The 96742-nt window shown below is 70.3% G+C and carries 71 protein-coding genes and 11 pseudogenes (1 of these 82 cut by a window edge); 30 read left to right on the plus strand and 52 right to left on the minus strand.

All coding sequences use genetic code 11. From position 1 onward, the window contains the following. The 5 genes in view from ACZ5NH_RS31530 to ACZ5NH_RS31550 are tightly spaced (at most 26 nt apart) and all read right to left on the minus strand, a layout consistent with a single transcriptional unit that may run on beyond the window. Positions 1-1067, minus strand: partial view of an endo-beta-N-acetylglucosaminidase gene (locus ACZ5NH_RS31530; protein ID WP_468780044.1) — the 5' portion only. Its footprint begins 961 nt before the window's first position; only the first 1067 of its 2028 coding nucleotides appear in the window; its start codon is at positions 1065-1067; the stop codon falls past the left edge of the window. Next, positions 1064-2320, minus strand: coding sequence for a glycoside hydrolase 5 family protein (locus ACZ5NH_RS31535; protein ID WP_468780046.1), 1257 nt, complete (start codon positions 2318-2320; stop codon positions 1064-1066). The genes ACZ5NH_RS31530 and ACZ5NH_RS31535 overlap by 4 nt, the downstream gene beginning before the upstream one ends. Positions 2321-2346: 26 nt before the next feature. Continuing rightward, positions 2347-3252 (minus strand): carbohydrate ABC transporter permease, encoded by a 906-nt coding sequence (locus ACZ5NH_RS31540; RefSeq protein WP_468780048.1) that lies wholly within the window; start codon positions 3250-3252, stop codon positions 2347-2349. After that, entirely contained in the window at positions 3249-4136 is an 888-nt protein-coding gene (locus tag ACZ5NH_RS31545; protein WP_468780050.1) for a carbohydrate ABC transporter permease, read from the minus strand. The genes ACZ5NH_RS31540 and ACZ5NH_RS31545 overlap by 4 nt, the downstream gene beginning before the upstream one ends. A 5-nt stretch (positions 4137-4141) precedes the next feature. Then, a complete protein-coding gene (locus tag ACZ5NH_RS31550; RefSeq protein ID WP_468780052.1) occupies positions 4142-5428 on the minus strand; it encodes an ABC transporter substrate-binding protein in 1287 nt (428 codons plus the stop codon). A 221-nt stretch (positions 5429-5649) separates the two neighbouring features. Here ACZ5NH_RS31550 and ACZ5NH_RS31555 point away from each other — a divergent pair, with 221 nt between their 5' ends. The 3 genes from ACZ5NH_RS31555 to ACZ5NH_RS31565 are packed head-to-tail and all read left to right on the plus strand — an operon-like array spanning position 5650 to position 8732. After that, positions 5650-6708, plus strand: coding sequence for a LacI family DNA-binding transcriptional regulator (locus ACZ5NH_RS31555; RefSeq protein WP_468780054.1), 1059 nt, complete (start codon positions 5650-5652; stop codon positions 6706-6708). After that, positions 6705-7358, plus strand: a complete 654-nt coding sequence (locus ACZ5NH_RS31560; protein WP_468780056.1) for a hypothetical protein — start codon at positions 6705-6707, stop codon at positions 7356-7358. The genes ACZ5NH_RS31555 and ACZ5NH_RS31560 overlap by 4 nt, the downstream gene beginning before the upstream one ends. 24 nt (positions 7359-7382) lie before the next feature. Next, positions 7383-8732 carry an amidase gene (locus ACZ5NH_RS31565; protein ID WP_468780058.1) on the plus strand — a complete coding sequence of 450 codons (1350 nt, stop codon included), beginning with the start codon at positions 7383-7385 and terminating at the stop codon, positions 8730-8732. On the opposite strand, the gene ACZ5NH_RS31570 is transcribed toward ACZ5NH_RS31565, so the two are convergent. Together ACZ5NH_RS31570 and ACZ5NH_RS31575 are read right to left on the minus strand one after the other, a co-directional pair. Beyond that, positions 8712-9224, minus strand: a complete 513-nt coding sequence (locus ACZ5NH_RS31570; protein WP_468780060.1) for a GNAT family N-acetyltransferase — start codon at positions 9222-9224, stop codon at positions 8712-8714. The genes ACZ5NH_RS31565 and ACZ5NH_RS31570 overlap by 21 nt on opposite strands. Positions 9225-9286: 62 nt before the next feature. After that, positions 9287-9460: a hypothetical protein gene (locus ACZ5NH_RS31575; protein WP_468780062.1), complete on the minus strand. Its 174-nt coding sequence runs from the start codon at positions 9458-9460 to the stop codon at positions 9287-9289. Between the two features lie 409 nt (positions 9461-9869). Between ACZ5NH_RS31575 and ACZ5NH_RS31580 the strand changes: the two genes are divergently transcribed. Next, positions 9870-10265, plus strand: coding sequence for a hypothetical protein (locus ACZ5NH_RS31580; protein ID WP_388633233.1), 396 nt, complete (start codon positions 9870-9872; stop codon positions 10263-10265). A gap of 228 nt (positions 10266-10493) precedes the next feature. On the opposite strand, the gene ACZ5NH_RS31585 is transcribed toward ACZ5NH_RS31580, so the two are convergent. From ACZ5NH_RS31585 to ACZ5NH_RS31610, 6 genes are all read right to left on the minus strand, one after another. Further along, positions 10494-11996, minus strand: a complete 1503-nt coding sequence (locus ACZ5NH_RS31585) for an SDR family NAD(P)-dependent oxidoreductase (protein WP_468780064.1) — start codon at positions 11994-11996, stop codon at positions 10494-10496. A gap of 562 nt (positions 11997-12558) precedes the next feature. Further along, complete coding sequence (locus ACZ5NH_RS31590; protein ID WP_388633228.1) at positions 12559-13890, minus strand: wax ester/triacylglycerol synthase family O-acyltransferase; 1332 nt, start codon at positions 13888-13890, stop codon at positions 12559-12561. A 155-nt stretch (positions 13891-14045) separates the two neighbouring features. Beyond that, positions 14046-16367: a GH92 family glycosyl hydrolase gene (locus ACZ5NH_RS31595; RefSeq protein ID WP_468780066.1), complete on the minus strand. Its 2322-nt coding sequence runs from the start codon at positions 16365-16367 to the stop codon at positions 14046-14048. Between the two features lie 314 nt (positions 16368-16681). Beyond that, positions 16682-17902, minus strand: coding sequence for a glucose-1-phosphate adenylyltransferase (gene glgC / locus ACZ5NH_RS31600; protein WP_451552198.1), 1221 nt, complete (start codon positions 17900-17902; stop codon positions 16682-16684). A gap of 50 nt (positions 17903-17952) precedes the next feature. Beyond that, complete coding sequence (gene glgA / locus ACZ5NH_RS31605) at positions 17953-19098, minus strand: glycogen synthase (protein WP_468780148.1); 1146 nt, start codon at positions 19096-19098, stop codon at positions 17953-17955. A 46-nt stretch (positions 19099-19144) separates the two neighbouring features. Further along, a complete protein-coding gene (locus ACZ5NH_RS31610; protein ID WP_468780068.1) occupies positions 19145-19894 on the minus strand; it encodes a (2Fe-2S)-binding protein in 750 nt (249 codons plus the stop codon). 228 nt (positions 19895-20122) lie between these two features. Here ACZ5NH_RS31610 and ACZ5NH_RS31615 point away from each other — a divergent pair, with 228 nt between their 5' ends. Then, positions 20123-21283 (plus strand): DMT family transporter, encoded by a 1161-nt coding sequence (locus tag ACZ5NH_RS31615; protein ID WP_468780069.1) that lies wholly within the window; start codon positions 20123-20125, stop codon positions 21281-21283. Here the strand turns inward: ACZ5NH_RS31615 and ACZ5NH_RS31620 are convergent. Beyond that, positions 21273-22421 carry a transglycosylase family protein gene (locus ACZ5NH_RS31620; RefSeq protein ID WP_468780071.1) on the minus strand — a complete coding sequence of 383 codons (1149 nt, stop codon included), beginning with the start codon at positions 22419-22421 and terminating at the stop codon, positions 21273-21275. The two genes, ACZ5NH_RS31615 and ACZ5NH_RS31620, sit on opposite strands and share 11 nt — an antisense overlap. 272 nt (positions 22422-22693) lie before the next feature. Here ACZ5NH_RS31620 and gndA point away from each other — a divergent pair, with 272 nt between their 5' ends. After that, the gene (gene gndA, locus ACZ5NH_RS31625) at positions 22694-24133 is read left to right on the plus strand and encodes an NADP-dependent phosphogluconate dehydrogenase (RefSeq protein ID WP_468780073.1); all 1440 of its coding nucleotides are present in this window, start codon (positions 22694-22696) and stop codon (positions 24131-24133) included. Between the two features lie 523 nt (positions 24134-24656). Here the strand turns inward: gndA and panD are convergent. Continuing rightward, positions 24657-25076 (minus strand): aspartate 1-decarboxylase, encoded by a 420-nt coding sequence (gene panD / locus ACZ5NH_RS31630; protein WP_468780075.1) that lies wholly within the window; start codon positions 25074-25076, stop codon positions 24657-24659. Positions 25077-25478: 402 nt separating this feature from the next. On the opposite strand from panD, the pseudogene ACZ5NH_RS31635 reads away from it, so the two are divergent. Next, a pseudogene (locus ACZ5NH_RS31635) lies at positions 25479-25676 on the plus strand (SpoIIE family protein phosphatase); the annotation flags it as partial. 924 nt (positions 25677-26600) lie between these two features. Here ACZ5NH_RS31635 and ACZ5NH_RS31640 read toward each other — a convergent pair. From ACZ5NH_RS31640 to dnaK, 10 genes are all read right to left on the minus strand, one after another. Next, on the minus strand, positions 26601-26993 hold the full coding sequence (locus ACZ5NH_RS31640; RefSeq protein ID WP_067043084.1) for a DUF2267 domain-containing protein: 393 nt from the start codon (positions 26991-26993) through the stop codon (positions 26601-26603). Between the two features lie 587 nt (positions 26994-27580). After that, positions 27581-28081, minus strand: coding sequence for an Hsp20/alpha crystallin family protein (locus ACZ5NH_RS31645; RefSeq protein ID WP_388633101.1), 501 nt, complete (start codon positions 28079-28081; stop codon positions 27581-27583). 48 nt (positions 28082-28129) lie between these two features. Next, a complete protein-coding gene (locus ACZ5NH_RS31650; RefSeq protein ID WP_451552204.1) occupies positions 28130-29944 on the minus strand; it encodes an FAD-dependent oxidoreductase in 1815 nt (604 codons plus the stop codon). Further along, positions 29944-30207, minus strand: coding sequence for a UBP-type zinc finger domain-containing protein (locus tag ACZ5NH_RS31655; protein WP_361807592.1), 264 nt, complete (start codon positions 30205-30207; stop codon positions 29944-29946). The genes ACZ5NH_RS31650 and ACZ5NH_RS31655 overlap by 1 nt, the downstream gene beginning before the upstream one ends. Before the next feature lie 5 nt (positions 30208-30212). After that, entirely contained in the window at positions 30213-30659 is a 447-nt protein-coding gene (gene trxA, locus ACZ5NH_RS31660; RefSeq protein WP_468780077.1) for a thioredoxin, read from the minus strand. Next, positions 30656-33295, minus strand: a complete 2640-nt coding sequence (gene clpB, locus ACZ5NH_RS31665) for an ATP-dependent chaperone ClpB (RefSeq protein WP_468780079.1) — start codon at positions 33293-33295, stop codon at positions 30656-30658. Before clpB ends, trxA begins: the two co-directional genes overlap by 4 nt. Then, entirely contained in the window at positions 33286-33693 is a 408-nt protein-coding gene (locus ACZ5NH_RS31670; RefSeq protein ID WP_388633091.1) for a chaperone modulator CbpM, read from the minus strand. Before ACZ5NH_RS31670 ends, clpB begins: the two co-directional genes overlap by 10 nt. Beyond that, complete coding sequence (locus ACZ5NH_RS31675; RefSeq protein WP_468780081.1) at positions 33690-34643, minus strand: DnaJ C-terminal domain-containing protein; 954 nt, start codon at positions 34641-34643, stop codon at positions 33690-33692. The genes ACZ5NH_RS31670 and ACZ5NH_RS31675 overlap by 4 nt, the downstream gene beginning before the upstream one ends. 6 nt (positions 34644-34649) lie before the next feature. Continuing rightward, positions 34650-35258, minus strand: a complete 609-nt coding sequence (locus tag ACZ5NH_RS31680; protein WP_468780083.1) for a nucleotide exchange factor GrpE — start codon at positions 35256-35258, stop codon at positions 34650-34652. 8 nt (positions 35259-35266) lie between these two features. Then, positions 35267-37168, minus strand: a complete 1902-nt coding sequence (gene dnaK, locus ACZ5NH_RS31685) for a molecular chaperone DnaK (protein WP_468780085.1) — start codon at positions 37166-37168, stop codon at positions 35267-35269. A gap of 276 nt (positions 37169-37444) precedes the next feature. Between dnaK and ACZ5NH_RS31690 the strand changes: the two genes are divergently transcribed. Next, complete coding sequence (locus ACZ5NH_RS31690; RefSeq protein ID WP_468780087.1) at positions 37445-39223, plus strand: PucR family transcriptional regulator; 1779 nt, start codon at positions 37445-37447, stop codon at positions 39221-39223. A 335-nt stretch (positions 39224-39558) separates the two neighbouring features. Here ACZ5NH_RS31690 and ACZ5NH_RS31695 read toward each other — a convergent pair whose 3' ends face one another. Further along, a complete protein-coding gene (locus ACZ5NH_RS31695; protein ID WP_468780089.1) occupies positions 39559-40449 on the minus strand; it encodes a LysR family transcriptional regulator in 891 nt (296 codons plus the stop codon). A 134-nt stretch (positions 40450-40583) separates the two neighbouring features. Between ACZ5NH_RS31695 and ACZ5NH_RS31700 the strand changes: the two genes are divergently transcribed. After that, a complete protein-coding gene (locus tag ACZ5NH_RS31700) occupies positions 40584-41903 on the plus strand; it encodes an MFS transporter (protein ID WP_468780150.1) in 1320 nt (439 codons plus the stop codon). Between the two features lie 101 nt (positions 41904-42004). Then, positions 42005-42849: pseudogene (locus ACZ5NH_RS31705) on the plus strand (aldo/keto reductase). Positions 42850-42852: 3 nt separating this feature from the next. Here the strand turns inward: ACZ5NH_RS31705 and ACZ5NH_RS31710 are convergent. Beyond that, a pseudogene (locus tag ACZ5NH_RS31710) lies at positions 42853-43062 on the minus strand (transposase); the annotation flags it as partial. Between the two features lie 549 nt (positions 43063-43611). Here ACZ5NH_RS31710 and ACZ5NH_RS31715 point away from each other — a divergent pair. Continuing rightward, positions 43612-44061: a DUF1931 family protein gene (locus ACZ5NH_RS31715; RefSeq protein ID WP_468780091.1), complete on the plus strand. Its 450-nt coding sequence runs from the start codon at positions 43612-43614 to the stop codon at positions 44059-44061. 505 nt (positions 44062-44566) lie between these two features. On the opposite strand, the pseudogene ACZ5NH_RS31720 reads toward ACZ5NH_RS31715, so the two are convergent. Continuing rightward, a pseudogene (locus tag ACZ5NH_RS31720) lies at positions 44567-45168 on the minus strand (ABC transporter); the annotation flags it as partial. 575 nt (positions 45169-45743) lie between these two features. Between ACZ5NH_RS31720 and ACZ5NH_RS31725 the strand changes: the two are divergent. The 4 genes and pseudogenes from ACZ5NH_RS31725 to ACZ5NH_RS31740 form a co-directional block, all read left to right on the plus strand. After that, complete coding sequence (locus tag ACZ5NH_RS31725; RefSeq protein ID WP_468780093.1) at positions 45744-46877, plus strand: hypothetical protein; 1134 nt, start codon at positions 45744-45746, stop codon at positions 46875-46877. A gap of 292 nt (positions 46878-47169) precedes the next feature. After that, positions 47170-48345: a glutathione-independent formaldehyde dehydrogenase gene (locus ACZ5NH_RS31730; protein WP_388633066.1), complete on the plus strand. Its 1176-nt coding sequence runs from the start codon at positions 47170-47172 to the stop codon at positions 48343-48345. Between the two features lie 426 nt (positions 48346-48771). Next, positions 48772-50946 (plus strand): FUSC family protein, encoded by a 2175-nt coding sequence (locus ACZ5NH_RS31735; protein ID WP_468780095.1) that lies wholly within the window; start codon positions 48772-48774, stop codon positions 50944-50946. Positions 50947-51010: 64 nt separating this feature from the next. Next, positions 51011-51173, plus strand: a pseudogene (locus ACZ5NH_RS31740) (SDR family NAD(P)-dependent oxidoreductase); the annotation flags it as partial. Between the two features lie 349 nt (positions 51174-51522). Here ACZ5NH_RS31740 and putP read toward each other — a convergent pair. The 3 genes from putP to ACZ5NH_RS31755 form a co-directional block, all read right to left on the minus strand. Further along, on the minus strand, positions 51523-55107 hold the full coding sequence (gene putP / locus ACZ5NH_RS31745) for a sodium/proline symporter PutP (RefSeq protein ID WP_468780097.1): 3585 nt from the start codon (positions 55105-55107) through the stop codon (positions 51523-51525). 174 nt (positions 55108-55281) lie between these two features. Next, positions 55282-55440 carry a hypothetical protein gene (locus ACZ5NH_RS31750; RefSeq protein ID WP_468780098.1) on the minus strand — a complete coding sequence of 53 codons (159 nt, stop codon included), beginning with the start codon at positions 55438-55440 and terminating at the stop codon, positions 55282-55284. 186 nt (positions 55441-55626) lie between these two features. Next, positions 55627-56364 carry a flavodoxin family protein gene (locus ACZ5NH_RS31755; protein ID WP_451552219.1) on the minus strand — a complete coding sequence of 246 codons (738 nt, stop codon included), beginning with the start codon at positions 56362-56364 and terminating at the stop codon, positions 55627-55629. Between the two features lie 176 nt (positions 56365-56540). Here ACZ5NH_RS31755 and ACZ5NH_RS31760 point away from each other — a divergent pair, with 176 nt between their 5' ends. Together ACZ5NH_RS31760 and ACZ5NH_RS31765 are read left to right on the plus strand one after the other, a co-directional pair. After that, positions 56541-58232, plus strand: a complete 1692-nt coding sequence (locus tag ACZ5NH_RS31760; protein ID WP_468780100.1) for an acetolactate synthase large subunit — start codon at positions 56541-56543, stop codon at positions 58230-58232. A gap of 115 nt (positions 58233-58347) precedes the next feature. Further along, positions 58348-58458 (plus strand): annotated as a pseudogene (locus tag ACZ5NH_RS31765) (IS5/IS1182 family transposase); the annotation flags it as partial. A 371-nt stretch (positions 58459-58829) separates the two neighbouring features. Here the strand turns inward: ACZ5NH_RS31765 and ACZ5NH_RS31770 are convergent. The 3 genes and pseudogenes from ACZ5NH_RS31770 to ACZ5NH_RS31780 form a co-directional block, all read right to left on the minus strand. After that, positions 58830-59093, minus strand: a pseudogene (locus tag ACZ5NH_RS31770) (FAD-dependent oxidoreductase); the annotation flags it as partial. 360 nt (positions 59094-59453) lie between these two features. Next, the gene (locus ACZ5NH_RS31775) at positions 59454-60494 is read right to left on the minus strand and encodes a fatty acid desaturase family protein (protein ID WP_468780152.1); all 1041 of its coding nucleotides are present in this window, start codon (positions 60492-60494) and stop codon (positions 59454-59456) included. Positions 60495-60679: 185 nt separating this feature from the next. Beyond that, the gene (locus ACZ5NH_RS31780) at positions 60680-60883 is read right to left on the minus strand and encodes a cold-shock protein (protein ID WP_365322477.1); all 204 of its coding nucleotides are present in this window, start codon (positions 60881-60883) and stop codon (positions 60680-60682) included. Positions 60884-61463: 580 nt separating this feature from the next. On the opposite strand from ACZ5NH_RS31780, the gene ACZ5NH_RS31785 reads away from it, so the two are divergent. Both ACZ5NH_RS31785 and ACZ5NH_RS31790 read left to right on the plus strand, forming a co-directional pair. Beyond that, positions 61464-61736 (plus strand): hypothetical protein, encoded by a 273-nt coding sequence (locus ACZ5NH_RS31785; RefSeq protein ID WP_468780102.1) that lies wholly within the window; start codon positions 61464-61466, stop codon positions 61734-61736. A 66-nt stretch (positions 61737-61802) separates the two neighbouring features. Continuing rightward, on the plus strand, positions 61803-63017 hold the full coding sequence (locus ACZ5NH_RS31790; RefSeq protein WP_468780104.1) for a N(5)-(carboxyethyl)ornithine synthase: 1215 nt from the start codon (positions 61803-61805) through the stop codon (positions 63015-63017). A 734-nt stretch (positions 63018-63751) separates the two neighbouring features. Here ACZ5NH_RS31790 and ACZ5NH_RS31795 read toward each other — a convergent pair. Further along, the gene (locus tag ACZ5NH_RS31795) at positions 63752-64201 is read right to left on the minus strand and encodes a hypothetical protein (protein WP_468780106.1); all 450 of its coding nucleotides are present in this window, start codon (positions 64199-64201) and stop codon (positions 63752-63754) included. A gap of 203 nt (positions 64202-64404) precedes the next feature. Between ACZ5NH_RS31795 and ACZ5NH_RS31800 the strand changes: the two genes are divergently transcribed. Next, positions 64405-66090, plus strand: coding sequence for a ribonuclease J (locus tag ACZ5NH_RS31800; protein WP_468780108.1), 1686 nt, complete (start codon positions 64405-64407; stop codon positions 66088-66090). 323 nt (positions 66091-66413) lie between these two features. On the opposite strand, the gene ACZ5NH_RS31805 is transcribed toward ACZ5NH_RS31800, so the two are convergent. After that, complete coding sequence (locus tag ACZ5NH_RS31805) at positions 66414-66758, minus strand: MerR family transcriptional regulator (RefSeq protein WP_468780110.1); 345 nt, start codon at positions 66756-66758, stop codon at positions 66414-66416. Between the two features lie 1166 nt (positions 66759-67924). Between ACZ5NH_RS31805 and ACZ5NH_RS31810 the strand changes: the two genes are divergently transcribed. Further along, the gene (locus ACZ5NH_RS31810; protein WP_468780112.1) at positions 67925-68215 is read left to right on the plus strand and encodes an STAS domain-containing protein; all 291 of its coding nucleotides are present in this window, start codon (positions 67925-67927) and stop codon (positions 68213-68215) included. Between the two features lie 103 nt (positions 68216-68318). Here ACZ5NH_RS31810 and ACZ5NH_RS31815 read toward each other — a convergent pair whose 3' ends face one another. Then, positions 68319-68807 carry a GNAT family N-acetyltransferase gene (locus ACZ5NH_RS31815; protein ID WP_388633038.1) on the minus strand — a complete coding sequence of 163 codons (489 nt, stop codon included), beginning with the start codon at positions 68805-68807 and terminating at the stop codon, positions 68319-68321. Positions 68808-68946: 139 nt separating this feature from the next. Here ACZ5NH_RS31815 and ACZ5NH_RS31820 point away from each other — a divergent pair, with 139 nt between their 5' ends. Continuing rightward, on the plus strand, positions 68947-69627 hold the full coding sequence (locus ACZ5NH_RS31820; RefSeq protein WP_468780114.1) for a PP2C family protein-serine/threonine phosphatase: 681 nt from the start codon (positions 68947-68949) through the stop codon (positions 69625-69627). A 16-nt stretch (positions 69628-69643) separates the two neighbouring features. Here ACZ5NH_RS31820 and ACZ5NH_RS31825 read toward each other — a convergent pair whose 3' ends face one another. Then, positions 69644-70324 carry a hypothetical protein gene (locus ACZ5NH_RS31825; RefSeq protein ID WP_468780116.1) on the minus strand — a complete coding sequence of 227 codons (681 nt, stop codon included), beginning with the start codon at positions 70322-70324 and terminating at the stop codon, positions 69644-69646. Between the two features lie 335 nt (positions 70325-70659). On the opposite strand from ACZ5NH_RS31825, the gene ACZ5NH_RS31830 reads away from it, so the two are divergent. The 3 genes and pseudogenes from ACZ5NH_RS31830 to ACZ5NH_RS31840 all read left to right on the plus strand — a co-directional run. Next, complete coding sequence (locus tag ACZ5NH_RS31830; RefSeq protein WP_468780118.1) at positions 70660-70920, plus strand: hypothetical protein; 261 nt, start codon at positions 70660-70662, stop codon at positions 70918-70920. 73 nt (positions 70921-70993) lie between these two features. After that, positions 70994-71308, plus strand: a complete 315-nt coding sequence (locus tag ACZ5NH_RS31835) for a hypothetical protein (RefSeq protein ID WP_384426557.1) — start codon at positions 70994-70996, stop codon at positions 71306-71308. 232 nt (positions 71309-71540) lie between these two features. After that, a pseudogene (locus ACZ5NH_RS31840) lies at positions 71541-71714 on the plus strand (metallophosphoesterase); the annotation flags it as partial. A 10-nt stretch (positions 71715-71724) separates the two neighbouring features. Here ACZ5NH_RS31840 and ACZ5NH_RS31845 read toward each other — a convergent pair. Continuing rightward, positions 71725-72828 carry an AI-2E family transporter gene (locus ACZ5NH_RS31845; protein WP_468780120.1) on the minus strand — a complete coding sequence of 368 codons (1104 nt, stop codon included), beginning with the start codon at positions 72826-72828 and terminating at the stop codon, positions 71725-71727. 478 nt (positions 72829-73306) lie between these two features. On the opposite strand from ACZ5NH_RS31845, the gene ACZ5NH_RS31850 reads away from it, so the two are divergent. Next, positions 73307-74398, plus strand: a complete 1092-nt coding sequence (locus ACZ5NH_RS31850; protein WP_468780122.1) for a diacylglycerol/lipid kinase family protein — start codon at positions 73307-73309, stop codon at positions 74396-74398. A gap of 215 nt (positions 74399-74613) precedes the next feature. After that, entirely contained in the window at positions 74614-77340 is a 2727-nt protein-coding gene (gene mgtA, locus ACZ5NH_RS31855; protein WP_468780124.1) for a magnesium-translocating P-type ATPase, read from the plus strand. Positions 77341-77753: 413 nt separating this feature from the next. Here mgtA and ACZ5NH_RS31860 read toward each other — a convergent pair whose 3' ends face one another. From ACZ5NH_RS31860 to ACZ5NH_RS31880, 5 genes are all read right to left on the minus strand, one after another. Further along, on the minus strand, positions 77754-78431 hold the full coding sequence (locus ACZ5NH_RS31860; protein WP_388633019.1) for an HdeD family acid-resistance protein: 678 nt from the start codon (positions 78429-78431) through the stop codon (positions 77754-77756). 203 nt (positions 78432-78634) lie between these two features. Beyond that, the gene (locus tag ACZ5NH_RS31865; RefSeq protein WP_468780126.1) at positions 78635-79048 is read right to left on the minus strand and encodes an alcohol dehydrogenase catalytic domain-containing protein; all 414 of its coding nucleotides are present in this window, start codon (positions 79046-79048) and stop codon (positions 78635-78637) included. A 24-nt stretch (positions 79049-79072) separates the two neighbouring features. After that, complete coding sequence (locus ACZ5NH_RS31870; RefSeq protein ID WP_468780128.1) at positions 79073-80329, minus strand: cytochrome P450; 1257 nt, start codon at positions 80327-80329, stop codon at positions 79073-79075. Between the two features lie 61 nt (positions 80330-80390). Further along, positions 80391-81794, minus strand: a complete 1404-nt coding sequence (locus tag ACZ5NH_RS31875) for an NAD(P)/FAD-dependent oxidoreductase (protein WP_468780130.1) — start codon at positions 81792-81794, stop codon at positions 80391-80393. Next, entirely contained in the window at positions 81791-82009 is a 219-nt protein-coding gene (locus ACZ5NH_RS31880; protein WP_468780132.1) for a ferredoxin, read from the minus strand. Before ACZ5NH_RS31880 ends, ACZ5NH_RS31875 begins: the two co-directional genes overlap by 4 nt. A gap of 1171 nt (positions 82010-83180) precedes the next feature. Between ACZ5NH_RS31880 and ACZ5NH_RS31885 the strand changes: the two genes are divergently transcribed. After that, entirely contained in the window at positions 83181-85625 is a 2445-nt protein-coding gene (locus ACZ5NH_RS31885) for a flippase-like domain-containing protein (protein ID WP_468780134.1), read from the plus strand. Positions 85626-85827: 202 nt separating this feature from the next. Here the strand turns inward: ACZ5NH_RS31885 and ACZ5NH_RS31890 are convergent. Next, positions 85828-85965: pseudogene (locus ACZ5NH_RS31890) on the minus strand (SAV_915 family protein); the annotation flags it as partial. Between the two features lie 430 nt (positions 85966-86395). Between ACZ5NH_RS31890 and ACZ5NH_RS31895 the strand changes: the two are divergent. Next, positions 86396-86848 carry a universal stress protein gene (locus ACZ5NH_RS31895; protein ID WP_468780136.1) on the plus strand — a complete coding sequence of 151 codons (453 nt, stop codon included), beginning with the start codon at positions 86396-86398 and terminating at the stop codon, positions 86846-86848. Between the two features lie 5 nt (positions 86849-86853). Here the strand turns inward: ACZ5NH_RS31895 and ACZ5NH_RS31900 are convergent, their stop codons facing one another. The 7 genes and pseudogenes from ACZ5NH_RS31900 to ACZ5NH_RS31930 all read right to left on the minus strand — a co-directional run. Beyond that, positions 86854-89397, minus strand: coding sequence for a DUF4118 domain-containing protein (locus tag ACZ5NH_RS31900; RefSeq protein WP_468780138.1), 2544 nt, complete (start codon positions 89395-89397; stop codon positions 86854-86856). A 1-nt stretch (position 89398) separates the two neighbouring features. Then, entirely contained in the window at positions 89399-90082 is a 684-nt protein-coding gene (locus ACZ5NH_RS31905; RefSeq protein ID WP_468780140.1) for a response regulator, read from the minus strand. Positions 90083-90215: 133 nt separating this feature from the next. After that, positions 90216-90884, minus strand: a complete 669-nt coding sequence (locus tag ACZ5NH_RS31910) for a potassium-transporting ATPase subunit C (protein WP_468780141.1) — start codon at positions 90882-90884, stop codon at positions 90216-90218. 5 nt (positions 90885-90889) lie between these two features. Further along, entirely contained in the window at positions 90890-93019 is a 2130-nt protein-coding gene (gene kdpB / locus ACZ5NH_RS31915; protein WP_468780142.1) for a potassium-transporting ATPase subunit KdpB, read from the minus strand. Then, a complete protein-coding gene (gene kdpA, locus ACZ5NH_RS31920) occupies positions 93016-94680 on the minus strand; it encodes a potassium-transporting ATPase subunit KdpA (RefSeq protein WP_468780144.1) in 1665 nt (554 codons plus the stop codon). Before kdpA ends, kdpB begins: the two co-directional genes overlap by 4 nt. An 8-nt stretch (positions 94681-94688) precedes the next feature. Then, positions 94689-94778: a K(+)-transporting ATPase subunit F gene (gene kdpF, locus ACZ5NH_RS31925; protein WP_037770757.1), complete on the minus strand. Its 90-nt coding sequence runs from the start codon at positions 94776-94778 to the stop codon at positions 94689-94691. A gap of 247 nt (positions 94779-95025) precedes the next feature. Continuing rightward, a pseudogene (locus ACZ5NH_RS31930) lies at positions 95026-96151 on the minus strand (amino acid permease); the annotation flags it as partial. Positions 96152-96338: 187 nt separating this feature from the next. Between ACZ5NH_RS31930 and ACZ5NH_RS31935 the strand changes: the two are divergent. Further along, positions 96339-96742: pseudogene (locus tag ACZ5NH_RS31935) on the plus strand (amino acid transporter); the annotation flags it as partial.

A 96742-nucleotide genomic window follows, 5' to 3' on the forward strand; every position in this document is an offset into this window, starting at 1 on the left:
GGGGCGCGCTGGTCGGCGGGCAGGTGGTCGCGGGTCCACTCCGGCCGGTAGAAGCCGATCGAGGTGATGTGCGGCCTGCCGGTCGGCACGATCGCGTCCCAGTCCACCGACGTGTCGGACCCGTTCGACTCGACGTCGATCCCGGCCCACAACTCGTAGCGGCTTCGCCCCAGTTGTTCCGCCCTCGTGCCCGAGGAGGCGAGCGTGGCCGCGTTCCACCGGAAGTCCACGAACATGTCGTCGGCGGCCTGGAAGAAGGCCTGGTTCTGGCTGTTCAGCGCGCCCTGCCAGCTGACCGTGCCGTTCACGGTCATCGCGTCGTACCAGGTCACCCGCTGTCCGCGTGCGGCCGCGAGCCCCTTCAGCTCCTTGACGAATCCGAGCATGGCCCGGCCGAGCGCGGTGTTTCCGCCGCCCGTCTCGGCGTTCACGAACCAGCCGTCGAAGCCGTGGGCCGCCGCGACCGCCACGAGCTGCGCGGCGAGCGGATAGTGCCCCGTGGCGTCCTTCTGTACGAGGTCCCGGGTCCACTGGAGCTGTCCGCCGTACGCCACCGGCGGCAGGAAGATGGTCCCGAGCACCGGGACGCCGTGCCGGTGGGCCGCGTCCACGATCGGCGCGTTGGGCGCGAGGATCAGGCCCTCGCCGGCCGAGCCGCCCCAGAAGACCAGCTCGTCCAGGTAGGCCCAGTGGGTGAGGGCGTAGTAGTCGGCGGTGGCCGAGCCCTGGGAGGCGTTGCTCGACGTCGGCCCGAAGGAGACCAGGGCCTGGATGCGGGCCTGGCCGGAGCGGGCGGTGGTGTTCGCCGGGGTCGGGGTGAAGCGCGCGGCGAGCGGCACGGACGCGGCGTTGAAGGCGAGGTCGGGGTCGTCGGCCGGGCGCCAGCTCTTCAGGCTGCGCCAGGTGATGCCGGGGCCGGGGCTGCCGGAGGGGAGCGAGTCCGGGTACCAGTACGAGGCGTACGGCGCGGTCGCCCCGGCTTTGGGACGGCCGGCCGGGAAGGCGGGCAGCGGGAGCAGACCGGCGGCGGCGCCGGCGATCAGGACGGTGCGTCTGCTGGGGTTCACGAGCGGGTGCCTCCGTGTGGGGTGGGGAGTACCTGATCGGGAGTGACGACCTCGGTGATGCCGCGCGCGGCGAGGTGGTCCTTGTCGTCCGCGCGGGTGTCGAGGACGGTGGTGGGTCGGGCGCCGTCGGTGACGAGCCGGAAGAAGGCGTCGAAGACGGGCCCGCCGGGGGCACAGCGGGAGCGGCGGCCCGGATCGGCGGGTACGACGAGGGCCGTGGTGCGCGGTGCGGGGGTCGCGTGCGATCGGCGCGCCGCCTCGGCCAGAAGGCGGGCGATGCCCTTGGGCTTGCGGTCGTCGGTGAACAGGCCGAGGCCGTATTCGAGTTGGGGGAAGTCGGCGAGGTCGCGTGAGACGTCGTAGGAGCACCACCAGGTGATGCCCCACAGGTCCGGGCAGTCCAGGGCGTTCTTGACGGTCGCCTCGGCGAACGCGGCGGCGTGTTCGGCGGGCACGAGCGGGGCGGGCGCGCCGACCTCCTGGAGCCAGACGGGCCGGTGCGGCTCCTCGGCCCAGGCCTTGCTCAGCTCCACCAGATACGCGGCGTGGTGCTCGGCCGGCACGGAGGTACGGCCGTGGCGCTGGGCGGTGCCGTTGAACACCCAGGAGTGCACGGCGGTGAGGTCGCCGAGCCGGGCGGAGTGGCCGGGGGTGAAGGGCTGGTCGTCCTGGTACCAGGCGGCGTCGTAGGAGGCGTGCAGATGGAGCCGGTCGGGGGCACCCTCGGCGCAGGCGGCCAGCATCCGTACGAGCCATCGCTCGGCCTCGTCCACCGTGACGCGGTCGGGATCGGGATGCGGGCCGGCGGCGAACTGGTTGACCTCGTTGCCGACGGTCATGCCGAGGAAGTTCGGCCGGTCGGCGAGGGCGGCGGCCAGGGTGCGCAGATAGGCCGCCTGGCCCTCGACCACGTCCGGGTCGGTGAAGATGTTGCGCCGGTGCCAGGTGCGCGTCCACGCGGGCAGGAAGTCGAAGCTGCTCAGGTGCCCTTGCAGGCCGTCGACGTTGACGTCCAGGCCGCGTTCGGCGGCGGCGTCGGCGAGGGCCATGAGCTGCTCGACGGCGCGGGGGCGGATCAGGGTGCGGTTGGGCTGGAAGTAGGGCCACAGCGGGAAGACGCGGACGTGGTCGAGGCCGAGCGCGGCGATCGCGTCGAGGTCGGCGCGCACGGAGTCGAGGTCGAAGTCGAGCCAGTGGTGGAACCACCCTTCGCTCGGGGTGTAGTTGACGCCGAAGCGCACGGCAGGGGGCATGGAGTGTCCTTGTGACATACGGGTGTTCAGCCCTTGACGGCGCCCTCGCCCACCCCGCGGAAGAAGTACCGCTGCAGGCAGGCGAACAGCGCGATGAGCGGGGCCACGGCGATCACGGTGCCGGCGGCGACGAGGCGTTCGTCGTTGGCGAAGGTGCCGTGCAGATAGTTCAGGCCGATGGTGAGGGTGAACTTGGACGGGTCGCTGAGCACGATCAGGGGCCACAGGAAGTCGTCCCAGGCGCCCATGAAGGCGAAGATCGCCACGACGGCCACCGTCCCCTTCACCGAGGGCAGCGCGACGCGCAGGAACCGCTGCCAGACATCGGCGCCGTCGACGTAGGCCGCCTCCTCGATCTCGTAGGGCAGGTTGCGGAAGGCGCCCCGCATCAGCAGCACGTTCATCGCACCGATCGCGCCGGGCAGCACGACCCCGATCAGCGTGTTGTTCAGGCCGAGTTCGCGCATGGTGGTGAACTGGGCGATGACGATGCCCTCGACGGGCACGAGCATCGCCAGCACGAACACCAGCGTGGTCACCTTCCGGCCGCGGAAGCGCAGCCGGGACAGGGCGTACCCGGCGAGCGCCGAGCCGACGCAGTTGGTGACGACGTTGGCGGTGGCGACCTTCAGGGAGTTCAGTGCGTAGTCCCAGACGGGGATGGTGTCGGCGACCCGCGTGTAGTTGTGCAGGGTCGCATGGGCGGGCAGGAAGCTCGGCGGTGAGCTGTAGATGTCCTCGGTGGGACCCTTGAGGGAGGTGGACAGCTGCCAGAGGAACGGGCCGACGGTCAGGGCGAGGACGGCGAGCAGCAGCAGATAGCGCCAGACGAGCTCGCCGACGCGGATGCGGCGGCCGTGTTCGTCGGTGACGCGCGGCTCCTTGCGCACGGTGACCGGCGGCTCGGGCCGCACCTTCTCCAGGACGCTCATGACTCCTCCCGGCGGTCGGCGCGCAGCACCAGCAGCATGAGCGCGACGGTGACGACGAACACGACGACCGACAGCGCGGAGGCGTAGCCGACGCGGCCGGTCAGGCCGGTGCCGGTGCGCTGGACCAGCATGACGAGGGTGGTGTCCTCGCCGGCCGGGCCGCCGCTCGGGCCCGCCATCAGATACACCTCGGAGAACACCTTGAAGGCGGCGACCGAGGAGAGCGCGGCGACCAGCACCATGGTGGAGCGGACGGCGGGGACGGTGACCGAGAGGAAGCGGCGCACCGGGCCCGCGCCGTCCACGGCGGCGGCCTCGTGCAGCTCGCGTGGCACGTTCGCGAGCGCCGCCAGATAGATGATCATGTAGTAGCCGAGGCCCTTCCACACCGTGACGGCCATCGCGCTCAGCAGGAGCAGCCACTGGTCGCTGAGGAACCCGATCCGGCCGATCCCGACGGCCTCCAGCAGCGAGTTGACCAGGCCGCGTTCGTCCAGCAGCCACACCCAGATCAGCCCGACCACCACGATCGAGGCGACGACCGGGGTGTAGAAGGCGGAGCGGAAGAAGGTGATGCCGGGGATGTTCTTCTGCACCAGCAGCGCGAGCAGCAGCGGCAGGACGACCAGGGCGGGTACGACCCCGAGGATGTACAGGGTGCTGTTGCGCAGGCCGGTCCAGAACATGTCGTCGTGGAGCAGCTCGCGGAAGTTGGCGAGGCCCACGAAGTGGCCCGGCAGCAGGGTTCGGCGGTCGGTGAAGGAGTTCACCAGGGTGGAGACGAACGGGTAGAGCACGAAGGCGCCGGTGACGAGCAGCCCCGGTGCGGCGAACAACCAGGGGCTGGAGGGCAGTTGGCGCCTGATGCGGGCCGGGGTCGCCATGGTCCTCAGCCCTGCTGGAGCAGCCGGTCGGCGGCGTTGACAGCGTTGTCAAGAGCCTGCTTGGGGCTCTCCTTGCCCTGGAGTGCCTTGGCCACCTCGTTGCGCAGCGCGGTCTTCATCTGGTCGCTGAACAGCACGGGCGTGTAATTGACCGCGTTCTTCAGGGACTTGGCGGCGGCGATGCGCACCCGGGTCTCGTCGGTGCCGTCCTCCTTGTTGAAGTAGGGGTCGTTGAGGGAGCCGGCGGTGCTGGGGAAGATGGCGACCTTCTTGGCGAAGGACATCTGGTTCTGGGCGTCGGTGACGAAGTGGGCGAAGGCGACGGCGGCCGGGGTGTGCCTGGTGCGGGAGTTGACCATCACGCCCATCACGTACATGTTGACGTGCCCGGTGCTGGTGATCTGGTCGGTGATGCCGATGTTCCGGTAGAGGCTGGGCGCGTTCTTCTTGAAGTTGTCCAGGTCGAGGGCGCTGCCGGGGTTCATGGCGACGGCGCCGGTGAGGAACTTCTTGCCGGAGGACTCCGGGGTCGCGGTCAGGGCCTGCGGGTCCAGGGCCTTGGCGTCATACAACTCCTTGTACTTGGTAAGGAGTTCGACTCCCTTGGCGTCGTTGAAGGCGAACGCGGTGCCCTGCTTGTTCATCAGGGTGACGCCATAGCGGCCGAAGTCCTCGATGGTGGGCACGTTGGCGAGGGTGGCGACCTTGCCGCCGCTCCTCTTCGCCATCTGAAGGGCGTCGGCGAAGAGTTCGCCGTACGTCTTCGGCGGCTGGTCGGGGTCGAGCCCGGCCTTGATGAACAGGGACTTGTTGTAGAAGAGGGGGCCGGTGTTCAGATACCAGGGGAAGGCGTATGTGCCGCTCATGCCCGGCACCTGGTGGCTGGCCCAGGCACCGTCCAGGTACTCGGACTTGTACTTTCCCGCCGCCTTGTCGAGGTCGAGCGCGAGGCCCGCCCTGGCGAGCGGGGCGACGAGGTCCGGGGAGACGTTGACGACGTCGGGCAGGGTGCCGCCGCCGGCGTCGGCGCTGAGTTTGTCGGGGTAGCCCTCGGCGGGCTGGTCGATCCACTTCACATGCGTACCGGGGTACTTCTTCTCGAAGTCGGCCATGAGGCCCTCGAAGTACGACTTGAAGTTCGCGCGCAGATTCCAGGTCTGGAAGGTGATGTCGCCCTCGATCTTGCCGGAGGCGTCGGTCGAGCCGCCGTCGTCGCCGCCCGAGCCGCAGGCGCTCAGCGGCAGGACGAGGGCGACGGCAGCGGCGGCGAGGGCTCTGCGGGGCATGGGCACGGTGACACGGCTCCCTTGCTGTGGCGGGGGTCGGGTGGCGCCAGAGACCTTGCCCGCGCCGTTCGGAGAAAGTCAATGCATTCCGCCCAACTAAAGAATTTGGCCGTTCATTAGTGCAGGTCAAAGACATTTGACCGAGACGTTGCGGCCAATTGCTAATGCGCTTTAGGGTCTTGACACTCAAGCGCATTAGCGAGCACTGTCAAGGAAGGGGGAGAAGCATGGCGACCAAGCGGGCCCCCGCACGCCGGCCCACGATGAAGGACATCGCGCGGCGGGCCGGAGTCTCCGAGAGCGCCGTCTCCTTCGCGCTCAACGGCCGCCCGGGCGTCTCCGAGGCCACCCGGGCACGCGTCCGCCGGGTCGCCGAGCAGCTCGGCTGGCGTCCCAGCACGGCCGCCCGCGCCCTGTCCGGCGAGGGCGTGGCCACGGTCGGTTTCGTCCTGGCCCGCCCCGCGCACACCCTGGGCGTCGACTCCTTCTTCCTCCAGCTCGTCTCCGGCATCCAGGAGGTGCTGGCCGAGCGGCACTTGGGCCTGCTCTTCCAGGTCGCGGAGGATGTCACCGAGGAGTGCGCGGTGTACCGGCGCTGGTGGGCCGAGCACCGGGTCGACGGCGTCCTGGTGGCCGACCCGCGCGCCGACGACCCGCGCCCCGGCCTGCTGGACGAACTCGGGCTGCCCGCCGTCGTGATCGGCGGCGCACCCGACGTACGGCACCCCGGCCTGTCCACCGTCTGGGCGGACGACGCGGGCGCGATGGCCTCGGTGGTGGACGAGCTGACGGCGCTCGGCCATCGCCGGATCGTACACATCGCCGGACTGCCCGAGCTGGCCCACACCCAGCGCCGTATCGCCACGCTCCGCGCGGAGGCGGAACGGCGCGGGCTCACCGAGGTCCGCTCGCTCACCACCGACTACTCCGACGCCCAGGGCGCCGCCGTCACCCGCCGCGTCCTCGGCGACTCGCCCGTCCCGACGGCGATCGTCTACGACAACGACGTGATGGCCGTGGCCGGCCTGGCCACCACCGCCGAACTGGGCTTCCGCGTTCCGCAGGACGTGTCGGTGGTCTCCTGGGAGGACTCGGCCCTGTGCCGCATGGTCACCCCCCGGCTGTCCGCGCTCTCCCGGGACAGCGCGGAGTTCGGCCGCACGGCCGCACGCGAGCTGCTGGCCCTGCTGGACGGGAACCCGGCCCGCTCGGTGGGGGTGCCGGTGCCCCGGCTGACGGGGAGGGGCAGTACGGGGGCGGCGGCCGACGAGGGGGATTCGCGATGAAGTGGCTGCGCAGGAACCAGGACGGGCACACCGGTGTCGCCAAGTCCCCCGAGCCGCCGACGCCGTTCACCAAGCCCGCGCTCCCTTCGCTCGCCCCCGTCCTGCACCGCGCGGCAGGCCACGGCACCCAGGTGGTACGCCTGCCCGCGCAGCCCGGGCCGGTCGTCCTCACGCTCACCCATCAGGCGCCCGGCCACTTCGTGGTGGACGCGCTGGACGACTGTCTGCACTCCGTCAGCCAACTCGTGTACAACGACGGCCCGTTCGCCGGCCGTTTCCTCCTCGGCGGCCCCGACACCCGGGCTCGCGCGCTGCGGGTCCAGGCGGACGGCCCCTGGACCGCCGAGTCGACACCGCTCGCCGCGGCCCCCGTGCTCACGGTCGAGGAACACCGTCCCGGCTCCGACGTGCTCCACTACACCGGCAGCCCCGCCACGGCCCTCCTGCGGTACGAGGGAGACGCCGGCAGCGACGACGGCGGCCACTTCCTCGTGAACACGTCCTCCCCCGACGGCACCCGCTTCCTGGACGAACTGGCCAACCAGGTGGGCGGTCGATCAGCATCCGTCCGCTGTGCGTGCCGCCCTCTCGACGTACCGCGCCCGACCAGGCACAGTTCTCCCTGCGCCGTGATGCGTACCAGCGAGTAGCCGACCACCGAGCGAGGAGTGCCCGTGGGTGACTGGGCCGGGCGGAGTGCCGCCGAGATTGCCGCCGCCGTGCGCGAGAAGCGGGTGACACCCCGGGAGGTGGCGGCCGAGCACCTCGCGCGGATCGAACGGCTCGACACCCGGATCGGGGCGTTCCGGAAGGTGCGGGCCGAGGCCGCGCTCGCCGAGGCCGACGAGGTGGCCTCCCGCACCGATCTGGCCGAACTACCGCTCGCGGGCGTGCCCGTGGCCGTGAAGGACAACCTGGCGGTGCGCGGCGAGTCCCACCGGGACGGCTCCGCCGCCACCTCCGACACCCCGGCCGCCGAGGATCATGTGACGGTGGCCCGGCTGCGGGCGGCCGGCGCGGTGGTAGTGGGCCTGACGAACGTGCCGGAGCTGTGTGTCTTCGGCACCACGGAGGGCGTGTTCGGCACCGCCCGCAATCCATGGGACACCTCCCGCACGGCGGGCGGTTCCTCCGGCGGCAGCGCGGCGGCGGTCGCGGCGGGCCTGGTCCCGATCGCGCTCGGCAACGACGGGATGGGCTCGCTGCGCATCCCGGCCGCGAACTGCGGCCTGGTCACGCTGAAGCCGGGGCACGGGGTGGTGCCGGCGGGGATCGGCGACGGCGACTGGTTCGGCATGTCGGAGAACGGTCCGCTGGCCACGACGGTCGAGGATCTGCGGCTGATGCTGGGCGTGCTGGCGGGCATCGGGGTTCCCCGCGCGGAGGAGCCCGAGCGCCGGCGGATCGCCGCGGCCGTACGCAGCCCCCTCTCCGGGGTGAGCGTGAGCAGACCGTATACGACCGCGGTCCGGGAGGCGGCCGGAGTGCTCGCGCGGGCCGGACACCGCGTGCGGCGGGCCGAGCCGCCGTATCCCCTCTCGCTGGGCGTGACCGCGCTGCGGCACTGGACGGCCGGGACCGCGGTGGACGCCGAGGGCCTGGACCGGGCGCTGCTGGCCCGGCGGACCCGGGTGCACGCGGCGGTCGGACGGCGCTTCGTCCGCTCGGTGCGCACCGGGGACGAACGCGAGCGCCTGCGGGCCCGGCTGACCCCCTTCTTCACCGAGTACGACGTCCTGCTCACCCCGGCCCTGGCCCGGCGCTCCCCCGAGGCGGGCCCTTGGCACGAACGCGGCTGGCTGCGCAATGTGCTGGTCAACACCGCGTACTCCCCGTTCACGCCGCCCTGGAATCTGACCGGCTGGCCCGCGATGTCGGTCCCGTTCGGCAGCCTTCCCTCGGGCGCCCCCTGCGCCGTACAGCTCGTGGGCCGCCCTGGTTCGGAGTCCGCGCTGCTGGAGCTGGCGGAGGAACTGGAGACGCTGCGTCCGTGGCGGCGGACGTCACCGGTGGCCGGCTCCTGAGCCCGCCTGGTCGAGCGACCGGTACATGATGTGCAGCCCGACCCTGCCGTGCCGGGGATGGTCGAAGGCTTCCGGGACCGTGCCGAGGACGGTGAAGCCGAGGGACGTCCACAGGGCGACGGCGGGATTGGTCTCGACCACGGCGTTGAAGACCATCGCCCGGTAGCCGTGCGCCCTGGCCTCGGCCAGGACGTGTTCGGCGAGGGCGCGGCCGATGCCCTCGCCGGTGCGATGCGGGTCGACCATGAAACCGGCGTTGGCGACGCGGGCCGCGGGCCCGCCGTAGTTGGGGGTGAGGTAGGCCGAGCCGACCACGGTCCCGGTCGCGTCCTCGGCGACGTAGACGCGCTTGGCGGGGCTCATCCAAAGCGCGCGGGCGTCGTCCTCGGAGGTCTTTGGATCCCAGGCGTAGGTTTCGGCGGCGGCGACGATCCGGTGCCAGAAAGGCCAGATCCGCGGCCAGTCGTCGGCCACGGCTTCTCTGATCAGCATGGGCGTGAGTCTGCCAGGTCACGCCCATGCGTACGGCGATCGCGAAGAGTACGACCCGGGGCTCAGTCCACGCTGGGCAGGATATGCGGTTCGGCCAGGTCCTCCTCGTAGCCCGCCAGGCGGATCGGGGCGGACCGGGCCCACACGTCGAGACTGCCGAGTTCTCCGGGCTGCCGGCCCGTGCGCTCCGTGCGTTCCTTGGGGCGCTGATCGCGATTCGTCTTCTCCGGTGTCACCGCGCACTCCTTATGTGTCGGTCACCCTCGGGGTCCTGCCGGACAGCCTGCGCTCCGGCTCTCGGCGCCCGCTCGGGTCTGGATGGAAGGCCAGCTCGGACGCGGTGGCGCCGGTACGGACGTCTGGGTCTGGGTGGGACCCGGTCCTGCTGTCCGTCCCCACCAGAGTACCCAAATGAGCGGGCTCGCGCTCGATCGGGAGTGCAAACAAGGTGTAACTATCAGAAGTCATTTGACCCCTCAATGTCTCTCAATATGCGGCTATTTGCCGTGGAGCGCATCCTCCGGCTGCCTGAGCGAATCACCCCCTCGGCCGCCATGTGGCGCAGTTCAAGTGCCGTTGGCCGAGGCGCAAGCTCGTCATGATCTGCTGATGAACGGCACGGCTGTCTCGCGGAAGGACTGACGCATGGAGCTGCGCAGCGTCGAGGAGCTGATGGATCTGCTGTACGCCGGCCGGCACCAGCACGCGCTGAGAACCGCCGCGCTGCTGCGCCGCCGCCGCCCCGCCGACAAGGAGCTCCAGGTGGCGGGGCTGGTGCACGGCATCGGGCCGGTGCTGTGCCCGGGCGACGACACGGGCGGGGCGCTCAGCGCGGCCGAGGCGGTGCGCTCCCTGCTCGGGGAGCGGGTGTTCCGGCTGGTGCGCGGGGACGCGGGGCCGGTCGACGACGATGTGCTGCGGCTGCGCCAGGCCGACGAGGAGAGCCGTACGGCGGGGTTCGACGCGGGCGTCCTGGAGGACTGGCGGACCGTGCTCGAGCTGGTGGCGGCGCGGCATTCCCGGCTCGGCGCGGTCGACTGACGCCGGAGGCGCAGGATCTCAGCCGACTGACGCGCCGTCACACAAGCAGCTACGCCGAGTGCCCGAGATCCGGACGGCCACGCGTCGGCCCCGAAGGGCCCGCAGTCCCGCTGGGGTCTGCTGATGGATCACAACCATGAAGAACGCGTCACCTGCGCACCGGGCACTCCGGCACGACCGTCAGCGTAGGGCGCGGGCGGTCGCGCCGGCCACCGGATTGCGTGCCGGTCACCACTTGCCGGGCGCGTAGTCCTTCATGAAGACGCCGTACAGGTCCTCGCCCGCCTCGCCGCGCACGATCGGGTCGTAGACCCGGGCGGCGCCGTCGACCAGGTCGAGGGGCGCGTGGAAGCCGGCCTCGGCGAGGCGCAGCTTGTCGTAGTGCGGGCGCTCGTCGGTGATCCAGCCGGTGTCGACGGAGGTCATGAGGATGCCGTCGGTGTCGAACATCTCCTGGGCGCTGGTCCGCGTGACCATGTTCATGGCGGCCTTCGCGGCGTTGGTGTTGGGATGCCCGGCGCCCTTGTAGCCGCGGCCGAAGACGCCTTCCATGGCGGAGACGTTGACGACGTACGCGCGTCCGCTGGCCGCCTTCTTCGCGGCGTCGGCCATGGCCGGGCGCAGCTTGCTGATGAGGATGAACGGCGCCGTGTAGTTGCACAGCTGGGTCTCCAGCAGCTCCACCGGGGAGATCTGCTCGATGGTCTGCACCCAGGTGTTGGTGTCGACGACGTCCGGGACCAGGCCGCCGGCGTCGATGGCGGTGCCCTCCAGGTGCCGGGCGACACTGGCGTTGCCCGCGACGAGGGCGAGGTCGGCGACCTTCTGGGCGTCCAGGCCGCTGGTGCCGACGGGGAGCGCGGCGATGCCGTCGACGGCGCCGGAGTTGAAGGCGCCGATGACGTGGTGGGCGGGGAGTTCGCCGGCGGGCAGCGGGGCGCTCTCGCCGTCGACCAGGGCCGCGTACGCGGAGGGCAGGCGGCGTACGGTCTGTGTCGCGTTGTTGATCAGGATGTCGAGCGGACCCGCCTCGGCCAGCTGCTCGGCCAGGGCGACGGCCTGCGCGGGGTCGCGCAGATCGATGCCGACGACCTCAAGCCGATGGATCCAGTCCGCCGAGTCCTCCATCGCCTTGAAGCGGCGGATGGCGTCCTTGGGGAAGCGCGTGGTGATGGTGGTGTGCGCGCCGTCGCGCAGCAGCCGCAGCGCGATGTACATGCCGATCTTGGCGCGACCGCCGGTGAGCAGGGCGCGCTTGCCGGTGAGGTCGGCGCGGGCGTCCCGCTTCGTCCGGTTCGTGCGAGCGCAGTCCGGACACAGCTGGTGGTAGAAGTAGTCGACCTCGACGTAACGGGTCTTGCAGGTGTAGCAGGAACGCGGGCGCTGGAGTATGCCCGCGATCTTGCCCTCCCCGACCTTGGAGGTGGGCAGGATGCCCTCGGTCTCGTCGTCGATGCGCTCGGCGGAGCCGGTGGCGGTGGCCTCGGTGACGGCGCGGTCGTGCGCGGTCTTGGCGGCGCGGCGCTCCTGGCGGCGGCGCTGCTTGACCGTACGGTAGAGGTGCGAGGTGGCCCGGCGGACCTTGATCGCGTCCGGGTGGTCGACCTCCAGCTGGTCGAGTTCCTCCAGCACGCTGAGGCAGACGGCCAGCCGCTCCGGGTCGATACCGGGGCCGTAGACCACTTCCTCCGCGGCCATGCAGGCCATGGAGCCGTCCTCTGTCACCGTCATCGCGCTGCCGCTTCCCTGATCACCCGCGCAGCGCTCCGACTCGCGCCCGCTTTCGAACGGGGAATTTTACGGAGCGCACGGGCCTCCCGCCAAACCCGCCCGCACCAGCACCGAAGCCACGACGCGCCGACACCGGCACCGGCACCCCGAACCCGGCCGCCCCCTCAACGACAAAACCATCACGGGCGCTGCGGGCTGGGAACCCCCGACCAGACCGAACGCCGAACCACCCGCCCACCGACGGCGAACCCGCCCCACGTGGGGCCACCCGCACCCGACGACCAAAACCGCACGGCCGGCACAGGTGGGACCCCCAGGACCAGGCCGAAGGGCGGACCGCACCGCCTCACAGCCCCACCCACCGACGGCGAACCCGCCGCACCGAGGGCCACCGGCACCGGCGGCGCAAGCCGCACGGCCGGCACGAGTGGCAACCCCCGGACCGGGGGCGGACGACCCCGCGCCACGGCCCCGCACACGCCGATGACGAACCCGCCCCACAGGGGGCCACCCGCACCGGGCGGCGAAGACGCACGGCGGTGCGGGTGGGAGTCCTGGGGCGTCAGGCGTCGCAGGCCGCCAGCAGTGTGGACACCTCGGTCGACACCGCGTGAGCGAACCGGTCCAGGTCCGGCACGGCCTGCGCGTCGGCGACCAGCCCGTAGTGCACACGGCCGCGATACGTCGAGATGGCCACCGCCAGCGACTGACCCGGTGCGAGCGGGGCCAGCGGATACACCTCGCTCAGCTCGTGACCGCCGAGCCGCAGCCCCAGACCCGGCAGCGGCACGCTGGTCACCAGGATGTCGAACCACAGCCGGGCCGCCTGCCCGACGAGCGGCCCACCGAGCCGGTGGCCGAGGGCCGGGACATGATCGGCTAGCAGCGCCACGGCACCAGCGCCCCGGTTCGGCCCCGCGTCCTTGTTGCGGACCATCGCGGTGCGCACGGTGTCCAGCCGGCCGAGCGGATCCGGCTCGTACACGGGGAGCCGTATCAGATAGCCGGAGAGCCGGTTGCCTTGTGGGTGCGCGGTGCGCGGACGGCGCCGGGAGACGGGGATGAGGGCACGGGGCGCCACCCCCTTGCTGCCGTCGCCGCGCTCGTCCAGCCAGCTGCGCAGGGCCCCGGCGACGACGGCGATGAGCACGTCGTTGACGGTGCCGCCGGCGGTCTTGCGCACGCGGTGCACGTCGTCGATGTCGAAGACCACCCCGGCGGTACGGCGGGTGCCGCTCGGGGCGGAGGTGAGCGCGGAGACGGGCCGCATGCCGAGGGTGGACCGGGCGAGGGAGGCGCCGATGTCCAGCGCCCGGCCCACGTCGGACAACGCGCCCTTGACCAGCCCCGGGACGAGCCCCGGCAGCTTGCGCACGTCCGGCAGCAGCCCGCGCGGCGGCTCGATGGCCCGGGGCGCCCGCTCGGGCAGGTCCACCGGGTCGAGGACGCCGGCGGCGAGCTTCAGCGCCCGCAGCCCGTCGGCGAGGGCATGGTGGAACTTGAACAGCACGGCGAAGGACATCCCGTCCTCGCCGGGCAGCACATGCGCCTCCCACGGCGGCCGGCCGCGCTCCAGCGGCCGCTCCATGAGCCGGCCGGCGACCTCGTGGAAGTCGGAGGTCGGAGCGTGCAGCCGGACATGGTTCAACGGGTCGAACTCCGGGTCGGGTTCCCGGGCGGCGCCGCCGAACGCCAGCGGCTGCCACACGTCGCGGATGCGCAGGCGCAGCCCCGGTACGGCGGCGGCCCGGGCGGCGAGCAGGTCGGCGGCATGGGCGCCCGCGGTGGGCGAGTGCGCACCGAAGACGCCGAGCGCGCCGAGATGCATCGGATGCCGGTCGGACTCGATGTTCCAGAACGCCAGGTCGAGTGGAGCGAGCAGGTCGGAAGTCAAGGGCTTGCCTCACGCGTCGACGACGGGTGGATCTGCAGTCACTCGCAGTCAATCTCTGTCAACCGATTACGGTCAAGTACGATCAGGCTACGCTCAGTTAACAGAAGATTAAGTCCCGCCCCTCCAACAGGGGCGGGACCTAGGGATACGCGAGATCACTTCAGGACCGGTTGCGCCGCCCCGCGTGACGTACCCCACTCAGACGGGCGCGGGCCGACCGTGAACGCGAGCGTGCGCAGGGAGCGCAGCGCGCCCGTCGTCAGATAGGTCTTCCCGTGCGGTCTCCCGTCGGTGCGGACGGTCTGGATGTAGCGGTCGGTGGCCGAGGTGCCCGGCGCGGCGATCGTGAGCCTGCCGCCCGGCCAGTACCGGCGGTCCAGGGTGAGGTCGATCCGGTCGAAGACCGGCGTGGACAGGCCCCAGGTGCCGTAGCCCGGCTGGATCGGGAACAGCCCGATGGACGACAGCACGTTCCAGGCGGACATCGTGCCCAGGTCGTCGTTGCCGGTGATGCCGCCGGGACCGTCGGTGAAGAGGGTCAGGGCGGCGTGCACCACGTCGGTGGTCTTCCACGGCTGACCGGTGGCCAGGTAGGTGTACGGCGCGATGAGGTCGGGCTCGTTCATCGGGTTGTACTTGTCGGCGTTGTAGTACGCGTACGCGTCGCCGTGCACCCACACCTCGCGGGCCGTGCTCGCGGGGTCGGCCAACAGCCGGTCGTAGGCGAAGAAGGAGTCCAGCCGGTCGTTGGCCGCGCGCTCGCCGCCGATGAGCCGCACCATGCCGGGCACGTCCTGCGGCACGAGCCACTGGTACTGCCAGGCGGTCCCCTCGTGGAAGCCGGTGCCGCGGGCCGGGTCGGCCGAGCCGGTGAAGGCACCGGAGGCGTCGCGGGCGCGGAAGAAGCCGGTCGCGGGGTCGAAGATGTTCCGGTAGTTCCGCGCCCGTGCCGCGTAGCGGGCGGCGTCGTCCTCGTGGCCGAGGCCCCGCGCCATCTGGGCCAGCATGGCGTCGGCGAGCGCGTACTCCAGGGTGACTGAGGCGCCGTGGTGGTAGTCGGAGTCGCCCATCTTGGTGTACGGCCGGTCCTTGACGTACGGGGCGAAGCCGCGCGCGAGGTACTCCGCGTTGGCCTCACGGCCGATGCCCGGGTACTCGGCCGGGGGGACGCCGTCGGCGTTCTTCCTCAGCGCGCGGTAGACCCGCTCCTCGAAGCCCTTGAGCAGGCCGGTCTGATAGGCAGTCGTCAGGAACGGGGTGACGGGGTCACCGCTCATGACGTTCGTCTCGACCGGGCCGTACCCCCACTTGGGCAGCCAGCCGCCGTCCTCGTCGACCGCGACGAGCGAGCGGGCCATGTCCCGTGCCTCGCGCGGCGCGAGGAGCGCGAGCAGCTGGGCCTGGGTGCGGTAGGTGTCCCACAGCGACCAGTTCTGGTAGTACGTGAAGCCCTGGGCGCGGTGGACACGGCGGTCCCAGCCGAAGTAGCGGCCGTCGGTGTCGCTGCCGACGTTCGGCGCGAGGAAGGACCGGTACAGCGAGGAGTAGAAGGTCCGGCGCAGCGTGCCGGTACCGCCCTGGACGCGCACGGCGGCGAGCCGCCTCTCCCACGTCTCGCGGGCCCGTTCGCGCACGGCGTCGAAGGACCGGCCGCCCTCGGCGGCCAGGTTGCCGGCCGCGCCGCGCGCGTCGACGTACGACAGGGCGGTGGTCGCCTCGACCGTACGGTTCCTGGTGGTGTCGAAGCGGACGTAGGCACCGCCGGGTCCGCTGCGGGATCCCGGGGTGAGGGTCTCGCCGTCCCAGGTGCCGTACGCGGTGAAGGGCCGGCTGAACCGGGTGATCGTGTAGACCGTGTAGGGGCCGGTGTCCCGGCAGAAGCCGTGCCCGGTGATCTCGGTGCGCACGGTGTGGTCGTCGAGGATCTGGACGCTGCTGGAGACCGCCCTGTGCAGCGACTGGGCCGCGTTCAGCAGGACGTTGGCCTTCCCGGTGGCGGGGAAGGTGTAGCGCTGCACACCGGTGCGCTCGGTCGCGGTCAGCTCGGCCCGGATGCCGGAGGAGAGGCCCACCCGGTAGTAGCCGGGGCTCGCCGTCTCGTCCTGGTGCGAGAAGCCGGCCGCGTACCGGGTGTAGTCCGTCTGCGTGACGTCGCCGATGGTGGGCAGCACGGGCAGGTCGCCGCCGATGCGGCAGCCGACGCCCGAGAGATGGACCAGGGAGAAACCGCGGATATGGCTCTGCGTGTAGTCGTAGCCCGTGCTGTGCCCGGTGTCCGGGGAGAGCTGCACCATGCCGAAGGGCACGGCCGCGCCGGGGAAGGTGTTGCCCTCGTCCTGGCTCCCGATGAACGGGTTGACCAGATCGGCGAGGTGGCCGTCGGTCCGCTCGGCGGCCCGCGCGGCGGGGGTGGCGATCAGCGCCGACGCTGCCATCACTCCGGCCAGGCACAGCCGTGTGCGCCGGGTCCCTCTCATGTCGCATGACCTCCGCAGGTTCGACATCGATGTCTGAATCCTGAAGGTCGAACGACTCAGATCCGGGCAAGGTACGGTTATCGGGCGAACGCGTCGCGCCAGGCAGGGCCCGGACGGTGACGGAACGTCAGAGCGCCGGGCCGAAACCCTCGTGACCGCGGTGAGCCGGACGAGTGCGACGAGTCCGCAGCCTCGCGCGTGTGCCCGCGGCTGGCGAGCGTGCCGAAGGGGCGCGGGGAACCGCGCGGCCAGCCAACGGACCCCCGAACGAGAGACGCCCCGGCACCGGACTTCCTGCGGCGGGCTGGCGAGGTTCAGGGCACCCGCTGCCCCTTGCCCAGGGCGATCACCCCGCCCTTGGACACGGTGTACAGCTCCGCGTCCCGCTCCGGGTTGACGCCGATCGTCGCGCCCGGCGGGACCTCTACGTTCTTGTCCAGGACGGCGCCGCGCACCACCGCACCCCGGCCGATGCGCACGTTGTCGTGCAGCACCGAGCCCTGCACCACCGCGCCCGGGTCGACCCGTACGCCCGGGGAGAGCACCGACCGGGTGACCTGACCGCGGATCAGGCAGCCCGCGCTGATGATGGACTCGCTCGCGATGCCGCCCGCGTTGAAGCGGGCCGGGGAGAGCTGGCCCGAGTGGGTGTAAATGGGCCACTGGCGGTTGTAGAGGTTGAACGCGGGCCGCTCGGCGATGAGGTCCATGTGCGCCTCGTAGTAGGCGTCCAGGGTGCCCACGTCCCGCCAGTAGCCCTGGTCGCGGGTGGTCTCGCCGGGCACGTGGTTCTCGGCGAAGTCGTACAGCTGGGCCTCGCCGCGCCCGGTGAGCTGGGGCAGGATCGAGCCGCCCATGTCGTGCACCGACTGCTCGTCCTCGGCGTCCCGCTGCAGCGCCTCGATCAGGGCCTTGGTGGTGAAGATGTAGTTGCCCATCGAGGCGAAGACGGTCTCCGGGTCGTCCCGCAGGCCCGGCGGATCGGCGGGCTTCTCCAGGAAGCGCTCGATGACCTGGCCGTCCCGCCCCGGCGTGATCACCCCGAAGGAGGAGGACTCCGCGCGCGGCACCCGGATGCCGGCCACCGTCACGCCGGCCCCGCCCTCGATGTGCTGGGCGAGCATCTGTCGGGGATCCATGCGGTAGACGTGGTCCGCGCCGAACACGGCCACGTACTCCGGCTGTTCGTCGTGGATCAGGTTCAGCGACTGCAGGATCGCGTCGGCGCTGCCCAGGTACCAGCGCGGACCGAGCCGCTGCTGCGCCGGGACCGGTGTGACGTAGTTGCCGAGCAGGCTGGACATCCGCCAGGTGGTGGTGATGTGCCGGTCCAGCGAGTGCGACTTGTACTGGGTCAGCACACAGATCCGCAGCACGTCGGCGTTGACGAGGTTGGACAGGACGAAGTCGACGAGACGGTAGGTGCCGCCGAAGGTGACGGCTGGTTTGGCGCGGTCGGCGGTCAGCGGCATCAGACGCTTTCCCTCACCGCCCGCCAGTACGATCCCGAGTACGGAAGGCCCTCCACGACGCATGGCCGCTCCCCTCACCCTGGTTGAACCATGGCTGCCCCGAGCAGACCGGACTAAGCCTGCTTGAGGATCTCCTCGTACAGCGCGGCCGTGCGCCGGGCCACCGCGTCCCAGCCGAACTCGCCGACCGCGCGCGCCCGTCCGGCCTCCCCCATCCGCCAGGCCGCCTCCGGGTCGCCGAGGACGGTGTCCAGCGCCCGGGTGAGGCCCGCCTCGAACTCGTCGTCCACATCGACCAGGAGGCCCGTACGGCCGTCGTCCACGACCTCCGGGATCCCGCCGACCCGGGAGGCCACGACCGCAGTGCCGCAGGCCATCGCCTCCAGGTTGACGATGCCGAGGGGTTCGTACACCGAGGGGCACGCGAACACGGCCGCGCGCGTAAGGAGTTGGATCACTTCCGGACGCGGCAGCATCTGCGGGATCCAGAACACGCCCGCGCGGACCCGGCTCAGCTCCTCGAACAGCTCCCGGAACTCCCGGTCGATCTCCGGGGTGTCGGGGGCGCCCGCGCACAGCACGACCTGGACGCCCGGGTCGATGTCCCGTACGGCGCGCAGCAGATGGGGCACGCCCTTCTGGCGGGTGATCCGGCCGACGAACAGGACGTAGGGGCGGGCGGGGTCGATGCCGTGGCGGGTGAGGGCGTCGGTGCCGTGGTCGGGCCGGTAGAGGTGGGTGTCGATGCCGTTGTGCACGATGTGCACGGTGGCCGGGTCGAGCGCCGGGTAGCAGGCGAGGATGTCCTCGCGCATGGCGCCGGACACGGCGATCACCGCGTCGGCGGCCTCGACCGCGGTGCGTTCGGCCCAGCTCGACAGGGCGTATCCGCCGCCCAGTTGCTCGGCCTTCCAGGGCCGCAGCGGTTCCAGCGAGTGTGCGGTGACCACGTGCGGGACGCCGTACAGGAGCTTGGCGAAGTGGCCGGCCAGGTTCGCGTACCAGGTGTGGGAGTGGACGAGTTCGCGGCCTTCGAGGGCGGCGGCGATGGACAGGTCCACGGAGAAGGTGCGCAGCGCGTCGTTGGCCCCGTCCAGCGCCGACCAGGGGCGGTGGCGTACGACACCGACGCCGCGTCCCTCGCCCCAGCAGTGCACCTCCAGGTCCACCAGGGAGGTCAACTCCCTGGCCAGGAACTCCACATGGACGCCCGCACCGCCGTACACGTCCGGGGGATACTCCCGGGTCAGCAGTCCCACTCGCACCGGACAACCCCCTGGCATCGGCGGCAGGTTCCTTTCATGGTCACCCAGAAGCGGCCCCTGGGGAAGAGTGCGGCGGCCGGGTGAAGCAGCAGTCGCCGCACACCCCGCCGCCGGGCACCCGGTAGTACAGGCAGCAGCTGCGGCGGCGGAAGGCGGTGCCGGTGCGGATGCCGGTGGCACGGAGCAGGGGGTGGGCGAAGAGTTCGTCCGTCAGGGCGCGGGTCCGGTCGGCCAGATCGGTACGGCCGTGCGCGCGGGCCCAGCGGTCCAGTTCGCGGGACGCTCCGGCGAGCGCGGAGCCCGCGTTGCCCCACAGCAGTCCGGGTGCGCTGCCGTAGCCGGCGCTCAGGGCGTCCGCCAGGGGTTGCAGGTGTCCGTGGAGGACGGCTGCGGCGAGACCGGCGGCGTCGCCGGGCCGCGGGCGCAGCTCGGTCAGGTACAGGTCGTCGGGGGCGGAGGCGAGCGGGTCCCAGCGCAGCAGCCGCGGGTCGAGGTCAGGCAGCCGGCCGTACCGGACGGCACAGCCGAGGGCAGCCGACCACAGCCGGGCGGCCAGCCCCTGCTGGGCGATGGAGGCGGCCACGCGTGGCTCGCGGGCGCGCAGCCGGTCCCCGACCACGGCCACCCGCACCGCCAACGCGTCCGGCGCCACCCGTGCGTAGGTCTCGGCGAGGGTCGGCAGTTGCCGGGGATCCGGTCCGCCGGTGGCTGCGGCCGGACCCGGGACCGTACGCAGGACGAAGAAGCCGCCGAGCGGGCGGAGGGCGGCGAGAGCGGGGTCGAGGTCCACGACGAGTACTGCTACCAGGTGAGTTCCCCGGTCCTCGCACGGGGTCTCCGCCTCGCGTCACCCGTCGCGAGGATGATCGCGCGGTCCGTGTACTCCATCGGCAGTAGGAGGCATTGCGTGCTCAGGGACGACGACGGGAAGGGCACGGCCGGGCAGAGTGTTGGCCATGGAAGCCGACCGTACGTCGTGCCGGGCCCAGAGCCCCCGCCGCCCGCAGAGGAGACGCAGATGAGCGCCCTCGCGCTGTCCGTGCTCCTGTCGTTCGCGTCCGCCCTCGCCTACGCGGCCGGCGCGATCGTGCAGGAGCAGGTGGCGGTCTCCTCCCCCGGCAGCGCGTACCTTCCGCTGCGGCGGCCCGGCTGGTGGGGATCGCTGGCCCTCAACGGCCTCGGCGGCGTGCTCCATGTGGTGGCGCTGGCCTACGGACCGCTCAGCCTGGTCCAGCCGCTCGGCGCGCTGACCATCGTCTTCGCCCTGCCCCTGGCGGCGCTCTTCGTCGGCCGCCGGGCCGGTGCGACCGCCTGGCGCGGCGCGGTCATGGCCACCGTCGGCCTCGCCGGTCTGCTCGCCCTGGTCGGTTCCTCCGACGGCCACTCCCTCGACACGGCCCAGCGGGTGGCGGTCGCGCTGGTCAGCGGCGGCGCGGTCGTGGCGCTGATGTGCGCCGGCCGGGCCGCGCACCGGCACCCGGCGGTGCGCAGCGTGCTGCTCGCCACCGCCTCCGGCACAGCGTTCGGCATGTCGTCGGTGTTCACCAAGACCGTGGCCGTCGACTGGACGCACGGCATCGACCTGGACGATCTGCCGTCCCTCGCGGTGATCGCCCTGTTCGCCGTCGCCGGTGTCCTGGTGTCCCAGGCGTCCTACCGGGGCGGCGGTCTGGCCGCGCCACTGGCCACGCTCACCGTGGTCAACCCGGTGCTGGCGGCCGCCGTCGGCATCCTGATGTTCGGCGAGACGTTCCGCCACGGCGGCGCGGGCACCGCACTGGCCGTGACCTGCGGGGTGGTGGCTGCGGGCGGCCTGATCATGCTGACGACCGAGCGGATCGAGCGCGCCGGGACGCCGGCCCTGCCGGACGGCGGCCCGGAACCGGTCGCCGCCGCGGAGGCGTTCCCCACCGTGCCCCAGCAGCGAGGGGCCGCGGAGGCCGAGCCGGGGCGGGAAGGGCTTACCGAGGCCGACGGCACGCCCGACGCGCCGGTGCTGCGGGACCTGCTCGTGCCCGGCCCGGACGGCAGCCATGTTCCGGGCGCCCGCGGGCAGGGCACCGACGGCGGCGGACCGCCGGACGTCCGCTCGCTCCCCGCGTCGTACCTCGCGCTGCCCGCGGGCGTCGGGGTACCGCTGCCGGTCCTGGACGGGCGGGGTGCGTGCGTCAGATCCTGACGCCGCCGGCCCGCAGATAGGTGAGCGGGTCGATGTCCGTACCGAAGTCCGGTCCGGTCCGCACCTCGAAGTGCAGATGCGGGCCGGTGACGTTCCCGGTGGCTCCGGAACGGCCGATGCGCTGGCCCGTGGTCACGTTCTGCCCGATCCGCACCGAGATGGCCGACAGGTGGCCGTACTGGGTGTAGCGGCCGTCGGCGTGCCGGATCACCACCTGGTAGCCGTAGGAGCCGCCCCACCCCGCAGCCACCACCTGCCCGGCCTCGGCGGCCCGCACGGAGGTGCCGGTCGGCACCAGGAAGTCGACCCCGGTGTGGTAGCCCTTCGACCAGTGCGAGCCGGCCACTCGGTAGCCGGTGCCGATGGGCGCGTCGACGGGGGCGACGAGGGTCCGGCCGGTGCTCTTGGCGCTCTTGGTCCGGTGCGGTGCGGTCCGGTGCGGTGCCGTGCGGTGCTCCGAAGGATCCTTCTTCTGCGGGGACTTGGTGTCGGTGGCGGCCCCGCCGCGCAGGCTGAGCCGTTGGCCCGGCAGGATCAGGTCGGGATCGGCGCCGATCGTCCCCCGGTTGCCGGCGTAGAGCGCGTGCCAGCCGCCGCGGACGTGGTGCTCGTCGGCGATGCCGGACAGGGTGTCGCCGTGCACCACCGTGTACATCTCGGCCCGGCCTGCGCGCGACTGGGGGGTGGTGTGCGCCTGTACGTCCTTCAGCGCGGCGGTCTTCGCGGGACGCCTGGTGGTGCTGTCGGTGTGCACTGCGGGCTCGGCGTCCCCGCGGGTCAGTCCGGCCTGCGCCGAGCAGACCGGCCAGGCGCCCGGGCCCTGCCCGTCGAGGACCCTCTCGGCGACGGCGATCTGCTGGTCCCTGGTCGCGAGGTCGGCGCGCGGGGCGTACCGGACGCCGCCGTAGGCCTCCCAGGTGGACTGGGTGAACTGCAGCCCGCCGTAGTAGCCGTTGCCCGTGTTGATGCTCCAGTTCCCACTGGACTCGCAGGCGGCGACCTTGTTCCAGGTGGAGGCGTCGGCCGCGCCGGCGGCGACCAGCGGGATCGCGAGGCCGGCGCCGCCCGCCGTGACGGTGAGTGAGGCGCGGTTGATCCTGTTCGGCTGGTACCGGCGATGCCGGCCGCGTACGGCCATGTCCGAATTCCCCTCGGCATGCGGCAGGAGGGGGCAAAAGTAAGCGCCGCGAACAGGCCATGACAAGACGGAAAACCGGCCTCCCGCACCGCCGAAGTGGCCGGGAACGGCCCCCGCTTGGTCCGGATCGCCGGAGACTGAGGCCGAGGGCGGCGTGCGTGCGTACAAAGGCATGGCGGGTCGGATGTGCACTCGCCGTGGCGGCACGTAAGGATGGGCCAGGGCCCGTACTGACGGAGCCGTAGTCACGAGGCAGCTAGGGAGCAGGCGGTATGAGCACTTCAGCGCAGATCGGTGTCACGGGCCTCGCGGTCATGGGCCGCAATCTCGCCCGCAACTTCGCCCGCAACGGCTACACGGTCGCGGTGCACAACCGTACGGCGTCGCGGATGAAGGCGCTGGTGGAGGAGTTCGGGCAGGAGGGCGACTTCATCGGGACCGAGACCGCCGAGGAGTTCGTGGCGGCGCTGGAGCGCCCGCGCCGTCTGATCATCATGGTGAAGGCGGGCGAGCCGACGGACGCGGTGATCCAGGAGTTCGCGCCGCTCCTCGAACCCGGCGACATGATCATCGACGGCGGCAACGCGCACTTCGCGGACACCCGGCGCCGGGAGCGGGAGCTGCGCGAGCGCGGCATCCACTTCGTCGGCACGGGCATCTCCGGCGGCGAGGAGGGGGCGCTGCACGGTCCGAGCATCATGCCGGGCGGTTCGGTGGAGTCGTACGCGTCACTGGGCCCGATGCTGGAGAAGATCTCCGCGAAGGCGAAGGACGGCGCGCCCTGCGTGACCCACTGCGGGCCCGACGGCGCCGGGCACTTCGTGAAGATGGTCCACAACGGCATCGAGTACGCCGACATGCAGCTGATCGGCGAGGCGTACCAGCTGCTGCGCGATGTCGCCGGGTACTCCCCCGCCGAGATCGCGGAGATCTTCCGCACGTGGAACACCGGCCGTCTCGACTCGTACCTGATCGAGATCACGGCGGAGGTGCTGTCGCACGTGGACGCGGCGACGGGCAAGCCGTTCGTGGACGTGGTGGTGGACCAGGCCGAGCAGAAGGGCACCGGCCGCTGGACCGTCCAGATCGCGCTGGACCTGGGCGTTCCCGTGTCCGGCATCGCCGAGGCCGTCTTCGCGCGCTCGCTGTCCGGACACCCGAAGCTCCGCGAGGCCTCGCAGGGGCTGGCGGGTCCGCAGGCGGCGCCGCTGAGCAAGGCGGAGGCGGCCGCCTTCGCGGACCGGGTGGAGCAGGCGCTGTACGCGTCCAAGATCGTGTCGTACACGCAGGGCTTCCACGAGATCGCCGCGGGCAGCGAGGAGTACGGCTGGGACATCGACCTCGGCGCGGTGGCCTCGATCTGGCGGGGCGGCTGCATCATCCGGGCCGCGTTCCTGGACCGGATCCGCGCCGCGTACGACGCCCGCGCCGACCTGCCGAGCCTGCTGTCGGACGAGACCTTCGCACGCGAGATCGCCGACGCGCAGGACGACTGGCGTGAGGTGCTGATCGCCGCGACTCGGCAGGGGGTGCCGACGCCGGGGTTCGCGGCGGCGCTGGCGTACTACGACGCGCTGCGTGCGCGGCGCCTGCCGGCCGCTCTGACGCAGGGGCAGCGGGACTTCTTCGGGGCGCACACGTATCGGAGGGTGGACCGGGAGGGTTCGTTCCACACGTTGTGGGGTGGGGACCGGTCGGAGGTGTCCGCCTGAGGTCTGCTCGGGTGGGGGAACGCGCGGCCGGCGGCATGTGCGGGCGCCTCGTGGCGGGTCGCGCAGTTCCCCGCGCCCCGGAGGAACCGGCGCCTCACGCCGGGTGCTTCAGGTCAGTGGTGGACCGGGTTCGGGGTTCGGTACCGGCTCCGGGCCCGGCGGGATGGGGGACGGTGAGGGCTCCGGGGGACCTGGGGCCGGGGGTCCCGGGGGTGGCGTCGGGTCGGGGCCCGGCAGCGGTGGTGTGGGCTGTGGGCCCGGTGGGGGTGGTGTGGGCTCGGGGCCCGGTGGGGGTGTCGGCTGGGGGCCCGGCTCGGGTGGCGGGACGGGGCTCGGGTAGGGGTCCGGCGTGGTGGGACCCGGACCCGGTGCCGGCCACGGGGGGACCGGCTCGAGAAGTGGGTTCGTCATGGCGTCCTCCGGGCAGTCGCTGAACGTCGCCTCTGGACTACTCCCCCGCCTACCCGACCCCCGCGCGGCCACTCACCCGACAGGCCGAGCCGCCGCCCGCTCAGGACCCGGGTCAGGCCCGCACGGCCTGCGGGCTGCGCTGCTGGTCCGAGCCGGGCACCGGCTCAGACGGGTCGGCGCCGAGCGAGACGATCCGGTTGCCCGCGTCGACATGCACGACCCGAGGCTTAAGCTCCCGCGCCTCGGCGTCGGTGACCTGTGCGTAGCTGATGATGATCACCAGGTCTCCGGGATGCACGAGATGGGCGGCCGCCCCGTTGATCCCGATCACCCCGGACCCACGCTCGCCCTCGATGACGTAGGTCTCCAGCCGGGCGCCGTTGGTGATGTCGACGATGTGCACCAGCTCGCCCGGCAACAGGTCGGCGGCGTCGAGCAGCTCGGCGTCGATGGTCACCGATCCCACGTAGTGCAGGTCGGCCTGGGTGACGGTGGCGCGGTGGATCTTGGACTTGAACAGAGTACGCAGCACTTTGGACTCCTGGAAGACGGCTCCCTGCCTGCTTTGTGCAGGTCAAGGGCATCTTCACTCTACACTGGCACGCGTCGGACCCGAAGATCGTGAACAACATCAGTCCACTGAGAAGAAGGCTCCCTGCCTGCGCTTCCGTGCGAGCCAGGCTGTTGTGACGCCGCCGATCAGACGTCTGCCAGGAAGACCCTCTGGGGATTGATGCTGATCAGACGCTGACTTACTTGACGGTACGTCAGTTATGAGAAGTCGGGGGCGCGGAATGACGGTCAGGACGCCGATGACCGCCGTGACCACGCCGATCGCAGGCACGAGCAGGGGAAACACCAGGCCGGACGGGCCGAAAGCCGCCTTGTCGAGGATGAGCGACGCCACCAGCGTGACGGCGTGGGACTCGAAGCCTCAGATGGTGTCGTAAGGTCACGCGACGAGGGAGGCGAAGAGTTCGGCCTGGAGTGCTTCACCGACTACATCATCCGGTCGACCGCAGCAGGGCAGGGCGTCCCAGAAGTGCCGCGCGTGCTCGTCCATGCCATCCTCGAGCATCGATGCAACACAGCCAGCGACGACGCCACGATTTTGATGTTCGAGTGGCAGCCCCTGAGCCGTGACCGCAAGAGCCGGAGGGCGCAGCCGTGGCGCCGTCACTGCGAGGACGCAGACGCTGACGTCGGTGGATGCCGAGCGTAGCTCAGTCTCCGGGAAGCGGCGCGGGTAGGGTGCCCCACATCTGCAGCGCCACACCCGCGCTTGCAGGGGCCGCCGGCGACGGACTGCAGCTCCTTGGCCGCAACGGCGCCCTGTTTATCGGTGGATGCTGCCGAAGGCTTGGGTTCTGTGGTGGCCGGCCGCAGATACACCGTCTCGTAGCCGGCCGCCATGGCGTCCGGCGGGACTGATCCACGACGTTCTGCGGCATTGCGCCGGGTTGAGATCCCCCACGGCCTCCAGTACCTCCGGCAGTTCGTCGGGCGCTTGGCGGATCAGGCCGGTCACTCCTTCGTTCAGCCGGGGCATGGCGGTGTCCGAGGATGGTGAGCTGTCCCCGGCTCGTGCCCATCGCGGAAGTAGGCTCTCGGGTTCCCCCTTCGCTGCCTGAAATGTCCTGGCCCAGGTTGGCGCACCATTGGAGGAGCCAGCCATCGGGCCGGACTGCTGGGCCGGCTGTCCGCTGGACAACGACAGCGCCTGCGCTGCCCGCCGTCGCAGGCGTGCTCGGCGGACCGGCCGATGCCGGCACTGCTCAGCGACCGGCGGTCCGGTGCCGGCGGCCGGCCCTTCGAACGCATGAGTTGGACATGGTCGCCACCTGTCCGTCGTACATTCCCAGGCGCTGCTGTCACAGAAAGGGGATCCGACGGAATGCGAGCGGTCCCCTCCATGCCACGTCATCCACGGCCGTCCTTCCGGAAGTTCCGGACAGAGCGTTCCGAACCCCTCACACTTCGGCAGCAGAACACGAAAATCCATCCCATAGAACTGTCAGACGGTCATCACGCTCAGCAACCACCGCGCCTCACGGACTCAGTCCGCGAGGTCGGCCTTGCCGAACAGGACCGCGTAACTGGAGGGGAGCTGGCTGATGATCTGATTCAGCTCTCCGCCGGTGACAGCGTCGGCGACGGTGGTCAGAACTGCGCTGGCGTCCCACTGCGCCGTACGCGGCCGGGCATGGGTGCGCTCGGCGACCCGGCGGTAGAACTCTTCGATCCCGAAGCTTCGCGCCTGCTGCGGCGCGGCATGGTCCAGGACTTGTCCCAGCGGGCCGGGCAGCTGGGATGCGAGGTCCTTGACCTCTCCCGGGCTGATCCGTTGGGCCAGCACTTCCAGCACGGCGTTGGTGACGTCCGCGGCTTCATCCTGGTCGTTGTATTCGCCTCGCTCGCGCACACGGGCGAGGAATCCGTCGTATTTCATAGCTGACTTCCTTCTGCCTTGGTCACCGCTGGTCACGAGGGTCGCCCGGTGCGCCGTCGGGCCGGCCGGGTCCGTCCGCCGGCGCGCAGCTGCCGTTCGCAAGGCCCTTGGCCCGAGACTCACGCAGGGCACGGCGGAGGCGCCGGGGGCTCCAGGAACGGCCGCCCACCGCCTGTTCGAGTCGGTCGCCGCTCGTCGGGCCGGCTTCTTGGAGCGCGTGGGTTATCCGTTCGATTTCGTCGTCGAGGCGTTGTCCGGCCATGGCGGACGTACGACCTGCCGTGCCCGCGGTGCCGGCCATCCTCGGCGAGTACAGGGTGCTGCCCGGTCCGGTGCCCGGGCGGTAACGGCGGGCTCCTGCTCCCGGCGGCGGGCGGTGCGGTCGGCGCTTTTCAGGACCTAGCTCACCGTCGGACAGGCCGAGTTCGCTCCCGCGTAGGCCATGAAGAAGGTCAGCGAGACCAGCAGGAAGAACCGCCAACGGTGGGGAGCCACGTAGCACGTTTCTCCGCCGCCGTGAGGGGTGTCGAGCCTCGCCGGCCCGGCCGCAGTGCCGGATGGGTGCCCGGAACCGCGGCGCTCGCGTCTCAGCCGCTGCTCTCGGTGCTTCCACTCGTCTCGGTGATCTCGACGTGTCGCGGCTTTGCGACGTCGGCCTTGGGGACGGTGATGCTGAGCACTCCGTCCTGCATCTCAGCCTTGATCTTGTGGGTGTCCAGTTCTCCGGGCAGCCGCAAACGGTACTCGAAGGCTCCGACGCGGCGGGTGCTGCGGCGCAGGACACCCTTGCGCTCCCGCTCCTTGATCTCTCCGGTGACCACGAGTTCGGGACCGTTGGCCTCTACGTCGATGTCCTTGCTCTTCACTCCGGGGAGTTCGATCTCTATGTGGAACGCGTCCTCGGACTCCGACACGTCCGCGAGAGGCGTCCACGCAACCGCGGGTGCCGCGCCCACCGTCGACTCCAGCAGGCCGCTCATCTGGTTGAGCAGTTCGTCGAACTCGACCAGGGGATTGAGAGGGGTGGGTGCCCAGACGGGCCGCTCCTGCAGGCCGCCACCGCGGTGGCGCCGGACGGGCATGGCCATCGCCATCGCCTCCTTCTTCCTTCTCGTGATCTCATCGTCCGCCATTCGTCATGCGAGCCATGCGGACTCCTTGTGACGTATGCGTGGGGAGACGTCCGAGTGGCCCGCGACAGCTGACGTGCCCGTGGTGCCGGGTACGGCCGAGTGCCCCAGGTGCCGGTGCACGAAGTGGATGGCCATCGCGCCCTCACCGGCCGCGGAGGCCACCCGCTTCACCGAGCCGCTGCGGACGTCCCCTACCGCGAAGACCCCGGGCAGGCTGGCCTCCAGGGTCATGCACGAGCGCCCGCGGCCGTGCCACACCTCGGGGTAAGCGCAGGCTTCCTGGGCCTCCGGCCCGGTGAGGACGAAGCCGCGGGAGTCGAGGGCGATGATGCCGGCGAGCCACTCGGTGTGAGGTTCGGCGCCGGTGAAGACGAACAGGCTCCGTACCGCGAGCCGGCGGTGCCCGCCCGTGCGGTTGTCGACCACGTCGAGCTCCTCCAGCACTTCCTGGCCGATGACCTCGGTGACCTCGGTGTGCAGCATGACCTCCACCCGCGGATGGCGCTCGACCTGGTCGACCAGGTAGCGGGACATGTTGGCCTCAAGGCTGGCTCCTCGGACCAGCAGGTGCACCTTCGGCGCGTACCCGGCGAGGAACAGCACCGCCTGGCCCGCCGAGTTGCCTCCGCCGACGACGGCCACCGGGTCGGTGCGGCACTGCTGGGCCTCGTAGACGGTCGCCGAGTAGTGCACGCTCGTTCCCTCCAGGCGTTCGATGCCGGGCACCTGGAGCCGGCGGTAGCGGGCACCCATGGCCAGGACGACGGCGCGGGCGGCGATCTCGCTGCCGTCGGCGAACGCCACCACGTAGTGGTCCTCGTCCTTGGCATGGAGGCCGGTCGCCTCCAGCGGAAGGCTGATCCTGGCGCCGAACTTGTCGGCCTGGAGCACGGCGCGCTCGGTGAGTTCGGCGCCGGAGATGCCGGATGGGAAGCCGAGCAGATTCTCGATGCGGGACGACGTGCCGGCCTGGCCGCCGGTGGCCATCGCCTCCACCACCGTGGTGCTCAGGCCCTCGGAGGCGGCGTACACCGCGGCAGCGAGGCCGGCGGGTCCGGAGCCCACGATGAGGACGTCGCCGTGACGGTTTCCGGCGGGTAGTGACGGCAGGCCGATGAGCCGGGCCAGTTCCGCGTTGCTGGGGTTGCGCAACAGGGTGGTGTCCCGCCAGATGACGAGTGGTGTCTCCGCCGGGCCGACGCCGAAGCGGCGCAGCAGCTCCTCGGCCTCCTGGTCGGTCTCCAGGTCGATCCAGCGGTGCGGCAGCCGGTTGCGGACGGCGAACTCGCGCAGCCGTCTGGTGTCGGGCGAGTAGCGCGAGCCGACGATGCGGAAGCCGGCGCCCTGTCCGACGAGCAGCGCGCGACGGCCCAGACAGGCACGCAGCACGACGTCCCCGATGCTGGAGTCCTGGGACACCAGGTGGCGCAACTGGTCCAAGGAGACGACGAGGACCTCGCCCGGCTCCCTGGCGACAGCGGTGTAGAAGGCCACTTGTCCGTACAGCAGGCCGAGTTCGCCGATGAAGCGACCGGGGCCGTGCACGCGCAGCACGTGCTCCTCGGGAGTGCCGTAGTCCTCGACGACGGCGACGGAACCGCTGAGGACGACGAAGAACGTCTCGCAGCGCTCCCCCTCCCGGATCAGCACGTCGTTCGGAGCCATGCTCCGGCGTTGCCCGTGCTCCGCCAGACGTGCTATCTGGTCCTCCGTGAGGCGCGGATACGCGCCGTAGATGTCCGGGGTCTCCCAGAAGGCGGCCTCGTCCGCTTCCTCCGGCACCGGTTCTTCGCCCGGCAGCGACTGGTCGCCGGACATCAGACGAACGCCTCGTGAACGTAGCACCAGCGCCAATCCTCGCCGGGCTGGAACGACTGCACGATCGGATGGGCGACGGCAGCTGCGTGCCTGCGCGCGTGCTTGTTCGGCGAGGAGTCGCAGCAGCCGACGTGCCCGCAGGTCAGGCAGAGTCTCAGGTGGACCCACGGGGAGCCGAGCATCAGACACTCCTGACACCCTTCTGGGGTCAGCGGCTGGACCGGCCGGACGAGCGCGAGGTGGGGGTCTGCGTGCAGGGTCATCCGGATCACCCTTTCCGGGCGGTGATCGACTGTTCCACCCACTGGCGCAGAGCGGGGGCGGGCGCCGCCCCCGCCTGCCGGGCGACCGTCTCGCCCCGGTCGAGGATCAGCAGTGTCGGTACGGCCTGGACCTCGAAACGCTGCGACAGTCGCGGGTTCTTGTCGACGTCGACCTTGACGAGTTTGATTCGGCCGGCCAGATCGGTGGCGACCTTCTCCAGTGCGGGGCTGACCATGCGGCAGGGACCGCACCAGGTGGCCCACAGGTCGACCACGACGGGGACGTCGGCCCTCTCGGCGACCTCGGTGAAGTCGTCGTCGCCCGCGTCCACCATCCACGGCAGAGGCTGCTTGCAGTGGCCGCACCTGGGGCGGCCCTCCGCGGCCACGGGCACCCGGTTGGTGCGCCCGCAGTTGGGACACCTGACGGTCGTCGCCTGCATCGTGCTCATGCCGCCCGCGCTCCCTTCACGTCCTCGGGCTGGTCGTAGGTGACTACCAGCTCTCCATGTTCGGCGTCGACGCGGACCGTCGCGCCGTCCTGGACGTCACCGCGCAGAAGGGCGCGCCCGACCATCGTCTCGACTTCGTGGGAGATGTAGCGGCGCAGCGGCCGGGCCCCGTACACCGGGTCGTAGCCCTGGTGGGCGATCACTTCCCGGGCAGCATCGGTGAGTTCGACGGTGATGCGGCGTTCGGCGAGCCGGCGGCGCAGCTCGTCGAACTGCAGCTCCACGATCCGCTCGATCTGCCGCTCGCCGAGCGGTTTGAACAGCACGATGTCGTCGACGCGGTTGAGGAACTCCGGGCGGAAGTGCCCGCGCAGCTCGCCCATCACCAGGGCGCGGGCGTCGGGCTTGATCTCGCCCTCGGCGGTGGCGCCGTCGAGGAGGTGCTCGGAGCCGATGTTCGACGTCATGATGATCACGGTGTTGCGGAAGTCGACGGTTCGGCCCTGGGAGTCGGTGATGCGGCCGTCGTCGAGGACCTGCAGCAGGGTGTTGAAGACATCGGTGTGCGCCTTCTCGATCTCGTCGAACAGCACGACCGAGTACGGCTTGCGGCGTACGGCCTCGGTGAGCTGGCCGCCTTCCTCGTAGCCGACGTATCCGGGTGGTGCGCCCATGAGCCGGCTGACGGTGTGCCGCTCCTGGTACTCGCTCATGTCGAGGCGGACCATGTTCTCCTCGGAGTCGAACAGGGCCGCCGCGAGGGTCTTGGCCAGCTCGGTCTTCCCGACGCCGGTGGGGCCGAGGAAGATGAACGAGCCGATGGGGCGGCGCGGGTCGCGGATGCCGGAGCGGGCGCGGATGATGGCGTCCGCGACGAGTTTGACGGCCTCGTCCTGGCCGATGACGCGCTCGCGCAGGATCTCGTCGAGGCGCAGCAGCTTCTCGCGTTCGCCCTCCTGGAGACGGGCGACGGGGATGCCGGTCCAGGCGGCGACGATCTCGGCGATCTCCTCCTCGGTGACGACCTCGCGCAGCAGCCGGTTCTGCCCTTGTTTGGTGGCCAGTTGCTCCTCCTCGGCCTTCAGCCGGCGCTCCAGGTCCTGGAGGCGGCCGTAGCGGAGTTCGGCGGCGCGGTTGAGGTCGTAGGCGCGTTCGGCCTCCTCCGCCTCGTGGCGGACCTGCTCCAGTTCCTGGCGCAGCTCCTGCACGCGGCGGATGGCCTGCCGTTCGGCCTCCCACTGGGCGTGTTTGGCGTCGGCCTCGCCGCGCAGGTCGGCCAGTTCCCTGCGCAGTTCCTCCAGGCGAGTTTTGCTGGCGGGGTCGGTCTCCTTGGACAGGGCCGCCTCCTCGATCTCCAGGCGGGTGACGCGGCGGGTGATCTCGTCGAGTTCGGCGGGCATCGAGTCGATCTCGGTGCGCAGCCGGGCGCACGCCTCGTCGACGAGGTCGATGGCCTTGTCGGGCAGGAACCGGTCGGTGATGTAGCGGTGGCTGAGGGTGGCCGCGGAGACCAGTGCGGTGTCCTGGATCTTCACGCCGTGGAAGACCTCGAGGCGTTCGCGCAGTCCGCGCAGGATGGAGATGGTGTCCTCCACGCTCGGCTCGTCGACCAGGACCTGCTGGAAGCGGCGTTCGAGGGCGGCGTCCTTCTCGATGTGCTTGCGGTACTCGTCGAGGGTGGTGGCGCCGATCATGTGGAGTTCGCCGCGGGCGAGCATCGGCTTGAGCATGTTGCCCGCGTCCATGGCCCCTTCGGCGGCGCCCGCGCCGACGACGGTGTGGAGTTCGTCGATGAAGAGCAGGATGCGCCCCTGGGCGGCCTTCACCTCGGACAGCACGGCCTTGAGGCGTTCCTCGAACTCGCCGCGGTACTTGGCGCCGGCGACCAGGGAGCCCATGTCGAGGGCGAACACCGTCTTGTCGCGCAGGCCCTCGGGGACGTCGCCGCGAACGATGCGCTGGGCCAGGCCTTCGACGATGGCGGTCTTGCCGACGCCGGGATCGCCGATGAGGACGGGGTTGTTCTTGGTCTTGCGGCTGAGGATCTGGGTGACGCGGCGGATCTCCGCGTCACGGCCGATGACCGGGTCCAGCCGCCCGGACCGAGCCTCGAGGACGAGGTCGCGGCCGTACTTCTCCAGAGCCTCATAGGCCACTTCCGGGTTGGCGGAGGTGACGCGCTGGTTGCCGCGGACCTGGGTGAGCGCGCTCAGGAACGAATCCCGGGTCACGCCGTGCTCCTTGAGCAGGCGTCCGGCGGCGGTCGCCGAGCCCTCCTCGGCCAGGGCGAGCAGGAGGTGCTCCACGGACACGTACTCGTCCTTGAGGCGTTTGGCCTCCCGCTCGGCGGCATCGAGCAGGCGGGACAGGCGCTGAGTGACGAAGACCTGGCCGGGTGCCGCGCCGGGACCGGTGACCTTCGGGCGGCGGGAGAGTTCCTCGCGCACGGCCGCGCGCAGCTCCTTCGGCTCGGTGCCGGCCTGTTGCAGCAACCGTGGGATCAGACCGTCCTCCTGATCGAGAAGCGCGAGCAGCAGGTGTTCCCCGTCGACCTCGGTCTGCCCCATGCCGACGGCCGCGCTCTGGGCCTCTTGGAGTGCTTCCTGGGACTTCTGCGTGAGACGGTTCATGTCCATGGGGGTGTTTCACTCCTCGTGCCGGCGCGGCGCAGGGCGGCTTCGAGCATGCTGATGCGGTCCAGCAGGTCGAGCACCAGGCCGATGGATGCGTAGTTGAGGCAGAGTCCGGAGCGCAGCCGCTGGATACGGGCGAGAACCGCCGGGGCCGTGGGGTCGAACACCAGTCGCCCCGCGGAGTCGCGTTCGGCGTCGACCAGGCCGAGGGCGACGAACCGGCGGATCAGATCGGGGTGGAGGCCCGAGCGACGGGCCACGGCGGCCAGGGAGAGCCTGGGGACGGGCACGAGCGCGTACCGGACAGCCGTCGAGGCGGTGATGTCGGCGCCCGTTCGTACCGGACGGGCGCCCACGCCGGCCCGGCCGATGCCTCCCGCTCCCGCGGGTCGTTCGTTCATCGCGTCCTCCTGGGGTCGAACGAGGAGGTGGCGGCGAGCTCCTCGAACAGTTCGCGCTCCCGGTCGCCGAGGGCGGGAGGCACCATGACGCGAAGTTCGGCGTACAGGTCGCCGTTCGCGCCTCGCGGGTTCGGCATGCCCTCGCCGCGCAGCCGCAGCCGCCGGCCGCTGGACGAGCCCGCGGGCACCGTGACCTTGGCCGTGCCGCCGCCGGGGGTGGGCACCGGCACGGTCGCACCCAGGGCCGCCTCCCACGGGGCGACCGGGACCTGGACGTGTACGTCACGGCCGTCCAGCCGGAACCGGGGGTGGGGCTGGATACGCACCCGCAGGTACAGGTCGCCCGCGGCGGCGTCACCACTGCCCTGGCCACCCTCACCCGCCAGCCGGATGCGCTGCCCGTCGGTGACGCCCGGTGGCACGTCGACCTCGTAGCGCCGCGGCTGCCCGGTGGGGCCGGCGAGTGCGACGGTGCGACGGCCGCCTCGGTACGCCTCCTCGACGGTGAGCGGCAGTTCGGCCTCCTGGTCCGCTCCGGGGACGCCGCCTCGGGCGGCGCCGGCTCCGAACATGGAGCTGAGCAGGTCCTCGATGTCGATGCCCTCCGCGCCGAAGTCGTCGCCGAAGCCGGTGGCGTACCGGACGCGAGGACCGCCACCGCCTGCGGTCCTCCGAGCGCGGAAGCCGCCGCCCGCTCCAGCCGCGACCCGTTCGTCGAAGTCCTCGGGGATCTTGCGGAAGTCCTCGCCGAAGCGGTCGTAACGGGCCCGGGTCTTCGGGTCCGACAGGACGCTGTATGCCTCGTTGAGGTCCTTGAAACGCTCCTCCGCCCCGGGGTCCTTGTTGACGTCGGGGTGGTACTTGCGGGCCAGCTTGCGATATGCCTGCTGGATCTCGTCCTGGCTCGCGGTCCGCGACACGCCCAGCACCTCGTAGAAGTCCCGTGCCATGACCGGTCACTCCCGCTTCGCGACCGTCACGGCGGCGGGCCTGAGCTGCCGTTCGCCGTCCCCGTAGCCGGGGCGCAGCACCTCGACGACGGTTCCCGGTGGGGCGTCGGGGTCCTGGACGACGCCGACCACCTCGTGCCGGGCCGGGTCGAAGGCGACGCCGGTCTCCGCGTGCCGCGGGTAGCCGAGCAGTTCGAGGACGTTCACCGCCTGGTCGCGTACGGCCCGGACGCCCTCCACGATCGCACCCGGATCGGCGCCGGCATGGGTCAGGGCGAGCTCGAGGTTGTCCAGGACGGGCAGGAAGGCGGCCGCCGTGCGGGACCGCTCGACCGCCCGTTCGCGCTCCAGTTCCCTGGCGTGACGCTTGCGAAGGTTGTCGAGGTCGGCCAGCGCGCGCCGCCAGCGGTCCTCCAGTTCCTGGATCATGGTCGTGTACTCGTCCTCGGCAGGCGCGGGGCCGGCGGCATCGGGTCCCGGTTCGCCGTTCGCCGCTTCGGGCCGGGGCGGGCCCGGTTGGGGCAAATCTCCGCGAGGAGGGCGTCCGGCGCCTTCCGGGACCCGTACGCCCGGATCCGACGCGGCCCGGTCGGGTTCCTGGGGGCGGCTGGACATGGCGCGCCTCAGCCCTTGTCGAACTCGGCGTCGATGACATCATCGTCACCGCCACCGCCACCCGTGGGACCGCCGGTGGCGGCGTCCTGGCCGGGACCGCCGTCCGTGGCGGCGGCGCCCTGATGGGCCGCCAGCCCGGCGAGCACCTGCTGGAGTTCGGAGGTCAGAGGTCGCACGCGCTCCACACCCGCCTCTTCCTTGACCGCCGCCCGGGCGTCGGACACGAGCATCTCGGCGCGTGCCTTCTCGTGCGCGGGCGCTGCGTCGCCCAGTTCGGCGAGGCGCTTCTCGACCTGGTAGGCGACGGCGTCGAGCTCGTTGCGGGCGTCGACGGCCTCGCGGAGTGCCTGGTCCTGGCCCCGGTTGCGCTCGGCCTCCTGGACCATGCGTTCGACCTCACTGCGGTCCAGGTTGGAGCTCTCGCTGATGGTGATGCCCTGTTCTTTGCCGGTGTCCCGGTCACGTGCCTTGACGTTGAGGATGCCGTTGGCGTCGATGTCGAAGGTGACCTCGATCTGCGGTTCGCCCCGCGGCGCCGGGCGGATGTCGGTGAGCTGGAACCGGCCGAGCACCCGGTTGTCGGCGGCCCGTTCGCGCTCGCCCTGGAGGACCACCACATCGACGGCCGGCTGGTTGTCCTCGGCGGTGGAGAAAGTCTCGCTGCGGCGCACCGGGATGGTGGTGTTCCGCTCGATGATCTTCGTCATCACTCCGCCGCGCGTCTCCACGCCCAGCGACAAGGGTGTGACGTCGAGCAGCAGGACGTCCTTCACCTCGCCCTTGAGCACCCCGGCCTGGATCGCGGCGCCCAGGGCCACGACCTCGTCGGGGTTGACGCTCATGTTGGGTTCCTTGCCGCCGGTCAGCCGGCGGACCAGAGTCTGGACAGCGGGGATGCGGGTGGAACCGCCGACGAGGATGACCTCGTCGATGTCGCTCTCACCGACCTTCGCGTCGGCCATCGCCTGCTGCACCGGTCCCAGGCAACGCTCCACCAGGTCGCCGGTGATCTGCTCGAAAGTGGACCGCATGATCGAGTCGGTGAGGTGCTTGGGGCCCGAGGCGTCGGCGGTGATGAACGGCAGGCTCACCTGCGTCTGCGTCACCGAACTGAGCTCGGTCTTGGCCTTCTCCGCCGCCTCGAACAGGCGTTGCAGCGCCTGCGGGTCCTTGCGCAGGTCGATGCCGTTCTCCTTCTGGAAGTCGTCCGCGAGGTAGTCCACCAGACGCCGGTCGAAGTCGTCGCCGCCCAAGTGGCTGTCACCAGCGGTGGAGCGCACCTCCACCACGCCGTCGCCGACGTCGAGGATGCTCACGTCGAAGGTGCCGCCGCCCAGGTCGAAGACGAGAACGGTCTCGTGCTCCTTCTTGTCCATGCCGTACGCGAGGGCAGCCGCCGTCGGCTCGTTGATGATCCGCAGCACCTCCAGTCCCGCGATCCGTCCGGCGTCCTTGGTGGCGGTGCGCTGAGCGTCGTTGAAGTAGGCGGGCACCGTGATGACCGCCTCCGTGACCCGCTCCCCCAGCTGCTTGGACGCGTCGTCGGCGAGTTTGCGCAGCACCTGTGCGCTGATCTCCTCAGGCGCGTACAGCTTGTCGCGCACCTTGAAGCGGGCCGCCCCGCCGTCGCCCTCGACGACGTCGTACGCCACCGCCCTGGCCTCGTCGGAGATCTCGTCGAAGTGCCGGCCGATGAACCGCTTGGCCGAGTAGATGGTGCCCTTCGGGTTGAGGATCGCCTGGCGCCGGGCCAGCTGACCCACCAGACGTTCCCCGGTGTCGGTGAAGGCCACTACGGACGGTGTCGTGCGGTTGCCCTCGCTGTTGGGCACGACGGACGGCTCGCCGCCCTCCCACACGGCGATCACCGAGTTGGTGGTGCCCAGGTCGATGCCCACTGCCTTCGCCATGAGGAACTCCTCCCGGTCCGGCGCCTGCGCCGACTCTCCGGATCACGTTCGTTCAGGTAGAGGTGGGATCTCCGCCGTTCCCACGGGTGCGCACGGAGGGTCTCGAGCACTCCCCAGGGTGTCGAACCGGGTGGCTCCACGCCTGCGCCTGGCGAGTCAGGAATGCACGGGTCCGGTCGCCCCACGAGTACGAGAGAAAGAACCCACACGTCTCGGGTAGCCGGCCCGGGACCGGGTACGCGAAAGCCGCTCACCTCCGAAGGACGGAGTGATCCCATGGTCGGCAGTCGGGCGTACAGCCTGTACCACCGCTACTCCGACCGGAAGGGCAACCTTCCGCGGGGCAGCGCCGGGCGGCGCCCCACGGCCGCGCCCAGGGCCCGCCTGCCCGTTCGCACCCCAGCCGCCCATGCCCTCCACGAACTGGTCGCGCTCTCCCGCGCCCAGTTCGACGCTCCGGACGAAGGCGAGATCCTGCGCCTGGCCATGGATCACATAGTCGCCGCGGGGCCGTACCGGGCCGAGGCCGGATACCTCAAGGTGGACGACGACCTGGTCCCCAGCCCGAGGAACGGGCAGACGCATGCCTTGGCCGTGGGCCGGAGGGTCCGGGAGCTGGCCGGGCAGGACGGCAACGTGACCGTAGCCGGCAAGCCCTGGGGCCGCGCCCTGGGTCTACGCGGACCTGGGGGACTCCACGGCTACCTCGTGGTCACGTCCCGCTCCCGGCCCACCAGGGCCCAGCGATCCCTGCTCGCCATGCTCGTCCGGCACACCGCTGCTGCACTGTCAATCGCCTTCGCACACCGCCGCCAACGCGAGGACGCGCTGGAGCTGCGCCGGCTGAGGGAGGAACGCACAGCCCTCCAGCGGCAGCTGATCTCTGTGGTGGCTGAGCTGGGCTACGAGCGAGCCGTTCACGCTCTCATGGCCGGCGTCGCTGCCTCGGGTGGCGGCGAGGAAGCTGTCACCCGCGCACTGCACGGGCTCACTGGGCTTCCCGCGCTGCTCGAGGACCGCTTCGGTCGGCTGAGGTCCTGGACCGGTCCCGACCGCCCCGTCCCCTATCCCGAACCGGACCCCGTGCGCCGGGACGAAATGCTGCACGCCGTCGCCAAAGAGGCCGGGCCGGTGCGGATAAGGGACCGGCTGATCACCCTGATCCGCCCGCACGGCGAGATCCTGGGTGTGCTGGCGCTGGTCGATGCCCGGGACGAGGCCGACGAGCACACCGTACTCGCGCTTGGACACGCCGCCGCGTCGCTCGCCCTGGAGCTGACGCACCTGCGCAATCTGGCCGAAGTGGAGCTGAGGCTGCACCGCGAGCTGGCCGACGACCTCCTGGCAGGGACGGACGAGCCGAGCGCCTACGCCCGGTCCGAGGCAGTCGGACACGACCTGCACGGCAGCCACTACGTCGTAGTGGTGCAGTGGTCGAACCGGACCGCCGACGATTCTTTCGCGCAGACCGTGAGTCGGGCGGCCGTTGCGGTGGGCATGCGCTCGCTGCTGACCCGCCGCTCCGACCACGTCGTCCTCATCACTGGCGACAGGCCGCACGCCCGCGCGTTGTACGAGGCGCTCGCCCGGGAGACCGGGACACGGTCCGGGACGATCGGGGTGAGCGCCCCTTCCGCCTCCCTGAACGACATCCCCCACCACTACCTGGAGGCGCAGCGCGCCCTGGAGGTGCGCCGCCAGTCCCGCGAGCGCTACGGCACGACGTTCTTCGACGAGCTCGGCCTCTACCGCATCCTGGGACCCGGCAGCGATTACCGGGAACTGGAAACGTTCGTCCACGAGTGGCTCGGGCAGCTCATCGACTACGACTCCCGGCACCACGCGGCCATGGTGGAGACCCTGTCCCGGTACTTCGACTGCGGCGGCAATTACGACGAGACCGCCGACTCCCTCGCGATCCACCGCAGCACGCTGCGCTATCGGCTCCAGCGCATCCGCGACATCAGCGGCCACGACCTCGCGAACGTCGAAGACCGGCTGAACCTCCAGGTGGCGACCCGAGTGTGGAAGATCGTGCTGGGCGGACCCGGCTGATGCCTCACTGAACTTCTGCGCGGGCGGTGTCAGTAGCAGTTGGGCGGGCCGCCCTGCTACAGCGCTGCAGTGGGTGGGTGGCCCTTACTCAGATTGATCCAGCGAGGTCGCATCGCGCCAGAAGACGGGGCCTTGGCTCATCACCGCCATCGCCATGATGGGCGGGGCCTCCGGCACCAGCCCGCGAAGGGGCCGAGAAGGTGTCCGACGCCGCCTGTGGACGACGGCAGCGGGAGCGTCAGCGGATGCTGCGGCAGATGTCGCGGCCGGAGCAAGGCGAACGCAGGGGCCCCGGGCACCACCGACCGGTGACGTTCCGGGCCGTGGCCCGGGCGTCACAGGGCGAGGACGTGGAGGTCGACCAGGTCGAGCAGCGCCCGCAGAGCCGAGCTGGGCCGCCGGGTCGACGACGTGCCGAGGTGCATGCTCCAGCGGAGCATGGTGTCCAGGACGTCCAGGACATGCAGGCCGGGGGTGCGGGCAACGGCGAACGCGGGCAGGAAGGCGATGCCCAGACCGTGCCGGACCAGTGCCGCCCCCATGTCGATGTCGGGCACTTCCAGTGCCACCCGGCGTACGACGCCCGCCGCCGCGAACGCCCGGTCGACCACCTCGCGGTTGCCGTAGCCCGGCGGGAAGTCCACGAAGGGCTCCCCCGCGAGGTCCGCAAGTGCCACCTTTCCCCGCTGCGCGAGGGGATGGGCGGCGCTCACCACCAGGACGAGCGGCACGGTGGCCAGCTCCCGTGCGCCGATCCCGGCGGGCTTGCGTTCGGGCAGCGACAGGAAGGCCACGTCAAGGTCCCCGCTGAGCAGCGCCTGCGCCAGTCCCGCCGAGCCGGCCGTCGCCAGCCGCAGCCGGACGTCGATCGCCGGGTGCCGCGCGTGCAGCTGCCCGAGGAGCGCAGGCAGGTCCACCACTTCGACCGAGGCCATGGCGCCCACGTTCACCGTGCCGCGCAGCGTGTCCTGTGCGGCGCGCACGGCGTCCTGGGCGGCCTGGGCGGCGTTCAGGGTGGTCCGAGCCTCCGGCAGTAGCGCGGCGCCCGCCCCGGTGAGCCGGACCTGCTGCGACGTGCGCTCGAACAGCGCGCAGCCGAGCTCGCGCTCCAATGAGCGGATCGCGGCGGACACCCCTGATTGCACCACGTGCAGCCGACGGGCGGCACGCGTGAAACTCAGCTCCTCGGCGACCGCGATGAAGTGCTCCAGCTGACGTAGCTCCACACGAGAAGTATCACTCGCATTGCTGGAGCCCAGCAAAAACATTCGTTGGCACTGATTCTGGCTGGTGAGGAGGATGGAAACCGCCATCCGCTTCCGCCCGAGGAGGGGTACCCCTGCCCGCCGTTCCGACGCCGCTGAGCCGTCCCACAGCCGACGCTCCCGACGACCCGACCCACCGGATCCCAGCACCCGCTCCCGCCGACCTGCCGCCCCGCGCCCCCGCCCGGCGCCGTGCCTCGCACACGACCGGCTTCTGGTTCGTGGCGGTGGCCTTCACCGTGCTGATGGCCTTCGGCACCGCGCCGACCCCGCTGTGGCCGCTGTACGAGGCCCGGGACCACTTCGGCGCGACCACGGTCACGGTGGCGTACGCCTCGATGGTCGCGGGCGCAGCGGCCGCCTTCCTAGGGCTGGGACACCTGTCGGACCGGCTCGGTCGGCGGCGCATCATCGTCCCGGCGCTGCTGGTCGGCATCGTCGCGTCGGTCGTACTGATCGTGTGGCGGGACCTGCCGGGGCTGATCGCGGGCAGGATCCTGAACGGTGTCGGACTGGGGCTGATGGCCTCGACCGCGACGACGTACCTGCACGACCTCCACCACGAGGTCCGTCCGGAACGGACGGGTTCGGTGCTGCCCGGCATCGTGGCCACCGCCGCCAACCTCGGCGGCCTGGCCTCAGGGCCCCTGGTCGCCGGAGCCGCCGCCGAGTGGCTTCCCACGCCCCTGATCACCGCCCAGGCGATCTTCACGCTCGCCATGGCAGTGTGTCTGGCGCTGGTGCTGTGCACCCCGGAGACCGTGGACCTGGAATTGCCCGCGGCCCAACCGCCCAGCAGGTTCGTCCTGCGCCCCGGCGGCCGGCGGGCGTTCGGCGCGGCCGGCGCGCTGGGCGCCTTCGCCTTCGCGATCCTCGGCCTGATCTCCTCCCTCGGGGCGAGCGTGCTCCACGGCACCCTGCACACCGACTCGCACCTCGTGGTCGGCCTGGCGGCCTTCCTCATGTTCGGTTCCGCGGCGGCCGCCCAGCTGGTGCTGGGCCGCCTCCCACTGCCCCGGCTCCTGACCGTGGGGGCAGTGGCCTTCCCGGTCGGACTGGTCCTGTGCGCCGTCGCCCTCTACCACCCGGCGCTCTGGCTCTACCTGGTCGCCGTGTCCCTGTCGGGAGCCGGCTCCGGGCTGCTGTTCAAGGGAGGAGTGGAACGTGCCGGTTCAGTGGCCGAGCCCGCCTCACGCGCGGGGGTCCTCGCCGTGTTCTTCGTCGTCGCGTACCTGGGGATGGGCCTGCCCTCCGTCCTGTTCAGCATCGCCCTGCGGCACTTCGCCGTGCAGACCGCGATGATCGGTTTCGCGACGGTCCTCTCCTGCGGCGCCGTTGTGTCGGTGGTCGTCGCGTTGCGGGATCGCACACCCGGTCCCGGCGAGCTCTCGGCGCAGTCCGCTCGCCCCTCCTGACCTCCCTGCGGCGCATGCGACACGGCTGTCTGGGAGGCGCGGACCTGGACACCCGGTACGGGTGCGCGTGACAGGGATCCGCGGCGGACGGGAGGCCCGAGATGTCTGCGGGATCGGCCAGAACGATCGCGCTCCCCGCCGGTGAGGAGATCGCGGCGCTCGGGCAGGGCACCTGGTACCTGGGTGAGGACCCGGCCCGGCGTGAACAGGAGGTCGCCGCGCTGCGGCTGGGCGTGGACCTGGGCATGACCGTCGTCGACACTGCGGAGATGTACGGCAACGGCGCAGCCGAGGAACTCGTCGGGGAGGCCCTCCGGGGACGCCGGGAAGAGGTCTTCCTCGTCAGCAAGGTGCTGCCCGGCCACGCCGACCGGAAGGGCACCGTCGACGCCTGCGAGGGCAGCCTGCGGCGGCTCCGTACGGAACGGCTGGACCTGTACCTGCTGCACTGGCGGGGACGGTGGCCACTCGAGGAGACCCTTGCGGGATTCACCGACCTGATGGAGGCGGAGAAGATCCGTTACTGGGGCGTGAGCAATCTGGGCGTCGCCGACATGGCCGAGCTGACCACCCTCCCCGGTGGCGACGCCGCGGCCGTCGACCAGGTGCTGTACAACCTCTCCCGGCGCGGCATCGAGTGGGATCTTCTCCCCTGGTGCCGTGAGGCCGGGGTGACGGTCATGGCCTACTCCCCGATCGAGCAGGGGCGGCTCCTGAACGTCGAGGCACTGGATGCAGTGGCCCGGGCCCTCGGAGCAACGCCGGCCCAGGTGGCACTCGCCTGGGCGCTGGAACGGGGGGTGGCCGCGATCCCGCGTTCCGGATCACCCGACCACGTTCGGGAGAACCGCGGCGCGCTGGACCTCCACCTTCCCACCGAGGCGCTCGACGCTCTCGACGAGGCGTTTCCGCGCCTAACGGGCCCACGCCGCTGGAGATGCTCTGAAGGGGTTGCCAGAGTGGCGCGTCCCCCGCGACGCCTCTCCAGCAGCCAGTGCGGGAAGTAACTGCCCCGGCGCAGCTTGGGGATGGCCAGCTCGATCGTCCCGGCCCTCGTGTCCACTCGGGGGGCGATAGCCGTTGCGGTGGTTGACGCGTTCGTCGCTGACCTGCCCGTTTTCGGCATTGCGGGGGTATCGGCCTCCGCGGACATGAGCGCGTGACGCCCTGCGCGCCCGGGTCACGGGCGCACCAGGTCCGCACGCTCACGTCCGCAGGGCACCGCCAGTCGTCCTCGAGCTTCGGACCCCAAGAGGCCGTACCTTGCCTGCTCATGCGGGGAGTGGTTCACCCGGCTTCGCGCAGATCGTTTCGCCGGAAACACGTCAATGGCTTGGCGACAAGAGGGGCAGCTCAGTCGCCGGTATCTCACGAGACACCTCGCACTCTGGAGAAGAACGGCTGCCGCTGCCCATTCTTCAGCCCTCCAGTCCCGCTCCCCCGAGCTGGTCGTGTCGTCCGGTCAGCAATTCTCGTTCGAGGCGTTGCAACGTCGTACGGCCTCCTGCGGACGGACGGCCGTACAGCTGGCCCAGGGATGCCTGCGCACTTCATGCTGCTCTGCTGGGGGAAGAGGGGGCGCCCTTTTTCGGCCTGGAGTGCGGAGGCGCTCGGCAGGGGGCTCTGCGAATCTCGACCGGGTAACAGCCGATGGCGGCGCGGGCGGGAGCGAACGGCGCCGTCCGTTCCCGGTGAGGAGGCGAGAGGCATGACCGTGATGGGTGTGTCGAAGTTCGAGAGCTTCTTCCGCGCCGCCGCAAGCCTCGACGTGGACAGGAACGACCTGAAGCGATACGGCGATTTCGTCGACGCCAAGCTCTACGACCTCCTGGTCGTCGGCCAGGCGTCGGCCAAGGCCAACGGCAGGGATACCGTCGAACCGTGGGATCTACCGATCACCAAGGGCCTCCAGGAGAGCATCCACCGGTTCCGGCGGCTCGACGAGGAGGTCGAGCTGAAGCCGATCCTGGAACAGCTCGCCGCGCACCCTCCCCTCGACAGGACACCCACCCAGGAGGCCGAAGAGCGCTACCCCGAGATCATCGGCGGTCTCAGCGTCGCCCTCGCCGAGACGTTCAAAATCATGTATCCGGATGTCAAAAACCCGCAGACCAGTCACTGGGAGGGCGTCACCGCGGTGTTCGACCGGCTGCTGTAGCAGTCGCGCCCCGGTGCATGTCGCCGGACTCGTCTCAGGCCGGGAAGGCCGAGCCGCCCCGGATCGTCCCAAGGCAGCCGACGGATGCACGGACACCAGTATTTCGGCGCCCGCGACGACGGCTGGACGAAGGTCGTCCTCACTCGGACGGCAGCTTTTACTGACCGCGCACAGACATGCGCTCGGGGCACCGGTACCCAGCCCCTCGCGCTGTCGTCAGGAGCGCGCGAGCCGGGCCGCGAGGCAGGGTGCGGTGGCGCTGCAGGGCGCGCGGCTACCGCCGTCAGCACGCAGAGCGGTACGTCGACGGACACGTCGTGCAGATTGTGGCGGGAGACGCCGCTCAGGTGCAGCCAGCCGTGCGGTGTGCGCGGGCGGTGATCGAGCGGCTGGGCGCGCCCGAACAGGTACTGGCTCGTGGCCGACTCCCCGACCCGCGCAAGACCGGCGACCGGGCCGCTGTACAGCACGCGTCCGCCGCCCTCGCCCGCACCGGGGCCGATGTCGGTCGGTCGATGTCGATCCCCAGGCCGCTCACGACACTGCGCAGGTTGGCGCCCTGCCAGGCGCCCGGCCAGGCGGCGTTCGCCCCCTCGCGGATGCTCAGCGAGGGATCCGGGACGAGCAGGTCCTCGGCGACGTCGTGCACGACGCCCAGTCCGTGGCACTCCGGGCAGGCGCCGGCCGCGCTGTTGGGTGAGAACGACTCGGCTTCCAGCCGTGCGGCCCGGGGCGGATAGGCGCCGCGCGGGAGTACGGCATGCGCAGCAGATTGGACAGCGTGGTGAGGGTGCCGACCGTCGAGCGCGAGCTGGGCGACCCGCGTCGCTGCTGCAGGGCCACGGCCGGTGGCAGGCCGGTGATTTCCTGCACGTGCGGTGCGCCGACCTGTTGCAACAGCCTTCGGGCGTACGGTGCTACGGACTCGAAGTAGCGCCGCTGAGCCTCCGCGTAGAGCGTGCCGAACGCGAGCGAGGACTTGCCCGAACCGGAGACGCCGGTGAAGGTGACCATCGCGTCCCGCGGAACGTCGACATCGATGTTCCGCAGGTTGTTCTCACCGGCGCCCCGGACATGCACGAAGGGGTCGGTCGCGTCCTTGTTCACCGTTCCTGATTACCTGATCGCGCCGCGAACCGCGCGACAGGCGCCGTCACCGGGCCCCGCTCACACGAGCGCCCGGAGAAATCCCGGTATGAGACGCCCCAGGGAACATTCGAGAGAGCGTCACCGTTGACCTGTATGTGGGCGTGAAGGGAACTGTGTCCCCGGGCCTCACCCTTTGCCCATGAGGACGATCGTTCGGCTGAAGCCTTGTGGAGCCCCCGCCGCGAGGCGACCGCCCTTCGCGCCCACTCTCGATCGGCCCCGGCTGGGGATCCCCCGAACCAGTCGGGGCCTTCGCCTGCCCCCTGCCGGCGCACTCCCGGGCCGGACATCGAAGCGGGGTGGCCGGTGGCGCGGCGTGCGGTGCCGACCGGCGTGGCGCGGAGCGGGTGTTCGCGGTGGCGCACGCAACAGTGGCCCCGCGGTGGAGCGGGCCCCGCACGGGGAGGACGAGGAGATCCGACCGTGCCGCCTGCACCTGCTGGTGGGGGCCAGCGTGTCACGCGGTGTCGGCGTTACCTCGAGGGCATCCTGTGGGCACTCGCGATCACGGGGGCAGCCGACGAGAGGGAGTCATGCGGGTGTCGTCTCAGGACGTTACGGTCGTGGCTCTTCTGGCGGATCCGGACGCGCCGACGGAGATCGCGCAGCGCATGGCCCGGATACTTCCTGCTCGGCTCGCCGACAAGTGGGGCCAGGGGCGACGGTTCGACGTCGAGGTGGTCAGTGAGCCCTTCACCACAGGGACCGAGGACCCGCCCACCTTGATGCGCCGGATCCTGGACCGCGGAAGTGCGGAGAGTTGGGACATCCTCGTGGCCCTCACCGACCTTCCGCTGCATTCACACGGGCGCAAGCTCGTGGTGGATCTGAGTCACGAACACGGCTTGGCGCTGCTGTCTCTTCCCACGCTGGGGGGCTTGCGTCTGCAGACAAGGGCCCGGCTGGCCGTGGAAGAAGTCGTGCTCAGCTTGGTGGGCCCGCAGGCCATGGGGGCTGAGGGGCCTCCGGGAAGTCAGCCGCTGCGGGGGCCCTTCATCGGTCTTCTCGCGCCTATCCATCCGGTCCAGGTCGGCGAGGAGGAGATCGCCGATCTGCGGTACGTCGTCAGTGGGCCGCGCGGTTACCTGAGGGTGCTCGGCGGTATGGTTCGCGCCAACCGGCCGTGGCGCTTGGTGCCGGGCTTGTCGAAAGCCCTGGCGGCCGCACTCGCCACGGGAGCGGTCGCCACCGTGAACTCCACCATCTGGAACCTGGCCGAGTCCCTGAGCACGCCACGCCTCGTGATCGCCACTGTCGGGTCCGTCGCGCTCATGATCGGCTGGCTGATCGTGGACGCGCAGCTGTGGCATCGATCAGCGGAGGTCTCGCGGGAGGCGAGGCGGAGGGCGAGGCTCTACAACGCCTCGACGGTCATGACCGTGGGTATCGGGGTGCTCGTCTGCTACGCGGGTTTGATCGTCATCAACTTGCTGTGGGCCCTGTTCATCCTCAACGAGCAGGCATTCGCCTCCGCGACACGAACCCCGCTGCACGCCACGGAATACTTGACGTTGTCATGGTTCGTCGCTTCGGTGGCCACCGTGGGCGGCGCGCTGGGATCCGGTTTGGAGAGCGACGAGGCGATCCGGGCAGCCGCCTACTCCAAGCGCGAACAGGAACGCCGCCGCATGCTCCAGGACGAGGGCGGTGACCAGCTGATGACCTGAGTCGGAGCTTCGCTGGTGATTGGTGGTTGGTGGTCGTCCGCGTACGAAGATTCCGCTGATGGATCGGTGCGTGGTCGTTTCGCGTCGGGGGCCGACGGGAACCCGCACGGCACGCCGCCGGGGCGCCGAAGCTCCCTCCGGCGGGCCGACGGCAAATGACCGCTCCATCTCATCCAGGTGAACGGCCCCCAGAGGCGTGCCGGAGCCCCGGACCCCGTCGCAGCACTTCCGAGAGTCAGGCTCTTTGCGCCCTCTCCATCACCGCCATGCCGCGACATCCAGGGAAGTCACCATGAAGGCAGCGGTATACGAAGGACCGCGAACGGTCGCCGTGAAGGACGTACCGGACGCGAAGATCGAACACCCCTGCGACATCATCGTCAAGATCACCACCACCAACATCTGCGGCTCGGACCTGCACATGTACGAGGGCCGGACCTCGTTCGAGTCCGGCCGCACCCTGGGACACGAGAACATGGGCCAGGTGGTGGAGGTCGGCTCGGCCGTCCGCAAGGTCCAGGTGGGCGAGTACGTGGTCCTGCCCTTCAACATCGCCTGCGGCTTCTGCAAGCAGTGCGAGCAGGGCCTGACCAACTACTGCCTGACCATGCAGCCGGAACCGGCCCTCGCGGGAGCCGCCTACGGATTCGCCGACATGGGCCCCTACCAGGGCGGCCAGGCGGAGCTGCTGCGCGTGCCCTACGGCGACTTCAACGCGCTGCGTCTGGGCGAGGACGCCGCCGAGCGGCAGACCGACTACGTGATGCTCGCCGACATCTTCCCCACCGGCTATCACGCCACCGAGATGGCCCACGTCAAACCGGGCGACCAGACCATCGTCTTCGGGGCCGGTCCGGTTGGGCTGATGGCGACCTATTCCGCCCTCCTCAAGGGCGCCGGCCGCGTCTGGACGGCCGACCACCAGCCCGACCGGCTGCGCAAGGCGGAGGAGATCGGGGCCATCCCGATCAACACCGCCGAGCAGAACCCGGCGGAGGTCGTCAAGGATGCCACCCTCGGTCTGGGCGCCGACAACGGCTGCGAATGCGTCGGCTACCAGGCACACGACCCCCAGGGACACGAGGACGCCAGCCTCACGCTCAACGGCCTGATCGACTCGGTCAGGTTCACGGGCGACATCGGCGTGGTGGGCGTGTTCCTGCCCCAGGACCCCGGCGGCGCGGAGGCCCAGGGCGAGCTGGAGGCGCAGGGCAAGGTCCCGATCGACTTCGGCATGATGTGGTTCAAGGGCCAGCGCATGGGGACCGGGCAGGCGCCGGTGAAGAAGTACAACCGGGCGCTGCGGGATCTGATCGTCGGCGGGAAGGCGAAGCCGAGTTTCGTCGTCTCCCACGAGCTGAGCCTGGACGAGGCCCCCACCGCCTACGAGCACTTCGACGCCCGTGACGAGGGCTGGACCAAGGTGGTCCTGCATCCGAACGGACACGGGAACGGCCACAAGCGGTAAGGAAAACCCGAAGGCCGCCGTCCGCCTGTTCCCGGGGACCGGTCCGGCCGACGAGTGGCGATCGACCCCGGCTCCACCGAGACTGACGGACTGCGTCTCGCTTGCTCTCCGATCGGACCTGAACCAGGGGCGATCGCCTGCGTCCGGCCCGGTAGAACGGATGGCGGACGCCCCGGCTTGTCGGGCACCGATTCGACAGGCCGGGTCTGAACCCGCTCCTGAAGTCAAAGCCGTGGTTGCCGTCTTCGCCGATCCGCGAGGACTTCCGTCAAGGTCTGCAGTGGCGTCCGGCATGTCAGGTTGCGTCCGAGAAGTGGTGTCAGGGTTCGACCCGATCCGGGGTGTGCGCCCGCCTATCCACAGCGCACAGGAGGCGGCGGCGCGGCCGACGCGACCCGGCAGGGCGTTCCGGCTAGGCTCACATCCGTGACGTGGCTGCGGGCCTTGGGGGAGGTCGTGCGATCCGGGCTCACGATCGAGGAGACGCGGCTGGAGCCCCTGCTCGCGCTGCGCACGGCCGCTGGGGTGGCGATCGTCATCGGGCCGGCGCTGTGGCTGGTCTCCCCTGCGTATGCCGCGTCCGCCGCCCTCGGCGCCTACTCCGCGGGTGGGGCCACCTTCCAGCGCAGCTGGCGTCCACGCAAGGTGGTCGCGCTCGGCGCGGGCGCGGGTCTGGCGCTCAGCACCTTTGTGGGCTACCTGGCGGCGGGGCGACTCGTGACGTTCCTCCCACTGCTGGCCGTATGGGCCTTTGCCGCGGGAATGGCGTGGGCCGTCGGATCGACCGCTGGGATCGTCGCAGCGACGACGGTCGGCAGCATGCTGGTGACCATCACCCTGCCCACGAGCGTCGGGCGAGCCCTGGAGCACGCCGGGGTCATCGCGCTCGGGGGCGTGACGCAGGCCGTGCTGATCCTTCTGTTCCCGATCCGCCGTTGGGGAGCGCATCGTGACGCGCTCGCCGACGCCCTGGCCGCCGTGGCGGACTACGCCCGCCGGCTGCGGCACGATCCGACCGCCCCGTTCGACCCGGAGCCGTTGATGACGGCCCGGGACGCGGCCGCCGTGACGCCGTCACAGGCCCGAACCCGTCCCCCCGTCCTGCACGGCCCCCGGGGACTCGCCGAGCGCATTCGGCCGGTCGTCGCCGCGCTCGCCGACCCGGACGTCGGCGCTCCGGCGGAGGGACCCGGGCGGGACCGCGCACGGGAGTTGCTCGACGCGGCCGCCGACGTTCTGGATGCGGTCGCCCGTTCGATCCGCCGCGGCACTCCCGCCGAGGTGCGGCCCGGGAGCATGGACGTCCTGCGCGTCGACGAGGAGCACGAGGTACTGGAGGGCCCCGCGCGGCAGGCCGCCGAGCGGCTCGTGGAACTGCTCGGCGAGGCGTTGGAGATCGCCGGGAGCGGTGGCGCGCGCGGGAGGACGCCCACGCTGCCCGGCCCCGCGGGCGCCCAGTTCCTGGTACGCCCGACAATGTTCCGGCTGGTCCCGGTCGTCCTCCGGGCGGTCCGCCGTGAGCTCCGCCGGGACTCGCCCGTGTTCCGGCACGCCGTCCGCCTGGCGGCGGTGGCCACGCTCGGCTATCTGATCGCCGCCCGGCTCCCCCTGGGCCACGGCTACTGGGCGCCCATCGCCTCGGTGATGGTGATGCGGCCGGACTTCCACCGGACGTACGCGCGTGCGGTGGCCCGTCTCGCCGGGACCCTGGCGGGGGTCGCGCTCGCCACCGGGATGGTGCGGGCCCTGGGCCCGGATGCCCATGTGTTCGGCGCGCTGGCGGTGGTCTCGGCGGGCCTGTCGTACGCGCTGAACCGTACCGGTTACGCCTACTCCCAGTGCTTCACCGCCGCGTACGTCGTCTTCCTGCTCGGCATGGGCGGCCAGGCATGGGAGCAGACAGTCCCGGAGCGGGTGGTGCTCACCCTGCTCGGCGGAGCCCTGGCGATGCTGGCGTACGTGGTGTTCCCCGCATGGGAGACACCCCGACTGCCGGGGCGGCTTGCGGACTGGCTCGCCGCCAACGGCCGCTACGCGGCCGCGGTGCTCCGCAACTACGCCGAGCCGACCCGGGAGCATCACGCCGACATGCGCAGAGCACTGCTGGAGAGCAGGGAGGCACGTGCCGCCTGGCAGGAGGCATACGACCGGGCAAAGCAGGAACCGGTCCGCCCCAGGGGTCTGACGTCGCGCGAGGCGCAGGAGGCGCAGGAGGCGCTCAAGGGGTTCGGCCGCGCGGCGATGCTCATGGAGAGCCACGTCCCGCGGGCCGACAGCCGTTTCGTCCCCGAGGCGGAGCGATTCGCCGAGGCCCTGGAGACGGACACCGCGAAGGCAGCAGTCGCCGTGCGCGAGCACAGGAATCCGGACTGGGGAGGCGTGGAGGAGGCGCTCCACGCCTGGGAGGACGCCGCCGGCAATGGGAGCCCGGTCGTGCGGCGCGAGGCGGAACTGCAAAAACGGGCCTTGGAAGACCTCGCGACAGCCGTGAGCCGCACACCCCTGGAACGGGACGTCGGCTCTGCTCGCGAGGAACAGCGGGTGCGGGCGACCCTGGCGGCGGAAGGTAACGGAGCAGGGCCCGCGCACCGGGGTGGATGACGGCGCCGACGACGGAGAGCGCTGCGCCTGCTGGAACGGGAAATAGTCTCCCGGCCGCGTCCAGACCGCGGCGTCGGCGGGCCGCACAGTGACAGTGGGCAGCTCCGCGGCGCGGTCCGAGCGACTGGACCTCGGCGATCTGCAGTTGCTTCGGCTTCGAACTCGATCGCCGACTGCGCACCTTCGCCAGCACGGTGCTCAGTGTGGTGGCCCACCCCGGCGGCGCACCCGGTCCTGGGAACACGAGGAAGCCCCGGTTGTCGCCGATCCAGCCATCGCGGAATCGTACGACCTGGTACGAGGCCACCTCCTCCAAGCCGTTCCCCATACGTACCGCGGCGCCTACAAGAGAGAGGCAGACCGTCTGCTGCTGGCGCTACTGGCTTTCGCGTGTGGGGTCAGCTGTCGCCGGGTGTTTGAGGACTCACACTGACCTGTTGCTGACTTTCCTGACGGCGCGCCAGTCCATGGGGAGACGTGTGAAGCTCGTCGTCAGCGACAGTCAGCGCCCCGCTGCCCCGTCTGCGGGAGCCATCAGTTCCACGTTGTGCGGCGATGGCGGATCCGCCCGCCGGGCTAGCCGATCGCGTCGGCCGCAATGACCTGCTCCGTCCAGATGATCTTGCCGGTCTTCGTGTACCGGGTGCCCCACCGGCGGGCCATCTGGGCAACGATCAGCAGCCCCCGTCCCCCCTCGTCGGTGGTCCGCGCGTGACGCAGCCGTGGCGCGGTGCTGCTGGCGTCGGAAACTTCGCAGATCAGGCCGCGGTCCCGGATAAGGCGCAGGCAGACCGGTCCGGCCGCATGGCGGATCGCGTTGGTCACCAGCTCACTGACGATGAGTTCCGTGGTGAACGTCAGCTCGGGGATGCCCCACTCAGTCAGCTTCTGAGCCGCGAGGTCGCGGGCGTGCGCGACGGCAGCCGGATCGATTGGCAGGTCCCAGGAGGCGACGCGGTCCGGAGCCAGGACACGGGTGCGGGCGAGGAGCAGGGCCGCGTCGTCGGCAGGCGGACCCGTCAGCAGGCTGTCGATGACTCGTTGGCCGGTCTCCGCCAGGGTCGGCAGGGGCGCCGTGAGGGCATCGCCCAGCCGGGAGAGCCCGACGTCGATGTCCCGGTCGACGGACTCGATGAGGCCGTCGGTGTAGAGGGCGATGAGGCTGCCGTCTTCCAGCTCGGTCTCGATGGACTCGAACGGGAGGTAGCCGAGGCCGAGTGGCGGTCCGGCGGGCAGGTCCAGAATGTCGGCGGCGCCGTCGGGAGCGACGATCATCGGGGGGAGGTGACCGGCCCGGGCCATGGTGCACAGCCTGCTGACCGGGTCGTAGACGGCGTACAGGCAGGTGGCGCCCAGGAACGCGGTGCCCGTCGCCTCGCCCTCGGCCGCCAGGGGAGCATCGATGTCGTGCGCCCCCATGAGTCCGATGACCAGGTCGTCCAGACGGGCCAGCAGTTCGTCCGGAGACAGGTCGAGGTTGGCGAGCGTGCGTACCGCGACGCGCAGGCGCCCCATGGTCGCCGCCGCGTTGATGCCGTGCCCTGCCACGTCCCCGACGACCAGGGCGACCCGTGCTCCGGAGAGCGGGATCACGTCGAACCAGTCGCCGCCCACACCGCTGGGGGCATCCGCCGGCAGGTACCACGAGGCCACCGCGAGGGCGGACCCTCCCGTCAGGTCCTGCGGCAACAGGTAGCGCTGCATGGAACGGGCCGCCGTGCGCTCACGGGTGAAACGGCGTGCGTTGTCGATGCACACCGCCGCACGGGAGACGAGTTCCTCGGCGAGGCGGACGTCGTCGTCCTCGAAGGGGCCCAGCCGCCGGGACCGGGCGAACGTCGCCACCCCCAGGGTGACGCCGCGCGCCCGCACGGGGACCACCATCACCGAGCGGAAGTCGTAGTCCAGGAACGAGGCGCCCAGCGTCTCGTCCACGGTCACCCACGGACTGTTGGTGCGGTCAAGGACCCGTTCGACCAGGGTCCTGCTCTCCAGCAGACAGCGGGTCACGGGCGACGCGGGCGCACGTCGGACTGTTTCCCCCACGGCAAGGGACGCCTCGGGGCATCCCTCACGGACCGACCGCTGGGCCGCACGGCGGATGACGGGTGACATACCGACCGGCCCGGGAGCCGGCTCCTCGCCCCTCGTGACCGAGTCCAGCAGGTCGACGGCGACGAAGTCCGCGACGGCCGGCACCGCGTCGTCGGCCAGTTCCTGCGCAGTCCGCGTCACGTCCAGGGTGCTCCCGATGCGCGCAGCGGCGTCGTTGAGCAGGGCCAGGCGCTCCTGCGCCCGCCACCGCTCAGTGACATCAATGATCATGTACCAGACACCGACATTCCGGTCGTGACGGTCCTTCATCGCGAAGAAGGAGGCAGAGATCGCGCGGCCTCGGTCGTGCACCGTGTAGCCGGCGCCGCGGTACTCGAAGTCCATCACCGGCGCACCGGTCCGAAGAACCTCGCGCATCTTCTCCTCGAAGGCGTCGGCCTCGGCCTGCGGCAACACCTCCGCCATCCGCCGCCCCAGCCGCCGCTTCAGCGAGATCTGGCGGTCCAGCGGCTCGTTCACCCAGACGTACCGCAGATCCGTGTCGAGAACGGCGATGCCGACCGGCGCGTGGCTGAGGAAGGGGGTGAGCATCAGCTGGCTCACCCCGCCGCCTGGCATCCGCCAGAAGGCCCGTTTCGGAGGCCGGCCGACGAACCTGCCGAAGATCAGGGCCGCGACCGTGGCGACCATGACGCCCGGAATGATCTCGTAGACGCCCGACCAGAAGGGGCCGTGCAGCGGCTTGACCACACGCCACAGGAGCACCGTGACTGCGCCGGACACGATCCCGGCCATGGCCCCCGCCCAGGTCATGCGCGGCCAGTACAGCGAGAGCAGGACCACCGGGCCGAAAGCGGCCCCGAAGCCCGCCCAGGCGTAGCCCACGATCCCCAGCAGCTCGCCGCCTCTCAGCGCGATCACGGAGGCCACGAGGGTCACGGCGACGACGGCGGAGCGACCCACCCACACCAGTGCCTCGTCCGAGACGCGCCGCTTGAGGAACGCGTGGTAGAAGTCCTCCGTGAGTGCGACGGACGACACGAGGAGCTGGCTGTCCGCGGTCGAGATGATCGCGGCGAGCACCGCGATCAGCATCACACCGGCGCCCCACGGACTGAACAGGGTCCGGCTCAGAGCGATGTACACCGTCTGCGGGTCATGGAGCGGTGTGCCGAACTGCGCGATGCCCAGCAGGCCGACCACTGTGGCACCGGCCAGCACCACGACCACCCACCCGGTCTCGATACGACGGGCCGCGGGTACGGCGCTGGTGCTGCGGATGCCCATGAAGCGGGCCAGGATGTGCGGCTGCCCGAAGTAGCCGAGGCCCCACGAGAGCAACGAGATGATCGAGACGGCGCCGAGCGACCCGCCGCCTCCCGACCACCGGCCGTCCGTGAAGCCGACTTTGGCACCCATGTCCAGCAGGCTGGGCGTCTTGCTGTCGAGGGAGTCACGAAGCGCACCGAAGCCGCCGAGCGTCGCGATACCTACGACGGGGAGGACGAGCAGGGCGAGGAACATCAGCGTGGCCTGCATGACGTGGGTCAGGCTCACGGCCAGGAAGCCGCCCAGGCATGAGTAGACGACGATCACAAGGGCGGTCAGGGCCACCCCGAGCCGGAAGCCGGCGCCGAAGATGTGCCCGAATAGCAGCCCGCCGGCCACCAGTCCACTGGCCACGTACACAGTGAAGAACACAAGGGTCACCGCCGCCGAGACCATCCGGAGCATCCGTGTGCGGTCCTCGAACCGCTCCTCCAGGTAGGCCGAAAGGCTCACCGCGTTCCCTGCGCGCTCGGTGTAGGTGCGCAGCCTCGGCGCGACGAACAACCAGTTGAGGTACGTACCGAGCACCAGGCCGACCGCGATCCAGCTGGCGCCGACACCGGCCGCGTACACCGCTCCGGGGAAGGCGAGGAACAGCCAGCCGGACATGTCGCTGGCCCCTGCGGACAGGGCGGCGACGAACGCGGGGAGCCTGCGGCCGCCCAGGGCGAAGTCGGCGAAGGTGTGCGTACGGCGGTAGGCCCAGACACCTGTTCCGATCATGACGGCCACGTACACGAGGAACGTGGCCACGATCGGCGCACTCAAGTCGGACATACTGCCTCGCCTGCGAGGTTCATGCACGGGCCTACAACCGCACGACTGACAGTCGCGATCCCTACTGCACAAATGTACAGATTCCGGTCGCCGTCGGCGGCCGGTGCCGCCCGCGCCGGTGTCAGCACGGGCACTCCGTCACGCCGAGGTCGACGAGGACCGCCATCACAGCGATCAGGCACGATAGTCATGTCCCTCCGGCATGGGCAGCCCGATCAGGAGCAGCGTCACGTCATCGTCATGTGTGGCCGTGTCTGGCAGGAGGGTCTTGATCAGCAGGTCGGCGGTCTTGTCGAGGCTCTCCTGATCTGCGGGTACTCCTTTCAGCGCCAAGTCGAGCGTGCGGGCGAGGGTGTCGATCTGCGGTGCAGCAGGCTACGAGGATCCCCCTCACCGCCCGGAACGGCCCGGGGCCAGGGGCAGCAGCCCGAGGCGGTGCACAGCCCTCGGCTATGAACGGTCGCCCACGCCGCCGCAGCCGTCCCCGACGGCCGCCCGCCAGTTTCCCTCGGCATCACGTTACCGGTGCTCGGGGTTCTCGTAGTCGCGGCGGCAGCCGGCGTCCCAGGCGGTGCGCTGGTTGCCGTAGGCGGGGATGCCGCCGAGGTCCTTCAGCGCACGGGCCAGGTGGAGCAGGTTCCAGGTCATGAAGGTGGTGTTGCGGTTGGTGAAGTCGTTCTCCGGTCCGCCCGAGCCCGGATCGAGGTACGAGGGGCCCGGGCCCGCTTCGCCGATCCATCCGGCGTCCGCCTGGGGCGGGATGGTGTAGCCCAGGTGCTGGAGGCTGTAGAGGACGTTCATGGCGCAGTGCTTGACGCCGTCCTCGTTGCCGGTGATCAGGCAGCCGCCGACGCGGCCGTAGTAGGTGTACTGGCCTGCTTCGTTGAGCAGGCTGGAGCAGGCGTATAGGCGTTCGATCACCTGCTTCGTCACCGAGCTGTTGTCGCCGAGCCAGATGGGTCCGGCCAGGACGAGGATGTCGGCCGCCAGGACCTGCTGGTAGATATCCGGCCAGGCGTCCGTCTTCCAGCCGTGCTCCCGCATGTCGGGCCACACCCCGGTGGCGATGTCGTGGTCCACTGCCCGCACGACATCGACGCGCACGCCCTGCGCGTCCATGATGGCGGTGCTGCGGTCGATCAGTCCCTGGGTGTTGCTCGTCTCCGGTGAGCGTTTGAGGGTGCAGTTGATCACCAGCGCACGCAGGTCGTCGTACCGGGCCGGCGGTGCGTCGGTGTCGGGCGACGAAGGGGTCACACGGTCCTCCCGGAGTTCCACCGCCGCTCTGTGCACGGCGGTTCGTTCTCACCTCGCCAGCGTGCGGTCCGACCGCGGCAGCCGCCACCACAACGCCTCCAAATAGCCACAGTGGTCCACGCCCCGTCGGCGGCGGACGAGTGGCCCGGGCAGCCAGGTGTACCTACGTTCGCCTCATGAGCACCGAAGGCGCGACCAAGGCGCGGACCACGGCAGCAGCGGACGACGTCGCACACCTGCTGGTGCGCTGTCTGCGAGCCGAAGGCGTCGAGTACGTCTTCGGGATCCCCGGCGAGGAGAACATCCGCTTCGTCGACGCCCTGAGTGGCTCCGGGATCCGGTACATCCTGGTGCGCCACGAGCAGGCCGCCTCGTTCATGGCCGAGATCTACGGACGGCTGACCGGTCGGGCCGGGGTGTGTTCGGCCACTCTGGGCCCCGGCGCGATCAACCTGCTGCTCGGCACCGCCGATGCCATGACCAACAGCGCACCGATGGTGGCCCTTGCCGCCCAGGGCTCGCTGCGCCGCACCCACAAGGAGTCGCATCAAGTCATCGATCTGGTATCGATGTTCGCCCCCGTCACTCAGTGGGCAGCCCGCGTGGAGTGCCCTGACGCGGTGCCGGAGATGACACGCAAGGCTTTCAAGATCGCGCAGAGCGAGCGCCCCGGTGCCGTGTTCCTGGCCGTGCCCGAGGACATCGAAGCGGAGCGGCCCGCTGAGCATGTGGCGCCCCTGCAGATCGACACAGTGCACGCCGCCGCGCCGTCACTCACGCAGATCGCGCGGGCGGTCGAGGTGCTCACCACGGCACGGCGTCCCGTCGTGCTGGCAGGCCATGGCGCCGCGAGAGCTCGGGCCTCGGACGCTCTCGTGCGGTTCGCCGAACGACTGAACATCCCGGTCGCGACTACCTTCCACGGCAAAGGCGTCTTCCCCGACGATCATCCGAACGCCCTCGGCGCGGTCGGCTTCATGCGCCACGACTACAGCAACTTCGGCTTCGACACCGCCGACGTGGTGATCTGCGTCGGCTACGAGATCCAGGAATTCGACCCCACCAAGATCAACCCCAACGGCGACAAGCGCATCGTGCACGTACACCGCTTCCCCTCCGAGGTGGACGCACATTACCCGGTCGCAGTGGGCATCGAGGGCGACCTGTCGCAGGCGCTGGACGCACTCGCTTCGGCACTGCCCGAAGGGTTCACCTACGGCGCGGAAAGCAGCGTGAAGATCCGTACGCTGCTCGACGACGAACTCGCGTACGGTCGTGACAACGACGCGTTCCCGCTGGTGCCCCAGCGTGTGGTGAGCGATGTCCGGACCGCGCTGGACCGCCACGACATCGTGCTCGCCGACACCGGCGCCGGGAAGATGTGGATGTCCCGCCTCTACCCCACCTACGAACCGGACACCTGCCTGGTCTCCAACGGCTTGTCCACCATGGGCTTCGCACTGCCGGGCGCCATCGCCGCCAAACTGGCCCGACCCGACCGGCGCGTCCTGGCCATGATGGGCGACGGCTCCTTCCTGATGAACTCCCAGGAACTCGAGACCGCCGTCCGCGAACACATCCCCCTGATCGTCCTCGTCCTGGTGGACGAGGAATACGGGCTCATCACCTGGAAGATGGAACTCGAACTCGGCCGCCACAGCCACACCCGCTTCACCAACCCGGACCTGGTCGCCTACGCCGAAAGCTTCGGCGCACACGGCTACCAGGTCGAGTCCGCCGACCAGCTGCTGCCCGCACTGCGCCGCGCCCTCGACGACGAAGGCGTCTCCGTGATCGCCTGCCCCGTCGACTACACCGAGAACCTGCGCCTGACCGACCGACTCGGCAGCCTCAGCGGACCGTTCTGACCCGCGACCCAGGTCCTCGACACTCGAGCCGTCCACCTGCTGGGAGCACGAGAGACCACAGCAGGTCGGTGACAACGGCTGGCGCAATGAGGCGGATGAACGCTGATCGCCGTGTCTGAGGCGGGAGTTGAGCGTCCGGTTCGATGCGTCGTCGCCGTGGATGTGTCATGAGCCGTGGGACAGCCTCGAGCCGCTGCTGCCGCAGCGTGAGCGGCGCTTTCGCTACTCGAACACGACCTTCGTAACAGGGCGCCGGGCGGGGCAGCAGGTCCCTGCCACTGGTGCAGGTCAGCGAGCCGGACACCGTCCGACCCGGTGCTGACCTTTTGCTGACCCGTAGGCGGCGATCAGAACCCTGACCTGCGGAAACACCCAAACGCTAGATCTTGGACTTGAACATGGTGCGCAGCGCTTGGGTCTCCAGAGGGTTGGCTCCCTGCCTGCTTTTGCACGTCAAGGGCGTTTGTCACTCTACATCGACACGGTTTTCCAACGGGGCGCCGACCAACCCAAGGGCTGAAGCTGACCAGTCGCTGACTTACCTGACGGCACGTCCGCAATGAAGTCGTAAGGACCCTACGCGACGGACGCGCACTAGCGGACCACCGTGCAGGGCCGTTCGGGCGTGAGGTGCGCGGCGTACCGCTGGACGGCCGGGTGGTTCGGCTGGGCTCCGGGAATCAGCCGCGCGTCGAGCAGCTCGGGCGCGAAGTCGCGGCGACGGCGCGGAAATGGCCCTGCTTCGAGGAGGAGCACGGTACGGCCTGCGTCCTCGCTCAAGCGCGCCGCCAACGCGGCGCCGGAAGCCCCTGCTCCGACCACGATCACATCGGCGGACGTTCGGTCCGTGGTCTCACCCACGGGGACGGCCGGACGGAGGCGTGACGCCGTCGGCGGAGAGCCACCACAGTCTCGGGCGAAGCGGCTCGGTGGTGCGCTCCCGGGCGCAGCCCTTCCAGAGACCGAGGCTGTAGGCCAGGTCATCGGCGAGGCGCGTGACCGTCCAGGACAGGACCGGAAGACGGGGCGGCTGCGTCGGTGTTCCAGCAGCGGGGGCAGAAGGGCGGCTGCGGCCAGCGGGATCCTCAGCCGGGGTACGGCTGCGGCCAGTGGCCACCAGATTCGCGCCACGGCACGGCCGAGCTGCTCGCCTGCCAGCAAGGTGCCGCCTCCGCTCAGCCTGACCGCCGTGGTCCCGGTCGGTCACGGACGGCGAAGTGATCAGTACTCCAGCTCGGGGCGCAGCGGGCCGCCGACCCTGTGGAGGTACCGCAGTACCTGGGCGTAGGAGTTGAAGAGCCCGGTCTCGTGGTAGGCGATGCCGTGCTGGGCGCAATACCTGCGCACGAGTTCCTGGGCATGCCGCAGGCTGGGTCGCGGTATGGAGGGGAACAGGTGGTGTTCGATCTGGTAGTTCAGCCCGCCGAGCACGAAGTCGGTGAACCGGTGGCCGCGGATGTTGCGTGAGGTCAATACCTGCCGACGCAGGAAGTCGATCTTGTCGTCCTTGGCGAACAGGGCCATGCCCTTGTGGTTGGGGGCGAACGAGCATCCCATGTACAGCCCGAACAGCCCTTGGTGCACGAGAAGGAAGCACACGGCCTGGACAGGGGACAGGACCAGGAACAGAGCGGCGAGGTAGCCGCCCAGGTGCGCTGCCAGCAGTCCCACGTCGGCCAGCTTGGTTGTCCGCGAGTTTGTGGTGGCGGTGCGGTCGAGCAGCGCCCGTACACCGGCGACGTGCAGGGCGAGTCCTTCCAGAAGCAGCATCGGGAAGAACAGCCAGGCCTGGTGACGGGCCAGCCAGGCGTACGCCCCGCTGCGGACGCGCGCGTGGTCCTGGGTGAAGGCGATCGCACCGTCGGCGATGTCGGGGTCGCGGTCGACGTGGTTGGGGTGGGAGTGATGCCGGTTGTGCTTGGTGATCCACCAGCCGTAGCTGAGGCCGATCAGCAGGTCGGCGTGCACGCGGCCGAGCAGGTTGTTGACGCGCTTGGAGGCGGCGATCTGATGGTGTCCAGCATCGTGCCCGATGAACCCGGTCTGGGTGAACATCACCGCCAGGAAGGCGGCGGTCAGCAGCTGCCACCACGACTGTCCGATCACCGCGAACGCGGTCCAGCCGCCGGCCAGCAGAAGCAGGTTCGCGCCGATCTTCACGCAGTAGTAGCCCGGGCGGCGCGTCAGCAGCCCGCTCTGCCTCACCTCGCGGCACAGCGCGGCGTAGTCGCTGCCCCGGGTTCCGGGCGGAGGCTTGGTCATCTCGGCGTGGCCCGCAGGATCGGGGCTCCGGTGGCTGACGTCAGTGGTCACAGTGTTTCCTTCGGGAGGTACGGCGCTGCCCAAGGCGCGAGGGGCGGGGGTGCAGGATGCCGCAGGCGTCGGAAGTCCTGCGGAAGCCGCCCGAGGCAGGCCCACGGTGCGGGCCTGCCTCGGGAAGGGTGCCTTCAGAGCACGTGGACCTGGTCGGCCTGCATACCCTTGGGGCCCTGGCTGGCGGTGAACTCCACCCGCTGGTTCTCCTTCAGGGAGCGGAAGCCGTCGGTGTCGATCGCCGAGTGGTGGACGAAGACGTCGGCACCGGCCTCATCAGGGGCGATGAAACCGAAACCCTTCTCCGCGTTGAACCACTTCACTGTTCCTTGAGCCATGTGACGTCTCCTTCGAGATGGCGGCTGGGGCGGAATGTGCGCGATCACGCGATCCCGGGCTGTTGGTCGCCAACCGTCGAAGAAAACCCCGAAACGACGAAACGCCCGCTGCCAAGAACTCCGCGGGCGTTTCCACGTTCGCAAACTTCAACTACAACCACTGCCCCAACGTCCGGAGCGCCGGGAAGGTTCCCGCACGAGCCGGGAAGAGTTCGGTGACGCCCGGGCGGGTCGGCTCCGGCATCCGGCATCCGGCATCCGGCATCCGGCACGTGCCGACTCCGGAGAGGGAGTACGGTTGCGCCACCGAGGGCACCTCGCACGCCGTCATCAGTTTCGGCGTCGCCCTCGGACAACGGCAAAGGCCGGCGTACACCGGATCCGGCCGGAAATGAGCCGCGAGATGCCTCTTGGCCCGCACCGTCACGCCGTCTTCCGTATCCGGTCCCGCGCAGCGCGGTAGCGGATTTCCCGGCTTCGGGCTGCCCGGGGCACCAGGACATCTCGCGCACGACCTTGGGCCGCAGCACGGCTGGACCGATCAGCACGACTTCGAACCGATCTAGAGGATGCGGGACACATGTATTCACAGGACTCGATCCACGGCCGCCGCCGGGACCGCCCCGAACCGACCGCGGAGATGCTCTCCGGACTGGCCTGCCTCATCTGCGGCACCGACTACCGCGACGCACCCGACCCGGAGGCGGTGGTGGTTTCCCGCCGCGACGACGGGCAGCTCCTCGCCTGCCACGGGACGTGTGCACGCATGGCGAGCGGGTCGGCCGACGGTCTGGACGAAACGCCCCTCCCGCTGGACGAGCGCGTCCGCAGGCACCGGGCCGACGGCTTCTGACCCGGACATCCGGCAGCCAGACCATGCACGCCGAGAGCGCAGCGAAACGAAATGATGAGGAAGCGTATGAGCCTGATGAGTCTCGGAGTCCTCGCCTCCTCCCGCAAGGAGAACGAGTTCCGCCTGCCGTTGCACCCTGCTCACCTCGACCGGATCGCGCCGGACGTACGCGGGAGGATATTCCTGGAACAGGGCTACGGCGAACGGTTCGGTGTCGCTGACGACACGCTCCGACCGCTCGTGGCGGGCTTGCGCTCCCGCGAGCAACTCCTCGCCGAGTGCGACGTGTTGCTGCTGCCCAAACCCATGCACGACGACATCGCCGCGCTGCGTGAGGGCCAGGTGCTGTGGGGATGGCCGCACTGTGTGCAGGACGAGGAGCTGACCCAGCTCGCCATCGACCGACGGCTGACACTCATCGCCTGGGAGGCCATGAACCACTGGACGTCCACGGGCGCCTTCAGCGTCCATGTGTTCCACAAGAACAACGAGCTCGCGGGCTACTGCTCGGTACTGCACGCTCTGCAGCTCGGCGGGCTGACCGGCAGCTACGGACGGCGTCTGCGTGCTGTGGTCATCAGCTTCGGCGCCACGGCGCGCGGCGCGGTCACCGGCCTGGGCGCCATGGGGGTCTCCGACGTCACGGTGCTCACCCAGCGCGCAGCGGCAGCGGTGGCCTCGCCGATGCCCTCGGTCGTGATGGGCCACTTCGCACAGCAGGAGGGCGATTCGTCGCGCCTGCACGCATTCACCGCGGCCGGTTCCCTGCCGCTGGCGGAGTACCTGGCCGGGTTCGACATCATCGTCAACTGCGTCTTGCAGGACACCGACGCGCCGCTCATGTTCGTCACCGAAGAGGAACTCACCCTGTTCCGGCCGGGGACCTTCTTCATCGACGTCGCCTGCGACGAAGGCATGGGCTTCGCGTGGGCCCGTCCCACCACCTTCGGCGAGCCGATGCCCACGGTGGGGACGGGCTGCCACTACTACGCAGTGGATCACAGCCCGTCCCACCTGTGGAACTCGGCCACGTGGGAAATCAGCGAGGCACTCCTGCCGTACCTGCGCAAGGTCATGAGCGGCCCCGCGGTCTGGGAGGCCGACCCCACGGTCAGAAAGGCCATCGAGATCCGCGACGGCGTCGTCCTGAACCCAAAGATTCTCTCCTTCCAGCACCGAACAGCCGCCTACCCCCACGCCCCCAAGTCCCTGGCCCACACCCCCAAGGCCCCGGCCCCCGCCCTCGCCCCGGTGCTGCACTCTCCCGCGCAGCAGGCCTGACACACCCCGGACCGAGCGTGGAGCCCTGTTCGAAAGGGTGACGACGGCCTGGATGCCAGGGACGTCTGCCAGGCACGCGGCTTCGGGACCGAGTTCCACCACACCGAGAACACCCCTGCAGAGCCGAACGCCTGGTCGGCCGACGTTCCACAACGGACGCTACGTGCGGCAGGGGCCCGTGCGCCGTGCGGCAGCATCGCGGCTGCCGCACGGCCGGGGCCTGCCCGCTACCCGTGCAGGACCTGTGTGCCGGCTGCCCCATGCACATGCAGCGCTGTACACACCCCGAGCGTTGCAGTACTGACTGGGGTCAGCGGCGGTGAGGCAGAGGACCAGGACCGACCAGCATGCTCCTCCACCACACGACCGAGCGCTTCCGCGTCATTTCACCTCTTCGCCATGCCCGAGGCGCATGACGAAGTCTCGGATGACGACGGTGGCGGGTACCCGTTCGACCAGGACTTCCTGCAGATCGGGGCGGATCACGACAGCACAACCGGTCATCCGCGGCCAGGCGAGGTGGTAGGAGCTCCTCGCGTACTCGGTGCGCCAACCAGATTAGCCGGAAGGCCAGCCCGCGGTCGTCTTCGAGGGTCAAGGGAGCCCCGGGCCGCAGGTGCAGCGCGGCACGGAGCCACCAGCACGCGGTGAGCGTGAGGTCGGGCAGCCTCAGACCGGGTTCCGGGTCCCCATCGTGATCAGCAAAATGACAGCCGTGTCCGGGCCGATGCCCATCACGGTGAGCAGCTGCGGGGCGTGGCCTTCCGCACGTCGGGCCAGTCGGCCTTCCAAGTCCGTGAGCTGCACGATTCACCGGGCCAGCAGACACAGGGTGGCGCGGGTGGCCTGCAGCCCCGCCTCTTCATCGTCCTGTCGTTCTTGCTGTCCTCGGCGAGCCGTGCGCAGGAACGGAAAAGTTCTGCGTTGTTCAGCCCGGCCAGTTCTTCCCGCAGGTTCGGGTCGGCACTGACGAGGACAGCCTTGAGCTGCTTGATCGCCTTCGTGCGGGCCTTGGCTGCCGAGCCCTTGGCGCGTCTGTACATCCGGGCGATCTGCACCGGTCCATCGGCTGAGTTGGCCTGGGCACGCGCCAGCCCGCTCAGCACCGCCCGGACCGCGTTCTGGGTGTCGAGCGGGTCCGACTTGCCGCGTCGGCGACGGTCGGTCCGGTCCGGACCGTTCACACGCCCTGGGCCAGCAGGTAGCGGGACAGGGCCGCCCCGAAGGAGCCGGTCCCCTCCGCTGCGGGCCCGCCGAACCGTGCCCAGCCCCCTGGTCCACTCCAGCAATTCGCTGTATCCGGCTGCGGCGGCCGGGCCTATCGAGTGCTCGTTGGATCACACAGGCAGTGGATCACCCTGTCCCGCTCACCGGGTACCGTCAGGGTATGAGTCATCCGCACCCCGAGCTGAAAGCCGCACCGCCCCTTCCCCAAGGAGGGCTGCGGGTCATCGCCCTGGGCGGCCTGGGTGAGATCGGCCGCAACATGACCGTCTTCGAGCACGCCGGCAAGCTGCTCATCGTCGACTGCGGTGTGCTGTTCCCCGAGGAGACCCAGCCCGGCGTGGACGTGATCCTGCCGGACTTCACCTCGATCCGGGACCGGCTGGACGACATCGTGGCCGTGGTCCTCACCCACGGCCACGAGGACCACATCGGCGGCGTGCCGTACCTGCTGCGCGAGCGGTCCGACATTCCCGTCGTCGGCTCCAAGCTGACGCTGGCGTTCCTGGAGGCCAAGCTCAAGGAACACGGCATCCGGCCGCGCTCGGTGCGGGTGCGGGAGGGCGACCGGCGTAGTTTCGGGCCCTTCGACTGCGAGTTCGTGGCGGTCAACCACTCCATCCCCGACAGCCTCGCGGTCGCGATCCGCACCCGGGCCGGGATGGTGCTGCACACCGGCGACTTCAAGATGGACCAGTTCCCTCTCGACGACCGCATCACGGATCTGCGCGCCTTCGCCCGCCTCGGCGAGGAGGGCGTGGACCTGTTCCTCACCGACTCCACCAACGCCGAAGTACCCGGCTTCACCACCTCCGAGCGGGAGCTGAACCCGGCGATCGAGCAGGTGATGCGCACCGCGCCGCGCCGGGTCATCGTCTCCAGCTTCGCCAGCCATGTGCACCGCATCCAGCAGGTCCTGGACGCAGCCCACCAGCACGGCCGCAAGGTCGCCTTCGTCGGCCGGTCGATGGTCCGCAACATGGGCATCGCCCGTGACCTGGGCTATCTGAAGGTCCCCTCCGGTCTGGTCGTGAGCACGAAGGAGCTGGAGAAGCTCCCCGACCACAAGATCACGCTGGTGTGCACCGGCTCCCAGGGCGAACCGATGGCCGCGCTGTCACGGATGGCCAACCGCGACCACATGATCCGCATCGGCAAGGACGACACCGTCCTGCTCGCCAGCTCCCTCATCCCCGGCAACGAGAACGCCATCTACCGGGTGATCAACGGACTCACCCGGTGGGGCGCCCACGTGGTCCACAAGGGCAACGCCAAGGTGCACGTCTCCGGGCACGCCAGCGCCGGCGAACTCGTCTACTGCTACAACATCGTCAAGCCCCGCAACGTCATGCCCGTGCACGGCGAATGGCGCCACCTGCGGGCCAACGCCGACCTCGCCATCCGCACCGGTGTCGACCCCGACCGGGTCGTCATCGCCGAGGACGGCGTCGTCGTCGACCTGGTCGACGGACGCGCGTCCATCACCGGCAAGGTCCCCGCCGGCAACGTCTACGTGGACGGCATGGAAGTCGGCGGCGCCACCGAAGCGTCCCTGAAGGACCGCCTCACCCTCGCCGCCGAAGGCGTGGTCACGGTGGTGGCGATCGTCGACGCGGACACCGGCGCCCTCGCCGAGGCCCCCGACTTCCTGGCCCGCGGCTTCGTCCACGACGACGCCACCTTCGAGCCGGTCATCCCCGTCATCGAGAAGACCCTGGCCACCGCAGCCGAGGAAGGCGTCGGGGACGCGCGCCAACTCGAACAACTCCTCGCCCGCGCCGTGGCGAACTGGGCGTTCCGCACCTATCGCCGCAAGCCCCTGATCATCCCCGTCATCATCGACGCCTGAACCACAGCCCGGCAGCACGGTCCCCGCTCCGGCCGCGGCCCCGCCCGCAACGGACTCCCCGGGCGGTGCCGCCTCAGCGGCGGCCAGAAGCTGCCCAGTTCCAGATCTCCGCCACCCATGGCAACCTCCTATCGGTTGCCGCTCCTTCTTCCCCGGGTTCGCCCTCGTCACCCACTACATGCATCACGCCCGCTCGCGGTTCTCTCTTCCGGTGGAGTCCGGTTGACGCGGTGAGCCCGCCTGAGCTGCGGAACGGCGGTGCGGTCCCTCGGCGGCCTCATCAGCCGGCAGTGCAACGGTTGCCTCGGGTTCGGGCGTTCTGATCAGGTTGATGTCTGCGGCTGAGGTTTGCCGCCCTCGACGCGCAGTTGCTCGTTGATGCGCTGCGCCTCTTCGAGCTGGTCTTCGAGGATGACAATGCGGCAGGCGGCCTCTATGGCGGTGCCCTGGTCGACGAGTTCGCGGGCGCGGGCTGCGATGCGCAGCTGGTACCGGGAGTAGCGGCGATGGCCGCCGTCGGAGCGCAGCGGGGTGATCAGGCGGTGTTCACCGAGGGCCCGGAGGAAGGCAGGGGTGGTGCCGAGCATCTCGGCGGCCCGGCCCATGGTGTAGGCGGGGTAGTCGTCATCGTCGAGAGGGCCAACAGGACGGGAACCGGCAGGCGGCATAGACCTCTTCTTTCAGGGACGCGTCGGGGGGCCCGGGTGCCAGTACGGCACCCGGGCCCCGAGCTTTCAACACCATCTACCGGCGCGCTGCGCCGGCCTTCGTTTTCCGCAGGTTCCGCCTGGGAGGGCGGGGTTGCGGGGATCGCGAATGCGTGACCGGGGACCACCTTCCAATCCGGGGCCTTGCGGTACCCGGGCGGACTGCTTCCTCGCCCGGGCGATCCTGATGGCGTTCTGCTCCTTACCTTTCGATTACGCGGATACCGCGGGTGCTGCTCACAGCCCCGCTGGGGCCGTGTCCTTCTGGTCTACCTGCACAGCAGTTCGTGCCTGCTGTGCCCACTTCGACTTCTGGGTACGGAGACAACGCTAACCCTGCAGCGGCGGAATGTCTACCGTCACCATGACAGTTTTTCTCCATGGCAGGTGCGGCTGCTTCTACCGCAGGTACATCAGGAAGAGTGCTCACTCGAATGGCGGTCCCCGCTTCCCGTACAGCAGTCCTCGGTGAGACCGGCCCGGTGCTCGCCCACGCTGAACGGCGTCCCAAGCCGCGTACGCCCACCGCCACAACCCGGCGCCGAGGTCCAGATCAGGACCGCTCTCCGACTGGAGATCCTGCGAGACGTGGCCGCGCCCGAGCCACGTTCAGAGTGTCCTTCGGCTGGCACCGGGGACGGGCTCAGACATCCAGGAGGATGCGGGCCGTGATGCGTTTGCCGACCGCTTCCCGATCGACGGTGAGTTCCGGTGCGATGGCCTCACGATCTCCAGACAGTGCCGACCCACCCGTTGCGGGTCTGCTCGCCAGGCGGCCAGCAGCATGGGATCAGCGTCCCAGGCCGTACCTCCCCGCCGACCAAGCACAGCTGCACAAGGACGGGGCCGGGCACGTACTTGATTGGTGACCAGCTCGCTGATCACCAGCTGGGTCAGGCCCACGATCCGCTCAGACACCCCAGCCGGGGGGCCGCGGGTGGGGAAAGCTGCGGCTCGGTGGCGGGCTTCGGCGATGCTGGCTCCGTCATCAGCCAAGGCGATCGTCATCTCCATCGCGGTGCATCACCAGCACCACGCGCAGGCTGCTTTCCGTCCGGAAGCGCAAGGATGCCGACGTCGGTGACGGTTGTTGAGGAGAACGTGGAAGGCATCGACGGGCCACCAGAATGCAACCGCTTGTCGATCACGCGCGCCTGCTTCGAGGGCCTCGGCGTAGCGAGGTCTGCGGCGAAATCGACCGGGACCATGCCCCTCAGCTTTTCGATGCCGCAGCTGCTCACGGCGCCGCCTCGTACCGGACGGTGCTGGACCTCGACGGCGTCACGATCATGGACTCCAGCGGCGTCAACACTCTCCTCACCACCCACCGAACCGCGCGAAGCGCGGGGGGCCGGCTACGACTGGCAGCACCCAGTGCCTCCGTCGCACGCCTCTTCCAGATCGTCGGCCTCGGGTGAGGGAGAGGCCGCCGGCGCGGGCGATCCCCTCGTCAGGGCAGAGACGACGGCACACGGAGCGCCCCATGCAGGCGAAGCCGGTGCCCTGCGAACCGCCACCGCGTCATTCCGAAGGAATGCGAAACTCGAATTCGGGACGGTCCCACAGGACGGCGGGCGGCTTCGCGAGGGCGGTCCCGGTCCGTACTGCACCGACGCGGTGGTAGAAGTCCTCGGCGGGAAGGTGCGACACGACCATGACACGGTCGAGCCCGGCGGCACGGGCCTCGGACTGCATGTGCGCGACGAGCAGTCGTCCAATGCCCCGTCCTTGCGCTTCGTCGGCGACGAACAGCAGGTCGAGCTCCGGTGGAGCGAGGACGAGCGAGTAGAACCCGAGGATCCGGCCTCCGTGCTCGTCGGAGCCGACGGCCACGAAGGCGCGGTGGGCCTCGATGTAATCAGGACCGACCCGGTAGCCCGCGACTGCGGCTGCGTACTTACCCTCGTAGGCGCCTGAGCCACGCACGAGCCGTGTGAGCCGTTTGGCATCCCGCGCGACGGCCCTCCGTATGGTGATCGGCTGACTGATCGGGGAAGTGCGTGAACCCATCGGGAGAGTATTTCGCACCGGGGGGTGCCTTCGTGCGGAGGGGTCGGCTGCTCGGGCAGGCGTTCCTGCAGCGCTCCCGGGAACCGCTCGTCCAGACCCCGCCCTGCTCCTGTCCGGTACCGTCGGCAGCGCGCTCAGTTTGCCCGAGCACGGCCGGGTCCAGCTGGCCGCCCGGTACCAGCCCTCTCCGTCCGGCTCGCAGGTCGGTGGCGACTGGTACGACGCGTTCACGCTGAGGGACGGCACGCTCGCCCTCGTCATCGGCGACGTCGTGGGCCACGATCCGACCGCCGCGGCCGGCATGGCTCAGCTGCAGGACATCCTGCGCTCCCTCGCCTGGGACCACACCGGGCCGACCGGTGCCGTCGTGGACCGCCTCGACGACGCCATGCACGCCATCACGACCGTGCGATGGCCACCCTGTCCTCGCCCGGCTGGAAGGCCGGGACACGGGGCCCTGGACGCTTCGCTGGCCCAGTGCCGGGCACCCGCCGCCCCTGCTGCCGGCCCCGGCGGGAACACGCAGTACCTCGAAGCCGGGCAGGGACTGATTCCCGGAACCCACCTGGGCGTCGGCAGTCATCGTCCGAGTGCCGCTCGCGCCCTGCCGCCGGGGCCAACGCTCCTGTTGTACACCGACGGCCTGATCGAGCCTCCGGGCAGCGACCTGGACAGCGGGCTCGGCCGACTGCGCCGCCATGCCCTCGCCTCGCGCACGAACCGCTGCACACCCTGTGCGACCAGCTGTCCGCCCGGATGCCACCCGGCAGCACCGACGACATCGCCCTCCTCGCCCTGCGCTGACCGGGGCGGGCCGTGATCGATGACGGCGCTGCTCACGCCCCCGCAGTCAGCACCAGCACGCGGCACGAGCCGGGCGGTCCGGCCGTGCGGGTGTCGTCTCCGGCGCTCCGCCACCCCCACGACCTCAACGTCTCAACCATCCCGGCGTCCCGGGCTTCCACCAACGTGACTCCGAGCGCGGCGCCGTGGTCGGCGAGCAGTCGCCGCTGCAGGCGCCGGGCGAGGTTCCAGGCACGGCCCTGGTTCTCCCGGCGCACGCGGGACGGGACGACGATGCCGGAGACGACGAAGAGCCGCCCGGGGGCGACGCGGCGGAGCAGGCTCTCCCGGACGTCTCCGTCGAAGCCCGCCCACCACGGACCGGCGCCGCCCACGGGAAAGCCGTAGGCGCATCCGGTCAGGACCGTGGTCTCCGCGATCAGCAGCGAGAACCCCGGTCGTCGTGCGTCGGCCGCGAGGTGTCGCAGGAAGGCGGCACGCGCCTCGTTCCACGCCCAGGGGCCGCCGCCGGAGACCTCCGCGTACAGGTCACCCAGCTCCTGCAGGCGGTCCTCCACCTGGCCGCGCGTCAGCGGGCGGAGGCGTTCTCCTTCGTGGGGCGAGGATCCCCGCTCCCGCATCGGTCGACCCGGCCTGCGCGTGTGCGACCTGCCGGGTGCCGGCTGGGGCGCGGGGAGGTTCGAGGTCGTCGGGAGGAGCATGTGCGCGCTCATGGGTCGAACCCTGCCCCGGGCGCGGACCAGGGCCCACCCGGCGTCGCCGATCACCGAGAGCGGCACCGGTGCCGGAGCCGGTGCGCGGCATGCCCTCGGTGTCTCCACCGTACTCCCGGCCGGGCCCGCCACGGTGGCGCGGCGGCGACGACTGCGACGGCCCGTTCCGGGAGAGCACCGGTCTTCCGCGAGGGGTCGGTCGTGGCACGCACGCTCCCTTGCCCGGCATACCCTTCAAGAAGGGGGTGGCCGTGGTGACGCGCCGCAGTCCGCACCGACGACGGGTCGGCAGCGACCTCAGTCGGGGTTGCACCCTCACCTGCCAGGAGGTCCGTATGAAGCACGAGCCCTTTCCCTCCGAAGGCCACGCCGAGGTCCGCATCGTGGCCGCGACGCCTGAGGTCGCCCGGCGCGTCGCCGAAGTGCTCCGGCACTGCTTCGCCTCGACCGAGCAGCGCAGCTATCCCTCGGGCCGCGCAGGAGGGACCCGGCTCCACATCACCCTCGACACCGCTCAAGCGGCGGAACCCGCACAGTCCTGGCTCACGACCAGCACCTCGACAGAGCAGACACAGACACACACCGACGAGGTGTGACCCGGATCCGAGCGGCCCGAGGATCCGCCGTCGCCTCGTCGCCGCGCGGCCGTCAAACCGGAGAACGACAACCATGACGAAACTCCGCGAACGCAAGAACAACCGGAAGGCGGTCCTGCGATCCCTGTACGGGGCCGTCGAGCGCAACCGCCCCGAGGTCAATGGATCGGCGCTGCGCGCCGAGCTGGCCCTGCCCGACGAGGACCTCTCCGCCGCCTGCGCCTATCTGACCGACGAGGGTCTGATCAGCGTGGACTGGACATCACACCACACCCCCGCCACCGTCTCGCTGACGCACGAGGGCATCCGTCTGATGGAGGAACTGGAGGAGGAAGAGGAGGAACAGGAGGACCGGGTGAAGCCAGAGGAGGCACAGCCGGACGACTGACCCGCCCTCGCGTCGGAGCCGACGATTGTCAGGAACATCGCTTCGCTCTGGCGAGCAGGCTCCCTGCCTGGGCTTTCGCGCGAACCAGGTCGTTGTGACGTCGCCGACCATGCACCTGCTCGGACACTCTTCGCGGAATGCGCCAGGACCGATGCCGACGAAATGCTGACTTGCCTGACGGAACATCAGGTACCTGGAGACGTAGGAGTGTTACCGCCCAGGAGCACCTGACGAGTTCGTCGGCCAGGCGGCGTCCGGCGGCATCGACCTCCAGCTCTCCGGGCACACCCACGGCGGCCAGAGCTGGCCCTTCCACCACCTGGTCCGCATCGACCAGCCCGCCCTCGCCGGCCTCAGCCACCACGGCACCTGCACCCTCCTCTACACCAGCCGCGGGCATGGATTCCATACGGCGGTCATTCGGCGGCGTCGGACCGGTCGGCGTTCTCGGGGCTGCTGTCTGCCCGCATCGGCAGCCCCAGCCGCCGACCGCCGCGGTGAGCCCAGATGTCACCGAGGACGACTTGGATGATGCCGGTGACGGGAATCGCCAGCAGGGCACCGAGTATCCCGGCGACTTCGGCGGCGATCAGGATGGCCAGCAGCACGGTGAGGGGGTTGAGTTTGACCGTTCGAGACAGGATGACCGGTTGCAGGAGGTGGTTCTCGGCCTGCTGATAGACGATGAAGAAGACGATGGCTCCGATGCCGGCCGGCAAGGAATGAACGAACGCCACTGAGGAGGCGACGACAGCCCCTATGGTGGCCCCCACCAAGGGAATGAGGTCGGTCACGGCGACGAAGAGGGCCAGCAGGCCGGCGAACGGCACTCCGGAAACCAGCAGCACCACGTAGGTCAGGAGCCCGCAGATGACGCTGATCAGCAAGTTTCCGGTCAGGTAGCCGTTGACAGTACGGGCGCACGCGGCTCCGACGCGGCGTATGCGGGCCGCGGGTGCGTCGTCCACGAGCGCCAGGGACCGATCTATCGCCTTGGGGCCCTCCAGCACCATCAGATAGGCCAGGACAAAAATGGTGAGAGCGCCTGTCACGGTGGTCGTAGCACTGCGGATGAACCTCAAGGCAGGCCTGCTCAGCCCGGTGGCGAACGCGCGAATCTGCGCCTGATGCCGCTGGACATACCGCAGAGCGTGGATCCGCTCCAGCAGGTTTCCGACCGGCCCGCGGCCGGCCCGGGCGTCCCTGATCATCACGGGCAGATGGCCGGCGAACCGGCTTCCCTCCTGAGCCAGGGGGATGACGAACAGGGCGACCACCGCGCCAACGGCCGCGGCCGCAGCCAGAAAGACCAGCAAGGTGGCCACCGACCGTCGGCACCGCGGCACCCGTCGCTGCAGCGCCTCGACCGCGGGGTGAAGGGAGACGGCCAGGAACGATGCGATGACCGCCCAGATCAAGACCCGGCGAGCCTGCACCACCAACTCGAGTACGACGTAGGTGGCGAGCACCAGACCGATTGTGGCGAGGATGGTTCGCACCGGAACCGGACGCGTCGCCATGGGCACTGGGTGCCCAGCCGCAGTCTCGGGAAACGAGGAGGCTCCTCACCCGGAGAGACGTGATCTCCCCGCGTTGTCATACGTGCCGGCCTCTGACACGGGCAGCGTCAAGTCGCCGCCGGCCGACATGGGAGCAGGCGGACACAACCGGCGGATGCCTCGGCCGTCCCCCATGGATCGCCGCCGAGGCGGCCGTGGCCGGCTACGGCGGCCGGCACAAATCGCCACATCCTGATCCGGGCGCCTTCCGACCCCGGGGCACGCAGGATGGGGAGAGGCGTGGGCTCGGCGGCGGTGGTGGGCGCGTTGCGGGGACCGGTCCATGCACGGTGGATCTCAACGGCGGTGGCGGGTCGACCAGGTACGTCCCAGGTGCGGATGCTCAGGCCGCGCTGCAAGCTGGTGCCGTAGGCCGCAACTGTCGAAGGAGCGTCATGGTGGCGGTGGCCACACGTGCGATCGCCGGAGCGTCGGCCCGGTGGGGGACGGCGCCGCCGGCTGCGGGTGTGATCGCGGCAGTCCCGTTGTCGCTCTTGATGTGCGCCGGGCCGATGCATGCGGCTTGTCGGTACGTGCCGTGACCGAGAGCGCGTCGCGACCTGCGACCGGCGCGCGACGGCCCTATCTGATCGTGAATCCGCGTTCGGGCGGGGGGAAAGCAAGCCGGTTCCGGATAGCGGAACGAGCCCGTGCGTTCGGAGCTCAGGTTTTCGTGATCGATCATTGCCTGCCCCAGGACCTGGCGACTGTCGCGCGACGCGCCGTGGATGACGGTGCGGACCTGCTCGGGGTGGCCGGCGGAGACGGCACACAGGCACTTGTGGCCGAGGTGGCCGCAGCGAGCGGCCTGCCTTTCGTGGTCATTCCGGCGGGTACCCGCAACCACTTCGCGATGGATCTCGGCCTGGACCGCGACGACCCTTCGGCCGCGCTGGAGGCCCTCAGGGACGGCGTCGAGCTGCGCGTGGATCTCGGGTACGCAGGCGAGCGGGCATTCGTCAACAACGTGTCGTTCGGCGCGTATGCCGCCCTGGTGCAGGACCCGGCCTACCGGGAGGACAAGATCGGCACGATGGTACGGATCCTCCCGGACTTCCTGGCCCGCCACGAGGGTCCGGAGCTGCTGGTACGCGCAGGGCTGCTCACTGTGGACCGGCCGGATGCCGTGCTGGTGAGCAACAATCCCTACCAACTCGACGACCCGGCCGGGCTCGACAGGCGGGCACAGCTCGACTCCGGGCTCCTGGGAGTACTGACCGCCAGGGCGGAGACGCCCGCCGAAACGGCCGCCAGGCTGCGAAGCGGGCAGACGCACGGGCTGACCCGGCTGGCGACACCCGATGACGTCGTCATCCACGCCGACGCCCCGGTCGTCCCCGTCGGGCTCGACGGCGAAGCCGTCACCCTGCGGACTCCCGTGCGGTGCCGGATCAGTCCCCGGACGCTGCGGGTATGGGTTCCCCGCCATCGGCCGGGCGTCGCGCCCACCGGATGGCGACCGCTGCAATGGGCCGTCGTCCAGCGGGCTGCCTCACTCGTCGGGCGGTCTCATCGCCGTCACACCGACTGACCGGAGCACGCCGCACGGCGGGCAGCAGGTCCCGGAGACAGGGCCAGAAGGCCCATGAAGGTGTGTCGGCGAAGGGTGGAGGGTGGGATGGTGAGGTTACTGCCAGATGATCCGTGCGCGCGCCCGTCCTCCCGTCGGCTCAGCACTGCCGGACGTTCATCCAGCTGTGTGCGTTTCCCTGTGCGGGAGGGCACACGCCCAGGCGGTGGGCGCTGATGGTGACCACTGTCGGGGCGAGGCCGATGGCCGAGGGGCGTGCCGTCTCGGCGGCCGCCCTGCCCACCGCGCAGGTGCTCCGTGATCTCCAGGTGCCGGAAGGCGGCCTGTCCTCGGAGGAAGCGGCACGACGGCTGAAGCGCTGGGGCCCGAACGCCGTCCACTCCCACCGAGCTCGGGCGTGGCTGGTGCTGTGGCATCAGCTGCGGTCCCCCCTGCTCGGCCTGCTGCTGGCCGCGGCCGTCGTGTCGTACTTCGTGGGGGAGCGCAGCGACGCCGTGATCATCGCGGTGATCGTCGCGCTCTCCGTCGGCCTTGGTTTCGTCAACGAGTTCCGGGCGGAGAAGACCGCCCAGTCGCTGCACGCGAAGATCCGGCACCGCGTGGTCGTGCTGCGGGACGGGCGACCACAGGAGGTGGAGGTCAGCACCCTGGTCCCCGGTGATGTGGTCGAGCTGCGGCTCGGCGACATCGTGCCCGCGGATCTGCGGCTGCTTCAGACAGCCGGGCTCGAGTGCAGCGAGTCGGTGCTGACCGGCGAGTCGTTGCCGGTCGCGAAGGACACCGCCCCGGTCCCGGCCGGCACGCCGCTGGCGGAGCTGTCCGGCTGCGCCCTGATGGGCACCGTGATCCACGCGGGAAGCGGCCGCGGTGTCGTGGTCGCCACCGGCGCCGAGGCCGAGTTCGGGAAGATCGCCGCCGGCCTGGGCGGACACCAGCTGGAGACGGAGTTCCAGGTGGGGCTGCGCCGCTTCTCCATGCTCCTGGTCTACGTCGCCGGGGCACTGACCACGTCGATCTTCATCATCAACGTCGCACTGCACAAGCCGCTGATCGACGCCCTGCTGTTCTCACTGGCCATCGCGGTCGGCATCACCCCGCAACTGCTGCCCGCGGTCGTCTCCACCAGTCTGGCCGCGGGCTCCCGGCGGATGAGCCGGCGCAAGGTGCTGGTCAAGCGGCTGGTGTGCATCGAGGACCTCGGTGACGTCGATGTGCTGTTCACCGACAAGACCGGAACGCTCACCCAGGGCCGCATCGACTTCATCCGGGCCGTACCCGTCACCGGCACCTCGGCGGAGGAAGTGCTGCACCGGGCACTGCTGTGCACCGAATCGGACGTGGACGGCCAAGGCCGGCCGGTGGGCGGAAGCCCGCTCGACGACGCGCTGTGGGACTCCCCGGCCGCGGCCGCCCAGCGCCCGGTGCTCAGCGGCTGGAAGCGGGCCGACGTCCTGCCCTTCGACCACGAGCGGCGCATGGTCACCGTCACCGTCACCGATCCCGCCGGTGACACCCTGCTCATCACCAAGGGCGCGCCGGAGACGGTACTGGAACGTTGCGCGGAGGTCCCCGAGCCGACCCGCGAGGCGCTGGACGCGGAGTTCGCCGCCGGGAACCGAGTCGTCGCGGTGGCGACCCGGCCCGCCCAGCCCGCCACTGCCCTCAGTGCCGCCGACGAGCGGGACCTCCGTCTGGCCGGTCTGCTGGTCTTCCTCGACCCGCCCAAACCCGACGCGTCCGAGGCGCTGAGGCGACTGGACGCGCTCGGTATCACGGTGAAGATCCTGACCGGGGACAACCCCACGGTGGCCGCCAAGGTCTGCCACGACCTGGGGCTGACCGACGCCGCCGTGCTGACCGGGACCGACCTGGACACCATGGACGACGATCAGCTCACCTCCGCCATCCGCGACACCACCGTCTTCGCCCGGGTCAGCCCCGAGCACAAGGCGCGCATCGTGCGGATCCAGCGGAAGACCGGCGGCGACGTCGCCTTCCTCGGCGACGGCGTCAACGACGCCCTCGCGCTGCACGCCGCCGACGTGGGCATCTCGGTGGACTCGGCCACCGACGTGGCCAAGGACGCAGCCGACGTCATCCTGCTGGAGAAGGACCTCGGCGTCCTGGCGGACGGGGTCGCCGAGGGGCGGCGGATCTTCGCCAACACCATCAAGTACGTACTGATGGGCACGTCCAGCAACTTCGGGAACATGTTCAGCGCGGCCGGCGCCTCGCTGTTCCTGCCGTTCCTGCCAATGCTGCCCTCCCAGATCCTGCTCAACAACCTGCTGTACGACACCAGTCAGCTCGCCATCCCCACCGACGAGGTCGACGGGGAGCAGGTACGCCGCCCCGCGCATTGGGACATCGCCTTCATCCGGCGCTTCATGATCTGTTTCGGACCGATCAGCTCGCTGTTCGACTTCGTCACCTTCGCCGTGATGCTGGGCGTCTTCCACGCCGACGCCGCCCAGTTCCACACCGGCTGGTTCGTGGAGTCCCTCGCCACGCAGACCCTGGTGATCTTCGCCATCCGCACCCGGCGCATCCCGTTCTGGCGCAGTCGTCCCAGCCTGCCCCTGACACTGACCGCGCTGGGGGTCGTCGCCCTCGGCGCCGCCCTGCCGGCCACTCCCCTGGCCGACGTTTTGGGCTTCCAACAACTGCCGACCGCCTTCTTCGCCGCCGTGGCCGCCATGGTCGTCGTCTACCTGCTCCTCGTCGAGCTCGGCAAGCGGATCTTCTACCGGACCACGGGTCCACGGGCTCGCCCCGCACCCGCTCCCGGCCACCGGCATTTGCGCCGCCGCGCAGCACGGTTCAGCACCGTCACCCGCCTGCCGCACCGGCAAGCCCTCCGCCGTCCGCCGGTGAAGGGTCCGCACCCGACAGGCACGGCCGTCTCTTCCCACTCGCCCGTTCGTCGGACCCCATCTGCCTGATCCGCCGCAATCCCGCATCCGTCCGCCGTGCGACTCGGCATTTTCCGGCCGGTCAGGCTTCTGTGGCCGACGCAGTCGGTGATCCGCCCTCGCAAGGCAGACGCGACAGACGCATGCGCGCCGAGCCTGCCCGTGTCACTCGAGCCGTTCAATACGCTGTTCGCGCTTTTCGTGGCCGGGACGGGGAGGAGTTCGCGCGGTACTCGTACCCCAAGGCCTCAGCAGTCTTTGAGTGGTTCCTTGAGCCGGCAGCCCGACCAGGGAGGCCCAGCGCGCTCGGTCCCTGATCCGCGCAGCTCCGATGCCGCCGCCGTGGCGGTCACATCGTGGACGACTTCTTCACTCCTCAGACTCGGACGGTAGGTGAGTACGGCCCTGATGAGCCGATACCCGAGAACGCCTCCGGCGGCCGATCAGTGCTGGGGGTGCGCACGTGCGTGGAACAGAGGGCGCCGCTGGGTGGCCGTGCCGGGAGCGAGATGGCCGATCTCGACGCGTGTCCGGATGGCGCGGACCACCTCGGTCAGACCCAGAACTATGGCCATGACGCCCACCACCAGTGTGAGTGTCGCGATGGATGCGAACGGCATGATGATCATCACGATGCCGGCCATAGTGCCGATGATGCCGAAGGCCACGTGCCAGCCGCGCCCCGGCATGGTCTGATCGGAGGCCGCGGCAACCGTCTCCAGGGTGCCTCGCATGAGCCAGCTGAAGCCGATCCACAGGGCGAGCAGAAAGATCGACTCGAGGGTGCCCTTGAAGCAGATCAGTCCCAGCAGGATGGAGGCCGCGCCGGTGATGAAGTGCAGTACGCGAAGATGCCGGGGGACGTGGGTGCCGAAGGCGGCGGCGAGTTGGAAGACACCGGTGGCAAGCAGGTAGACGCCGAAGAGCACACCGACGACGCGAAGCGTGGCACCGGGCCAGACAAGCGCGACGACCCCCAGGGCGATGGTCGCGAGGCCCATGGTGAGCAGGAACTGCCAGCCCAGGTTCGCCAGTGCGGCCATGCCTTCGGTCAGGGGACCCTCTTGCGACTCGGTGCCGTGTGGGGAAACGGGGCCGGAGGAATGCGAGGGAGCTGTCATGGCACCTGCCTCCTTCTCGGAGCAGCGTCGTCACATCCGTCTATGTCCATCGTCACCCGATCAGCCTCATGTTGCTCGGTGGAGAGGGCGGGGCTTTGTGGCGCATGAGGTGTTCACGAACACCTCATGCGGCTCTACCTTCTTCCTGGGTCTGCCCCAGCCGTTCATAGGGTTGTGGCACCCAGGGGAGCTGGGTGTGGCTTTCATACGGCTGCCGGCTGTGGCTCGGGAGGCTTGGCCGCCCGGCTCCCCACGACGTTTCTCCCGGCCATGTCGGCAGTGGCGCACACCCCACAGCCCCAGGAGCCGTAAACGATCACAGGGTCTCCGGGCGCGAACCCGATGACACCCGCCCCCAGCCGTTGCACCCATCCCGCGTTCTCATGGCCGAGCGTGAAGGGCGGATTCGTGATGCCGGGTAGCGGTGCGGCTGCCTGCATGATGTGCAGATCGGAGTCGCATGCACCGGCACCCCCGACCTTCACCAGGACCTGCTTCACCAGGACCAGCCCCGGCTGGACCTGCTTCACCAGGACCAGCCCCGGCCCGGGCACGGGCACCGGCATCTCGCGCAGCTCGGGCGGCTGCCCCCAGCCGACGAGTTGAAAAGCCCGCACAGCGATCCTTCACGCAGAAACTGGCTAGTCGCGGATGCCGTCGATGTCGACCAGGACGTGGCGCGGACCGCGGAAGATCTGGTTGTGCCGGTACGGCGGCGGGTCCTCGACGAGCCGGGGGTTCTGCACCCGGCGGACGAACTCGCCGACCGCGACCTGGACCTCGAGCCGGGCGAGCGGAGCGCCGAAGCAGAAGTGGATGCCCTGGCTGAATCCGAGGTGCTGGTTGTCGCGGCGTTCGAGGTCGAGTTCGCCGGGGTCGGTGAACCGTGCCGGGTCGCGGTTTGCCGAGCCGTACACCAGGAAGATCGGCGCTCCCTTCGGGATCGTGGTGCCGGCGATGTCGATGTCCTCCACGGCGGAGCGGGTGTGCCAGAACTGCACCGACGACTCGAAGCGCAGCAGTTCCTCCACCCCGGGCACGATCAGCTCGGGCCTGCGGCGCAGCTTCTCGAGCGCGTCGGGGTGCCGCAGCAGGGTGAGCACGCTGTGGGCGATGAGATTGACCGTGGTTTCGTGTCCCGCGAAGATCAGTAGCAGGGCGTTGCTCGCGAGCACGCCCTTGGACATCCGTCCCTCCGGGCCGTCCTCGTTCACCAGCGCCGAGAGCATGCCCGGGCCGGGTTGCTCGGCATACCTGTCGAGCAGCCCGGCTGCGAACTGCCCGAAATCCCGCACGGCTTGGCGGCCCCCGGCCTGCCGGCTCCGGATCTCTTCGGAGGCGGCCTCGGGGCCGAAGTCCAAAGCGTCCAGGGCGGTCTCGATCCACTGGTGGAAGCGCGGCTCGTCCTCCAGCGGCACGCCCAGGACCTTGCAGATCACCGTCACCGGCAGGGGGTAGGCGAAGTCATCGACGGCATCGATCCGGTTCTTGCCCTTCATGTCGTCCAGGAGCCCGTCGACGATGCGGCGGATCTCGGGCTCCAGGTCGGAGATCAGATGAGGCTCATGGGGCGGGCCGGCGAAGTGCGGCATCATCATCCGGCGGTCCCGATCGTGCTCGGGTGGATCGCAGGTAATGATGTTCGGCTCGCTCAGCACTTCCCTGATCGGCTCCGCCGAGCTCTCTGCCTGGGCCGCGGCCGGGGCGGGGCACTTTCGTGGGTCCGAACTGACCCGGGGATCATGCAACAGCGCGACGATCTCCCGGTAGGTGCTGACGACAAAGGTTCCGTCCGGCTGCCGCGCCACCGGGGTCTTGCGCAGCTCCTCGTAGAAGGGGTACGGATTGGCGCGGTTGGCGTAGCGCAGGGCCTGCTGCCAGGGGGTTTCCTCGACCACGAGGCTCCCCTCCTTCTTCCTGTCGGTGCTGTCCGCTTGCACGCCGGCCCGGCGGGCCGCGTCAGTGACGCCGCGGCCGGAACTCGGCCGTCCGCTCGCTCGGGGCATGGCCGGTCAGAACGACGTCCGGGACCGCCGTCGGGACCCTCGGGTCCGGGAACTCGGCCGGCACCGGCTTCATGTCGGACGGCTGGTCCCAGCCCGGCGGCGGAGGCGGGAACGGACCAGATTGCTCGATCAGCTTCCCGTAGTACTCCAGCCACTTGCCGTGATCGAAGGTCACGGCCGCGACAATCCGACCCCGGTGACCGTAAGCCGCTGCGAAACGACGCTCCGCAACAGACCCCTGTGTGAAGACGATCTCGTCACCGAAAGGCGGCACACCGACGGACTTTATGTTGACGCCGAACTGACCGGACCAGAAGCCGGGCAGCAGCAGATGCGGGCGATAGTGGGGCTCGAGGTTCACCATGTTGTGCGCCGCGACCTCGGCACCGAAAACGGCGTTGTCCCAGTGCTCCATCGCCAGAAACTGGTACTCGTACAGCACATGCGGCGCACGCGCCACATCTCCTGCCACGTAGATGCTGTCGGTGACCACCCCGTTGATGTCGAAGGCACGACCACCGGCGTCACACCCGACGCCCCAGAAGCCGGCCGCCAGCCCCGAGCCCTCCAGCCATTCCACGTTGCGGATCGACCCCAGCGAGGCCACCACCACATCGGCCTCGACGGTGGATCCGTCCGAAAGCTCGGCACGCCGCACATGTCCGGCGCCGTCGCCCTCAAGTGATGACACGCCCAGCCCGCAGCGCAGGTCCACGCCGTGGTCGCGCTGCATCTGCGCGGCGATCTCCCCGATCACCCCGCCGAGCGCGCCGACCAGTGGCGCCGAACCCCGCTCGACCACGGTCACCGGGATGTCGCGTTCCCGGCAGACGGAGGCCACTTCCGAGCCGATGAATCCGGCGCCGATGACCAGGACCCGCGACGGCGGTTCGGCCAGCGCCTTCTGCAACTGCTCTGCGTCATCACGCGAGCGAATCGTGTGGACCCCCTGCAGGGCGGCCTCGTCCGGGTTCGGCCACTGGCGTGCGCGGGTGCCCGTGGCGATCAGCAACCGGTCGTACGGGACCTGCTCACCGTCGGCCAGGCGCACCTGCTTGGTGACCCGGTCCAGGCCGGTGGCGGCCACCCCGAGCCGCCAGTCCGCATCCACTTCTCGCATGCGGGGCAGCTTGGTGTGGTCGGCCGGCACCCAGCCCTTGAGCACCTGCTTCGACAGCGGCGGACGGTCATAGGGCTCGTACGGCTCGTCCCCGATGATGGTCAAAGAACCGGTGAAGCCCTCGTCGCGCAGGGTCTCCGCGGCCCGCAGCCCCGCCAGAGAGGCACCCACGATGACAATCCGGCCGCTGGCCCGGAACTCGCGCACCAGCTCTGCGACCGTTGCCCGCAAGGTCATGACGTCTCGCCCCGCTCCGCGGCGTCCACGCGGTCGAGGACGATCGCCTGCACGGGGCACGCCGCAGCAGCTCGCTCGACCTGCAGCCGCCATTCGTCATCGGGGTTCGGCTCATATGTGAGCGCCTCTTGACCATTCAGCCTGAAGACGTCATGTGCCAGATACACGCACTGTGCGTATCCCTGGCATCGATTCAGGTCCACGGCGATCCGCATGGGCAGACTCCTTCCGTTCTGCCTCCCGCCCCACGGCGACCATCGACTCGGTCATGAAGCCTCGGTCATGAAGCCATGGGACGGTTCTCAAGCCTCCCCCTCAGGCGACCGGGCTGGATGTCCCACCCGTCGGCTGGGCCGAGGCCACCGACTGAGCAGGTTCGGTCCTGTTCGCTGCGCCGCAGCGTTCACGGTGACGCTTGTCGGCTGTGAGCGTCACAGCTGGAGGGGGGCGATACATCGACAGCGTCGGCATCAGGTGTGCCCTGGTCGTCACGCCCCAAAAAAATACTCGTCCCGCCTTTCGACGATCGCAAACGGTCTGTTTGCGGACGATCTTCTGGGCCGCACCACCAGGGCCGAGAGGAGGGTGTACCGCTCGGTGACCTGCTCATGCCGCCCTGCCTGGCACGGCAGGGCCCTGGGCGAGATTGAACTGGCCCGGCTGCCGCTCGGCCAACCAACCCAGCACGAACAGGCGTTTCTGGCCGTTGAGGAGCCGGTGCCGGTCCGCGAGGGCCTGGAGGATGCGGCGAATTCATGCTGGTCCAGCAGTCCGCCGACCGCTGGAATCCGACACGTGCTGAGGGACCACAACGCAGCACGCCGTCACTCCCGCCACATCACCAACTCCATGCCTGGTCCAGCGCAGACGCCGTCCCCACATTCGGAACGGCAAGAACCACTCAGGCCCGAGCCACCCAGACGATCCAGTGCCATCGGACGGTCACATACCGCCTTGACCCGCCGCGACATCCACTCCCTGCCAGACAGCCTCCGGCAGAGCGAGGGGGCGACGCACCTGCCCTACGCCCCGCCTGCCCGGCCAGGACTTCGAGGCCGCTGTCGCCGAAGGCGGGACACATGGCGAGCAGGATGCGGAGGGGGAGCGCCAAAGGCCGACCAGCCCCCATAACGTGCTCTTGGATGGCGTGGGTTTGCGGACCGGTCTCGGACGCGCTCGAATGACGGAAGAGCGGACCCGTCTGCCCGCATCGGTTGGTCGGATGAAGCGGCGGTGCCCGCCAGAGCCCGCCTCGGGCCTCGGCCCGCCGACGAGGAGCCGACATGGCCAAGGCCGGATCCGCCTGGGCGGCCGGCTGTGAGTGAACGCCCTGGCATTCTCCCACTCTCCGTTGCCGCCGGAGATGCTCAGACCCCGGCGACGCCGGTGATCGACGCTCCGCCGCCGCGCCACGTGCGCCGGGCGGCCGATCTGGCGCGGCTGCTCGTCTCCGGCGCCCTGCTGGTGGTGACGGTGCTGCCGGCCGTGGTGGCGCTCGCGCCCACCCGCAGGATGCAGAAGGGGCTGCTCGACGCGGCGACCGCCCTACCGCCGGGATTGCGCGATGGTGTCATCGGGGCGGTGCAGGTGGTCGCTGTCGTCGCGCCGGTGGTGGCCGTCGGCGTACTGGTCGCCCGGCGGCGGGGCGACGCGATCCCGCGTGTCGTGCCGGCGGCGGCGCTGGGCGCGCTGCTTTCGTGGCCCGTCACCCAGCTGGCCATGACGCGCACCAGACCAGACGTATGGCCGCGGGTGCTGGTGGGGCGGGGCGCGCTGGTGGATGCCGGCTGGCCGCCGGCATCGTATCTGGCCGCCTGCGCGGCGGCGGTCGTGGCGGCAGGCCCGTGGCTGGACACGCGTCTGCGGCGGACGTGGTGGACGCTGACCGTCGTGTGCGCCGGGCTGAGCGTCGCGGCCGCCACCATCATGCCGCTGGAGACAGTCGCCGCGCTCACCGTAGGAGGTGTGACCGGATCTGCCGTGCTGCTGCTCGCCGGGGCCCCGGTGGACCGGCCGGCTCCGCAGGCGGTCGCCGACGCACTCGTCGCGTGCGGGATCCCGCTCGCCGCGCTGCGGGAGACGCCTTCCCTCGATCGGCGCTCGGGGGAAGGGGACCGCTACGGCGCCGAGACCACCACCGGTGCGCGGCTCACCGTGCAGGTGCTCGGCCCCGAGGACCGCAACCGCGATCTCTTCCACCGGCTGGCCCGGCTCGCGCTGCTGCGCCACCCCGCCGACACGGACGCGCATACCCCACTCGCCGCGGTCGAGCACGAACTCCTCATGCTCGTGTTCGCAGGCCGTACCGGCGCCCGGGCGGCCGAGCCGGTGATCGCGTACCCGGTGGCCAGGGGCGGCGCACTCCTGGTGACGGTCGAGCACGCCGTCCGTCCGCTGTCCGCGTTCCCGGGCGAGGAAATGACCGACCAGACGCTCACCGGGACATGGACGTCCGTGGCCCGCCTCCAAAAGCACCGGCTGGCGCACCGGGCGCTGCGCCCGGAACACATCCTCGTCGAGCCGGACGGTGCGCCCCGGCTCATCGCGTTCGCACAAGCCCGGCTGGCCGCCACGCCCGACGCGCTCGGCAGCGACATTGCCGAGCTGCTGGCCACCACCGCGACACGCGCCGGGGTGCCGCGCGCCACCAGGTGTGCGCTGGCCGGCCTCGGCCCGCGGCTGCTGGCGACCGCCCTGCCCTACCTGCAGCCGCTCGCGCTGCTCGGCCCCGCACGACGCGAGGTCGCCCGGTACGACCAGGCCCGCGCGCGAGCGGCGGGAGCGGGTGCCAAGCGGCGCGCGGTGCGCCCCGGCGGCCGCCCAAGCCTGCTGCGTGACCTCTCCGCCGCGGTCGTGGAGGCGACCGGTGCCGAGCCGGCTCCCCTCGCGCCCCTGGCGCGCTTCACCTGGAAGAGCATCTTCGGCCTCGTCGGGGCATTCCTTGTCCTGCATTTGGTACTGCCGCAGTTCGCCAGCGCCCCGGCGGTGGTGGCCGCGTTGCGAAAGGCCGACTGGTGGTGGGTGCTCGCAGTACTGCCCGTTACCTTCATCTCCCAGGTGTTCTCCACCTGCCTGCAAATGGGCACCATTCCGGCCAGGCTGCCATTCGGCCCCACGTACGAGGTGCAGTTCGCCAGTTCGTTCCTGAACCGGATCACCCCGAACAATGTCGGCGGCATGGCGCTCAACCTGCGCTACCTGCAGAAGACGGGGATCGAGACCGGGGCCGCCACGGCCTCTGTCGGCCTGCAGAGCCTCGTCGGCGCCGTTTCCAACGCCGTGCTCGCCGCCTGGTTCTTCGCCTGGGCCGGACGGCACCACACCGGAGTACACCTGCACTTGCCCGCAGGCCGGTATGTGCTGCCGGCCATCGCTTTGGCCCTCGCGGCAGGAGGTCTGCTCGGTGTCACACCGGCCGGCCGGCGCTTCCTCCGCGAGAAGGTGTGGCCGTTCCTGCGAGCGGCGGCGTCGACCGTGACGGGGGTGGCCTCCGACCCCGCCAAGCTGGCTCTCCTCGTCACCGGCGCGCTGGGCCTGCCCCTCGTCCAGGTCGTCGGACTCGTGTTGAGCGTGCGGGCGTTCGGCGGTGATCTTCCCTTCGTCCAGGCGGGCGCCGTCTACATGGCGGCGCGCCTCGTCGCCAACGCGGCACCTGTCCCTGGCGGACTGGGTGCCCTCGAAGCCGGCCTCATCGCCGGACTCACCGCGCTCGGCGTCACGGCCGGCGCAGCCACCTCGGCCGTGCTCGTCTACCGCCTGCTCACCTTCTGGCTGAACGTGCCACTGGGCGCACTGGCCCTGCGTGCCGTACAGCGCAAGGGCTACGCCTGACGCCGCTGCTGCCGCCGGGTTCAGGCCCCAGTCGGGCGGGTATCCGGTGGGCCGCCGTCTGCGCCGCTCCCGCGTTGCGAGGCCTCCCGCCGAGCGACAATCAGGGCGCTGACCTGCGGAAACACACAAACGCCAGATCTTGGACTTGAATGGATCACGACGCGCATTCAGCACTCCCCAATTCGCTCCCTGCCTGCGTTTTTGCAGTGCGGTCACCGAGCGGAATGCGGAAGAGCCGGGCCGCACAACCGGAGGTGCCCGGCCGGACCGGGACGTACCGGGGTCCGGCCGGGGACGGATCGGAGGGCTCGGGGTCTTCGCCGTAGCGGAGTTCTGCCATGGGGGCCTCCCGACAGGCAAGGAGCGTGGGATCTGGGTGCCCCGGACGCGGGGAGGCGGACCGGGGCTCGCCCTCGACGGTATGCCCGGTGTTCCCAGGTTCCGGACGTGCCCTGACGGGACGCTGATGGTGATCGGGGCGACCTTGACGGGACGCTGACGCCCTGGCGAGAGGGCGTGGAAAGAGACGTCAGAAGGGTGCCAAGAACTGGCGTACGGACTGTTCCAAGCCTCGGGCAGAGGTGAGATGGAAGCGGTTCCGAGAAGAATCGTCGGCCCGGAAGCCGCTGCCGGCGCGTGCATAACGATGAAAGCGATGTCCGAGTCCCGTCCGTCCTCAGCCACTCGTTTCGTGGTGGGAGTGAGCGGTTCGCCTCGCAGTCTCACCGCCTTGAGCCGGGCGGCCGACGAGGCCTGGTGCCGAGGGGCGGATGCTCTGGCCGGTGCTGGCCTGGGAGCCGCCCGGCGGGGATCCTGCCGCCCGGAGGTTCCCGGATGCGGCCGTCATGGTCGAGGAGTGGGACCGGCTGGCGCGGGAGCGGTTGCTCCGGGCGCTGTGCGACGTGTTCGGCAGCACGGACACCGGGGTGCCCGGGCAGGCGCTCGTCGTACGAGGCGCCCCCGGGCCGGCTCTGGTGCGGACAGCCGGCCGGGAGGACGACATCCTCGTGGTCGGCGCAGGCGGGCGTGGCCGACTGCACCGTGCGCTGTGGCCGTCGGTCAGCCGCTACTGTCTCGCCCGCGCCACGTGCTCCGCTCTCGCGGTTCCGCCGTCACCGCTGCAGGCAGCGCTGGCAGCTGTGCACCGGCGGCACGCCTCGCGGCTGCCGCTGGACACGGGGCGCCTGCAGCGGGAGTTCGAGACCGTGCCACCCGCCGCCTGATCTCCTCAGCGGGCAGCGGTCGCCGGCAGGTCCGGCTGCTCCGGACGCCGTGCCGGGTCCGTCGGTACGGAGAGCACCATGGTGAGGCCGCCGCCGGGCGTGTCCTCGGCGCGCAGGGTGCCGCCCACGGCCTCGGCGAAGCCGCGGGCGACCGCGAGTCCGAGGCCGACGCCGACACCGCGCGGCGAGTCGCCGTACCGCTGGAAGGGCTCGAAGATACGGTCCTTGGCCTCGTCCGGAACACCGGGCCCGCGGTCCACGACTCGCAGTTCGACCCGGTCGGCCAAGGCGCTCGCGGACACCAGCACCCTCTCCCCCGGCGGACTGTATTTGACGGCGTTCTCGACGACGTTGGCGACGGCCCGCTCCAGCAGGCCCCGGTCGACCCACACCATGGGCAGGGTCTCGGGGATGTCCAGGTCCACGCTGTCCTCGGGCACCCCGCCGAGCGCCATGGGCACGACCTCGTCGAGGTCGCTCTCGCGGATGATGGGGGTGACGGTGCCGGTCTGCAGGCGGGACATGTCCAGGAGGTTCCCGACCAGGTGGTCGAGCCGGTCGGCACCCTCCTCGATGGCCTGCAGGAGCTCCGCCCGGTCCTGTTCGGACCACTCGACGTCGTCCGACCTGAGCGAGGTCACCGCGGCCTTGATGCCTGCGAGCGGGGTGCGCAGGTCGTGGCTGACGGCGGCCAGCAGAGCGGTGCGGATGCGGTTGCCCTCGGCCAGTTCCTTGGCCCGGTCGGCCTCGCGCTGCAGGCGCTGGCGGTCCAGGACGACGGCGGCCTGCGCGGCGAACGCGGCCAGCACGCGGCGGTCGGCGGCGGGCAGGACGCGGCCGCGCAGGGAGAGGACCATGTGGTCGCCGACCGGTACGTCGACGTCCGCGTCCTCCGGCACCGCGGCGGGCTGCGGTCCCACACTGCCGGCGCAGGTCCAGGGTTCCGTCTCACCGGTCCGCTCCAGCAAGGCCACCGACTCCATGCCGAAGGTTTCCCGGACCCGTTCCAGCAGCGCCTCCAGGGTGGTCTCACCGCGCAGGACGTTGCCCGCGAGGAAGGAGAGGATCTCCGACTCGGCGCGCAGCCGGGCGGCTTGATGGGTACGGCGGGCGGCGAGGTCCACCACCGAGGCCACGGACACGGCGACCCCGACGAAGATCGTCATGGCGACGATGTTCTTCGGGTCGGCGATCGTCAGGGTGTGGACGGGCGGGGTGAAGTACCAGTTGAGCAGCAGGGAGCCGACCACCGCGGAGGCCAGCGCGGGGAAGAGGCCGCCCAGCAGGGCCGCTGCCACCGTCAGCGTCAGGTACAGCAGCATGTCGTTGGCGAGGCCGACGTCCGGCACGGCACTGGTGAGGAGCCAGGTGAGCACGGCGGGGCCGAGCACGCCGACGGCCCAGCCCCAGAGGACCCGGGAGCGTCCGAGGCGGGCGCCGCGCGCCACCGGCAGTCCACGGCCCTTGCCCGCCTCGTCGTGCGTGATGAGGTGCACGTCGAGGTCCGGACCGGACTCCACGGCCACCGTGGCGCCGACCCCGGGCCCGAAGACGTACTGCCAGCTGCGGCGGCGCGAGACGCCCAGCACGATCTGGGTGGCGTTGACGCCGCGGGCGAAGTCGAGCAGGGCGGCCGCTATGTCGTCGCCGACCACGTGGTGGAAGGTGCCACCGAGGTCCTCGACCAACGTGCGCTGTACGGCCAGTTCCTTCGGGGAGGCCGCAGTGAGGCCGTCGCTGCGGGATATGTAGACGGCCAGCACCTCGCCGCCCGCGCCCTTCTCCGCGAGGCGCGCGGCGCGCCGGATCAGGGTGCGCCCCTCGGGACCGCCGGTCAGCCCGACCACGATCCGCTCACGGGAGCCCCAGATCTTGGAGACACGGTGCTCGCTGCGGTACTCGTTCAGATACTCGTCGACCCGGTCCGCCACCCACAGCAGCGCCAGCTCGCGCAGGGCGGTCAGGTTGCCGGGCCGGAAGTAGTTGGACAGGGCCGCATCGACCTTGTCCGGTTTGTAGACGTTCCCGTGCGCCATACGGCGGCGCAGGGCCTCGGGGGACATGTCGACCAGCTCGATCTGGTCGGCCCGTCGTACGACCTCGTCGGGGACGGTCTCGCGCTGCCGCACCCCCGTGATCGACTCGACCACGTCGCCGAGCGACTCCAGGTGCTGGATGTTGACGGTCGAGATCACGTCGATCCCCGCAACGAGCAGTTCCTCGACGTCCTGCCAGCGCTTGGCGTTGCGCGAGCCGGGGACGTTCGAGTGGGCAAGTTCGTCCACCAGGGCGACGGCCGGAGCACGCCGCAGGACGGCGTCGACGTCCATCTCGCCGAACGTGGCGCCTCGGTACTCCAGCTGTCTGCGCGGCACCTGCTCCAGGCCGTGCAGCATCACCTCGGTACGCGGCCTGTGATGGTGTTCGACGAAGGCGACCACGCAGTCGGTGCCCCGCTCGATACGTCGGTGTGCCTCCGACAGCATCGCGTAGGTCTTGCCGACGCCGGGTGCCGCGCCGAGGTAGATCCGGAGCTTGCCGCGTGCCATGTCATCCTTCGAAGCGATAGCCCATGCCGGGCTCGGTGATCAGATAGCGGGGGTGGGAGGGGTCCGTCTCCAGCTTCCTGCGCAACTGCGCCATGTAGACCCGCAGGTAGTTGGACTTGTTGCTCTGCGAGACGCCCCACACCTCCTGGAGCAGCTGCCTCTGTGTGATCAGCCGACCGGGATTGGTCACCAGTATCTCCAGCAGATGCCACTCGGTCGGGGTCAGCCGTACGTCCCGCCCGTCCCGTACGGCCTTCTTGGCCAGCAGATCCAGGGTGAAGTGCTCCGTCTCGACCAGCGCCGCCGAGGGGACCAGCGGTGTGTCCTCGGTGCGGCGGACAGCGGCCCGCAGCCGGGCGAGCAGCTCGTCCATGCTGAACGGCTTGGTGACGTAGTCGTCTGCGCCGGCGTCGAGCGCGGCCACCTTCTCGTCGGACGCCTGGCGGGCGGACAGGACCAGGATCGGCACGCGGCTCCAGCCCCGCAGGCCCTTGATGATGTCGACACCGTCCATGTCGGGCAGGCCGAGGTCCAGCAGCACCGCATCGGGCTGACGCGCGGCGGCGAGCCGCAGGGCCGTGGCGCCGTCGGGGGCGGCGTCCACGCCGTAGTGCCGTGCCTGCAGGTTGATGACGAGGGCCCGTACGAGCTGCGGGTCGTCCTCCACCACGAGCACCCGGGTCATGGGTGTGTGCCTTTCCTCTCGTACGTCGGGCCGAAGGGCGCCGGACACGAGGCAACCGACGTCATGGCCACGGGAGTTGGCGGAACCAGGATGCCTCCCTGCCGCCAACTCCCGCGTGTGTCGCGTAATCCCATCAGTGCTTCGCCACAAGGTCCTTGAGCGCGATGTTGAGCTCCAGGACGTTCACCCGGGGCTCGCCCATGAAGCCCAGGGTGCGGCCCTCGGTGTGCTCCTTGACCAGCTTCTCCACCTGTGCGAGCGGCAGGTTGTTCTTCGCGGCTACGCGGTGGACCTGGAGTTCGGCGTAGGCCGGGGAGATGGCCGGGTCCAGGCCCGAGCCGGAGGAGGTCACCGCGTCCGCGGGTACCTCCGACGGCTTGACCGTGTAGCCGGGAACGGAGTTGTCCTTCACGACGGCGGCCTTGGCGTCCTGCACCTGCTTGATCAGCACCTTGCTGTCGGCGGACAGGTTGGTGGCACCGGAAAGGATCAGCTTGTACCGGGTGTTGACGCTGTTCGTGCCGAGGCCGTTCGCCGGGCGGGGCTGGAACCACTTCAGGTCCGCGTCCGGCGTCTGCCGGCCCTTCGTCAGCGGCAGGTTGTACGACTGCCCGATCAGGGACGAGCCGACGACCTTGCCGTCCGCCTTGATCTCGGAGCCGTTCGCCTTGTTGCTGAACAGTGCCTGGGCGATGCCGGTCACGGCCAGCGGGTAGATGACGCCCGTCACCAGGGTCAGCACGAGGAGGGCCCTGAGGCCCGCCCCGAGCAACCGGACGGTGTTCGTAACGGAGTTGTTCATGGCGATCAGCCGATTCCGGGGATGAGGGAGATGAGCATGTCGATGATCTTGATGCCGATGAAGGGGGCGATCAGTCCGCCGATGCCGTAGATCCCGAGGTTGCGCCGCAGCATCTTGTCGGCGCTCATCGGCCGGTACCGCACGCCCTTCAGGGACAGCGGCACCAGCGCGACGATGATCAGCGCGTTGAAGACGACGGCCGACAGGATCGCGGAGTTCGGCGAGGACAAGTGCATGATGTTCAGCTTGTCCAGGCCCGGGTAGACCGCCGCGAACAGCGCCGGGATGATCGCGAAGTACTTCGCGACGTCGTTGGCGATGGAGAACGTCGTCAGCGCACCGCGCGTGATCAGCAGCTGCTTGCCGATCTCCACGATCTCGATCAGCTTGGTCGGGTTGGAGTCGAGGTCGACCATGTTGCCGGCCTCCTTGGCGGCCGACGTACCGGTGTTCATCGCCACGCCGACGTCCGCCTGGGCGAGCGCGGGCGCGTCGTTGGTGCCGTCGCCGGTCATCGCGACCAGCTTGCCGCCGGCCTGCTCCCGCTTGATCAGGGCCATCTTGTCCTCGGGGGTGGCCTCCGCGAGGAAGTCGTCGACGCCCGCCTCCTCGGCGATCGCCTTCGCGGTCAGCGGGTTGTCACCCGTGATCATGACGGTCTTGATGCCCATGCGGCGCAGCTCCTCGAACCGCTCCCGCATACCGTCCTTGACGACGTCCTTGAGGTGGATGACACCCAGCACCCGGGCGCCCTTGTCGTCGTGCACGGCGACCAGCAGCGGGGTGCCGCCCGCCTCGGAGATCCCGTTGGCCATGCCGTCCGCGTCCTCGGCGACCGTGCCGCCCTGCGCCTCGACCCAGGCGATCACCGAGGCGGTGGCGCCCTTGCGGATCTTCCGGCCGTCGACGTCCACACCCGACATACGGGTCTGGGCGGTGAACTCGATCCACTCGGCGCCGGCCAGTTCGCCCTGGTGGCGCTCGCGCAGCCCGTACTTCTCCTTGGCGAGGACGACGATCGAGCGGCCCTCGGGTGTCTCGTCGGCCAGCGAGGACAGCTGAGCCGCGTCCGCGACCTCGGCCTCGGTGGTGCCCCTGACCGGCACGAACTCGGCGGCCTGCCGGTTGCCGAGGGTGATGGTGCCGGTCTTGTCCAGCAGCAGGGTGGAGACGTCACCGGCGGCCTCGACCGCACGCCCGGACATGGCGAGCACATTGCGCTGCACCAGCCGGTCCATGCCCGCGATGCCGATCGCGGACAGCAGGGCGCCGATCGTGGTCGGGATCAGACAGACCAGCAGGGCCACCAGCACGACCATGGTCAGGTGCGTGCCCGCGTAGTTCGCGAACGGCGGCAGCGTGGCGCAGGCCAGCAGGAAGACGATGGTCAGCGAGGCGAGCAGGATGTTCAGCGCGATCTCGTTGGGCGTCTTCTGCCGGGCGGCGCCCTCGACCAGGTTGATCATCCGGTCGATGAAGGTCTCGCCGGGCTTCGTCGTGATCTTGATGACGATCCGGTCGGACAGCACCTTCGTGCCGCCCGTGACGGCGCAACGGTCACCGCCGGACTCCCGGATCACCGGGGCGGACTCGCCCGTGATCGCCGACTCGTCCACCGAGGCGACGCCCTCGACGACGTCGCCGTCACCGGGAATGACGTCGCCGGTCTCGCAGACCACCAGGTCGCCGATGGTCAGCGCGGTGCCGGGGACCTGCTCCTCGGAGCCGTCCGCGAGCAGCCGGCGGGCCACGGTGTCGGTCTTGGCCTTGCGCAGGGTGTCCGCCTGCGCCTTGCCGCGGCCCTCGGCGACCGCCTCCGCCAGGTTGGCGAAGATCACCGTCAGCCACAACCAGGCACTGATGGTCCAGCCGAACCAGTCGCCCGGGTGCTGGAAGGAGAAGACCGTGGTGAGCACCGAGCCGATCCACACCACGAACATCACGGGCGACTTGACCATCACCCGCGGGTCGAGCTTGCGGCAGGCCTCCGGCAGGGACCTGACGAGCTGCTTGGGGTCGAAGAGGCCCGCTCCGACACGGCCCTCGGCGGGCTTGTGCCCGGTCGGCGCGTCCTGGTGGGGCGCAAGGGTGGGAGTGGACATGGAGTCCTCGTGCTTCTGGATGTCGGTCGTCATGACGCCAGCCCCTCGGCCAGCGGGCCCAGCGCCAGGGCCGGGAAGTAGGTCAGACCGGTGATGATCAGGATCGCGCCCACCAGCAGGCCGGTGAACAGCGGCTTCTCGGTGCGCAGGGTGCCGGCGGTGACCGGGACGGGCTGCTGCTCGGCGAGCGAGCCGGCCAGCGCCAGCACGAACACCATCGGCAGGAAGCGGCCCAGCAGCATCGCGAGCCCGGTCATGGTGTTGAACCAGTCGGTGTTCGCGTTCAGACCGGCGAAGGCCGAACCGTTGTTGTTCGACGCCGAGGTGAACGCGTACAGCACCTCGGAGAACCCGTGCGCGCCCGAGTTGAGCATCGAGTGCGGCGGCGTCGGCAGCGCCATCGAGGCGGCCGTGAACACCAGCACCAGGGCGGGGGTGATCAGGATGTAGCAGGCGGCGAGCTTCATCTCGCGGCCGCCGATCTTCTTGCCCAGGTACTCGGGCGTACGGCCGACCATGAGACCGGCGATGAACACCGCGATGACCGCCATGATCAGGATGCCGTAGAGGCCGGAGCCGGTACCGCCGGGCGTGATCTCGCCCAGCATCATGCTCAGCATGGTGATGCCGCCGCCGAGCCCGGTGAAAGAGGAGTGGAAGGAGTCCACCGCACCGGTCGAGGTCAGCGTCGTCGCCACCGCGAAGATCGACGAGCCGCCGACGCCGAAGCGGACCTCCTTGCCCTCCATCGCACCGCCCGCGGCCTGCAGCGCCGGACCGTGGTGGGCGAACTCGGTCCACATCATCAGGACGGTGAAGCCCAGCCAGATGGTGAACATCGTGGCGAGGATCGCGTACCCCTGCTTCACGTTGCCGACCATCACACCGAACGTGCGGGTCAGCGAGAACGGAATCACCAGGAGCAGGAAGATCTCGAAGAGGTTCGTGAACGGGGTCGGGTTCTCGAAGGGGTGGGCGGAGTTGGCGTTGAAGTAGCCGCCACCGTTGGTGCCGAACTCCTTGATGGCCTCCTGCGAGGCGACCGCACCGCCGTTCCACTGCTGCGAACCGCCCATGAACTGACCGACCTCATGAATGCCGGAGAAGTTCTGGATCGCACCGCAGGAGACCAGGATCACCGCGGCGATCGCAGCACCCGGCACCAGGATCCGCAGCGTGCCGCGCACCAGGTCGCTCCAGAAGTTCCCCAGTTCACCGGTGCGCGAGCGCGCGAAACCCCGCACCAGCGCCACCGCGACCGCGATACCCACCGCGGCGGAGACGAAGTTCTGCACGGCCAGCCCGGCGGTCTGCACGACGTGACCCATGGTCTGCTCGCCGTAGTACGACTGCCAGTTCGTGTTCGTCACGAACGACACGGCCGTGTTGAACGACTGCGCCGGGTTGACCGAGGCGAAGTGCATCGAGCCGGGCAGCACGCCCTGGAGCCGCTGCAGCAGGTACAGGAAGAGGACGCTGACGGCGGAGAAGGCCAGCACACCGCGCAGGTAGGCGGGCCAGGTCATCTCGGCGTCCGGGTTGGCACCGATGGCCCGGTAGATCCACTTCTCCACCCGCAGGTGCTTCTTCGAGGAGTAGACCTTGGCCATGTAGTTGCCAAGGGGGATGTAGGCGAGCGCCAGCGCGCCTATGAGGGCGAGCAACTGGAGGAAGCCTGCGACTTCTGGACTCATGTCTGGCTTCAGAACCTCTCCGGGAAGATCAGGGCGAGGACGAGATAGCCCAGCAGAGCGACGGCCACGACCAGGCCGACGACGTTCTCGACGGTCACAGCTTCGTCACCCCCCGGGCGACGAGAGCCACCAGCGCGAAGCCCGCGAGCACGGTGACGACGAAGGCCAGGTCGGCCATCGTGAACTCCTGAAGAGGTTCGGGGGTGGAACAAGGACGGTTAGAGGAAACCCCCTCCCTGGCCGGATCTGGACACTCGTTGACGGCACCCTTACGGCCTCGCCCACGGCTTTGACGGGACTCTTACGGCCACCGATCCCTACCGGCCAGTAATAGAGCGTTTCTCCTCAGCGCAGCCGGAAGCGGAGCCGGCAGATCACCGCGTCCGTCTCCCGCCGCACGGCGTGCGCGACCACCGCACCCCGCTGGTTCTGCAGCAGCCGCTGCCACAGCCGCTCCGGCTCCGCCTCCGGGATCAGCACCGTGACCCGGGTACCGGGCTCGGCGGCGGCCACCTCACGGACGTACGCGGCGATCGGACGGCCCAGGCTGCGCCTCTCGCAGGACAGCCGCACCAGGGGCACCCCGGGGTCCCACGCGGCCCAGGCTCGCTCCAGGGCGTGCAGTTGGGCGCGGTCCTCCGGGTCCGGGTAGCCGACGGTGACGGCACGGACCTCGTCGCCGAGGGAGGCGGCCGCCGTCAGTGCCTCGGAGGTGAGCCGGGACAGCGAGGACACCGCGACGATCACCAGGGAGCGGTCGCGGTGCGGGGGCTCGGGGACGCGGCCCAGGCCGAGTCGCTCGGCGATGCGGTCGTAGGCACGGTGGACGGCGACGAAGGCGGCGATCAGCAGCGGCAGCGCCACCACGATCAGCCAGGCCCCCTCCGCGAACTTGCTCGCCGTGACGACGACCGCCGAGACACCGGTGAGCAGCGCCGAAGCCGTTCAGCAGCGCCTTCCCGCGCCGGCCACGGCCCCGCTCCTGGCGCCAGTGCCGGACCATGCCCACCTGGGCGATCGTGAAGCCGACGAAGACACCGATCGCGAACATCGGCACCAGGGTGTTGGTGTCCCCGCCGGAGAAGACCAAGAGCGCGGCCGAGACGACGGCGAGGGCCAGCACGCCGTGCCGGTGGACCTGGCGGTAAGCCTTCAACGCGAACACATGCGGCAGATAGTTGTCACGTGCCAGCAGCTTCAGCAGCACCGGCAGCCCGCCGAAGAACGTGTTTGCCGACAGCGCCAGCAGGATCATCGTCGCGAACTGGATGACGTAGAAAGCCCAGTTGTGGCCCAGCGAGGCATCCGCGAGCTGCGCCAGCACCGTGACGCCCGCCACCGGCTGGAGGTGGAAGCGCCCGATCAGCACCGGCAGGCCGATCAGCATCAGGCCCAGTACGGCGCCCAAGGCGATCTCCGCCCGCTGGGCCCGACGCACGCGTGGTACACGGAAGGAGGGCAGGGCGGATGCGTACGACATGACGCTGGGTGTCCGGTCCTAAGGCGCGCGGCACGCGACGCGCTCGGCCTTAACGCGGTCTTGACGCGTTAGGAGGACATACACGTGCGCCCATGCGTCACTCCTTGCTTACGCTGGTGCCGCCGTCCGCGTGATGGCCGGAACCCCACGCTGAGCCGCACATCAGGAGAGCACGCCGATGGCCACGACCGAACACCCTCCCAGTACCAGCCGCCTGCGGACATGGATGCTGGAGGGCCTGTCCGACATGGGCAAGGCCGGCGGCCACACCGGCCCGCACGCCGAGCCGGAACCCCCGCACAGGGGTCAGCGCTGGTACCGGGTGATGTGCCTGACCGGTGTCGACTACTTCTCCACCCTCGGCTACCAGCCCGGCATCGCCGCCCTCGCGGCCGGTCTGCTCTCGCCGGTCGCCACCCTGGTCCTCGTCGTCGTCACCCTGGCGGGTGCCCTCCCGGTGTACCGCCGCGTGGCGGAGGAGAGCCCGCACGGCGAGGGCTCCATCGCCATGCTGGAGCGGCTGCTCTCCTTCTGGAAGGGCAAGCTGTTCGTCCTGACGCTGCTGGGCTTCGCCGCCACGGA

It is taken from the genome of Streptomyces sp. NPDC031426, from assembly GCF_055581585.1.

What these genes read in the sequence shown, in the direction of transcription:
- ACZ5NH_RS31570 (WP_468780060.1), bottom strand. Translation starts at nt 9,224, where the DNA reads ATGCTGATCAGAGAAGCCGTGGCCGACGACTGGCCGCGGATCTGGCCT.
- ACZ5NH_RS31815 (WP_388633038.1), bottom strand. Translation starts at nt 68,807, where the DNA reads ATGGGTTCACGCACTTCCCCGATCAGTCAGCCGATCACCATACGGAGG.
- trxA (WP_468780077.1), bottom strand. Translation starts at nt 30,659, where the DNA reads ATGAGCACGATGCAGGCGACGACCGTCAGGTGTCCCAACTGCGGGCGC.
- ACZ5NH_RS31810 (WP_468780112.1), top strand. Translation starts at nt 67,925, where the DNA reads ATGCAACCGCTTGTCGATCACGCGCGCCTGCTTCGAGGGCCTCGGCGT.
- kdpB (WP_468780142.1), bottom strand. Translation starts at nt 93,019, where the DNA reads ATGACGACCGACATCCAGAAGCACGAGGACTCCATGTCCACTCCCACC.
- ACZ5NH_RS31900 (WP_468780138.1), bottom strand. Translation starts at nt 89,397, where the DNA reads ATGGCACGCGGCAAGCTCCGGATCTACCTCGGCGCGGCACCCGGCGTC.
- glgC (WP_451552198.1), bottom strand. Translation starts at nt 17,902, where the DNA reads ATGCGTCGTGGAGGGCCTTCCGTACTCGGGATCGTACTGGCGGGCGGT.
- ACZ5NH_RS31560 (WP_468780056.1), top strand. Translation starts at nt 6,705, where the DNA reads ATGAAGTGGCTGCGCAGGAACCAGGACGGGCACACCGGTGTCGCCAAG.
- ACZ5NH_RS31760 (WP_468780100.1), top strand. Translation starts at nt 56,541, where the DNA reads ATGAGCACCGAAGGCGCGACCAAGGCGCGGACCACGGCAGCAGCGGAC.
- ACZ5NH_RS31895 (WP_468780136.1), top strand. Translation starts at nt 86,396, where the DNA reads ATGCTCTGGCCGGTGCTGGCCTGGGAGCCGCCCGGCGGGGATCCTGCC.
- ACZ5NH_RS31655 (WP_361807592.1), bottom strand. Translation starts at nt 30,207, where the DNA reads ATGACCCTGCACGCAGACCCCCACCTCGCGCTCGTCCGGCCGGTCCAG.
- ACZ5NH_RS31785 (WP_468780102.1), top strand. Translation starts at nt 61,464, where the DNA reads ATGTATTCACAGGACTCGATCCACGGCCGCCGCCGGGACCGCCCCGAA.
- ACZ5NH_RS31875 (WP_468780130.1), bottom strand. Translation starts at nt 81,794, where the DNA reads ATGACCTTGCGGGCAACGGTCGCAGAGCTGGTGCGCGAGTTCCGGGCC.
- ACZ5NH_RS31730 (WP_388633066.1), top strand. Translation starts at nt 47,170, where the DNA reads ATGAAGGCAGCGGTATACGAAGGACCGCGAACGGTCGCCGTGAAGGAC.
- gndA (WP_468780073.1), top strand. Translation starts at nt 22,694, where the DNA reads ATGAGCACTTCAGCGCAGATCGGTGTCACGGGCCTCGCGGTCATGGGC.
- ACZ5NH_RS31835 (WP_384426557.1), top strand. Translation starts at nt 70,994, where the DNA reads ATGACGAAACTCCGCGAACGCAAGAACAACCGGAAGGCGGTCCTGCGA.
- mgtA (WP_468780124.1), top strand. Translation starts at nt 74,614, where the DNA reads ATGGTGACCACTGTCGGGGCGAGGCCGATGGCCGAGGGGCGTGCCGTC.
- ACZ5NH_RS31775 (WP_468780152.1), bottom strand. Translation starts at nt 60,494, where the DNA reads ATGACCAAGCCTCCGCCCGGAACCCGGGGCAGCGACTACGCCGCGCTG.
- ACZ5NH_RS31805 (WP_468780110.1), bottom strand. Translation starts at nt 66,758, where the DNA reads ATGCCGCCTGCCGGTTCCCGTCCTGTTGGCCCTCTCGACGATGACGAC.
- ACZ5NH_RS31640 (WP_067043084.1), bottom strand. Translation starts at nt 26,993, where the DNA reads ATGAAATACGACGGATTCCTCGCCCGTGTGCGCGAGCGAGGCGAATAC.
- ACZ5NH_RS31905 (WP_468780140.1), bottom strand. Translation starts at nt 90,082, where the DNA reads ATGACCCGGGTGCTCGTGGTGGAGGACGACCCGCAGCTCGTACGGGCC.
- ACZ5NH_RS31650 (WP_451552204.1), bottom strand. Translation starts at nt 29,944, where the DNA reads ATGTCCGGCGACCAGTCGCTGCCGGGCGAAGAACCGGTGCCGGAGGAA.
- dnaK (WP_468780085.1), bottom strand. Translation starts at nt 37,168, where the DNA reads ATGGCGAAGGCAGTGGGCATCGACCTGGGCACCACCAACTCGGTGATC.
- ACZ5NH_RS31790 (WP_468780104.1), top strand. Translation starts at nt 61,803, where the DNA reads ATGAGCCTGATGAGTCTCGGAGTCCTCGCCTCCTCCCGCAAGGAGAAC.
- ACZ5NH_RS31555 (WP_468780054.1), top strand. Translation starts at nt 5,650, where the DNA reads ATGGCGACCAAGCGGGCCCCCGCACGCCGGCCCACGATGAAGGACATC.
- ACZ5NH_RS31645 (WP_388633101.1), bottom strand. Translation starts at nt 28,081, where the DNA reads ATGGCCATGCCCGTCCGGCGCCACCGCGGTGGCGGCCTGCAGGAGCGG.
- ACZ5NH_RS31780 (WP_365322477.1), bottom strand. Translation starts at nt 60,883, where the DNA reads ATGGCTCAAGGAACAGTGAAGTGGTTCAACGCGGAGAAGGGTTTCGGT.
- ACZ5NH_RS31615 (WP_468780069.1), top strand. Translation starts at nt 20,123, where the DNA reads ATGAGCGCCCTCGCGCTGTCCGTGCTCCTGTCGTTCGCGTCCGCCCTC.
- ACZ5NH_RS31545 (WP_468780050.1), bottom strand. Translation starts at nt 4,136, where the DNA reads ATGGCGACCCCGGCCCGCATCAGGCGCCAACTGCCCTCCAGCCCCTGG.
- ACZ5NH_RS31880 (WP_468780132.1), bottom strand. Translation starts at nt 82,009, where the DNA reads ATGCGGATCGCCGTGGACCTGAATCGATGCCAGGGATACGCACAGTGC.
- ACZ5NH_RS31670 (WP_388633091.1), bottom strand. Translation starts at nt 33,693, where the DNA reads ATGAACGAACGACCCGCGGGAGCGGGAGGCATCGGCCGGGCCGGCGTG.
- ACZ5NH_RS31595 (WP_468780066.1), bottom strand. Translation starts at nt 16,367, where the DNA reads ATGAGAGGGACCCGGCGCACACGGCTGTGCCTGGCCGGAGTGATGGCA.
- putP (WP_468780097.1), bottom strand. Translation starts at nt 55,107, where the DNA reads ATGTCCGACTTGAGTGCGCCGATCGTGGCCACGTTCCTCGTGTACGTG.
- ACZ5NH_RS31845 (WP_468780120.1), bottom strand. Translation starts at nt 72,828, where the DNA reads ATGGCGACGCGTCCGGTTCCGGTGCGAACCATCCTCGCCACAATCGGT.
- ACZ5NH_RS31830 (WP_468780118.1), top strand. Translation starts at nt 70,660, where the DNA reads ATGAAGCACGAGCCCTTTCCCTCCGAAGGCCACGCCGAGGTCCGCATC.
- ACZ5NH_RS31540 (WP_468780048.1), bottom strand. Translation starts at nt 3,252, where the DNA reads ATGAGCGTCCTGGAGAAGGTGCGGCCCGAGCCGCCGGTCACCGTGCGC.
- ACZ5NH_RS31860 (WP_388633019.1), bottom strand. Translation starts at nt 78,431, where the DNA reads ATGACAGCTCCCTCGCATTCCTCCGGCCCCGTTTCCCCACACGGCACC.
- kdpA (WP_468780144.1), bottom strand. Translation starts at nt 94,680, where the DNA reads ATGAGTCCAGAAGTCGCAGGCTTCCTCCAGTTGCTCGCCCTCATAGGC.
- ACZ5NH_RS31585 (WP_468780064.1), bottom strand. Translation starts at nt 11,996, where the DNA reads ATGACGGTGACAGAGGACGGCTCCATGGCCTGCATGGCCGCGGAGGAA.
- ACZ5NH_RS31690 (WP_468780087.1), top strand. Translation starts at nt 37,445, where the DNA reads ATGGTCGGCAGTCGGGCGTACAGCCTGTACCACCGCTACTCCGACCGG.
- clpB (WP_468780079.1), bottom strand. Translation starts at nt 33,295, where the DNA reads ATGGACATGAACCGTCTCACGCAGAAGTCCCAGGAAGCACTCCAAGAG.
- ACZ5NH_RS31580 (WP_388633233.1), top strand. Translation starts at nt 9,870, where the DNA reads ATGGAGCTGCGCAGCGTCGAGGAGCTGATGGATCTGCTGTACGCCGGC.
- ACZ5NH_RS31725 (WP_468780093.1), top strand. Translation starts at nt 45,744, where the DNA reads ATGCGGGTGTCGTCTCAGGACGTTACGGTCGTGGCTCTTCTGGCGGAT.
- ACZ5NH_RS31910 (WP_468780141.1), bottom strand. Translation starts at nt 90,884, where the DNA reads ATGAACAACTCCGTTACGAACACCGTCCGGTTGCTCGGGGCGGGCCTC.
- ACZ5NH_RS31535 (WP_468780046.1), bottom strand. Translation starts at nt 2,320, where the DNA reads ATGCCCCCTGCCGTGCGCTTCGGCGTCAACTACACCCCGAGCGAAGGG.
- ACZ5NH_RS31680 (WP_468780083.1), bottom strand. Translation starts at nt 35,258, where the DNA reads ATGTCCAGCCGCCCCCAGGAACCCGACCGGGCCGCGTCGGATCCGGGC.
- ACZ5NH_RS31715 (WP_468780091.1), top strand. Translation starts at nt 43,612, where the DNA reads ATGACCGTGATGGGTGTGTCGAAGTTCGAGAGCTTCTTCCGCGCCGCC.
- ACZ5NH_RS31675 (WP_468780081.1), bottom strand. Translation starts at nt 34,643, where the DNA reads ATGGCACGGGACTTCTACGAGGTGCTGGGCGTGTCGCGGACCGCGAGC.
- ACZ5NH_RS31825 (WP_468780116.1), bottom strand. Translation starts at nt 70,324, where the DNA reads ATGAGCGCGCACATGCTCCTCCCGACGACCTCGAACCTCCCCGCGCCC.
- ACZ5NH_RS31620 (WP_468780071.1), bottom strand. Translation starts at nt 22,421, where the DNA reads ATGGCCGTACGCGGCCGGCATCGCCGGTACCAGCCGAACAGGATCAAC.
- ACZ5NH_RS31800 (WP_468780108.1), top strand. Translation starts at nt 64,405, where the DNA reads ATGAGTCATCCGCACCCCGAGCTGAAAGCCGCACCGCCCCTTCCCCAA.